Raw genomic sequence first — 108,735 nt, 5'->3', positions numbered from 1 at the left:
TGCGGCCCCGCTTGATCAGGTCGGTCCCCTCGCACGCTGGACAACGCATCCTGTCCTCGCCGTCCAAATCAAAGGAACACAGAAGAATCCAAAACGCGCCTCGTGTAAACAGTCCCCGCGGGTGCGGGGGAGACCGCAAGAAGGCCGGGCTGCCAGCCGAGATCAAGGGTCGATCCCCGCGGGTGCGGGGGGAGACGCGAGCGGATGCAGGGCGTCCACCCCGACATCGGGTCGATCCCCGCGGGTGCGGGGGAGACCGAAAGAGATTGGCAACGTCGCCACTCAGATCGAGTCGATCCCCGCGGGTGCGGGGGAGACCCGTCGAGCTTGACGTCGCGCTCGGCGACCGTGGGTCGATCCCCGCGGGTGCGGGGGAGACACCGCGTTCAGGGCCTCCGACATGGCGATAGCGGGTCGATCCCCGCGGGTGCGGGGGAGACGGAAGGGTGGTAAGCAGCCGGTAGGTGATGACGGGTCGATCCCCGCGGGTGCGGGGGAGACTACACTGCTCCCCGTTGCGTCTGTCAGGGTTGGGGTCGATCCCCGCGGGTGCGGGGGAGACTACGGCATTGAGCCTTCAAAGGTTAGGTACAGGGGTCGATCCCCGCGGGTGCGGGGGAGACTTCGTTGACGCGCCGCCCATGGCCCTGCATTGGGGTCGATCCCCGCGGGTGCGGGGGAGACTCGGCGCAATCCTGGATGAACTCATCATTGCCGGGTCGATCCCCGCGGGTGCGGGGGAGACGTCAGCGGGCCGGTAACGCCGTTGCGGACGATGGGTCGATCCCCGCGGGTGCGGGGGAGACCGCAGCTGCGCAGCATCCCAGTAATCGGACAGGGGTCGATCCCCGCGGGTGCGGGGGAGACACGATGGGCGGCCCGGGCACGTTCTGCGTACCGGGTCGATCCCCGCGGGTGCGGGGGAGACGCAGGTTCGCGCCGTGCCGCACCAGGTCCCATGGGTCGATCCCCGCGGGTGCGGGGGAGACTAACGCAGGTCGACCAGATCGGCCCCGCTGCGGGGTCGATCCCCGCGGGTGCGGGGGAGACCCTTTGCTCCATTGCGGCGCATCAGGAGCATTGGGTCGATCCCCGCGGGTGCGGGGGAGACTGGCTGATCGGCCAGTACGAAGCCAGCGCAGAGGGTCGATCCCCGCGGGTGCGGGGGAGACATGAGGTTGAACGGCCATCCCGTCATCATGCTGGGTCGATCCCCGCGGGTGCGGGGGAGACACCGGGAAGTTAGCGGGGCCAGTGATCATAGGGGGTCGATCCCCGCGGGTGCGGGGGAGACCGTGACCAGCTTCGGCCACGTCATTACCGCCAGGGTCGATCCCCGCGGGTGCGGGGGAGACGCGGGTGGCTTGGGGCGCTTGGTCACGGTGATGGGTCGATCCCCGCGGGTGCGGGGGAGACAGCATGACGACGCGCCTAAACCGCCAGACCCTGGGTCGATCCCCGCGGGTGCGGGGGAGACGCCTTTGTCGCGTGGCTCGACATAGATCGTCGGGGTCGATCCCCGCGGGTGCGGGGGAGACGACAAGGACGGCAACGAGATCGCGTCGGCCCCGGGTCGATCCCCGCGGGTGCGGGGGAGACGGCAGGCGCTGGCGTGACGTTCGGGAAGGCGAGGGTCGATCCCCGCGGGTGCGGGGGAGACTCGGTCCGGTGCCGTACAACCCGCAGGCACAGGGGTCGATCCCCGCGGGTGCGGGGGAGACATCGCGGCGTCGAGCGAGGCAGTGTAGCGATAGGGTCGATCCCCGCGGGTGCGGGGGAGACCGCCTGCCGATCGAACCGGCCGCCGCTGGCAAGGGTCGATCCCCGCGGGTGCGGGGGAGACGCAAGGCCCTTGGTGCTATCGCCAGTCGACTTGGGTCGATCCCCGCGGGTGCGGGGGAGACTCACTTCCCCCGCCTCGACGTCGCGCATGAGCGGGTCGATCCCCGCGGGTGCGGGGGAGACGTTGGTGGAACGCGCTCCGACCTATAGCATCCGGGTCGATCCCCGCGGGTGCGGGGGAGACGCCAAGGTCGGCGTGGATCGGTCCTATGTCCTGGGTCGATCCCCGCGGGTGCGGGGGAGACATCGCCCTGGAGCTGTAGGAACGCGTTCATAAAGGTCGATCCCCGCGGGTGCGGGGGAGACCGCCGGATCGGCCGCCGCATAGCCCAGGTCGAGGGTCGATCCCCGCGGGTGCGGGGGAGACGCCGATCGCGTCCTTAAAGGCCGCCTCCATGAGGGTCGATCCCCGCGGGTGCGGGGGAGACGCGCGGGCACCTGGGCGCCGTCGCCGGGGCTGGGGTCGATCCCCGCGGGTGCGGGGGAGACGTTGGCGGCCTCGATTGCATAGAGCTTTGCCATGGGTCGATCCCCGCGGGTGCGGGGGAGACCCGTCAACGCCTTCCGGCATCGCCGCTGGCGCGGGTCGATCCCCGCGGGTGCGGGGGAGACGAACGCTACTGCGCCGGGCCGCGCCTCGAACTGGGTCGATCCCCGCGGGTGCGGGGGAGACGGTTGAGGCTGGTCAGGAACGTCTTGAAGCTGGGGTCGATCCCCGCGGGTGCGGGGGAGACCTTCAGCCCGAGCTTTCCCCCAATCCAGCAGCGGGTCGATCCCCGCGGGTGCGGGGGAGACTGCGATCGTCATGCCGATCCGGTCGCCGGGTGGGGTCGATCCCCGCGGGTGCGGGGGAGACGCGGCCCTGCCGGCGCACATTACGGTCGAGAAGGGTCGATCCCCGCGGGTGCGGGGGAGACATCGATACCGCGATGTACGCGAATTACCCGCCGGGTCGATCCCCGCGGGTGCGGGGGAGACAGCAGCCAGCGGCGGGTATAGCCGGTGGTATTGGGTCGATCCCCGCGGGTGCGGGGGAGACTGGCCGAACGCCAGATTGCCGGCCATCTGCGGGGGTCGATCCCCGCGGGTGCGGGGGAGACGCCTATGCCGATGCTGGGCTGTCCGACGCCGAGGGTCGATCCCCGCGGGTGCGGGGGAGACGGTGCCATTGTTAGTGAGAACGGCGCGAGCGGGGGTCGATCCCCGCGGGTGCGGGGGAGACCCGTATGACGCCTGCGGACTTAGCTTGAGTTTGGGTCGATCCCCGCGGGTGCGGGGGAGACGTTCTGCTTCATGAAGGCGCGGATCAGGTCGAGGGTCGATCCCCGCGGGTGCGGGGGAGACGCGACGAAGAAGCGTACGGGCACATTCAAGCGGGGTCGATCCCCGCGGGTGCGGGGGAGACCTTGAAATCCAGTGCGAACAAACAAGCAAACGGGGGTCGATCCCCGCGGGTGCGGGGGAGACTCTGCCGGTCAACTGCCTCGTTTCGTTCACGATGTCAAAGATCGCCTGTCGCGCACCCTTCAAAGCCTCACCCCGGCGGTTCTGGCATCTGGCGTCCCGACAATGCGCGGCGGACGAGGAGGATGCCGTCATGCGCGACCACGTCCTTGGGCGGTTCGCCAAGGACCGACAGGCCGAGACCACCCGCCGATGCCGGTTCGGCCCAGCACATGACGATGCTGCCACGGCGCAGGCGGGTGTGCCATTCCTCGACGACGGTCCAGATGCGGCCGCGCACGCCGGCGCTCATGCGGGGCTGGGCATAGACGCCGGGGGCGAGTTCGAGCATCGCCGAGCCGAGGAAGCCGCGATAGCGATCCTCGACGTCGCGGGTGATGACGACGGTCAGCGGCACGGCGTCAGCCCGGATCGGACGGGAGCGGCGTCACGGCAGATGAACCGGGCGGTTCCGTCGCGCTGGCCGGCATCAACAATGCCTTTATCCGGTCGATCATGCCGGGGATGACACTGCGCTGGCGGAAGAGCAGGGCGGCGCGTTTGCGGACCAGCCGTTCGATCGGCGCAGCCCTCCGTGCCCGCGCTTCGCGCACCGCACCGAAGGCGATGTCGAGCAGCACGTCGTGGCGATACAGGTCGCCGATATCGAGCACGAAACTCTGCCCAGAATCTTCGTGGACGAAGCCCAGTTGCGGGATCGCGCCGGTCGCGGCGACGGCAACCGCTGCGGCAGCGGTCATCGCCGATCCGGCATGGTTGATCGCCTGGTTGGCGAGGTCACCGGCCTCCGGGTTTTCGCGGTCGTAGCGGCGACCGTTCCACACGATGCCGTGGCGTTCGGCGGCGAGGACATAAGCGCGCTTGATCCGCGCGCCCTCCTGTCCGCGCAGCACGGCGACGTCGCGGGTCCGTACGATTTCGCCGAAGCGCATCGCGTACATCGCGCGCGCGGTTTCCATGCGCAGCTTCGGATCGGCCCAGCGGCGAACCTGCGCGCGGGCCAGCGCCGAACTGTCGGGCATCAGCGGCGGCGCGGTGTAGAAACGGACCGCGCCGTCGCCGATCGCCGCCAAGGCGCAACCATGGCGGGCGAGCAGGCGCAGCGCGTCATGGGTGACGCTCGACCCCGGTCCCAGCAGCACGATCGAGATGGCGTGATACGGAATCTGGTAATCGCCCGCGCCCAGCGCCCCGCCACCCGCCGTCACGAACCGCAGACAGCCATCCTCCACCTCCAGCCGTCCGCGATCCAGCCATACCAGCCCTTGCCGATCGGCATGGGGGATACGCGCCTTTTCAAGGCCGAGGCGACCCGACAGCATCTACCCGGCCCGGTTCGGTGGCGCGAGCAGCAACATGCCATAGCCGAAGCCCGAATGCCGCCCGATCCCCTTGGCAAGCAAGTCGGCGAAGACCACCGGATCGGCGATCGTCAGCGTTCCGCCGATCAGCGCGTCTGGCCCTTCGACCCGGTGGGTGCGGCGTCCTTCGCTGCGATGGGTGTTGCGCAAGGCGCGCGTGCGACGGAACAGACGGAGGTCGGCATGGTCCAGCGTCGCGGCACCGGCGAGGCGGGTTGCGAGCCAGTCGATATAGACCGCCGCCCGGTCGACCGTGTCGGGATCGCCGCCCGCCCGTTCGATCCGTTCGCGCGCGGCGACATGGGCGTCGATCTCCCCGGCGTTGCGCTGCCATGCGTCGGAGCGACCGGCCCGTGCCGCGCGAACCGTCTTGCCGAACCGCACGACCGGGCGCACCCGCACTTCGAAGCCATAGCGCGCGCCTTCCCGCCAGGTCCCGGGCATCGGCTGTAGCTGAGGCTCGCCGTCGAACACCGCCTGCACCTCGGTATCGGTCGGGGGCAATGCTGCGGCGTCGTCGAACGCGGTACGATCCCGAACATAGCCCAGCAGATGCGGCCCCTTCCCATGGTCGGGCAGGAACCGGAACGGGTGCGGCGCGGCATCGCCGAACCGTGCGAGGAGTGCGGCATGCAGCGCATAGCCCAGATCCTCATCGCTCAGCCGCCGCGCCACCGCGAACGCCGCCAGCGCCCGGACATGGATGCCGATGCGGGCCAGATGCAGGGTCACGGCGTCACCGCCGGCCAGTCGAGCCGTCCGACCATCACCCGACGCAGCCCGGCATGGACCCCGGCGGGCCAGTGGCGTTCGTCGGTCAGTTCCTCGGTCTGCGCATCCTGTGCAACGACGCCGCCGGTCGGTTCGCCGAACGGCCATTGCGCGCGGATCGCGGCGGGGCGGCGAAGCTCGATCTTCGCGAACCCCAGCGCCAGCGCGTCGGGGATGGTGTCGGCCTCCACCTCGCCCAACAGCAGCGGGCGCGACGGTAGGAACGGCTTGCGGCCCAGAAACAGCGGACGTTCGGGGCGGCGCAGCGCCTCCGCCAACGCATCGAGATCGGGCGCGGCGTCCGCAGGCTCCAGCCGACATGCGATCAGGACGCGGGCATCGGCATCCATGTCGCGATAGCGGATATGTGGCGATTTATAGGTGTCGGCACCGCCCGCACGCCCCTCTACCCGGCCGCGCGTGGTCCAGCCGCGATCATTGGCACCGAGCTGGGCGGTTTGGAACTCGCGCTCGCGCCGACCCTCTACCACGCGCGCCGATCCGATCACCAGCCGCCCCTGCAACGCGGCATGGGCATCGACGTCGAAGCGTTCCCAGCCGAGCGCATTGGCGAACAGCCCGGCGACCATCGATTTCGATGGAAAATCGCGCACCACGCCATAGGCATCGACCAGATCGCCGCCGAAGCTCATCAACGGCGCGTCGCAATCGAGCAACAGGTGTTTCACGCAGCCGCGTCCCGCACGACCGATCCGGCCCAGGTGGCCAATTCCCGCAGCGGGCCGTTGGCGATGCCGGTCAGCGCCAGGTCGGGCATCGCGGTAAGGCGGCGGGCTTCGCCGGTTTCGTAGAGAGTATCATAATCGGCGAGGTGCTTTGCCATCGCGTGCGCCGTGCGTTGACCGAGCGAGCCTTCGGGATCGTGATCGGTCGCGATCGCATCGCGAAAGGCGTTGGCCAGCGTACGCGGCTGACGGTCGCCCGCCTCCACAAGCACCAGTTCCGCACGGCTATAGGGTGCGGTCGATCCCTTCTTGGCCCCCGGCGAGATTTCGGCGACGAGGTGAACGAGATGCTCGACCACCTGCGCCGCCAGCGCGCGGTCGTGGTCGCCGGTCCAGTTCTTGCGGTCGCAGCCGGTCAGGTTCGATACCAGCAGCGGCACGTCGACCACGACATAGCCGTAATATAATCCGGAGGTTAGTTCGGTGTCGAATACGCCCGCGGCCCCGGCATCGTCACCCTGTTCCCGGTCGCGGAGGTCGTCGACGACGGTGAAATAATCGGTCTCGGCCTGCATCGCATGGACGGTGAAGGCATGGGCGACATGGATCGCCGCGTCGCGATTGGCGCGGGTGTCGCTGGTCACCATCCGCCCGAACAATGCGGCCTCCAGCGATGCCGCCAGCAGGTTCTGATCGCGCAACTGGTTCAGATTGTTCTTCTGTTCCTTGACCCAGATATCGGCCGCCGCCTTCACGCCGGCTACGCTCGCGCTTTCGGCCAGCAGGCGTTCGGCCTCGGACGCCAGCCATGCCAGTTCGGGGCGACCGAACAGCAACGCCTGCCGCTGCTGCTTGTCCTTCGCGTTCTTGCCGTAGAATTTGGTGATGAACGCTTCCTCGACCGCGTCGACCATGTCCTTGTCGAAACGGGCGCGCAGCGGGCCGGAGACCTCGCGCTCGATCGCTTGTTTCGAGCGGACGCCCTCGACACCGTTGCGCTTCGCCAGTTCGTGCAGCGCGCGGGGATCGTCGGCCATGCGCCAGTGGCGCTTCAGGCATTGCGACGACACCCGCGTGCGGGTGGCAGTGCCGAAGGGCAGGCGCTTGGCGAGGCCGGCATCGTCGCGGTTGAGCAAGGCACCCGGCCATGCCGCGAGGAAATGGATCTGGATGAATTTCGGCACGATGCCGTCGGTTGCGGTGGTCGTCATGCGAAATCCCTTTCAGTTCGATTTGGCCTGCGCGGCGTAATAATGCCGCGCCATGCGCAGCCGGGCGCTGTCCGATTTGATCGGATCGCCGCCCAGCAAGTGATACATGTCCCACAGGTTCACCGGCTGGCGCTCCCGCGACAGGATGCGGACGGCGAGCGCCAACTGATCGACCAGCGCCTCGCCCCGGCTGGCGAGCAGGCGCAGCAGCCGCTTTTCCGAAAAGCCGGCCTCGAACAAGGCACCGCCGACTCCGCGTTTCTCGTCATGCGGATACAGCGCGGCCGTACCCGACAACAGCCCGGCGAAATGGCCGATCAGGCGCAGTCGGGTCCAGTCCTGCTCGATACGCGATTGCGGTACCTTCGCACCGAGCAACGCCTTGATCGCGACCGCATCGGCCGCCGGCGATTTCGTCAGTTCCATCCGGCGCAATGCCGCGCGGTCGCCGCTCGACATGCCGTGCAGCTGGCGTGAGATCGACCGCATCCAGTCGTCGGGCGGTGTTGCCGTTGCCGGGGCTGCGCCCGTCGCGGCGGGGTTACTCGCCATGTTCGGCCTCCTCGACCCATTTCTTCATCTCGTAATGGAGCAGCGATCCGGCGCGGGCGCGGGCCGGAACCCGGCGAACCTCGTTACCGGGCGCGGCTTCGGCGGCGATGGCGAAGGTGTCGGTCGCGACGTCGCACAGTGTCGTCCGCCAGGCCATGCGGTGATTGTCGTCGGTCGCGGTGACCTCTGCCCAGAACGGTCCGTCGAAGAAGATGCCGTCGACCGTTTCGTTGAACCGGTTCATCCAGCGTTCGATCTTCTTCTTCGCGGAATCATCGTCCAGCCGTGCCTTGTCCGGGCCACCTTATACCAGCGAGATCAACGCGCGGCTGAGACGGCGGCTGGCCTGGAATCCCTCTTCGGCGCGCTTGCCGGCAACCTCGCCGATGCGGTCGATCGGCAGGGGGCGGCCTGCTGCGTCGCGCAGTGCGCCGGGGGTGCAGACCGTGCGGCGGTGCAGTCCCTCGGTCTTGCCCTGTCCGCGCACCAGTGCGGCGGCGACGATCGCCAGCCCTTCCCGGTCGTCGGCGGGATCGGCCTTGGCCAGCCGGGGAAGGGTGATCTTCGCCTTGTCGAGCAGCGTCGCCATCTGCCGATAGCCGAAGCCCGCGCCGCTGGGGGTGTGGCTGGTCGATCCGTCCGCCTTCATCGGTGCCCATGGGTCGAGCGTCGCGCCCTTCAGGTCGGATGCCGCGACGCGGGCGCATTTCGACCCGGCGGCCAGCGCCTCGATGCCCGCAGGCGTGCGCCGCAACCGCACCCGGCGGCAGATTTCGACATAGAGTTCGTCGAGCCCGTCATAGGCCAGCGACAGGGTGCCGTCCCACGGCGCGGTCCACAGCAGCAGGGTGCCGGTCCGTCGGTCGGGTCGCGCGCGGGCGTCGGCGACCAGCCGCGCGACGTCGCGTCCGAATGCCCGTGCCGCGCCGCCAAGCGGCCGGATGCCGAGGCTCATGCGCGACGCAAAGCCGCCATTCATGCGCGAGATGCCGTAATTGCCGGCGCCCAGAAACCCTTCGGTCGTCTGCAACGTGACCAGCGCGAACAGCCAGTCCTCATCGCTGGCACCGGCCATGCGCTCCTGTTTCAGGTCGTGATTCTTCGCGGTCACCAGCATGTCGAGCGCGTCGGGCGTGGGGATGCGGTTCTTGTACGCGGCGCGGTCGGTCGGGGCGAGCGTCGGTGGCTGGAGCAATGCCGGCTTCGACCAGTCGTCGACGACCAGTTCCCATGCTTCGGGCAGGTCGGGGGTCATGCCCATCAGCAGGTCGCGCCATGCCGCCTCTCCCGTCGGCCGCGTGTCGGTATCGGCGTGGATCAGCGCCATCGCCGCCACCTGTACCGTAAACGCATGCCAAGGCTCTCGCTGGTGCGGGCGCAGTGCCGGAAAGCTCCACGCCTGCCCGTCCGCCAGCGCCGCGAAGGCCGCGAACAGCGAACCGCGATGCACCCGGCCGTCTTCGTCCTGCCAACCGATCATGCCGCCCTCCCGCCGCCGAACATGGCCGATGGAGCCGGGCAGTCAAGAGCACGCATAGGATCGCCGCCACTTCGGTTCCATCCCTGCGCGATACCGCTGCGAAAGTCGCAACGTGCGCCCCGATCTTGCCGTACCCCCGTCTGCGCGGAGGTACGAGAAAGGGACGTTCGCGGAGGAATCCGGTAGCGGCATTGGCCTGTGGGGCGGCGACATGGTCATGCGCCGAACAACGCCGCCGCATCGGTCAGCACCGTGGGTGCAGTCAGCGCGCGGTCGAGGTACAGGTTGCGCGCCTCGCAACTCGTTTCGGCAACCAGCAGGCAGCTATGGCAGGCCGCGCCGCTCAGCGCGCGTTCGTCGGCATGGGCGTCGGGATCATGTTCGGCACAGATCGGATCGCCGCTGCACAATGCCAGCCGGTCGAGCGCGCGTTCGGCGATCGCCCCCAGACGCGGCAATATCGCGACCAGTCCGCCCAGCGTCCCCTGCGTACCGGTCGAGGCGGTGTAGAGCAGCAGGCCGAAGCGTTCGCCATCTTCGTTAACGATCGCATACAGCCGTTCCTTGAGCGCGGTCGCGGGATAGCCGCAGTCGAGGGCGATCTCGGTCATCAGCGCGTGGCTGAAACCGTGCATCGCGTAATAGGCGAGGCCGGGAAAGCGCAGCTTGTCGCCATAGGCCTGACCGCTGCGCCAGCGGTCCCATCCGCTCAGCAACGCTTCCCCCCGCGCCGCCACCGCCGGGCGGGTCAGCCACGACCGGATCGCCTGTGGATCGAAGCGCAGGAAGATGCCTTCGCCCAGTTGTTCGACGGCGGGCAGCCATTCGAGATCGACGGCCAGCGCCGCGCCCTCGACCGCGATATAGAGTTCCTCCAGATCGCCGTCGATCGCGGTCGGCGCGGCTTCGAACCGGGTAAAGCCGTACAGGCAGGCGACCTCGCGCAGCCGGTGGACCGCGACCGCCGCAGCGATCGGGGACAGGCGCGGCCGATCGCCGTCCCATTCGGCGCGGGTCAGGGTGCGGGCGAACAGCCGGGCGTCGGGGGTGTCGCTGCCGATGGCGGGCAGGCCGGAGGCGAGCAGGTCGAATTCGGCGACCTTGGGGGCTTTGGCCAGGGTCTGATGGCCGGTGCTGCGCAGTTGCGCGACGCGGGCGACGATGTCGGCATCGCTCCATCCGGCCAGCGCCGCGCGCAACGCCGGGTTGGCGCGGCGGGCGATCGCCATTTCCGCTTCGGCCGTCACCCAGTCGATCGCGTCCATATGCGCCTCGACCAGTCGGGTCAGCTCGTCCTCGCCGGCGGGCAGCGAGATGACGGTCAGTACCTGCGGGAAATAGGCGTTGGTCGCGGTACGGGTCAGGAAGCGCAGATTTTCGCCGCAGTCCGCGTCGTCGGTCGGCAGCCATGGCCGACGACCCCGGCATTTGCCGAACCGGCCATCGGCCTGTGCATCGCGCAGCGACAGCGCCGCACCGCATCCGCAGACGATCCGGGTCGAGGCGGGATCGCCCGACGTCCCGCGCTCCTCCAGCCAGAGCGGTTGGACGCAGCGCCCGGGCAGGTCGACATGCACGGCATAGGCCCAGTCGATGTCCTGCAAATGCCCCTTGTGACAGCCAGCGACGAAGCGGATCGGCGTCACCGCCAGACGGCGCCCGTCATCGTCGATCAACTCGGCCCGGCCGCGCGGGTTCAGGTCGCGCCAGCGGACCAGCCGGCGGCGACGGACGTCGCCCGCGTCGTCGGCATCGCGGGCAACGAACCATGAGGGGAAAATGCGCGCCTCGATGCCCGGCGGTTCGCCGGGGCCGGTGCGATTCTCGTCATGCGCCGGCGGGGTGCGCAAGGTCAGCCGGACGCCATCGGCCAGTCGCCCGTTGCCGCGCAGCAGCGCCTCCAGCACCGCCGCCGCGCGCGGTTCGTGGATCGGACGCCAGCTGCCGCGTTCGCGCATGTGCCACAGGTCGAGGCCGCCGATGACCACCGACCGCGTCGGCAGGTCGACCATCGCGCCGGGACCGAAGCCCAGCACCAGTTGCGACTGGCGCAGCGTCACGGGTTTGCCGGTCATGCCATGTCTCCTGCGCCGCCGACCCGTTCGCCGGTCGGTCCGCGCGGCCGGACCAGCACCGCCGGTTCGACGTCGCGCATGCTCCATCCGGCCTGGAACCGCCGGTGCGCGGGCGACAGGTTGCCCAGCACGGGGTCGAGCGGAGGATGGAGCAGGCGTTGCGGGCGATCCTCGTAGCTGAACCGTCCGCCCGCGCCGGTCTGTTCGCCGGCGATCGCGATCCAGTCGTCGAGCAGCCCCTCGATCGTCGCCGCCAGCCGGTCGCGGCCGCCATCGATTCCGGCGGGCGCGCGATCCACCAGATGCGCGACCACCGCCGCACGGGTGGCGGATGCGCTCGCCAGCGCCGCGACCGCGTCGGAGGGTGTCAGCGCCGGATCGAGATGGCGGGCGATCGCCACCACCACCGCCGCCAGCGACCGGTCGAGCGCACGCGCCGACCATGGCGTGACGCTGGTCGCCTCGACCGCGCGATAGAAGGTGTCGTGGAAATGGCTGAATTGTTCGAAATGCATCCGGTCGCGCGGGCGGTGGACGTTCAACACCGCCACGACCAGTCCGGGGCGCGCCGGATTGCGGCCGACACGGCTGGTCGCCTGGATATATTCCGCCGCGGTCTTGGGCTGGCCCTGCACCAGCATCAGTCCCAGCCGATCGATGTCGAGGCCGACCGAGATCATGTTGGTCGCCAGCGCCACATCGAGCGGGTCCGGCCCGTCGAAGCCCGTCTCCAGCCGCCGTTTGGCCGCCGCGACCTGATCGGTCGACACGCGCGACGTCAGTTCGACCGGTTCGCCGAGCAGCCGGTCGCCGAACGGCCGGTCGACCGGCTCGATCCGTCGCCGCTGCGTACCATAGCCGGCAAGCCGGTTCGCGACCTCGTCCTCGACGATGCGACGCGCGCCGCCCAGTTCACGCAGCGCGTTGAAATAGCACAAAGCCGTGCGATAGGCATCGGCGTCGCCGCCGTCATCGGCCAACCCTTGCGCCGCGCCGAGCAGGGTCACCAGCGCCTGCAGGAACACCAGCTTCGGCCCGCGCCCGGCGGCGGCGATGCCGACATACCAGCGCGCCGGATCGGTCGTGCTTTCGGGACAGGTGCGCGCGAAAAAACTGTCGCGGCGGTCGATGCCGGGCGGGGGAAAGATGCGCGTTTCGCCGCGGTCGAACAGCGCGCGGATCTGGTCGCCGGCGCGGCGGACGGTGGCGGTCGACGCGACGATCTTCGGCCGGACCCGTTGTCCGTCGACGCTGCGGCTGGCGAGGCGGTCGATCGCGGCTTCGTACAGACCGGCGACGGTGCCGAGCGGGCCGGAGATCAGGTGCAGTTCGTCCTGCACGATCAGGTCGGGCGGGTCGAGCCGATGGCCGCCGTCCAGCGCGCGACCCCGGCCGGGTTCGGCCGCACCGTAAAAGCCGCTGTCGTCGGCACGGTCGACATGGCCGAAAAACGCCCCCGCCGCCCCGATCCATGGCAGCGCCGCGAATTTGTCGACGGTCGCGATCAGGAACGTGGGCAGGCGGCGATAGATCGCTTCGTCGACCGTCACCACCGGCAACGCCCGGTCGCCGGTGAAGGGGCAGGCCAAGTTGACGCAGCGCAGTTCGAGATTGGTCGGCGCATCGGCATGGGGCACGCAGCGGAAGCTCTGCGGGGTGAAGGCAGTGCCGCACCACGGACACGCCTTGATCGGGGCGGGCGCGCGGCTGTCGCGGCCGCTGGTATAGGCGCGGACGCGGCGGACGGCGGTGCCCTCGCGCTTGTCGCCCTTGCGCCCCAGCTGGTTGGGGCTGGCGTCGGAGCCGACCCACAGCCCGATCTCGATCGGCCAGTCGCCGAGCAGCGGACGACCGCCGGCGTCGCGGTACCCGGCCCCGGTGCGCAGCAATTCGAGTGCGCAGACCAGCCCCGCCGCCCGTCCCAGCTGGTCTAGCGTCAACAGCCGCAGCGTATAGCGCATGATGACCGATACGCCCGCACCGAGCAGCCCGTCCCCCGACAGGCGACGCAGGGCGATGGTGAAGGCGGCAAGGCCCAGATACGCTTCGGTCTTGCCGCCGCCGGTCGGGAAGAACAGCAGGTCGGCTATCTCGCGGTCGGCATGGCGGCGGTCGGCCATGCCGGGCAGGTTGAGCAGCAGGAAGGCGAGTTGGAACGGTCGCCATGCCGGGTGAGCGTCGCCCGGCCGTCGGGCGCGGGTCGCGTCGGCGATGGCGCGGTTGGCGATCTCGAACGCCTGTCGCACCCGCGCATCGGTCCCCAGCAGCGCGATGCCGGCGGCGATGCGGCCACGCGCTTCGTGTTGCGCGGCTATCAGCGCGGCGGCGGTGCGGGCCCGTTGCGGTGCCCCGGCGATGTCGGTGGCGGTAGCCGCGGTGTGCTGACCCTCCGTCCAGCCGGCATAGGCGGCAATCAGCGGTTGCAGCGCCGCCTGTAACGCCGCACCGTCGCCGCGTGCCAGTTCGGCGAGGCGGTCCATGCCGAACGGCACCGCATCGACCCCGGCCGCGACGGTGCGTTCCACCGAGGCCAGTGGCATATGCGTCGTGTGGACCTGGCGGACCGTGCCGTCGTCGTCCACACGATGTGCCGCCGCGCAGCCGAGCCCGGCGGCATAGGCGGCGCTGTCGCGATAATGGAGGTCGGCGAGCTGGTCGTCCCAATCGTCGCGGGCGATCCGCGACAGGTCGTGCTGCGCGACGAACCCCGCTTCGCACCGGAGCGTCAGGCGGACCTGATAGGCATAGGCAAGGTCGCGATAGCGCGACGGCGGTTCGAGCCGTTTGTTGACCAGGAACACCGTCACGACCCGGACCGCGCGCGTCGTGCCGTCGGGCAGTTTCAGCGCGAACGGCCGCGCCCGCACCGCCAGTTCCAGCGCGCCGCCGGGCCGGGCGGTGGCGGCGGTGTCGGGCAGGGGATGGTGGGCGATGCCGTGGTCGACCGGTGGTAGGGGGAGCGCGATGCCATGGCTGCGCGGCACCCGCCGCCAGCCGATCGGCTGACCATGCGGTTCGCCGCCGCTGTCGAGCATATCGGGCGGCAGCGGCGGTTCGGGAACATAATCGCCCCAGTCGACCATTACGTCGATCGTGCGAACATCGGCATCGACCATCGTCGACAGGCCGATACTGCTCGGCAGGTAGCGACGACGCGCGGGTGGCGGATCGGGTTCGTCGTGATCGCCCGCCGCTCCGCCGGCCCCGAAGCCGGCATCGTCGAACAGATAGCTGTCGATATCGTCGGGTTCGGCATCGGCGGCGATGTCCGGCACCGCGGTCAATTCGCCTGACGGCGCGATGAACCCCGCCAGATACCAGCGCGACGGGTTTTCGCCGGGCGGCAGCCGTTCGGCGGCAAGGTCGGCATCGTCGCGTTCGCACGGGCCGATCAGATTGCGCCGCAGCCGCCGGACCAGTTCGGCGCGCACGCCATCGGCATTCACAACAGTCGCTCCATCGCCGCGCGTTCCTCGTTCAGTCGCAACAGTCGCCCCAGCACCGCGTCGCGAAACGGCGCGGGCCAGAACAGGCGGTCGTGGTACCGGTGGTCGTCCTCGCGATCGGCATCGAGCGGGACGGGTGCCGCATCGGCGGCGAGATCGTCCCAGCCATAGGCGACGAGGACCGCGCGATCCAACGCGGCGTGCAGGTCGCGTAGCGTCGCGATGTCGGGCGCGCTGTCGGCGGCGCGGTGGAACCGGTTGTAGGTTGGCGTCATGCCTGCGCCACCCGCGACCATCATCGCCGCGCGGTGATCGTGACAGGCTTGCCCGACCGCTTCGAGCGCGGCGTCGGCGGCATGGTCTAGGGGCAGCGGAAAGGTGTCGAAGCAGTCGGACGGGGTGTAGCGCAGGTCGTCCTTCATCGACGATGCGAAGAACCGCACCCAGACTTCGTGAATGCGGGATTGCAGCACCGCAAAGGACGCAAACGAGGGCAGCGCGAACACGTCGACGGATTCGCCGAAAATCTGGTTCGCATCGACGCGGGCGATCGCCAGATGCGGGCTGACCCGGCACAGCGCCAACACCGTGGCCAGCCCCGATATCGCGGTATAGAGATCGGGCCGTTCGCGTTCGTACAGCCACCAATTCTCGCGGGTCGACCGAGTGCTGACATGGTCCCGCTCGCGCTTCACCGTGTCGCGACACAGCCGGTACAGGCGGGGATAGTCGTTCTCGACCTGCGCTTCGGTCAGGCCGGAAAAGTTCATGGCGTACCGGCTTGCGCGATGCAGGGGATGGTTGTTCAGGTCCTCACCGCCTAGCAGGGGCTTGATCCGGGCGGCGCTCTGTGGCTCTCGGGCCAGAATGGCGTGCATAGAGGCCAGCCGGTGTTCTTCGCTGGCGGGCCGATCGTCGCGAAACGCAAAGCCGTTGCCATAGAGTTTGGAACCTTCGAACGCCTGTTTCCGGTTGGCCCGCAACGACGCCGGCGACCCGTCCAGATCGCCCTCCATCAGATATGCCGAGATCCGCCGCACCGGTCGTCCGTCGAGCATCGGCGGCGCGTCGTCGTGCCCGCCGCGCCGGACGAAGACCTGCGCGACGACCACCGCCGCCTCACCCTCCCACACGTGGCGGCTGACCGCGCGGTAGATGACGCCGCCGTCGCGCAGGATCCGGGTCAGGCCGGTCTCGCGCGTATCGCCCTGCCGGATGGTGTTGGTCGCGATCAGCCCAAAGCTGCCGCCGGTGCGCAGCAGTCCGAATGCCCGGCGGAAGAAATGCGCCGACAGGTCGGCATTGCCATGCGCCCCGGCGTGAAGCGTCTTGAGCCAGTCGGGATAGGCGGCGGCATGGCCGGCGGCGATGGTGTTCTTGCCCGCAAAGGGCGGGTTGCCGATGATCGCGTCGAACCCCGGATCGGGGCGGGCGAACACATCCTCGAACGCCAGTTCCCAATGGAAGCTGGTGATGCCGATCGGCGGCGCGCGCAACGCCGCCTGCCATTCGACGAGTTGCGCCCAACTGGCCGCGCCGGGGGCCAGGACACATTGCTGCACCTCGGCCAGCCGCGCATCGCGGTCGCGCGCACCGGTCCCGGTGAAGAACGACCACAGGACCGCATCGGCAACCAGCTGCGCGCGTTCGAGCGCGATGGTCGCGGCGAGATGGCGGCGTTCCTGCGCAGCATAGGGCGCGATTTCCGCCTCGCTGCGCATCAGGCGGCGCAATTCGGCCGCGGCATCGATTCCGTCGCGCACGATCGCCTCGACAAAGCTGTGCTGCCCCGACACCTTGTTCCACGTCACCGCGACGATCTTGGGATTGGGCAGGCCGACCAGACTGTCGCCGGCGCGCAGCACCGCGTCGAGAAAGGTGAATTCATGCGCGCTCGCCAGCGTTTCCAGCCATAGCGAGAGCTTGGCGAGGTCGATCGCAAGCGGGTTGCGATCGACGCCGCGCAGGCAGTGCTGCGCGACCAGCCGCTTGGCGTGGAGCAGTTCGTCCTCGTCGGTCGGGATGGTCGGGCGCTGCGCCGGGCAGCGGCTCCATGCCGCGACCAGCCGTTCGCCCAGTTGCCGGCACGCCTCGACCAGGAACGCACCCGATCCGGCGGCGGGATCGCAGACCTTGAGGTCGAGGATGTCGGCCGGGCCGGCATCGGGGCCGATCCGGGCGAAGGCGGGGGCGAGCGCATGGGCGACGATCGGGCGGGTCAGCGCGGCGGGGGTGTAATGGCTGCCGGTGCGGCGGCGTTCGTCGGTGGGTTGCAGGATCGGCGTCCCCGCCACGACTGGCTGCCCGCGCGGGCAGGCACGGCGGTCGACGACGGGGGAAAGGGCGATGGCGAGGGTGTCGGCATCGGCCGCCGATCGGATCGCACGGGCGACGGGGGGCGCGAAACTCCCGCGACCGGTCAGGGTCTGCAGCCGCTTTTCGCGCTCGCTGCCGGGTACGCCCGCCAATGCATCGAGATCGACCCATACCGGCACGCGGTTGCCCTTGCCCGCGCGGATCGCCAGCGCCGTGCCGCCCGCGCGCTCGACGGTGAAGCCCATCACCGTTTCGTACACCGACCCGATCTGTTCGACGCTGAGCGAGCGATAGGCGACGCGCTCGCCGCCCAGCATCAGCAGCCCGTCGAGCACGCGCAGCACGCAGCCGTCGCCGACCGGCAGCACCGTTTCCGGATCGTCCGGCGCGGTGCGGCCGAGCAGGAAGGGAAAGGCGGCCTCGCTGAACAGCTTGCCGCCGCGCGCCTGCATGAATCCCGACGGATGGCCGCGATCGACCAGCCGGAACAGCGCGATCAGCCGCCCCCATGCACCGCGCCGGTCGTCGATCGTATCGGGATACTGGGCGGCATCCTCGCGCAGCCGCAGGTGCAACGCACCCAGTGCATAGCCCTGTTCATACAGCGCCGCCGCCGCGCCGCCGGGGGCGGACGGCATCAGCGCGCGGTCCTCGGCATAGAGGATGAAGATCAGCCGCAGCAGCACCGTCAGCAACGCTTCGTAGAGATGCTGCGGGCGCTCGCCGGCCAGCGCGCGGACCCGCTCCGGCGCGGCGGCGTCGAGACCGCGCAGCAGTTCGTGAAGGCTGGCCAGCACCTGCCCGGCGAGCCGTGCCGACACATCGGCCTGCGCGGCGCGGCTTTCGGCGAGGAGTGCGGGCAGGCGGTGCGAGGGCGGTCCGGTGAACAGCGCATGGGCGTCGAGCAACAGTTTCAGCCCGGCGAGCATCGCCCGCCCGCCGACGCTCGCCAGCGCGTCGAGCGGCCAGCTCATATGCCCCGACACCTCACCGCGCGGCGCGACCACCAGCCGCAGGACGCGTTCGGTCGGTGCATCGTGCCGCCCGGTCTCGCGCAGGCCGATCAGTACCCCGGCGAGGATACCGGTTTCGCGCAGCAGCCGTTCGAAACGTTGCTGCGCGGTGGCCTCCCATCCGTCGAGCGTGCCGCGCCGGTCGAGGATCACGTCCTCGATCCGCACCAGCAATTGCGGCGCGCCGTCGTTCGTCAGGACGACGCCATGCGGTTCGAGCAGCGTGTCCTGTTCGGGAAAGGCGATGCGCAGCGTGTCGGGGATCGCCGGTCCGCCGGGTGCGCCGGCCACCCGGTCGGCGGGCCAGCCGAGGATGTCGTGGAACAAGCGCCACGGATCGGCGTCCGCCAGCGCCGCCGCGACCGCCATGGAATCGCGGGCGTGCTGCGGTGTCGGCCACGCGCCGATCCGGGCAAGCGCGGCGGGGGCGACGACCAGCCCGACCGGCTGGAGATAGCCGATCCAGTCGTGCAGTCCGTGGGCATCGGCCCGGCTCATGCGGCGGGCCACAGATAGACGAGGCCGATCGGTTCGACGCGGGTGGCATGGATCGTCGCGGCACCGCGCAGTCGTTCGGGCTCACGCACGCGCTCCTCCGCGAGCCGGGCGGTGGCGCGTTCCCACGACCGGCGGTCGGCGGCGCGCTGTCGCGCCTCGGCCGGGTCGAGCAGCAACGTCAACTGCGCGTCGTCGCTGCCGCGTTCGCGCCCGATGCGGGCGAGCCGTGCGTCGAGCAGCGTTTCCAGCCCGCGCGCCTCCGCCGCCGCGCGCCGGGCGAGTTCGGTGGCGACCCGCGCGCGATGCGCCTCCGCCCGCGCCAGCAGTGCCGGACGCAACTCGGCGATGTCGCGGGCCGACCGGGAGGTCGCGTGGGTCGCGATGGCGGGGTCGGCGTCCTCGGCGGTCTTCAGTGCGGCGATCAGGTCGTCGAGGACCCGGCTCTCCGCCTCGCGGCCCTCGGCCAGGATCCGCAACGGGCCGTCGTCACGCCACTCGGCGGCGATGCTCAGGACTTCCTCGTGCAGTCGCGCCACCTTTTCCCCGTATAGCGCCAGACGCCCGATCAGGATCACGCGCGGCGACGATGCGGCCGGCGCGCGGATCACGCAGGCGCGCTCCAGCCCCTGCCGGAACCCCGCCGACAGGAACTGGCCGAGCAGGCGGCGGACGAGGCGGTGTTCGAGATGCAGTTGTACAACGTCGCCGGCATCGCGGCCGTCGGGCAGGATCGCCGGCGCGAAGCTCACCCGCCGGACCGCGGCATCGGCGCGCCAGTCGCCGGGGCGTTCGCCGGGCCGGAGCGGGCGAACGCGCAATTCGTCGAGCAGGGGTGCCCAGCTGGCATCCTGCACCATCCGGCCCTCGTCGAGCGCGAACACCGGCGTCGTGCCGATCGCCGCCGGCCGGTGCCAGCCGCCGCCCGACCGTGCCAGCGCCAGCCCGACCACCGACTGCAATTCGTCCGGATCGATGCCGACCCGCTCGCGCGCCTTGTCCAGAGCAGCGGCAAGGTCCGCCTGTTCGCGCCGCAGCCGCGCCAGCCGTGCATCGGCCCCGTCGTCCAGATCACGCACCGCCGCGCGCACGCGGTCGTCGGCCTCGGCATCGCGAATGCGTCCGGCCAGCGTCGCCGCCGCCGCGCGATCGATGCCGCCGCCCGCCAGCCGGTCGGCGATCCGGTCGCCCAGTACCTGTCCGGCCGATCCCAGCTGCCGCCGGATCAATTCGGTCTTGCGCACCAGTGCGTCGAGCACGACGTCCTCGGGCCGCTGTGCATAGACGAAATAGCGGCAGGTGACGGTGGCGCTTGGTTGCAGCTTGCGGTCGATCCGCCCGTTGCGCTGTTCCAGCCGCGACGGGTTCCATGGCAGGTCGACATGGATCAGGTCGTGGCACTGCGTCTGCAGGTTGATGCCCTCGCGCGCGGCGTCGGTGCAGATCAGGATGCGCAGCGGATCGTCGGGATCGTTGAAGGCGCGCTTGACCGCCTCACGCCGTTCGGTCGAGGTGAGCCCGGTAAAGCTGTCGATCCGCCGCGCCTCGTGCACGTCGCCCGGGTCGAGCAGCACCGACAATTGCCGCTGCAACCAGCGGCGCGTATCCTCATATTCGGTGAACAGGATCAGCCGCCGGTCGCGCCACCGCCCGTTATCGTCGAGCAGGTGGGACCGCGCCCAGTCGACGATCCACCGCACCCGCGCATCGGGACCGCCGCGCGCGGCGTCGGCAATGGCCAGCATCGCCAGCGCATGGTCGCGCTCGGCGGCGAGCGGACCGGCCTCCGCCGCGATCGCCGCCTCGCGCTCGGCCAGCAGGTCGAGTGCGGCGGCTTCGTCCTCGGCACGTTCGGGCGCGTCGACCGCCTCGACCATCGCCCGGTCGAGGCCGTCGAGATGCACCCGCAACGTCCGCGCAAAGGCCGGGATGGAGGACAGCAGCCGCTGCTGCAACCCGACGAAACCCAGCCGCGCCCGCGCCGCCTGTGCGCCGGGCAGCGTCGCGATCCGCGCCTCGCGCAGGGCGCGATATTCGGCCAGCATCGCCGCCAGCACCAGTTCGGGCGCATCGGCGGGCAGGTCGCGCAAGCCGACCGGTTCGACCACCCGCTGCGGAAACGCCTCCCCCAGCGCGCGCAGGTCGCTCTTCAGCCGGCGCACCATCACCGGTTCGAGATCGGCGGGCCGCACCGGCACCCCGCGCGTGAAACGCTGCGGATCGAGCAGTTCGAGCAGCGTCGCGAAACTGTTGGGATGGCCGTTATGCGGCGTCGCCGACAGGAACAGCCGGTGTTCGAACCGGTCCGACAGGTCGCGCAGCGAGCGGGTGAACTGGCTCTCGATCGCATAGCGTCCGCCGCCCGCCGGTGCCGCATGATGTGCCTCGTCGAGGATCAGCAGCGAGCGCGCGCGAAAGCCGCCGAGCAGGTCGCGCAGCCCGGCGACATAGGCTTCCTCCCCCAGCAACCGGTGCGACAGGATGAACCGCGACCCCGCCGCCCACGGGTTGGCACCATAGCCGCGACGCCGCCGCAGCGCCTCCAGATGCGCGGCATCGACGATCTCGAACGCCAGCCCGAACTTGGTCTGCAACTCGTCGCGCCATTGCAGCGTCATCGCCGCCGGGGCGAGCACGACCGTATAATCGACCCGCCGCCGCAACAGCATCTCGCGTAGTACCAGCCCGGCCTCGACCGTCTTGCCGAGGCCGACATCGTCGGCGATCAGCAGGTTCACGCGCGGCAGGCGCAGCGCCTTGCGCAACGGCAGCAACTGATAGGGATCGAGGCGGATGCCGGCGCGGAACGGGGCCTGGAACAGGTCGCGCTCGGCAGCGGTCGCGGTGCGCCAGCGAACCGTGCGAAGATAGGCGGAAAAGCTCGCCGCATCGCCGCCGCCGCGGGCCAGCGCGTCCCATGCCTCTTCGTCGTGCAGCCGTGCATCGACCTCGGCGCTCCACAGGATGCGTGCTTCCTCGCCGCTGGCATCGTCGTCGATACAGGCGAGCAGATGGCCGTCGAGCGGCCCGTCGGGTTCGGCCTCGACCATCCATAGCCGCCCGCGCAGCGACACGAACTGGCCGACCCCCGGCGGTCCGGCGCGCGCAGGGGCGCGGCCGGTGGATTGCGTGTCGGCCATGCGGAGCGCCCCCTTTCCTGCTTACGACAGTGCGGGCCGGCGGACGCGCTGCCAACGAAGGTTGCGTCCGCTTTGCTGGCGGCTTTCCTCCGTTTCGGATCATTTGGGTGCGGGCTATCGAACGGATAGGGTGCAGTATGGGCGGGGACGGGGAGCGGCGATGGTCTGGGCGAAGCTGAAAAAGAATGCCGACGGCCGGGTGGCCGCCGCGCTGCCGCTGGTCGATCATTGCCTCGACGTCGGAGCGGCGATGGCGGCGGTGTTGCCGGGCTGGACCCGGCCGCTCGAAGCGGCGGCGGGGCGGGCGCTGACGGGGCAGGACATGGCGCGGCTCATCGCGCTCGCGGCGTTGCACGATCTCGGCAAGGCCAATCGCGGGTTTCAGGCGCGGATCGACCCGAAGGCGAACCAGAAGATCGGCCATGCCGGCCCAGTTGCAGCCCTGCTGTGCCATTCGAAATTGCGGGCGGGGGAGGCGGCGCAGGCGATCGGTGCGATGCTCGACGCCTGGGGTGCCGCCGAACATTTCGCGGCGGTGATGGCGCATCATGGCAGGCCGGTCGATGCGTTCCGCTTTCCGCCCGATACCAGTGAATGGATGAAGTTCGCCGGATGCTGGATGCCGGAACATGGTCACGATCCCGCCGCCGATGTCCTGCCGGTCCTTGCTGCCGTCCGCGCGCGCTGGCCGCTGGCATGGGAGGCCGGCGAGCCGCTGCCGCAGGCACCGCGCTTCGTCGCGCTGTTCGCCGGGCTGGTGACGCTGGCCGACTGGATCGGGTCCGACAGCGACCGCTTTCCGATCGAGGAACCCTATGGCACCGATCGGGTCGCGGTGCGGGACGTGGCCGCGGCGGCAGCGGCGCAGGCGCGCGGGTTGTTGCCGTCGGCCACGCCGCCCGGTGATTTCCGGGCGGCGTTCGGCAAGGACCCTTTCGCGTTTCAGGCGCAGGCCGCCGCCGACGACCTTGGCCCCGTCGCGCTGATCGAGGCGGAGACCGGATCGGGCAAGACCGAGGCGGCGTTGTGGCGCTGGATCGAACTGCGGCGACGGGGCGAGGTCGACGGACTGTTCTTCGCACTGCCCACGCGGTCGGCGGCGGTGCAGTTGCACCGGCGCGTCGACACCATGCTGAAATCGCTATGGGGTGCCGACGCGCCGGAAGCGGTACTCGCCGTGCCGGGCTATCTGCAGTCGGGCGATGCCACCGGGCAGGCGCTGCCCGATTATGCCGTCCGCTGGGACGATGGCGAAGCGGGCGGCAAGCCCGATGCGCGCTGGGCGGCGGAGCGGGCCAACCGGTTTCTCGCCGCGCGGGTGGCGGTGGGGACGATCGATCAGGCATTGCTCGCGACGCTGCCGGTGCGCCACGCGCTGTTCCGGGCATCGGTGCTGGCGCGCAGCCTGTTGGTCGTCGATGAGGTCCATGCCTCCGACGCGTATATGGCCGGGCTGCTCGACCGGTTGCTGACCCATCATGTCGCGGTGGGCGGTCATGCGCTGCTGTTGTCGGCGACGCTCGGCGCGCGGGCGCGGGCGCAGTTGCTGCGACAGCCGATCGTGTCGCAGGATCAGGCGGTTGCGGTCCCCTATCCGGCGCTGTCGGGTCGCGATGCCGTTCGCGCCGTGGCCGGGGCGGGGCGCGAGAAGCGGGTGCGGATCGAGACGGCCGGCGAGATCGACGACCCGGTCGCCATCGCCGAACGCGCGGTGGCGGCGGCCTGCGCCGGCGCGGCGGTGCTGGTGGTGCGCAACAGTGTCGGCGGCGCGATCGCGGTGGCGCAGGCGGTGGCGGCGCGCGCGCCCGAATTGGCGTTCCGGGTCGGCGACGTCGCGACGCTGCACCATGGCCGGTTCGCGCCCGACGACCGGCGGCTGCTCGACGCGGCGGTGGAGACCGCGTTCGGCAAGGCGCGCGGTGCGGGCGGGCGGGTGCTGGTCGGCACGCAGACGCTCGAACAATCGCTCGACATCGATGCCGACCTGCTCATCACCGATCTGGCCCCGATCGACGTTTTGCTCCAGCGGATCGGGCGGCTGCATCGGCACGCGCGCGACCGCGGTGCCTTTACCGAGGCACGCGCGATCGTCCTGCGGCCGGCCGAGCGTGATCTGACGCCGTTGCTGACGCGCAAGGGCGGGTTCCATGGCCTTGGCGGGCATGTCTATCCCAACCTCGTCCAGCTCGAAGCGACGCTGCGCCGGATCGAGGCGACGCCCGACATCGTCATCCCGCGCGACAACCGCCGGCTGGTCGAGGGGGCGTTGCATCCGGGCGCACTGGCCGAGGTCATGCGCGACCAGGGTGTGGCGTGGCAGAACCATGCCGCAGAGCGATCGGGCGGGGTGTCGGCCGATGGACAGACCGCCGCGCAGGTCGCGCTCGACCTGTCGCAGCGTTTCAGCGAACTCGACTGGCGCGATGCGGAGAAGGCGGTGACCCGGCTGGGCGGGCGCGACCTGTTGATCGACCTCGACCCGCCGCTGCCGGGACCGTTCGGAAGGCCGGTGCATCGGATTGCCGTGCCGCATTGGATGGCCGAAGGGGCAGCGCCGCTCGACCGGAGCGAGGGGACGCTGCGGATCGGCAACCGTAGGCTCCGCTACGACCGATGGGGATTGCAGCGGGAGGGGTAAGGGCCGCGCTCCCCTCCCGTCACCTCGGGTCAAGCCCGGGGTGACGGGTTGGAGAAACGTCGCTCGCCGTCGACGGGTCGCCGCCATCTCCAACCCATAACTCGGGGTCATGCCCCGGTTGACCTGTTCCCCAGATCGTCGGAGGTTCGCGCTTTGTCACGACCGGAGCCGCCATGACCGCATCCGCCGCGCCTGCGGTCCCATCCCATCCGACGCTGCCGGGACGGCGGGCGATGCTGGTGTACGGGCTGCTCGGCTTTGCCGCCGGGCTGCCCTTCTACATGTTTTCGACGGTGCTGGTGCTGCGGTTGCAGGCGCATGGCGTGGCGCTGACCGTGCTGGGCTTCTTTGCATGGGTGCAGTTGCTGCCGACGCTGAAGTTCGTGTGGGCGCCGCTGCTCGACCGCTATGACGTGCCGGGGTTCGCGCGCTTCTGGGGCAAACGGCGCGGGTGGATCATGCTGGCGCAGCTGGGCATCGTCACCGCGATGGCGGCGATGGCGTGGACGTCGGACGATGCGTCGCTGCCGCTGACCGCGTTGTTCGCGGTGCTGCTCGCCTTCTGGACCACGACGCTGGAGGTGGCGGCGGATGCGTGGCGGATCGAGCTGTTCCCGACGCAGGACCAGCAGGGGCCGATCGTCGCCGCGAACCTGTGGGGATATCGCAGCGCGATGGTCGCGGCGGGCAGCGGGGCGCTGTTGCTGGCCGACCATGGCGGCTGGGCGCTGGCCTATCTGTCGATCGCGGTGGCGGCGTTTCTGCCGTTTCCGATGCTGGTGGCGATGCGGCCCGATGCGGCGCGGGGCGGCGGGCGGATGGTGGCGCTGGCGACCGGGGTGCTGGGCGGGGCGGTGATTCTGGGCGTGGTCGCGGCGGTGACGGCGACGGTCGGCTATGCCCTGTTGCAGGCGGCGGCATCGATCGGGATCGATGCCACGAGCAACGTGACGCCATGGGTGCTGGGGCTGTGCATGGTGCCGTTCCTTGCCATGGCGGCGGCGGTGCCGTGGATCCGGACGCTGCCGGCCACGCACCGGGCGCGGACCTCGACCGCGATCGGGCCGTATGTCGATTTCTTCTGGCGGTATCGGACGGCGGCGATCGTGCTGATGGCGTTCGTGTCGCTGTATCGGATGGGCGACGTGCTGGCGCTGAACCTGTCCAAACCGATGATCAAGGGGCTGGGCTATTCGCTCAGCCAGATCGGGCGGGCCGATGGCGTGGTCGCGCTGGTGGCGAGCATGGTCGGGGTCGCGCTGGGCGGATGGATGGTGACGCGGCGGGCGATGGCATGGGCGCTGGCGGTCGGGGCGGTGGTGGCGGCGATCGGCAATTTCGGCTTCGTCTGGCTGGCGCATCAGCAGGTCAGCGAGGCGATGCTGTATGTCGCGACCGGGCTGGACCAGTTCGGCAACGGGTTCGCAGGCGCGGTGTTCGTCGTCTATCTCTCGCTGCTGGTGAACCCGCGCTATCCGGGGGCGCAATATGCGTTCCTGACGGGGTTCGCGTTCCTGTTGCCGCGGATGCTGGCGGGCGCTGGCGGGTCGATGGTCGGGGTGATCGGCTATGACGGGTTCTTCCTGTTGTCGGGCGCGCTCAGTCTGGCGGCGATCCCGATCCTGCCGGCGCTGACCCGCATCCGGGCGCGGAAGGACGACGCATGATCGACCGTACCTTTGCCGACGCCGCCGCCCATGTCGCGGACGGGCGGATACCGGGCGCCACGCTCGGCATCGTCTCCGCCGACGGTACGCGGTCGGTGCGGGTCGCCGGGCTGGCGCAGCGCGTGCCGGTCGAGGAGCCGCTGACCCGCGACCACTGGTTCGACCTCGCCTCGGTCAGCAAGGTCATCGCGACCACCCGTTTCGTGCTGCAACTGGCGGAAGAAGGGCGGATCGATCTCGACCGGCCGCTGACCGATGCGATCCCCGATTTGCGGCAATATGACATGGCGGGCGCGGCCGAGCGGCGGCTGACGTTCCGCGACTGTCTGCTCCATCGTACCTTCCTGCCGGCGGTCGAGCCGATCTATACCTATGGCGACGATCCCGCCCGGCTGCGCGCGTTCGTGTTGCAGCGGGTGTGGCGGCAGGGGCCTCCGGTCTATTCGGACATCAACTTCATCCTGCTGGGCATCGCCATCGAACGGATCATCGGTGCCGGGCTGGACGCGCTGCCGCTGGGGCCGGGCCTGAGCTGGGGTCCGCCGCCGGGGCCGACGGTCGCGACCGAGCATTGCCAGTGGCGCGGACGGGTGCTGGTCGGTGAGGTGCATGACGAGAATTGCTTCGCGATGGGCGGGCGGACCGGCCATGCCGGGTTGTTCGGGACGGTCGATGGCGTGCTCGACTTCGCGCTCGGGCTGCTCGACGGGAGCGGGGCGTCGGCGGCGATGCTGGCGGCGATCCGGACGCCGGTCGAGGGGCATCGGACGCCGGTCGAGGGGCATCGGACGGCGGGCTGGGAAATCCGCTTTCCCGGCTGGTCGGGGGGGCAGGCGTGTTCGGCGGGGACGATCGGGCATACCGGCTTTACCGGGACCGGGCTGTGGATCGATTTCGAGCGCGGGGTGGCGTGGACGCTGCTGACCAACCGGGTGCATCCGACGCGGCATTTCGACAGCGGTATCTTCGAACTGCGGCCGGCGACGGGGGATGCGGTGGTGGTGGGGTTTGATGCGGAGAGTGGTCTGTAGTTTTGTGTTTGGGATCAGGTGGTTGGGTGGTTCTGCGCGTTTCAAAGGTCACAAAGGTCACACTTGCCGCGTTTTGGTGTGACGTTTCAGGTTGGGGGTGCGGAAGGGCGGGGATGGCGATGGGAAAGAGCCTCGCGACGGTAGCGGGGTGGGGTGCTGTAGGAAAGTGGATGGCCACTCCGGACTCGATCGACGACCCTGTGAAAGTCGCGCGATCAGCCCAAATCCGCCGTACCCCCGCGCAGGCGGGGGGCCAGAGCCAAGCAGAACAACGGCTTGCGCCTGTGGACGATCGACATTCAGCGATAACCACGGAATTTCGTCATTCCCGCGCAGGCGGGAATCCATAGACGCCGACGGTTTGGCTGGATCCGCGACGCTGGCGTCTATGGACTCCCGCCTGCGCGGGAGTGACGAACGGGGATCGAAAGCCATTCCTGCGCCCAGCGAACTGAACGTCGATCCCGCCTGCGACCCTGGACCCCCGCCTGCGCGGGGGTACGGCAGCTCTTCAGGACGGCGTCATAGGTTCGTGGCGGGTGGGATCACCCTCACCCCTCCGCGGCTTCGCCGCTCCCTCCCTCTCCCGTCGGAAGAGGGAAATTTACGGCCCCTCGATCACTTCCCGCAACACGCCCAGAAATTCGCTGGCCAGCGCGCTGGGCGGGCGGTCGAGCAGGTGCATGGCGTGGAGGTCGAAGGTCAGCGAGGGCTTCAACGGCCGCATCGCGAGACCGTCGGAAAGGGACGCTTCGGCAGTGAAATTGTCGACGACGCTCAACCCCACGCCGGCCCGGACCAGCGCGGCGGCGATGTAGAAGGTGCGGGCCGACGCGATGTCGTGCAGTTCCAGCCCCAGCCGGTCGAGTTCCTGCGCGAACAGCTGGCCGATCGGGCCGCTGGCGGCGAGCGTGATGAACGGCCGCCCGGCCAGTTGCGGCAGTTCGATGCGCGGCGGAGCGTCGGGCAGGTCGGCTTCGCGGTACAGCGCGACCAATTCGCCTTCGCCGAGCCATATCTTGCCCAGCGGTGCGCCGCGCGGGACCTCGGCGGCGATGGCGATATCGGTTTCGCGTTCGTAGAGTTTGCGCAGCAGGTCGTCGTGATGGACGGTTTGCAGGTCGAAGCGGACGCCGGGACGCTTCGCCATGAACCGTGCGACGGCGGTCGGCAGTGCGCCGAGGGCGAGGCTGGGCAGGGCGGAGATGCGCAGCGTCGCGCCGCCGCCGGTGCGCAGGTTGCGGCCCGCCTCGCGCAAGGCCCGCACCCGTTCCTGAATATCGGCGACGTCGCCGAACAGGGCGTGGGCGTCTTCGGTCGGGACCAGCCGGCTGTTGGTCCGCTGAAACAGTTCGAAGCCGAGCAGCGTCTCGGCATGGCGCAGCGTTTTCGACACCGAGGGTTGTGAGATATTGAGCGCGCGGGCCGCCGCGCTGACCGATCCGTTGACGTAGACGGCGTGGAAGATTTCGATGTGGCGCAGGTTCATGTGACCGCTTGGCCCCGATAGCGCGCTTCGTCCAGCCCGTCTTCGGCGCGCGCAACCAGCGTCGCGACGGTCAGGTTGGCGCTGGCCGAGGGGACCGTCCGCGTCATGTCGAGCAGCCGGTCGAACGGCAGCACCAGCCCGACGACCAATGCGGTCTGTTCCGCGCCGACCCCGACCGCGCCCAGCATCGCCGCCAGCATGAACAGCGAGGCGGAGGGCACCGGCGCGGTCCCGAACGCGGCGAGCGCGCCGGTCAGCAGCATGACGCCCAGCATCCATGCGTCGGGAACGATGCCCAGCGCCTGCAACGCGAACTGGCCGAGCAGTCCGACATACATTGCCGTCCCGTCCTTGCCGATGCTGGCCCCCAGCGGCAGGACGGTCGAGGCGATCGGGCGGGCGATGCCGAGATGGTCCTGCGCCACGCGCAGCGCGACCGGCAGCGTGGCCGACGAAGAGGCGGTCGAGAAGGCGACGACCAACGCATCGACGATTCCGCGAAAGAACCGTACCACCGGCAACCTTGCGACGAAGCGGAGCAGCGCGGCATGAACCACCAGCATTTGCGTGCATGAGGCGAGGATCACGCACAGCGCCAGCCAGCCGACATGGACGAACACCGCCATGCCGTTGGCCGCGACGGCGTTGGCGATCAGCGCGAGCACGCCGAACGGCGTCACCTCCATCACGATGCGGACGAGGTGGAGCAGGACGGCGGCCAGCCCCTGCAACAGTGCCACGACCGGCTTGCCGGCTTCGCCCGACACGATGCTGGCGATGCCGAGCAGGACCGCGACGAAGATGATAGCGAGCATGTCGCCCTTGGCCAGCGCTTCGACGATGTTGACCGGCACGATGCCGAGCAGCTGGTCGGCGGGAGTCACCGGCGGCCCCAGCACATGCGGCGCGACCCCGGCCAGCACGATGCCGTCGCCCGGTTGCAGTAACAGGCCGAAGCCCATGCCGATCGATACCGCGAGCATGGTGGTGAAGGCGAACAGCGCGACCGTCCGCCCGCCGATCCCGCCCAGCCGGCGCGGATCGCCGAGCGACGCGATGCCGGCGGCGATGGTGATGAGCACCACCGGTACGACCAGCATCTTGATGAGGCGGACGAACAGGTCGCCGATGATCTTGATCGCCGCCGCGCCCGCCGGCCACAGCAATCCGATCGCGATGCCGAGCAAGAGCGCACCGACGACGCGCTTCCACAACGGAATCGCGAACCAGCCGCGCATCAGGCGGGGTTGCCCCAGAAACCGGGGGCGGGCGGCGACAACATGCCGTTACGGTCGATGACGCCGCCGGGGCGGTCCGCGCTCAGCCACAATGGCCCGTCGAGATCGACGAACGCGGCCTGTGCCTCAAGCAGCATCGCGGGGGCGATGCCCAGCGACGAACAGACCATGCACCCGACCATCAACCCGAACCCCTTTGCGCGTGCCGCGTTCGCCAGCGCCAGTGCTTCGGTCAAGCCGCCGGTCTTGTCGAGCTTGATGTTGACCACGGCGTAGCGGCCGGCGAGTGCGTCGAGATCGGCGGCGGTGTGGAGCGCTTCGTCGGCGCAGACGGGCACCGGGCTGTCGAACCCGGCCAGCGCGGCGTCCTCGCCCGCCGGCAGCGGTTGTTCGAGCAGGTCGATGCGCCATTCGGCGAGGCGGGGACGGAGTGCCTCCAGCGTTTCGATCGTCCAGCTTTCATTGGGGTCGACGATCAGCCGGGGGGCGGGCGCGGCGGCGCGGACGGCGGCGATCTGGGCGGCGGGGTCGGTGCGGTCGACCTTGATCTTCAGGAGCGGGACATGGGCGACCTTCGCCGCCGCGCGGGCCATCGCATCGGGATGGTCGAGGCCGATGGTGATCGCGGACGGCAGGGCGACCGGCTCCGCGATTCCCGCCAGCGCGGCGACGCTGGTTTGGGCGAGGCGCGCTTCGAGGTCCCACAGCGCACAGTCGACCGCGTTGCGCGCCGCGCCGGCGGGGAGCAGCGCGGCAAGGTCGGCACGGGTCGCGCCGGCGGCGATGTGCGGTCCGATCGCGCGGATCGCGGCGAGCGTGTCGTCGATGCCCTCGCCATAGCGGGCATAGGGCACCGCCTCGCCGCGCCCGATCGCCTCGCCCTGCGCGATCGTCACCGTGACGACATCGGCCGCCGTCTTGACGCCGCGCGAGATGCGGAACGGGGTGCTCAGGCCGAAACGGTCATGGGCGACGTCGAGATGTCGAAGCATGTCTGCATCCAGTCGATGATCGGGTCCGCGCCGAAGCGATAGGGGTCGGTGCACGGCCGGCCGAGCGCCGCGCCGGTTTCGGCGCACAGCGCGCGCGCTTCGTCCTCGCCGAGCTTCGCGGTGTTGAGTGCGATGCCGACCGCCTGCACGTCGGGACTGGTCAGCCGCGCGACCGACAGGTTGGCGGCGAGGCAGGTGGCGAGGTCGGGCAGGGTGTAATGCGGCAGGCCGCGCATATGGTCGCGGGACGGATCGTGGCATAGCACCAGCGCGCGCGGCTGCGCGCCGTGGAGCAGCCCGGTCGACACCCCGGCGAAGGACGGGTGGAACAGCGATCCCTGCCCTTCGATCAGGTCCCAGCCGTCATCGTCCCGCGCCGGGGTGATCGTCTCGATCGCGCCCGAGATGAAGTCGGCGACCACCGCATCGACCGGCACGCCGGAGCCGGCGATCAGGATGCCGGTCTGCCCGGTGGCGCGGAAATCGGCCTTGATCCCGCGCGCGACCATTGCCGCGTGGAGCGCGAGCGTGGTGTACATTTTGCCGACCGAACAATCGGTGCCGACGGTCAGCAGCCGGTTGCCCGCGCGGCGTTTGCCATTGCCGATGGGCAGGTTGGCGGGCGGATCGCGCACGTCGAACAACTGCACGTTGGCGTGCCTTGCCGCCGCCACGATCTCGGCCACGTCGCGCAGTCGCTGGTGGAGGCCCGAGGCGATGTTCATGCCGACCGCGATCGCTGCCAGCGCGTCCTCGACCAGCGCGTTGCCCATCGTGCCCCCGGCATTGGCGATGCCGAGGATCAGGGTGTTGGCCCCGGCCGCGCGTCCCTCCGCCGCATCCATCCGCGGCAGGCCGAGGGTGAGCGGGCAGTCGTCGTGCCGCCATTCGCCGACGCAATCGTCCGGCCGGAATGCCGCGACCCCCCGCGACGTCTTGATACCGACCGCGTCGTCGGAATGGCCGAGATAGAGGAGAAAGGGTCCGGGGATCATCGCGCACCTGCTGCCTGGTCGGAACGATGGGATAGGGCCGGGGCGGGGGCAGCGTCATATCGTGCTGACGGGCCGACCTATAGATGGGGGTTATGTGGGGTTGCCTCTCCCCTCCCTGACAAGGGAGGGGTCGGGGGTGGGTTGGCCCGTTCAGGCCGGGACGGGTGCATCCAGCGGAACCCTACCCACCCCCAACCGCTCCCTTGTCAGGGAGGGGAGTCAGGTCGCCGGACACTGCGCCGGCGTCGGACGCAGCAACACCCGCCCCGGTGCGGCCCCGGTGGTCGCACCATCCTTCAGCGCCAGCCGACCGTTGACGAACAGCGCCTTCACCCCGACGCTCGGCACCCTCGGGTTCACGTAATCGGCGCGCGGCGCGTAGCCTGCGGGATCGAACACTACGACATCGGCATAGCGACCGGGCTTCAGATAGCCGCGCCCGTCCATCCGGTACATGTCGGCGGTGGCACCGGTCGACTGACGGATGAACTGGCCGAGCGTCAGCACCTTTCGTTCGCGGACATAGACCTGATATTTGCGGGGGAAGGTCGCGTACTGGCGGGGATGGCCGTTCGAACCGTCCGAACTGGTCACCACCCATGGCTGGCGCATGATCCGGTCGACATCGGCGTCGATCATGTTGAAGCTGGCGACCGAGACGCCGGCGGGTTCCTTGCCCGTCGCGTCGGCCACGCGCAGGATTCGGATAGCGGCGTCTACGGGATCGATGCCCCATAGCGCCGCCATCTGCCCCAGCGTCCTGCCGGTCCATGGCATGTCCGCGCTGGTCAGCAACAGCGATTCCTTGCCGCCGCGCCGGCGCAGATTTTCGGCCATTTCGGTCTTGATCTTGGCCAGCGTCGCCGGATCGTCGAATCGCGCGATCAGCTTCGGATAACCGCCGTCATTGGCCCATCGCGGGACCAGCGACGCATCGACGCTCGATCCCGATGCCAGCCACGGATATTGGTCGGCGGTGACGTTCTGCCCGGCTTTGCGTGCCGCCTCGATCACCGCGATCAGCTCGGGTGCCTTGCCCTGCACGTCGACGCCCAAGGCTTTCAGATGCGCGAAATGGACCGGCATCCCCGCCTGACGCCCGATCTCGATCGCTTCCCGGGTCGAGTTGAGCAGGCCGATCGTGTAGTTGGATTCGTCGCGCTGATGCGTGTCGTACATGCCGCCGCGGATCGCGGCTTCGCGCGCGACGGCGACCACTTCGTCGGTTTTGGCGAAGCTTTGCGGCGCGTAGAACAGTCCGGTCGACAGGCCGTACGCACCCGCGCACATCGCCTTTGCCACCAGCGCTTTTTCCTGTGCCAGTTCGGCGGGGGAGGGGGCGCGGTCGTCCTGTCCCAGCACGCGCCCACGCACCGCGCCGAAGCCGACGAACGGCGCGACGTTGGTACCGATGCCCGCCTTGGTCAGCGCCGCCGCATCTTCCGCGACGTCGGGCGTGCCATAGCCGTCGACGCCGATCACGATCGTTGAGACCCCCTGTGCGAGCCATGGCAGGTTGAGCCGCGCCGTCGCGTCAGGGGAGCGGATGTAACTGTCGGGGTGGGTATGCGCGTCGATGAAGCCCGGCGCGACGATCTGCCCCCGTGCATCGACGATTTGCGCCGCCCGTGTACCCCGCGACCGCCCGACATAGACGATGCGGTCGCCCTGAAGCTCGACATCGCCGGTGATCGGCTTGCCGCCGCTGCCGTCATGGATGGTGCCGCCCCGGATCACGATATCGGCACCCGGCGCGGCGCCGATCAGCAGCGCGCACAGTGCGATCGGCGGCAGGCGGGTCATCGGCTTTTTCCCTTCAACGTCATCCGGCGCGCGACCTGGCCATCGATCGCGGCACGACTGAACAGCAGCGGCCGCATCCGCCCTTCGATCCACGGCGCATATTGGTCGCGATAATAAGGCGAGCGCGGATCGTTCGACTGGCCGGGCAGGTTCAGGAACAGCGAATTGTCCCACGCGCCGACATCGATGACCTGCATATAGCTCGCCCCGCCGCCGACGCGCCAGCCGGGGCCGTCGCCCAGCCAGCGGGCCATGACGGTGAAGCTGTCGCCGCCCGATCCGCTGCCCTCGATCGGGGGAAAGGCGGCGGCGATGGCGGGAATGCGCGACAGCGGATGCGCGATGCGGACCTGATGCAACCGCCCCCAGCGCCATGTCGCCGGATCGGGACCGAGCAGGCCCTGCGCCGTCTCCCACGACGACGCCAGCGCATCGCGCACGATCGCCGGATGCTGCGGTAGCAGTTCCAGCAGGACCGACGGATCGATCTCGGTCACCAGCGCCTTGGCCCGGGCCGGGACGATCGTCGCCAGCATCCGCTGCGACAGGTCCCGCCACAGGATTTCGAACAATGCCGCCGGACCGCTGTCCGCCGCCAGTCGCCCGTCCCAGTGGCGCAGCATATCGCCAGCGGGGGAGGGCGTGGCCGGCAGCAACGCCACCAGCTGTCGCGCGGGGGTCGACAGCGTGTCGAATTGCAGCGCCACGCTGTCGGCGACGCTGTGTTTCGGCTGCACCGCCAGCACGTCGGCGATCCGTTCATAGCGATAGGGCGCGCGGAACGAGAAGGCGGGGATGCGGTCGCGCGGCCAGTTTGCCGGCAGGTTGTTCTGGTTGGCCGAGGCGAACCAGCCCTTGGCCGGGTTGTATTCGTTGGGCAGCGCGGTGAAATCGGTCATGCCGGTCCAGTCGAACCGTCCGTCGCCCGGCACCGGCAGCAGTCCGTCGCCCTGTTTGCGCACCGGCGCGAAGCCGATCACCTGCCATCCGGTATTGCCGTCGATATCGGCATAGTGAAAATTGGTCGGCGAGGGATGCAGGCGGAACGCCTTGCGCAGCGATGCCCAGTCGCGGGCGAGGTTGATCGCGATCATCGCGAACGATCCGCCGCCGCCCGGCAGCATCGCGATCGACGCCAGCACGCTCGCCCGCCGCTTCGCCGGATCGTGCATCACCACCGGTCCCTGCACCGAATAGCGCAGCGTCGCGACATAGGGGGCGCTACCCTTGACCGGGATCGCCACCTCGACCCGCTCGAACCGTTTCCACCCGCCGGCATGGCGATAGCGTTCGGGATCGGCGGGATCGAGGTCGAGGATGAACAGGTCCTGCTGATCGATATGGAAATTGGTCCGGCCGAACGCGAAGCGATCGGTATGGCCCTGCATGATCCCCGGCAGGCCCGGCGCACCGCCGCCGATCACGTCCAGTCCCGGTGCGCTGAGATGCACGACATGGCGCGGGCCGAACCCGCCAATGCCCAGATGCGGATCGTTGGCGAGGATCGGGCGTCCGGTCGCGGTACGGCTGCCCGCCACCGTCCACGCATTGCTGCCGGCATTGGCGCGCTCTGCCGTACCTTCGGCGGGATCGTTGACCGGGGTATCGGGACCGAAGGGCAGGCCGCCCTGTCGCAACACGCCGAGATCGGCGGGCGACACGGCGGTCACGTCCAGCCCGGCGGGGACGGTCATCCGCCACGCGGGGCGCAACGGTGCGACGATCGCGTCGAGGTCGAGCAGCCCGATCGCCGCCAGCTGTGCGCGGCGGACCTCGTCATCGGCGTTGCCGATCGCGCTGCCGCGCGCCAGCACCATATCCTCGATCGCCCATTTGATCGGGGTCACGCCGAGGATCGCATATTCCTGCGGCAGCAGCGTGCGATCGGCCAGCACCTCGTCGATGCGGGCGTTGATCCCGGCGATATAGGCGCGGGCGCAGGCCAGCACGTCGCCGGGCACGCGGCGCAGTTCGGCGGTCAGGTCGCCGCGATAGTGGAACAGCCGCGCGGTCGCGTCGTGCCTCGCGAAATCCTCGCCGAACGCCTCGGCCAGCCGGCCCAGTTCGCGGCGGTGCGCCAGGTCGATCTGGAACAGCCGGTCGCGCGCGACGACATAGCCCTGTCCGTAGAAGGCGTCGGGGATCGACGCGGCGCGGATATGCGGCACGCCATGGACGTCGTCGACGATCTCGATCGGTGCGGTGAGCGTGTCGCCGCGCGGGGCGAAGCCGCGCGCCTCCAGCGCGAACGGGGTCAGCGCCAGTGCGGCGGCCGATCCGGTCAGAAAGGCTCGGCGGTGCATCATCGGCGTCCCTTGCGTTGCATTCTCCGCTCCCCTTCCGTGTCAGGATCGTTCGGCGAACGTCCGCATGATCGTACCCCCGCGCAGGCGGGGGTCCAGGGTTACTGCCACAAGCCGCTGTTCTGCTTGGCTCTGGACCCCCGCCTGCGCGGGGGTACGGCATGGTTGCGCGTCATGACGTCCGTTTCGCGGCGGAATCCTTAATCGGGAAGAGAGCAGCTCGTCGATCCTATGCCAGCCCCCGCCGCTCCAGGTATGACAAGCACGTCCCGGCCCATAGGGCGCGTTTATGGCAGCGGCACGCCGCTCGCATACTCCCCAAGGATATCGGCAGTGGGCAAGCCAATCACCACAACGTCACCCCGGACTCGATCCGGGGTCCCGCTTCTTTTTCTCGCGAGGAAAGCGGGACCCGGGTCATTCCCAGGGTGACAAAGCGGAAGTCGGTCACCAAACCATAACACTCGTCTATGCCCTGCTGAAGCGATAGCATCACGTCTCGCTTGACGCGCATCCCTGCCGACGCGCAGCTTCGCCGCTATCCGACACGACCGGCGCGCGAACGACCGGGTCGGCGGATGCCGCAGGAAAGCGCAATGTCAATGTATCGGCCCGAACCGGGGCCATAGGGGGCCATTATGACGACTTCGATGCACTTTCGGCGGTATCTGCCTGCCCTTGCCCGCGCCTCCAGCCTGGTCGCGCTGTGCGTCGCCGCGCCGGCCTTTGCGCAAAGCGCCGATCCGGTCGCGGTCGAGCAGGCCCCTGCCGGACCGCAGGTGGAGGGCGGTCCCGACATTCTGGTCACCGGATCGCGCGTCGTCCGCGACGGGTTTCAGGCACCGACCCCGCTGACCGTGTTGACGCAGCAGGACATCCAGAACGGTTCGCCGTCGAACAACATCGCCGATTTCGTGAACCAGCTGCCGGCGCTGGCGGGCGGCTTCACGCCGGCGAACTCGCGGCTGAACCTGTCGAGCGGGCAGGCGGGCATCAACACCATGAACCTGCGCAACCTGGGGTCGGAGCGGACGCTGGTGCTGCTCGACGGACGTCGGTCGGTCGGCTCGACCGTGACCGGACTGGTCGACGTCAACACCATCCCGCAGGCGCTGGTGAAAAGCGTCGAGGTCGTCACCGGCGGCGCGTCGTCGGCCTATGGCTCCGACGCGGTCGCGGGCGTCGTCAACTATGTGCTCGACAAGGACTATACCGGCCTGAAGGTCGCGATCGACAGCGGCATCACCGACAAGGGCGATGGCGGCAATTATTCGATCAGCGTCGCGGGCGGCTGGTCGTTCGGCGAGGGGCGCGGGCATTTGTTGCTCAGCGGCGAGGTCGCGCACCGCGACGGCATCTTTCAGGTCGATCGCGACTGGAACGCGACCGGCTATGTCCGCATCCAGGACCCCGCCTGGACCACCACCAGCACGACGCCGCGTTACCTGATCCGCCGTCAGGTCGGTGCTGCCAACTCGACGCCGGGCGGCCTCATCACCGCGTCGGCGGGCACCACCGCCAACAGCCTGCGCGGCCTGTACTTCGGCGATGGCGGGCAGGTCCTGCGCTATCAATATGGCGCGCTGACCTTCCCCTCGGCGACGGGCAGTGCCCCGCCGACGTTGACGCAAGGGGGGTCGTGGCAGGTCAATGATTCGGGCCGCCGCATCGGCCTCGACCCGCGCGACGACCGCCACGGCGTGTTCGGGCGATTGAGCTACGAAGTCGCCGACGGCGTCGAGCTGTTCGCGGAAGGGGCATACAACCAGCAGAAGATCTTCTTCAACGCCGGGCCGAACCTGTCGACCGGCGTCGCCCTCAACGCCAATGGTTGCGCGGCGGCGGCGACGTCGGCCACCGCGCCGCTCACCTGCAACGCGTTCCTCTACAATGCGCTCGGGCGTGCGGCGCTGACTGGTGTCACCGGCGTCACGCTGGCGACGACCGCCGCCGACCTGCCGTTCCGCGCCGTCGACAACGAGCGGGAAGTGCAACGCTACGCGATCGGGGCGGAGGGTTCGACCGAAGTGTTCGGCAAGCGGGCGACGTGGAACCTCTATGGCCAATATGGCCGTACCGACCAGCATTCGCAGCTGCGCAACATCATGAACAATGCGGCGATGAACAACGCGACCGCCGCCGTCTTCGCGCCTGCTGGCAATGCCGCCGGCTATGCCGCTGGATCGATCCAGTGCCTCATCAACGTCGACGCCAACCCGAACAACAACGACCCGGCCTGCGTGCCGCTGAACCGGCTGGGCGTCGGCGTCGCGAACCCCGCCGCCTTCGCCTATATCCTCGGCAATCCGTTTCGCGACGAGCTGATCGAGCAATATAACGCCGCCTTCAACGTCTCGGTCACGCCGTTCGCCACCTGGGCGGGCGATGTCAGCGTCGCGCTGGGCGCGGAATATCGCAAGGAGAAGATTCGCGGTTCGGTGCCGGCCGAGTTCCAGCCGGTTTCCTCGACCGACGCCAATGGCCGCCCGATCACGTCGAACCGCTGGTCGGTCGGCAACTACCTGCCGACCAATGGCGAATATGACGTGAAGGAAGCCTATGTCGAAACGGTCGTCCCGCTCGGCATGGGGCTGGAATTCAACGGTGCCGCCCGCGCGACGCGCTATTCGACCGCGGGCTATGTCACGACGTGGAAGGCGGGCGCGACGTGGCAGCCGATCGAGGACATCCGCTTCCGCGCCACCCGCTCGCGCGACATCCGCGCACCCAACCTCAACGACCTGTTCCAGGGCGGCTCGGCCAACAGCGATGCGATCCGCAACCCGATCTATACCGCCGACGGTGCCAACGGGCCGGCGACGTTCAGCTATTCGGGCTTCGTCACCGGCAATCGCGCGCTTGGTCCCGAAAAGGCCGATTCGTGGAACGCGGGCGTCGTCGTCGCGCCGCGGTTCCTGCCGGGCTTCAACCTGTCGGTCGATTATTTCCGCATCGACGTGAAGCAGGCGATCACGACGTTCAGCGCGCAGCAGATCGCGGACCTGTGCTATCTGCAGGATCAGCAGTCGTTCTGCGACGCGATCTCGGTCGATCCGGTCCGGACGCAGAATCCGGCGCAACCCTATCTGCTGATCCGCAGCCAGCCGTTCAACGCCGCGAGCCAGCTGGTGAAGGGGGTCGATATCGATGCCTCGTATCGCCTCGCCCTCGATACGCTGTTCGCCAAGGCGGAGGGCAGTTTCAGCGTGCGCGGTATCGCCACGCGCTATATCGACAATTTGCTCAACAACGGCGTGCCGGGAACGGTGGTGCTGAATTCGGTCGGAGTGAATGGCGGCCAGTCGAGCACGCCCAAATGGATCTACCGCGTCAGTGCCGCCTATGACACGCCCGACTTCTCGATCACCGCGGTCGGTCGCGGGGTGAGCGCGGGACGTTATGCCGCGAACGGCATCGAATGTTCGACCGCCTGCCCGCCGAACGACGCGAATTTCTTCACCTATGACGATAACCGCGTCTCAGGCACCTTCTATGCCGACCTGAACCTCACCCAGAAGGTTCGCTTCGACGGGGCGGAGGCGCAGTTCTTCGTCAACGTGACCAATTTGTTCGATCGCTGGCCGCTGCTGCTGCCGGAGACCGGACTGGCGGCGAACCCGACCTATTCGGACCTGCTGGGCCGCCGTTTCCGCGTCGGTATCCGCATGCAAACGCGCTGAGGCAGCCACCCCGATCGCCGGTATGCGGCGGTCGGGGTGGCCGCGCTGCCCCGCCCGGGCAACGCGGGCGGAATGGTTTACCGTATAATTTCATCAAGTATGGACGCGTTAAGCAGGTCGCAAGCAAGCACGGATAAGAAGACGCACAGGAACCCTGATGCGGCATTTTTTCCTTCTTATTTTGCTTCTCGTGGCGTTTGGCGTGGCCCGGCCGGTATCGGCGGCCGCGCCGGCGGATGCGTGGGAGGGCTGGCGCACCGCGCGGTTCCTGACGCTCGATGCCACGTCCGGACTGCCGCACGCCACCACGACCGCGATCGTGCAGGGCAGCGACGGGCTGATGTGGATCGGTTCGCGCGGCGGGCTTGCCCGGTATGACGGGCAACGGCTGAAGGTCTTTCGACAGGTATCGCGCGATCGGACGAGCCTGCCCGACAATTATATCCGGGCACTTCTGCCGCTGTCGAATGGCGGGATGCTGGTCGGTACCAATGTCGGCGGCGCGGTCCGCTTCGATCCCGTCTCGAACGCGTTCGTCGCGTTGCAGGGGGCGGCGGGGGTCGGCATCGGCACCCGCATCCTCGCGCTGGCGTCCGATGGCCAGGACGGGGCGCTGATCGCATCGGACCATGGCGTGTTCCGCTATGACGCGCGGCATAACCGGGTCGTGTCGCTGATCGAGCCCGGCAGCGATCTGGCCGGCGGTGCCTTTGCCGTCTTCCGCGACGCCGACGGCACCATCTTTGCCGGCGGGGACAAGGGGCTGTTCGTCCGCCGGCCGCAGGACCGCGCCTTTTCCCGGGTCGCCACGCCGGAGATCGGCGATGTCTGGGCGATCCAGCGCGGGCGATTCGGCCGCCTTTGGATCGGTACCGGCGCGCACGGCATCTTCGTGCAATTGAGCGATGGCCGCTTCGTGCAGCCGCGCCTGCTGTCGGGCGACGCGCCGCTGATCGGCCACCGGACCATCCGCGCCTTTGCGACCGAGCCGGACGGGACGCTGTGGGCCGCGACCGATGGCATGGGACTGCTGCGCATTTCGACGCGCGGCCCGTTCACCGTCAGCGCGATGCGCAATATCCCCGCCAATCCCGCGTCGCTGGGCGGCGACACGGTGCGCGACGTGACGATCGACCGGACCGGCCGGTTATGGGCGGCGACCGACGTCGGCGCGTCGCATACCGACCCGACACTCGATTCGATCTTTACCGTGACCAACGCCATGCCCGATCCCCGCCGGTCGCTGGCCGATCGCAACGTGCGCGGGCTGATGGTCGACAGCCGCGACCGGATCTGGATCGGCCTCAGCAACGGGATGATCGACCGGATCGATCGTGCCGGCGGGACCGTCCGCCATCTGCGCCTGTCCGGCGAACAGTCGGGACAGGATGTGAAGGCGTTTCTCGAACTGCCCGACGGGACGGTGCTGGTCGGGGCGCGCGGCATCGTCGCCATCGATCCGGCGACGCTGACGCCCCGACCAGTCGCGGTGCCGCTGCCCGACGACCTGCCGGTGATCTCGCTGGCGCGGTCGGGCGACCTGCTGCTGATCGGCACCTATAAGGGCCTGTTCGTCTGGCAGGCGCGTACCCGGCAACTGCGCCAATATCGTCACGCCGATGGCGATCCGACCACGATCGCCAACAACGAAGTCATCAACATCGTCGATCCGGGCGACGGCCGGCCATGGATCGCGACGCCCGGCGGGCTCAGCCGCTTCGATCCGGCGACCGGGCGTTTCGTCGTCTATCGCAACGATCCGGCCGATCCGGCCAGCCTGCCGCAAAACTATACCGGGTCGATCGTGCCGTCGGGCGGCGCGCTATGGGTCGGCACCTATGGCGGGGTCGCGTGCGGCACGGCGACGCCAGGCGGGCTGCGCTTCCGGGCGATCACCGAGGCGCAGGGACTGGCCAACGACAATGTCGCGGCGGTCCTGCCCGACCGGCGCGGCCGGGTGTGGACGACGGGGGCCACCGGCATTTCGGTGCTCGATCCGCAGGGGCGACGGGTGCGCGTGGTCAGCCGGCGCGATGGTCTCCCCTCCGACGCGTATAATCAGCGCGTCGCCGCGATGACGCGCGATGGCGACCTGCTGTTCGGCGGGACCGGCGGCTTGCTGGTGCTGCGGCCCGACCGGATGCTGGCCGCACAGTCCGGCCGATCGCCGACGCTGGCCCCGACCGATATCGAACAGGACGGCCACACGCTGCCGTTCAACCCGTTTCCCGGGCAGCAGGCGATCCGCAGCGATGGCCATGCGCTGCGCGTCGCCTTTGCCCTGACCGATTATGCCGCGCCGCAGGAGGTACATTACCGGTACCGGTTGCACGGATTCGATACCGACTGGGTCGACCTGCCCGACTCGGTCCCGGCGACCGCGATCTACACCAACCTGCCCGGCGGCGAGTACGTGTTGCAGTTGCAGGCGCAGATTCCCGGCGTCCATCCGCGCACGGTCACGACGTCGGTCGACCTGATCGTCGCGCGCGCGTGGCATGAATTATGGTTCGTGCGGCTGGCGATGGCGATCGTCGGGCTGGCCGGGGTGTTCGGCATCGTCCATGTCCGCACGATGGTCCTGCGCCAGCGGACCCGCGCGCTCGAACGGATGGTCGAACAGCGTACTGGCGAACTGCGATCGGCCAACGTCACCCTGTCGCAGCTGGCCAGCACCGATCCGCTGACCGGACTTGCCAACCGCCGCACGCTGCTGGCCCGGCTGGAGGCGGCGCGCGAGACGGCGATGCGCAGCGGCGGCGGCTATGCCGTGGCGATGCTCGACATCGATCATTTCAAACGCGTCAACGACGGCTATGGCCATCATACCGGCGATATCGTGGTACAGGCGGTCGCGGCGCGGGTCGCCGGCGGTGTCCGCGCGGTCGACTGCGTTGCGCGCTATGGCGGCGAGGAACTGGCGATCCTGTTCGCCGACAGTGGTCTGGGCGATGCGGCGACGATCACCGAACGGCTGCGACAGGCGGTGGCGCGCGCGGTGATCGAGGTGGACGGCGTGGAAATCCGCGTGACGATCAGCGGCGGGGTCGCGGCGGCGACCGGCGACGAACTGCCCGCCGCCGTGCTGCACCGCGCCGACCTTGCCATGTACCGCGCGAAACGTGCGGGCCGCGACCGGATCGAGCTGGCCGACGACCGCGACGTGACCGCGCTTGAACAGGCGGCCGTTCTTTAGACGGGATCGACATTCAGTTCGCTGGGTACAGGAATGGCGTGCCTTCCCCTTTAGTCACTCCCGCGCAGGCGGGAGTCCCTATACGCCAGCGTCGCGGATCCAGCCGAACCGTCGGCGTCGATGGATTCCCGCCTGCGCAGGAGTGACGAAATTCCGTGGGTTTCGGTGAAGGTCGATCGGTCCTGAGACGCTGTTCGGAAACGCGCTTGTTCGCGGGTTTCCGGACGGATTCTACTCCGCCGCCTTCCGGTCCCGGTCGTGATTCGTCGCTTTCCGGAACTGCAACACGCCATCCTCCAGCCGTCCGAACCGGAACGCCGCGTAATCGAGGAAATAATTCTGCCGCAACCGCCACGGGCTGCGCGATCCCTGTCCCGGCAGCTGCGCCTCTGCCCGCTGGACATAGCCCGAACTGAAGTCGAGCAGCGGCCGCCGTTCGATCGCCGCGCCGGGCGCGGCGGGCACGCAATAGGCATAGCCCCGCCGCCGCATGTGGTCGAGCACCCGGCACATGCGCCGCGAGACGAGATCGATCTTCAACGTCCACGACGCGTTGGTATAGCCCATCGCGAACACCAGATTCGGCACGCCCGACACCATCATCCCGCGGTAGATTATCTGGTCCTGCGCCGCGAACGGCACGCCATCTACCGTGATGGCGACCCCGCCCATCAGGTGCAGTTTCAGCCCCGTCGCGGTGACGATCACGTCCGCCGCAACCTGCGCACCCGATTCCAGTTCCACCCCCTCGGGCGTGAAACGCCGGATGGTGTCGGTGACGATCGCTGCCGACCCGTCGTTCAGCACCCGGAACAGATCGGCATCGGGCACGAGGCACAGCCGCTGGTCCCACGGGTCGTAGCTCGGGGTGAAATGCCGGTCGACGTCCGCCATCTGCGGCAGCGCGGCGTGCGTGCCCTTCAGGATGAACGCCCGCATCCGCTTGGGCCAGGCGCGCGAAAACTGGAACGCGGCCAGCCCCATCGCGACATTCTTCCACCGTGCCAGCCGCCCCGCCGCCGCGACCGGCAGCCAACGATACAGCCGGTCGGCGAGCGCATCCTGCGACGGATGCGCGACGATATAGCTTGGCGATCGCTGGACCATCGTCACCTGTGCCCCCCGTTCGGCGAGCGCGGGCACCAGCGTCACCGCCGTGGCACCGCTGCCGATCACCGCGATCCGCTTGCCCGATACCGCCAGATCGGCGGGCCATTGCTGCGGGTGGACGATCCGCCCGGCAAAGCTTTCCTGCCCGTCGAACTGCGGGGCATGGCCGCCGGCATAGTCGTAATAGCCCGATCCCATGAACAGGAACCGGCAGCGGACGAGATGGTCGCCGCCCTCGGCCTGGCAGCGCAGCGTCCAGCGCGCATCCGCCGACGACCACTCCGCCGCGACGATGCGGTGGTCGAACCGGATATGCCGGTCGATGCCGAACAGTTTCGCCGTATCCTCGATATACTCGCGGATGTCGTTGCCGGCGGCGATCGTCTTGCGGTCGCGCCACGGCCGGAACGGAAAGCCGAGCGTGTGCATATCGGAATCCGACCGGACGCCCGGATAGCGGAACAGGTCCCATGTCCCGCCGATCGCCCCCCGCGCCTCGAAGATGGCGTAGCGCAGGTCGGGGCAGCGCGTTTGCAGGTGATAGGCGGCATCGATGCCCGACAGCCCGGCACCGACGATCACGACATCGAACTCGGTGGCGGGCGGGGCGGGGGCGGGCGCGGTCATCGCGCGCTTATCCGCCCGCCCGCGGCCCTTGCCAAGCGTCAGCGCGTGCCGAGCAGCAGCGCGGTCAGCACCGGATCGCCGGTCCGGCGCGGATCGGCACGGATCGCCGCCTCTTCGCGGCCGATCGCGCGGAAGATGGCGTTGCCGGCCTGATCGGCGGCGCTGCGCGCCAACGCGCCGTAATCGATGCCGGTCTGCGCCGCGACGATCGCCGACAGGATTTCGGCGGTATCGGAGCGAAGGCCGCGCGAAAATTCGGGGAACATCGCGTCGATCACCGCGCCCCGCGCCGATTGTGCCAGCAGGTCGGTGGCGGCGGTCGGCCCGTCACGCAGCACCGCCACCGCATCGGCCAGCGTCAGGCCGCGGATCGAATCGAGCACCACCGGCGTCGCACGATCGGCGGCATCGACCGCGATATCGTTCAGCGCCAGTGCGATCCGCGAGCGCACCGCATTGGTCCGCAGCACCGCCGCCAGCACGTTGTTCTGCCCAGCGGTTTCCGGCAGCGTCAGCCGGGTCAGCTGATCGTCGTAAAAGCCGCCGGGCCGGATCAGCCGTTCGAACGCGCGCTGGCTCGACAGCGTCAGCAACCGTCGCACGCCCTCCTCGACGCCATAGCTGCCCAACGGGGTGGCGCAGCCGCCGAGAATGGCGACCGGCAGCATCAGCGCGGTCGCGCCGAGGATGCGGCGACGGGACATCGGGACATGGATCATGGGCCGGTTCTCCAGGGGAAGATCGCGCTGCCAACGCAGCCAGGGGCTCCCGGTGCCGCCGCGTGCGTGAACCGACGTTGAACCGGGGGTCGTTTTGCTTCCGTTTCGCGGGTTTGGACCATTGCCGAGCGCCGCGTAGCGCCCTAGCTACCGGACCATGGCTGATCCCTATGCAACGCTTGGTGTAGCGCGCGACGCGACCGAGACGGATATCAAGAAAGCGTATCGCAAGCTCGCCAAGGAGCTGCACCCCGACCGGAACAAGGACAATAAGGCCGCGTCCGATCGGTTCTCGAAGGTCACGCAGGCCTATGACCTGCTGAACGACAAGGACAAGCGCGCGCGCTTCGACCGGGGGGAGATCGATGGCGACGGCAATCCGGCGTCGCCGTTCGGCCATGGGGCGGGCGGCGGCGGGGCTGGTGGCTTTCCGGGCGGTTTCCGGGCCGGGCCGGGCGGTCGCGGCGGTTTCGACATGGGCAATGATGCGCAGGGCGGCGACTTTTCGGATATTTTCGAGGGGCTGTTCGGCGGGCGCAGCAACAATGGCGGCTTTGCGAGCGGCTTCGGCCGGCGTCCCCAGCCCAAGGGCGGCAACGTCGCCTACAAGCTGAAGGTGCCGTTCGAGGATGCGGCGACGCTCAGCCCGCAGCGCATCACGCTGGCCGATGGCAAGACGATCGACCTGAAACTGCCCGCCGGTGTCGAGGGCGGCACGCAGATGCGGCTGGGCGGCAAGGGCGATCCGGGGCCGGGCGGGCCGGGCGACGCGATCGTCACGATCGAGGTCGAACCGCATCGTTTCTATACCCGCGACGGCGACGATATCCGCATCGACCTGCCGGTCAATCTGGCCGAGGCGGTGCTGGGGGCCAAGGTGCGCGTGCCGACCGTCGAGGGCGCGGTGATGCTGAGCGTGCCCAAGGGCGCGACCTCGGGCAAGACGCTGCGGCTGAAAGGGCGCGGTTTCCACCGCAAGGACGGGACGCGCGGCGATCAGCTGGTGACGCTGATGGTCGATCTGCCTGCCGACGACGCCGCGCTGACGGCGTTCGTCGAGGGGTGGGACGGGCGGACGACGGACCCGCGCGCACGCTTCGGCGTTTGATGCGGTCCTGATCCGGCCGGAGCGCATTGCATGAATCAGCCGTCCCCGGAAAGTCCCGAGGTACGCCACCACCGGGGCCGACCCGCCCTGTCGCGCCTGCGCCCCTCGGCACGGGCGATCGAGGTGGTGAAGCGTGTCGCGATCGGGACGTTCAACGACGGCTTCACCCATGCCGGCAATCTCGCCTATCTCTCGCTGCTGACGCTGTTCCCGTTCTTCATCGTCGCCGCGGCGATCGCGCGCGCGGTCGGGCGCAGCGGCGACAGCATCCATGCGGTCACCGCGTTCCTCGAAACCGTGCCACGCGACGTGGCAGTGGTGCTGGAACAGCCGATCCTCGACGTGTTGCAGGCACGGTCGGGATCGCTGCTGTGGCTGGGCGCACTGGTCGGGCTGTGGACGACGACGGGCTTCATCGAAACGGTGCGGTCGATCCTGCGGCAGGCCTATGGCATTCCGTTTTCGCGGCCCTTCTGGGAATATCGGCTGGGATCGATCGGGCTGATCGTCGGATCGGTGCTGATGCTGATGATCGCGTTCAGCCTTCAGGTCGTGCTGGTGGGCGTCGAGCAGCTGATCTACCGGGTGCTGCCGTTCCTGCAGCCCTATGCGGCCTATCTGTCGATCGCGAAGCTGTTTCCGGCACTGGCGCTGTTCGTCGCACTCTACACGCTGTTCTATTCGCTCAGCCCAAAGAAATACCGGACGTCGAATTGCCCGAAATGGCCGGGGGCGGTGGCGACGGCGACGGTTTGGATCGGCACGACGCAGCTGCTGCCGCTGGCGATCGACGCGCTGGGCGGATATGACCGCACCTATGGCAGCCTTGCCGGGGTCATGATCGCGCTGTTTTTCTTCTACATCGTCGGACTTGGCGTGGTGATCGGCGGCGAATTGAACGCGGCGCTGGCGGAAACGCCCGACCCTGCGCTAGAGGATGCGGCTACAGACGAAAAAGGGAAAGTCGCGTGAACGGTTTGATGCAGGGCAAGCGCGGGGTCATCATGGGACTCGCCAATGATCGGTCGCTGGCCTGGGGCATCGCCAAGCAGCTTGCCGCGCAGGGCGCGGAACTAGCCTTCACCTATCAGGGCGAGGCGCTGGAACGGCGCGTCCGTCCGCTGGCGGGCGAGCTGGGTTCCGACTTCCTGATCGAATGCGACGTCGCCGACATGGGCGCGCTCGACGCGGCGTTCGACACGATCGCCGCGCGCTGGCCGACGATCGACTTCGTCGTTCATGCCATCGGTTTTTCGGACAAGAACGAGCTGCGCGGTCATTACTATGACACCAGCCTCGACAATTTCCTGATGACGATGAACATCAGCGTCTATTCGTTCACCGCCGTCGCCAAGCGCGCGCGGGCGCTGATGCCGAACGGCGGGTCACTGCTGACGCTGACCTATTATGGGTCGGAAAAGGTCGTGCCGCACTACAACGTCATGGGCGTGGCCAAGGCGGCGCTCGACATGTCGGTCAAATATCTGGCGATGGACATGGGGCCGGAAAATATCCGGGTGAACGCCATTTCCGCCGGCCCGATCAAGACGCTGGCCGCGAGCGGCATCGGCGATTTCCGCTACATCCTGAAGTGGAACGAGCTGAACTCGCCGCTGCGCCGCAACGTCACGATCGACGATGTCGGCGGGGCAGGGCTGTATCTGTTGAGCGATCTGGCGAGCGGCGTCACCGGTGAGATCCATCACGTCGACGCCGGGTATAACGTCATCGGCATGAAGGCCGAGGACGCCCCCGACATCGCGCTGGCGTGAGGTAAGGTAGGTCAACGGGGGGCTGTTCGATGGTGACGACCGCATTGACGGTGTTAACGATGCTCATGGTGGCGCAGGACGACAATCCGTGGCGCAAGGTGGCGACGGCAGATACCGGCGCTATCTGGTCCGTCAGGGCCAATGATCTCGCTAACGAGGGGGAAATGAATCCCGTTTTCTGGGCGACGGCGGACTATAGCGCCGATCGAACGGTACGGGTCCGATCGTCGAAACGGCGTTTCGCCATCGACTGCGCTGCGGCCACTTATCAGGTGCTCGCGAATATCGATTACGATCCGCAAGGCAATGTCGTCGACAGCACCAACGAAGCTGCAAATCGCTACCGCCATCGGCCGATCGCGCCGGAAACGATCGGCGAGGAGCTGGCGAAGGCGGCATGTCCGACCGGAAAATACGGCGGATGAAGCATCCGGCGGTGATCCGCGCGGCGACCTGGGCCGACGCACCGGTGGTCGATGCGCTGCTGCGCACCTGTTTCCCGCGCGACGAAGAGGCGCGGCTGGTCCAGCAACTGGCGATCGACGGCGATCTGGTGCTGGTGCTGGTCGCCGAGGATGACGACGCGGTGGTCGGCATGATCGCCGCCAGCCGGATGCAGGTGGCCGCCGACACGCGCGAGGTCGCTGCGGTGGCGATCGCACCGCTGGCCGTGGTGCGTGCGGCGCGGGGGCAGGGGGTCGGCGAGGCACTGGTCGCCGCCGCCATTGCCCATCTGCGCAGCGCCGGGGTCGAGCTGGCATTCGTGCTCGGCGATCCGGATTATTATGGCCGCTTCGGGTTCGATGCGGCAACGGCGCGCGGGTTCGACAGCCCTTATGCCGGTGAGAATTTTCTGGGCATCCGCCTGAACGACGGACCGTGCGTCCACACACCCGGCGCGGCGACCCATGCCCGTGCCTTTGCGGCGTTGGGGGAAGACGCATGAGCCACAACAGCTTCGGTCATCTGTTCCGCTTCACGACATGGGGCGAAAGCCATGGCCCGGCGCTGGGTGCGGTCGTCGACGGATGTCCGCCGGGACTGCGCCTGAGCGAGGCGGATATCCAGCCGTTCCTCGACGCGCGGCGGCCGGGCACCAGCCGCTTCACCACCCAGCGGCGCGAGCCGGATGCGGTGCGAATCCTGTCGGGGGTGTTCGAGGGGCGGACGACGGGGACGCCGATCAGCCTGATGATCGAGAATGTCGACCAGCGATCGAAGGATTATTCGGACGTCGCCAAGGCGTATCGCCCCGGTCATGCCGATTATGCCTATGACGCCAAATACGGCTTTCGCGACTATCGCGGCGGCGGGCGGTCGTCGGCGCGCGAGACGGCGGCGCGGGTCGCGGCGGGTGCGGTGGCGCGGCTGGTCATCCCCGAAGTGACGATCACCGCATGGGTCGAATCGATCGGCGGCGATGCGATCGACCCGGCGGCGTTCGATGTGGCCGAGATCGGCCGCAACCCGTTTTTCTGTCCCGATGCGGCGGCGGCGTTGCGCTGGGAGGCGCTGGTCGACGGCGCGCGCAAGGCCGGGTCGTCGCTGGGTGCGGTCGTCGCCTGTCGTGCCGAGGGCGTGTCGGCAGGCTGGGGCGCGCCGCTCTATGCCAAGCTGGATGCCGAACTGGCGAGCGCGGCCATGTCGATCAATGCGGTCAAGGGCGTGGAGATTGGCGCCGGCTTCTCGGCGGCCGCGCTGTCGGGCGAGGCCAATGCCGATCCGATGCGGCCGGGCGAGGGCGGGCCGGCGTTCCTTGCCAACCATGCCGGCGGCATCGCTGGCGGCATTTCGACCGGACAGCCGGTGACGTTGCGGGTCGCGTTCAAGCCGACCAGTTCGATCCTGACGCCCGTCGAGACGATCGGCCCCGATGGGCAGGCGGCAACGATCGCGACCAAGGGACGGCATGATCCCTGTGTCGGCATTCGCGGCGTACCGGTGGTCGAGGCGATGGTCGCGCTGGTGCTGGCCGATCAGAAACTGCGGCACCGCGGGCAGGTCGGCTGATGGCCGATCGCCGCTGAGCCACGGTCCGGCGCAGGAATGACCATATTTTACGATGGGTTGAGTGAAGCGGATGGACCCTTCGGGCCGTTCGCGACTTGAGTCCCCTGCTTGATGCAAGGAGACACTCGATGCGCAAGACCATTTTCGCGAGCCTGCTGATCCTGGGCGGGGCCACCGCCGCCGTCGCGCAGGTGCCGACGACCCAGACCCAACCGACGTCGCCGAACAGCGTACCCGGCACGGTCGACCCGGCGCGCCCGACCCAGCCGATGCCGCAGACGACCGGTCCGACCAACCCGGTACCTACCGATCCGACTGGGCCGGGTGAAACGACGACCGATGGCACGACGACGGGCACCACCGCCACGACCGACGACACCATGTCGCCGAGCACGGGTGATGCAACGACGACCAAGCCGCCGGGCAAGGTACGCAAGCCGCGCTGATCGGCTGATTTGGCGAAAAGGCCCGTCCGGGGTGATCCGGGCGGGCCTTTTGCTGTCTCATGCCCCGCCAGCCTGCCCCGTTGGCTTCGAGCCGGTCGAGAACCGAAGTCGGGAAGGGGTTACGCCACACAAGGCGTTCTCGACGGACGCTTCTCGACTTCGCTCGAAGCTGCTCGAACCGAGCGGGCGTGGGTGGGTAACGGCGAAGGCGTCAGTCGGCGAACGGATCGCGCACGAGGATCGTGTCGTCGCGTTCCGGGCTGGTCGATACCAGCGTCACCGGGCACTGGATCAACTCCTCGATCCGGCGGATATATTTGATCGCCTGTGCCGGCAGTTCGGCCCAGCTGCGCGCGCCGGCGGTCGATTCCGACCAGCCGGGCATGGTTTCGTAGACCGGCTCCACCTTCGCCTGATCGGCGGCGTGCGGCGGGAAATAGTCGAGCACCTGATCGCCCAGCCGATAGCCGGTGCAGATCGCCACTTCCTCGAACCCGTCGAGCACGTCGATCTTGGTCAGGGCGATGCCGGTGATGCCGCCGACCGCCGCCGCCTGTCGTACCAGCACGCTGTCGAACCAGCCGCAGCGACGCTTGCGGCCGGTCACCGTGCCGAATTCATGGCCGCGTACGCCGAGCCGCTCGCCGGTTTCGTTCTCCAGTTCGGTCGGGAACGGGCCGGAGCCGACGCGGGTCGTATAGGCCTTGGCGATGCCCAGCACGAAGCCGACCGCGCCCGGACCCATGCCCGAACCGCCGGCGGCGGTGCCGGCGATGGTGTTGGACGAGGTGACGAAGGGATAGGTGCCGTGGTCGATATCGAGCAGCACGCCCTGCGCCCCTTCGAACAGGATGCGCTTGCCGGTCGCCTTCGCCTGCGCCAGCACGCGCCACACCGGCTGGGCATAGGGCAGGACGAAATCGGCGATCTCGCGCAGTTCGGCGATCAGCCGTGCCCGGTCGACCGGCGGTTCGCCGAAGCCGGCGCGCAACGCGTCGTGATGCGCGGTCAGGCGGTCGAGCTGCGCTTCGAGATCGTCGAGATGGGCAAGGTCGCAGACGCGGATCGCACGGCGACCGACCTTGTCCTCATAGGCCGGGCCGATGCCGCGACGGGTGGTGCCGATCTTGCCGGCCCCGCTCGCATCCTCGCGCAGGCCGTCGAGGTCGCGGTGGAAGGGCAGGATCAGGGTACACGTCTCGGCGATCATCAACGTGTCGGGGGTGACCGAGACGCCCTGTTCACGCAGCCGTTCGATTTCGGCCTTCAGCGCCCATGGATCGAGGACGACACCGTTGCCGACGATCGACGGCGTGCCGCGGACGATGCCAGAGGGGAGCAGCGACAGTTTGTAGACGGTGCCGCCGACGACCAGCGTGTGGCCGGCGTTATGGCCGCCCTGAAACCGCACGACCATGTCGGCGCGCTCCGCCAGCCAGTCGACGATCTTTCCCTTGCCCTCGTCACCCCATTGGGCGCCGATCACCGCTACGTTCGCCACGTCCTGAAACCCTCATGCCTGTCGGTATCGGCGCTGCACTAGGCCCCTCGCGCGGCCACGTCCACCTTGGCGACGGATCGCGTGTCAGGAATGTGACGATAGAGTTCGGCTTCCTCGCGCCGGATGCGTTCGCCCAGCCGGGCATACAGCATGCGGGTGTCGCGTTCGAAGCCGTCGGGGTCGCGCTGGATGCGTTCGGCGGTCCAGTCGAGCATATAGCCCTTGAACGTATCGGCCAGCCCGCCGAGTTCGGTGGCGAACCGGTCGGCCAGTTCCGCCGTTTTCCGGTCCGCGCTGCGCCGGAGCATGGGGTAGAGGACGCGGTCCTCGGTCGCGAGATGGGCGAACAGCTGCCGGCTGAGCGACCAGCGTGTCGTCGCGATCGATGCCGGATCGATCGGTCGCGCCTCGGCATGGCGGAGGAGATCGGCGGCCACCGACGCCAGTTGCAGATGTTCGCGGATCAAATCTTCGGCGCGGAGCATGACGGCGGTCCTGCGAATGGGCGACCGGCTTTTGATATGCCCAACGGGTTAAGAAACGGTGCGGCCCGGCCCTCGACATCGCTGGTGCGGGCGCGCAGAACCGGGACACAAGAACAACGATCAGGAGAGCGCATCCATGAAACTCGCCAGCCTCAAGCACGGCCGGGACGGTCGGCTGGTCGTCGTGTCGAGCGACCTTGCCTGGTATGCCGATGCGAGCGCGATCGTGCCGACGTTGCAGGCGGCACTGGACGATTGGGACCGGGTCGAGGGCGACCTGCGCAACCTTGCCACCGATCTCGACCATGACGTGATCCCCAAGGACCGGTTCCACGAACGCGAGGCCGCGTCGCCGCTGCCGCGCGCGTATCAATGGGCGGACGGATCGGCCTATGTGAACCATGTCGCGCTGGTGCGGCAGGCGCGCGGGGCGGAGATGCCCGACAGCTTCTGGCACGATCCGCTGATGTATCAGGGCGGGTCGGACGGCTTTCTCGGCCCCCGCGACCCAATCCCGGCGGGCGACGATGGCTGGGGTCTGGATTTCGAGGGCGAGGTGGTGGTGGTCACCGGCGACGTCGCCATGGGCGCTTCGCGCGAGGCGGCGCTGGCGGCGGTGCGGCTGGTCGGGCTGACCAACGACGTGTCGCTGCGCGGGCTGATCCCGGGCGAACTGGCCAAGGGGTTCGGATTCTTCCAGTCGAAGCCGGCATCGGCATTTTCGCCGGTGTTCGTCACCCCCGATGCGCTGGGCGATTGGTGGCAGGACGGCAAGCTGCACCGCAAGCTGAACGTCGACCTGAACGGGCAGCCATTCGGGCGGGCGGACGCGGGCGAGGACATGACGTTCGATTTCGGCACACTGATCGCCCATGCCGCGAAAACACGCGCGCTGGGTGCCGGCACGATCATCGGGTCGGGCACGGTGTCGAACCGCGATGCCGATGGCGGACCGGGCAAGCCGGTGGCCGGGGGCGGGGTCGGATATTCGTGTCTGGCCGAGATCCGCACGGTCGAAACGATCCATGGCGGCAAGGCGGAGACGCCGTTCCTGAAGGCCGGCGACACCGTCCGCATCTGGGCCGAGGATGATCGGCATCACCCGATCTTCGGCGTGATCGAACAGACGGTGGCGTGAGATGCGGCACCGGTATCGCCTGTTGCTGCCGTTGCTGCTGGCCGGATGCGCTGCGTCCGGTCAGGCACCGCCGGTCGCCGTCACGGCCCCGGCGGCGGGGGTGGCGACCCCGGCCGACCGGTTCGGGCCGTTGTTCGAAGCGGTGCAGATGCGGCGCATCTTTCCCGACGGCAAGACCTTCGTCGATGCGGTGCCCAAGCGCGCCGATGCCGCGATCCTTGCCGATTTCCGGCGCGGCGATTTCCGGGACGATGCGGCGCTCAAGGCGTTCGTGCTGGCCAATTTTGACGTGCCGGGGCTGCTGCCGGTGCCCGAGTCCGATCACGGCCCGCGCCTGCCGATCGAGCGGCATATCGCCGATCTGTGGCCGCATCTAACCCGCGAACCGGTGGCACCGCCGCCGGGGTCGAGCGCACTGGCGGTGTCCGACCGGTTCGTGGTGCCGGGTGGGCGGTTCCGGGAGATGTATTACTGGGACAGCTATTTCACGATGCTGGGTCTGGCTGCCGACAACCGCCAGGACCTGATCGAATCGATGGTCGCGGCGTTCACCGATCTGGTCGAGCGATACGGCCATGTGCCCAACGGCACGCGCAGCTATTATCTCAGCCGGTCGCAGCCGCCGTTCCTGTACCTGATGATGGGCCTGTCGAAGGAAACCGACCCGGCGGTGCTGGCGCGGCGGGTGGCGGCGCTGAAGCGCGAACATGCGTTCTTCACCGCGCCCGAACGGTCGGTGACGCTGCCCGACGGGGCGGTGCTGCAACATTATTGGGATGCGCGGACCACGCCACGGGACGAATCGTGGCGCGAGGATGTCGAGACGGCGAAGGCCAGCGGCCGGCCGGTCGCGGAGGTGTATCGTGAGCTGCGCGCCGGGGCGGAGAGCGGCTGGGACTTTTCGTCGCGCTGGCTGGCCGACGGTGCCACGCTGACGACGATCGACACGACCAATGTCCTGCCGGCCGATCTCAACAGCTTGCTGTGGGGCATGGAGCGCGCGATCGCCGATGGTGCGGCCAAGGCGGGCGATGCGGCAACGGCGCGGGACTTTGCCGACCGGGCGGCAAGGCGCGGCGCGGCGATCGAGCGTTGGCTGTGGAGCGAGGCCGACGGGCGCTATGGCGATTACGACGTCAAGCGTCGGCAGCTTCGTGGCGGGGTGACGGCGGCAACCGCCTATCCGCTGTTCGTCGGGCTGACGACGGGCGCGCGGGCCGACCGGGTGGCGGCGACCATCGAGCGGCAATTGCTGGCACCGGGCGGGCTGCGATCGACGCTGGTCGATACCGGACAGCAATGGGACAAGCCCAATGGCTGGGCTCCACTGCAATGGATCGCGGTCAGCGGGCTGGACCGGACCGGGCACAAGCGGTTGGCCGACACGATTTCGCAGCGGTTTCTGGCGAGCGTCGCGCGGGAATATGCGGCGTCGGGCAAGCTGGTCGAGAAGTACGATGTCGAGGAGGTTCGGCCGGGCGGTGGCGGCGAATATCCGCTGCAGGACGGGTTCGGTTGGACCAATGGGGTCACGCGGGCGCTGATGGTGCGGGCCGGGCGGTAGGTTTTCGGCCAAAGGTCACGAAAGTCACACTTGCGACGTGTTTGCAGTGGGTGTGGTTGACGATTTTTGCGAACGTCGCGTGGCTCAGCCACAGATTGACGGTACCCCCGCGCAGGCGGGGGTCCAGGGACACATGCGCAAGTCGCTGTTTTACTTGGCTCTGGACCCCCGCCTGCGCGGGGGTACGGTAGATTGGTGGCGCAGCGCACGGTGTGCGCGGAAGTCTCAACTTGCCATGGAGCGACGCTTTCCACCCGGCCGCGAAGAAGAAGCGGGACCCCGGATCAGGTCCGGGGTGACGTTGTGGGTTGGGCGTGGGGCGGACCTGTCAAAGAGCGGTTCGGGTCTGGCAGGCTGCGCCGCTGTAGGAAAGGCCTACGCCGTCCATGCGGCGGCGTCGTCCTGCTGGCCGATCAGCGCGAGGCCGTGGGCGACCGAGGTCAGTTCGTTGCCCGAGGCCAGCCGGTCCTGCCCGAACCGGTCGGCGAAGGCGCGGCGGATGGCGGGGGTGAGCGAGGTGCCGCCGGTCAGGAACACGCGGTCGATCGCGCTGGCCGCCAGCCCGGCGGCGTCGAGCGCGCGGTCGACGGTCGCCATGATGCGGGCGAGGTCGTCGGCGATCCAGTGCTCGAACTGGTCACGGGTCACCTCCGCCTCGATCGCGATGCCGCCCCCTTCGAAGCTGAAGGTGGCGGCGTTACCCTTCGACAGGGCGCGCTTCACCTGTCCGACCGCGTCGTAGAGGGGATAGCCCTGTTCGCCCTCGATCACCGCGATCATCCGTTCGATCGCGTCGGGATCGGTCGCGGCACGGCGCAGTTTGTCGAGTTCGGCCATGGTCTTGCGGTTGCGCATCAGCGCGAGGCGCGACCAGTCGGTGAAGTCGGTGAAATGGCCCGCCGGGATTTCCAGCACCTTGTCGAACGAGCGATAGGTGCCGCCCTTGCCGAGCAGCGGCAGGACCAGTTTGTCGAGGATGCGGCGGTCGAACTGGTCGCCGGCGATGCCGATCCCGGCATGGCCGAGCGGTTGGGCGCGACGGTCGGCACCGGGCGCTTCGAGGCGGACCACCGAAAAGTCGCTGGTACCGCCGCCGAAATCGGCGACGAGGATGGTGGCGGCTTCGCTGAGCGTCGCGGCATGGCTGAACGCGGCCCCGAGCGGTTCGTAGACATAGAGGATTTCGGCACCCAGCGCGGCGAACATCGCATCGTAGCGCTGACGGGCGAGTGCTTCGTCGGGGCGGTGGCCGGCATAGGTGATCGGGCGGCCGACGACGATCCGCTTCGCGTTGGTAAGGGCACCCTGCGCGCGGGCCGCCAGCCGGTCGAGAAAGGCGCGGCCGAGATCCTCGAACCGGTAGCGTTTGGTGAAGATCGGCGCGGTGTCGAAGCTGGGGCTGGCCGCGACCGATTTGAACGATTGCAGGAATCGGCAACCCTCCGGGAAATGGAGATATTCGTCGATCGCCCATGGCCCGGCTTCGACCGCGATGCCACCGGGAACGTCGTCCTGCCAGAAGCACAGCGCCGAGCGGAAGACCGGATCGGCCCCGTCGGGACCGTCGAGCGGGACCAGCTGCGCATCGTCGGCCGTCGCGCGGGCGAGGACGGAATTGGTCGTGCCGAAATCTAGGCCGAGGGACATGGGGAAGCTCCGGGCAGCGGCGGGCCGCCGTACACCGGTTGCGCGGGTTTGTCTCGGGGGTGTTGGGGTGCGGTTGCTTCCGGGGGGGTGACCCTCAACAACAGCGCGGCGGGGAGCCGGGTCCGGTGCCGTAGCGCCGCGCGATCCGGTCGCGGTGAAATTCCTTCACGGTCATGACCGGTTCGTGCGGATGGTGCGCGGCGCGGTGGGCGACGTAGCGGTCGTAATCGGGCACGCCGACCATCAGCCGCGCACCCTCCGTCAGCCTATGCAGGAAGCGCATCGCCGACCTCCAGCGCGGTGGGGGTCGCCACCGCCTTCGCCTTGCGGATCGCGCCGATGCCGTAGCCGAGGACCGACAGCACGACGACGACGAACAGTACGCACAACGCGGCGTCGATACGGTCGTTGAGGATGATCCGCTGCATCTCCGCCGCCGTCTTGGCGGGGGCGAGGATCTCGCCGCGGGCCAGCGCGTCGGAAAACACCTGCGCATGGGCAAGGAAGCCGATCTTGGGATTGGCGTCGAACAGCTTCTGCCAGCCGGCGGTGAGCGTGCAGATCAGCAGCCACGCGGTCGGGACCATCGTCACCCATGCATAGCGGTCGCGCTTCATCTTGAAGAGCAGCACGGTCGACAGGATCAGCGCGATGGCGGCGAGCATCTGGTTCGAAATGCCGAACAGCGGCCACAGCGTGTTGATGCCGCCCAGCGGATCGGTGACGCCGCTATAGAGGAAATACCCCCATGCGGCGACGGCGAGCGCGGTGCCGATCAGATTGGGGCCGAGCTGCTGCGTCTCCTTCATCGCCGGAATGAAGCTGCCCAGCAGGTCCTGGATCATGAAGCGGGCGACGCGGGTACCGGCATCGACCGTGGTCAGGATGAACAGCGCCTCGAACAGGATCGCGAAGTGATACCAGAAGGCCATCATCGCCGGTCCGCCGATCACCTGGCTGAGGATGTGCGCCATGCCGACCGCCAGCGTGGGCGCACCGCCCGCCCGCGACAGGATGCTGCTTTCGCCGACGTCGCGCGCCAGCTGGGTCAGCATGTCGGGGGTGACGACGAAGCCCCATTGGGCAATGGCCTGCGCGGCAGATTCGGCGGTGGTGCCGATCAGTGCGGGCGGGGCGTTCATCGCGAAATAGACGGCGGGGTCGAGCACGCAGGCGGCGATCAGTGCCATGATCGCGACGAAGCTTTCGGTCAGCATCGCGCCATAGCCGATGAAGCGCAGATCGGCCTCGCTCGCGATCATCTTGGGCGTGGTGCCGCTGGCGATCAGCGCGTGGAAGCCCGACACCGCGCCACAGGCGATGGTGATGAAGAGGAACGGGAACAGTTTTCCGGAGAAGGCCGGGCCGGTGCCGTCGATGAACTGAGTCACCGCCGGCATTTGCAGGTCGGGGCGGACAATCAGGATGCCGAGCGCGAGACCGGCGATCACCCCGATCTTGAGAAAGGTCGACAGGTAATCGCGCGGCGCGAGCAGCAGCCATACCGGCGCGACCGAGGCGACGAAGCCGTACGCCATCAGGATCAGCGCCAGCGCCGGCCCCGAATAGGTGAACATCGGCGCGAAGACCGGCGAATGCGCGACCGGCTCCCCACCGACGATCGCCGCCATCAGCAGCACGAAGCCGATCACCGACATTTCGGCGATCTTGCCGGGCCGCAGGAAGCGGCCGTACAGCCCCATCAGCACCGCGATCGGAATGGTCGCGAAGACGGTGAAGGTGCCCCATGGGCTGCCGGTCAGTGCCTTGACCACCACCAGCGCCAGTACCGCCAGCAGGATGATCATGATCATCAGCACGCCGACCAGCGCGATGGTGCCGGGGATCAGCCCCATTTCGCTGCGGATCATGTCGCCCAGCGAGCGCGCGTCGCGCCGCGTCGAGAAATAGAGGATCAGGAAATCCTGCACCGCCCCGGCGAACACCACGCCGGCCAGCAGCCACAGCGTGCCGGGCAGATAGCCCATCTGCGCGGCGAGGACCGGGCCGACCAGCGGGCCTGCGCCGGCGATGGCGGCGAAATGGTGACCGAACAATACGCCCTTGTGCGTCGGGACATAGTCGAGGCCGTCGTTCCGCCGCACCGCCGGGGTCGGCCGCGAGGGGTCCACGCGCAGCACGCGGGTGGCGATGAACAGGCCGTAGAAGCGATAGGCGATGGCATAGACGCACAGCGCCGCGACCACGATCCACAGCGCGTTGACCGGTTCGCCGCGCATCAGCGCGATCCAGCCCAGCGCGACCGCGCCGGTAATCGCCACCGCCGCCCAGCCGATCCATTCGCCTGGCCGTTGCGGTGCGATCGGTGTGGTTGCTGCTACGGTCGCCATGCGACTCTCTCCCCCTGTTTGGGATACTATTGGCGTAAGGCGGTGGACGATGCCAAGGCTTTCGTACTCCCTTTCCGTTTGCTTCGAGCGGAGGTTCGAGCCCGTCGAGAACCGTAGTCGAGAAGGCGGTGCCGCAAGCGAACGGGTTCTCGACCGGCGCTTCTCGACAGGCTCGAAGCTGCTCGAACCGAACGGAGGATTTGGTATGGTAAAAGCGAACGCTGTTTCATTATCGTCATACCGGGCTTGATCGGGACCTCTGCGAAACTCTTTTGATCGTACCCCGGCGACGGCCGGGGCCCAGTTGGGGGATGTTCGAAACGTACGGAAAACCTTCCCAACTGGACCCCGGCCTTCGCCGGGGTACGGCTCGGTATGGTTTAGCGGGCACGACTTTCGTAGAGGTCTCGGCTTGACCCGGGGTCCCGCTTCTTGCGCACCGTGATCGAAGAACAGCGGGATCTCGGGTCCAGCCCGCGATGACGATATCGATGGTACGAATGTCAGTTTCAGGTGCTCAAAAAATGCAAACCTCGGAAAACCGCTCGTTCCTGCTCGTGTGTCTCGGCAATATCTGCCGCTCGCCGTTAGCGGAGGCGGCGTTGCGCGACGCGGCGGCGCGGGCCGGCGTGGCGATCGACGTCGATTCCGCCGGAACCGGCGCGTGGCATGTCGGGCATCCGCCCGACCCGCGGGCGCAGGCGGTGGCGCTCGCGCATGGCATCGACATCGCGGGCTATCGCGCGCGGCAGGTCGAGGCGGCGGATTATCGGCGGTTCACTGATATCCTCGCGCTCGATCGCGACAATCTGGCGGAGGTGCAGCGGCGGGCACCGAAGGATGCGACCGCGCGGATCGGATTGCTGATGGATGCCGTGCCGGGGCGGAAGGGGCAGGCGGTCGCCGATCCCTATTATGGCGATGCGGCCGGGTTCGAGGGGACGTGGGTCGAGGTGTCGGCAGCGGCGGAGGCGATCGTGGCGGGGTTGCGGTAGGACTGTTCCCCTCCCTGGCAGGGAGGGGCCCCTCCCTGCCAGGGAGGGGCTAGACGATTACCCCCCGAACGACCGCCCGCCGCCGCCCCAGCCGCCGCTCGACCGGGCGCTGACCCGGCCGCCGAAGCCGCCGCGCGAGACGACCGAACTGCGCGTCTGGATGCGCTGCGTCGTCACCGGGGTGGTGATCGCGTCGCGGCCGACCGAGTAGCGATAGCCGTTGCCAGTGCCGAGATACGCGCCCGACCCGGTATACCAGCCGCCGTCCCGGTCGCGGCGGTCACGGTAGAGGCCGCCATAATTGTAGCGCGACGAATTGTTGTTGAGCAGCTGCCCGATCAGGAAGCCGGTCAGCAGCGGGGTGAAGAAGCTCTGTCCCCCTTCGCTGCGGCGCTGGCACTGGGCGGCGCCGAACTGTTCCTCGCACAGTTGCTGGCTGTCGAATCGGGGCGCGGCCTTCGCATCCTCGTTCACCGCCTTTTGCTGGGCGGCGGTGCAGGTGTCGCGGTCATATTGGCCGCTGTCGACGCATTGCTGGACGCTCTGGAACGCGGCGACCTCGGTCGGGGGGCCGAAGCGGGCCTGTTCGTTATTGTCGTCGCAGCCGGACAGCATCGCGACGGCGCCGACGGCAGTCAGGCCGGCAGCGACCGAGCGTTTGCGGCGGGGGGGCTGGTTGGTCATGGAAGTACCCTTCAGTACGTCATCGACGCGGCGTTGAGCAGGCCGATCCCGATTGAGGTCGCCGCATTGTAGATCGCGCTGGCGACATTGCCCTCTTCGATCCGGCGGACCATGTCGCGGACGATGAAGCGGCGCACGACCAGCGCGGCGACGATCTGGATCACGCCCGCCAGCAGCGCCCATGCGGCGAATTCGACCGGATCGGCGGTGACGCTGAGCGCGGAGGCGAGCGGCAGCGCGAAGCCGATGATCGCCCCGCCCAGCGCGATCGCCGCCGCCGGATTGCCCGATGCGATCAGCGTGCGTTCGTCATAGGGCGTCGAAATCTGGTACAGCCGCTTGAACACCGCGAGGAACAGGCAGGCCAGCCCGAACGCGATGATGAAATGGATCGCGCCGTTCAGGAAAGTGCCGAAATCGAGCGTCATCTGGTTCCCCCTTGTCGCCGGTTCAGGCGTTGAATTCGGCGGGCAGCAGCGGCAGCCCGACCATGATCTCGTGCGTCAGATCGCCGCCCTCGGGCTGCATGGCGATGGCGAGCAACAGTTCCTGCCCCTCCGGCGCGATGTCGCGCGCATAGAGCATGCAGGCCTGCTTGATCTGCCGGACCGGGCGGCCGGTGCGTTCGTAATAGACCGCCTCCCACAATTCGACCGGCGGCTGGCTGCGATCGTCCCCGGGATACCAGAATCGCTGGAAGCGGGCGAGGCCGGGTTCGTCCCAGACGGGTTGCGACAGGCGCTGACGGAACGCACCGGTATCGGCCCAGTCGGTCGGATAGGTCGACGACCATGGCCGGAACAGCGTGAAATCGTCGGCGTCGGATCCGTCCGCCGACTGGCTGACCGCCTGTAGCATCAGTTCGTCGTCGGTGTAGAAGCGGTGGACATGGCTGCCATCGTCCAGACGGATGACGCCCTGCGCAGTGATTTCCAGCGTATCGCGATCGAGGGTGAAGGCGGCACCGGTCAGCCGCCGCCAAGCGAGCGCATCGAGCCGGACCTGCCGCCCGATGGTGATGTTGCGGACCACCGCGATCGCCGCGGGTTCGTCCTTGGGAGCGCCGCCGAACAGGCTGCCGAAAATCATGCCGCGATCCTTGTCCGGGCGATGTAGAACAGCCGGTCGCCGACCGCGATCCGACCGTCGGGGTCGAATACCGGCGAATGCTGCCCGGCGCCACAGCTGGCGACCAATATTCCGCCGCGCGTGCGCAGATCGCGGGCGGCTTCGTCGAAACTGCCGCCGGTGCGCGCAGTGGTGGCGTACAGCGTGCCGCCATCGTCGGTATGGCTGGCGAGTTGCGCGATCAGGCGGCTGGAACCGGGGTCGCTCAGTGCCTTCACCACCAGTTCGACGGTCGGGGTCAGCACCACCTCGACCTGCGGGCAATGGGCGGCGAGCAGCCCGGCGGTGTCGGGGTCGCGCAGGAAGCACACGACATGACCGGCGTCGTTGAGCGCGGTGACCGCCAGCGTCGCCGCCAGCGTGTCGGGATCGGACGGGCCATAGACGATGACCCGCTCGGCGGTCGCGACGCCCGCACGCCGCAGGTCGGCCGGCGCGGTCAGCGAGGCGACGCGAACGAAGCGATGCGTCGCCGCATCACCGGTCAGTTCCTGCGTCGCGACCAGTACCAGTTCATGCCCCTGCCCGTCGGCGATGATCTCGGCGATCATGCGCGGGGTGCGATCGGGGTCGTAGCCGACGAGGACGATATGGCCGCGCATCGCGCTATAGTCCCCCAGGCCCATGCGCCGTCGTCGCCAGCGCGCCGACACCCCGGCAAAGGCGCGCGCGATCGACACGGTGAACAGCGCGATCGCACCGGGCATCACGAACAGCGCGGTGACGATCCGCCCGGCATCCGATTTCGGCGACAGGTCGCCATAGCCGACCGTCGAGGCGGTCGTCGCATACCAATAGAGATAGGCCGAGGGGCGCAGCAGGTCGCTTTCCCCGGCAAAGGCGAGCAATTCCCACGAGATGGTCATGTGCAGGACCAGCAGCGCGAGCAGCACGCCACGATGCAGCTCGCTGGCCGCGAGATAGAGCCGCCTTAGATACCTGCCGAGACCGAATGACTTCATCCCCTGCCCATGCCCCCGCACCTTGCTTTTTGGTCGCGCCTTATGCTTGGGGTGTCAAGCGCGGCCAACACACCGGGCCGGCTTTTCGGAGGGATGGATGGACGAAGCACCCCGTAGCTGGACGATCGCCGGACTGGCGCAGGCGTTGGGCGGACCCGATCATGCCGACGAACTGAGCGTCGAGCGGATCGAGCAGGCCGAACCCGTCCTGAAACTGACCATGCACCATTTCGGCGACCTTGCCATCTTCGCGTCGGTCGCGGGCGAGCAGATCGTCGTGTCGAGCCTGTTGTGGCCGGTCGACGAACAGTCGGAGCCCGACGCGTTCAACCGGTTCCTGCTGAAGACGCAGAAGCTGGTGCCGCTGTCGAATTTCGCCATCGCGGAAGTCGGCGGACGCGAATATTATGAGCTGGTGGGTGAGTTGTCGGTCGAATCGTCGCTGCATACCGTACTGATCGAACTGCGCGTGCTGGCGCAGAACGCGATCGAGGCGGCGTCGGAACTGCGCACCGAATTTGCCGCGTAACGGAAGGTAGGACGATGTCGATGTGGAAGAATCTGGTCGCGCTGGTGCGCGGCACCGCGCACGAAACCGGGCAGTCGATCGTCGATGCCAAGGCGCTGACGATCCTCGACCAGCAGATCCGCGATGCCGGATCGCTGCAGGCCAAGGCGCGCGACGACCTCGCGACGCTGACCGCCAAGCGGCGGATGATGGAAAAGGAACTGGAGGCGCTCACCTCGCAGCGCGACAAATATGAATCGTCGGCCCGCGCGGCGATGGCGCGTGGCGACATGGACCTCGCGCGCGAAGTCGCACAGCGGCTGGCGACGATCGAGCAGGAACAGTCGACCAAGACGCCGCAGATCGCCGACATGCGGTCGGCCGAGGACAAGATCCGCGGCATCATAAAGACCGGCGATGGCAAGATCGACGCGCTGCGTCGTGAGGTCGACGTGGTGCGCGCGAACGAGAGCGTGCAGAAGGCGCAGGCCTCGGTCGCCAGCAGCTATGGCGGTGCCACCGCGTCGCTGGGATCGGCGGCGGACAGCCTTGCCCGGCTGAAGGAGCGGCAGGCGGTACGTGAAGAGAAGTTCAAGGCGCAGGCCGAGCTGGAGGACATGCGCACCGGTGCCGATCTCGACGAGAAGCTGAAGGCCGCCGGGCTGCTGCCGGGCAATTCGAGCGCTGACGACATCCTCGCGCGCCTGTCGCAACCCAAGGACGCGCCGCGCCTGTCCGACGGGACGCGCGACGGCGGAACGATCGGGCGCGACTGATGGAACGCCGCTCGGTTGCCCCCCGTCCCGACTGGCGGGCGACCGCCGAGCGGATGGGATTCACCTTCCACCATCAGGACGGCGAGAAATATTGGGAGGAGGGGGCCTGGTACGCCTTCTCGCTCGATGAGGTCGAGCAGGGGATCGAGGCACCCAGCGTCGAGCTCCACGGCCTGTGCCGCGACCTGGTGGACGAGGTGGTCGGCAGCGAGGCGCTGATGCACCGGCTCGCCATTCCCGACGATATGCGCGACGTGGTGGCGGCGTCGTGGAAGGCACATGCTCCGTCGCTATACGGGCGGTTCGATTTCGCCTTCGACGGCAGCGGACCGGCGAAACTGCTGGAATATAACGCGGACACTCCGACCAGCATCTTCGAGACCGCGCTGTTCCAGTGGCAGTGGCTGGAGGATCGCATCGCCGACGGCACGCTGGCGCAAGGGGCGGACCAGTATAACCGACTGCACGATGCGCTGGTCGAACGCTTCGGTGCGCTCTTTACGAAGGGTAGCACGGTCCATTTCGCGTCGGTCGACGACCATGTCGAGGATCGCCAGACCGTCCGCTATCTCGAGGATGTCGCGCGGCACGCGGGGCTGGACCCGGCGTTCGTCGCGATCGACCGGATCGGGGTCGACGGTGACGGCGCGTTCGTCGATGGCGACGACGTGCTGATCGGCGCGCTGTTCAAGCTGTATCCGTGGGAGGATATGCTGCGCGAGCCGTACGCCAAGCAACTGGCGGCGACGAAGACGCTGTTCCTCGAACCGGCGTGGAAGGCGTTGCTGTCGAACAAGGGCATATTGCCGTTGCTGTGGCAGCGGCATCGCGGGCACCCGAATTTGCTGCCGGCGGCGTTTGCGGACGACGCAGCGGCGCTGGCGGAAATTGGCGATGCCTATGTGCGCAAGCCGATCTTTTCGCGTGAGGGCTGGGACATCGAATTGGTCGACGGCAGCGCCACTGCGCGTGGGCCGGAGGGCGGTTACGGCGAGGAAGGTCATGTCGTGCAGGCGCTGGCCCGGTTGCCGGTGTTCGACGGCAATCACGCGGTGGTCGGGTCATGGATCGTCGGCGACGACGCGGTCGCGCTGTCGGTGCGCGAGGATGACGGGCCGATCACCCGCGATCTGGCGCGGTTCGTACCGCATGCGATCGTTTGAGGTGGGGGTAGTGACACGCGTTCCGTCATTCCGGCGCAGGCCGGAATCCATGGACATGGTGATGTCGCGTTTCCTTCGATAGCGCCCGACACAATGGATCCCGGCCTTCGCCGGGATGACGGGGTGGACAGGGACGACGAGCAGGCAATTTCATCGTTCCCGCGCAGGCGGGAACCCATTGCCGCTGACAATTGCGATGGAGTCGCGACGTCGGCGTGTATGGATTCCCGCCTGCGCGGGAATGACGATTAAGGGATGAGTGTCCGCAACGCCGCTTCCAGCATCGCCGCATCCCCCGCAATCCGCAGCCTTTTCACCCGCCCCGTTTGCCCCGCGACCAGCGTCACCGCGCTACGCCCGACCCGCAGTTGCTTAGCGACGAACCGCACGACCTCGTCATTCGCCGTGCCGTCGACCGGCGGGGCGGCGACACGCAGGCCGAGTGCGGTCGCTTCGCCCTCCAGCGCCACGACGCCAGTCACCGCGGTCTTCGACGCTTTTGGCGTGGCGCGGATCGTCAGCGTCGCGCTGGTTGCGTCGAGGGTGAAGGGATCGCGCATCGCGTTCCCATCGCCGCCGCGCGGGTCCGACACAAGTCGCTTGGCACAAAGCGGCGCGCGACGCATTCATCGGCCATGGCATCCTCCCCCGTAACGACCGCGACGGCGACCCATAGCTCGCCGCTGTCGATCCCGATCTTTCGCGCCATCTGGATCGCGTCGATGGCGTCCAATTTCGGCGGGCTGATCCAGTCGGTCGGCGCGTCGTGGATGATGACGTCGCTGGCCGCGTCGCCGCAGATGATCGCGCTGGTGCAGGCGTCGACGACGCTGCCGATCATGTTGTTGTCGCTATGGGCCGGGGCGGTCGCCGACAATCTCGACCGGCGGCGGGTGATGCTGGCGGCGCAGGGGTTCATGCTGACCGTATCGGTCGCGCTGGCGGTGTGCGCGTGGATGGGGTTGCTGTCGCCATGGCTGCTGTTGTCGTTCACCTTTCTGATCGGTTGCGGGACCGCGATCAACGGGCCGGCATGGCAGGCATCGGTCGGCGACATGGTGCCGCGCAGCGTCCTGCCGAGTGCGGTCGCGCTCAATTCGATGGGCTTCAACATCGCGCGCAGCGTCGGCCCGGCGCTGGGCGGGGCGATCGTCGCGGTCGCGGGTGCGGCGGCGGCGTTCCTGACCAATGCGCTGAGCTATATCGGGCTGATCGCGGTGCTGGCGCGGTGGAATCCCGATTATGCTCCGCGCACGCTGCCGCGCGAGACGCTGGGCCTCGCGATGGCGGCGGGGGTCCGATATGTCCGCATGTCGCCCAGCTTGCGGACGGTGCTGATCCGCGCCGCGCTGTTCGGTGTCGCGGCAAGCGCGGTGCCGGCGATGATGCCGCTGGTGGCGCGCGACCTCGTCACCGGCGGGCCGCTGACCTATGGCGCGCTGCTGGGCGCATTCGGCGGGGGCGCTGTGATCGGCGCGCTGGGCAGCGTGCGGCTGCGCAAGCGCTGGGCGCCCGAGCGGCTGGTCCGCGTGGCGGCGACCGCACTGGCGAGCGGCGCGGCGATCGCGGCGGTCAGCCCGGTCTTGCCGCTGACGATGGCGGCGCTGGTGCTGGCCGGCGCGGGCTGGGTATCGGCGCTCAGCACCTTCAACGTATCGGTGCAGATGGCGGCACCGCGCTGGGTCGTGGCGCGCGCGCTGGCGCTGTACCAGATGGCGGCGTTCGGCGGCATGACGATCGGCAGCTGGCTGTTCGGGTCGGTCGCCGAAGGATCGGGGGTCCATATCGCGTTGCTGGCGGCGGCGGGGGTGCAGATGCTGAGCGTCGTTGCCGGGTTCAAACTGCCGCTGCGCGATATCGAAACCGCAAGCCTTGCGCCGCGCGGGTGGGAGACGCCCGATACCGAAGTACCGGTCGAGGCGCGATCGGGGCCGGTGGTGGTGACGATCGATTACCGGATCGCGCCGAAGGATGTCGTCGGTTTCCTGAACGTCATGAACGAACGCCGCCGCATCCGCCGCCGCGATGGCGCGCATCACTGGGCGTTGCTGCGCGACCTGAACGATCCCGAATTGTGGATCGAGCGCTATCATGTGTCGACGTGGCTGGAATATATTCGTCACAACCAGCGCCGGACCGAGGCCGATCATGCAAACAGCGTCGCGTTGCTGGCGCTGCACAGGGGCGACGGGCCGCCGCGCGTCCACCGGATGATCGAGCGTCAGACCGCCTCGCTGCCGGTCGCCCGCCTGCCGGGTCCGCGCGAACTGGCCGATCCGATGACCGACCCGACGCGGTCGAACTGATTTATTGAACACTGTTATTTTTCTGCTAGGCTGACCGCGTCGCCGTGATTCGGGGGCGGGCCGGTGCCTGTTCCCGGGTCGGGCAATCCCGATGGGGGAATGGATGTCCGCGCCCGATTTCTCGCTGCTGACCAAGCGCCGCTACGCCCCGTTGTTCGTCGTCCAGTTTCTGGGGGCGATGAACGACAATCTGTTGAAATTCGCGTTGCTGTTTCTTGCCAATTTCACGCTGTACCGGGCCGATCCGGCACAGGCGGCGACGCTGGCGACGGTGTCGACCGGGCTGTTCATCCTGCCCTATTTCCTGTTTTCCGGCCTTGCCGGGCAGATGGCGGATGCGTGGAACAAGGCGTGGCTGATCCGCGCGGTGAAGGCGGCCGAGATCGCGATCATGGCGCTGGCGGTGATCGGGTTCTGGTTCGAATCGGTGCCGGTGCTGCTGACCTGCCTGTTCCTGATGGGGGTGCATTCGACGGTCTTCGGCCCGGTCAAATATTCGATCCTGCCACAGCATCTGCGCGCCCATGAATTGATGGGCGGGACGGGACTGGTCGAGGCGGGGACGTTCGTCGCGATCCTGACCGGGCAGTTGCTGGGCGGGATCATTCCGCCATGGGAGGCCGGGCTGGTCGCGTTCGGCGTCGCGCTGCTGGGGTTTCTGGCAGCACTGGCGGTACCGTCCGCCCCGTCGGCCGCGCCCGATATGCGGATCGACCTGAACCCGTTTCGCAGCACCGCCGCGATCCTGCGCGCGGCGCATGGCGGGCGCGGCGTGTGGCTGGCGATCCTCGGGATCAGCTGGTTCTTTTCGGTCGGGGCGGTGGTGCTGTCGGAATTCGCGCCGCTGGTCGCGGGAACGCTCGACGCCGCGCCGGCGGTCGTCACGCTGTTCCTCGCGGTGTTCAGCCTGTTCGTCGCGATCGGATCGCTGCTGGTCAATCGGCTGCTGAAGGGCGAGGTGTCGGCGCGATACGTGCCGATCGCGGCGATCGGGCTGGCGGTGTTCCTGATCGATGCATGGGGAACGGCGGGCCGGTTCGTGGTCGAAACGCCGGGTGCGGATATCCCCGCGTTCGTGGCGACACCGGGCAGCTGGCATCTGCTGATCGATCTGGCGGGCATCGCGCTCAGCGGCGGGGTGTTCGTCGTGCCGCTCTACGCCATTCTGCAGACGTGGAGCCCGGCGGAAAAGCGGTCGCAGATCATCGCCGCGAACAACATCATCAACGCCATCGTCACGGTCGTGATGGTCGCGGTGGTGACGGCGATGCTGGCGGGCGGGAGCAGCGTGCCCGGCATTTTCGGCGCGCTGGGGTTCGCGACGCTGTCGATCGCGCTGATCTCGTGCTGGCTGCTGCCCGAAACGGTGTTCAAGTACGTGGTGCGCGGCGCGCTGCGGCTGGCATACCGGGTGAAGGTGCACGGCGCGGAGAACATGCCGCTGCCCGGCGAACGCGCGGTGGTCGTGGTCAACCATTTGTCGTTCCTCGACGGGTTGCTGCTGGCCGCGTTCCTGCCGGGCAAGCCGACCTTTGCGATCCACAGCCGCTTTGCGCGGGCATGGTGGATGCAGCCGCTGCTGAAACTGTTCGATGCCTTTCCGGTCGATCCCACGAACCCGATGTCGGCCAAGGCGATGGTGAAGGCGGTGCGCGAGGGGCGGACGCTGGTGATCTTTCCCGAAGGCCGGATCACCGTGACCGGCGCGCTGATGAAGGTGTTCGACGGCCCCGGCATGGTCGCCGACCGCGCCGATGCGCCGATCGTGCCGGTGCGGATCGACGGGGCGCAATATACCCGCTTCAGCCGGTTGAAGGGCAAGGCGCGGCTGCACTGGTTCCCGAGGATCGAGCTGACCGTGCTGCCACCGCGCCGCTTCGACCTGCCGCAGGGATTGAGCGCGCGCGAGCGGCGGGCGATCGCCGGGCGGCAGCTGTACGACGTGATGAGCGAGATGATCTTCGCCACGTCCGACACCGACCGGACGCTGTATGACGCGTTGATCGATGCGCGGCACCTGCATGGTGCGGGGATGGCCGTGGTCGAGGACGTGCAGCGCGTTCCGCTGACCTACGACCGCCTCGTCACCGGAACGCAGGCGCTGGCGCGGCCGCTGGCGGCGGGTACGGCGCAGGGCGAGGCGGTCGGCGTGCTGCTGCCCAACGTCAATGGCGTGGTCGCGACCTTCTTCGCGTTGCAGGCGACGGGGCGGGTGCCGGCGATGCTGAACTATACCGCCGGTCTCGCCAATCTGCGGGTGGCCTGTACGGCGGCGCAGGTGCGGACGATCGTGACCGCGCGGGCGTTCGTCGAGCAGGCGAAGCTGGACGAGGTCGTCGCGGGGCTGGCGGGCGACGGGATCGCCATCCGCTATCTGGAGGAACTTCGCGAGGGGATCGGCGCGGGGGCGAAATTCGTCGCGCTGGTGCGGTCGCGGATGGCGGGGCGGCTGCACCGGCGGTTGCGGGTGTCGGCGGATGCGCCGGCGGTGATCCTGTTCACCAGCGGATCGGAGGGCGTGCCGAAGGGGGTGGTGCTGACCCACCGCAACCTGTTGAGCAACTGTCTGCAACTCTCCTCGCGGATCGATTTCAACCGGGCGGATACGGTGCTGAACGCGCTGCCGGTGTTCCACAGCTTCGGGCTGACCGGCGGTACGCTGTTGCCGATCCTGTCGGGGGTGAAGACGGTGCTGTATCCCAGCCCGCTGCATTACCGGATCGTACCGGCGCTGGCGTACGACGCCAATGCGACGATCCTGTTCGGGACCGATACCTTCCTGTCGGGCTATGCGCGGATGGCGCATGGCTATGATTTCTATGCGCTGCGCTACATTTTTGCCGGAGCCGAGCGGGTGCGGCCGGAGACGCGGGCGACCTATGCCGAGAAGTTCGGGCTGCGCATCATGGAAGGCTATGGCGCGACCGAGGCGGCACCAGTGATCGCGGTCAACACGCCGATGCACTTTCGCGCCGGCAGCGTCGGGCTGCTGCTGCCGGGGATCGAGGCGCGGCTGGAACCGGTGCCGGGGATCGAGGAGGGCGCAAGGCTGGCGATCCGGGGGCCGAACGTCATGGCCGGATATCTGAAGGTCGAGGCGCCCGGCGTGGTGCAGCCGCCCGAGGATGGCTGGCACGATACCGGCGACATCGTCACCATCGACGATGCCGGGTTCGTGACGATCCGGGGACGGGCGAAACGCTTTGCCAAGATCGGCGGCGAAATGGTCTCGCTGCCGGCGGTCGAGGGCTATGCTGCCAAGGTCTGGCCACAGGGCGACCATGCGGTGGTGACGCGCCCCGATGCCCGGAAGGGCGAGCAGCTGGTGCTGTTCACGACACAGGCGGGCGCGACGGCGGGCGCATTGTCAGCATGGGGGCGGGCGAACGGCGTCGCCGAACTGGCGCTGCCGCGCGATGTGCGGGTGGTGGCGGCGCTGCCGGTGCTGGGGACCGGCAAGCTCGATTATGTGACGATGGCGGCGATGGCGGGAAGTTGACGAAGGTTACACGATTTGTGGGTGTGGCGGCAGGTCGGGGGTTTGTTTTAAATGGGTTGATGGTGCGGGTGTTCCGGAAGTTGCCTTCGCGTTTTTCGACGTCTCTGCGGAGGCCAGCGTGTGATTTACCTCGCACCCGCGCAGGCGGGGGGCCAGAGCCAAGCAGAATTACCGCTCGCGTTCTGGGCCCTGGACCCCCGCCTGCGCGGGGGTACGGTAGATGATCGGCCATCGACACGTTCGCAGGCGTCTCGCCTGCAAGGGAGTGCGGCAGCGTGCCGGACGATATGGACGATGATCGCGTGGACGATGTGAAAGAGCGGACGCACCCTGTCCGACCGGGCGGCTGTAGGAAAGCGGTTCAGAAGCGGTAGTCGAGCGTTGCCGTTGCGCCGGGGGGCAGCGTCGTGCGCCACGTCGGGATGCCGTCGATCGTCGTCAGGCCATCGCCCCGGGCACCGGAGTTCGGCCAGCCGAGCGGCAGTTCGACATCGACCGCGACGTTGCGCGCGTTGGTCACGCTCAGCCGCGCGGAACGATCGTCGAGGCGGGTCTGGCTCACCAGCACCTGTCGGCTGCGGCCGGCGGCGATCAGCAGCGTCTCCCCCTCCGCACGGTCGGTCATCGTGCCGGTACCGACCAGCAGCGCGGTTTCGCCGCGCGGCGCGTAGAGCGCGGTGGTGCCGGCGGGAAGCGCGATGCCGAGCCCGTCCGCCTTCTCGTTCTTCACCCGCAGGACGATGTCGACCGCCGCCGCGTCGAGCGGCTGGCCGACGGGAATGCGGCGGCGATAGAGGCGGGCATAGCGAACGCTGTCCTGCCGCAGCAGCGCGACCTGTTTCTGGCCCTGCGCGGCGACGGTGGTGCGGCCGGGCAGGCGATAGAGTTTCAAGTCGCCGAGATTTTCGGGTGCCGGCGGGGCGGGCGGTGCGGGTGGGGCCGGCATCGGTGCCGGTGCCTGCAGGCGCATTCCGGTGACGACGATATCCTCGCCGGATGCCTCGATCGTTGCGAACGGCGCTGCCGGTTTGAACCGCCGCTCGCGCAGGTCCGACGTCGTCGTACCCAGCGGATAGCAGCGCAGTTGCAGCCGGGTCGCCGCCGCCTCGATCGGGGCGATCCGTTCGCGGTTCAGCCGTCCGGCGACGACCTGTACCTCGGCATCGGCGAACCCCTCGGCATTGCTGTTGGCAAGCGTGGTCCATGCGAACAGGTTCAGCCGGTCGCCCGCCAGCGTGCCGACATAGCTGGCCGACCAGTCGAAACCGCTGGCGAGGTAGGAGAGGCGGACGGTGACGGTCCTGCTCGACGGGCTGTCGGTGGTGACGCTCAGCACCGGTTTGGCGGCAAGGCCGGCGGGCACGCGGGCGTAGCGCAGTGATTCGGGCAGGCCGCTGCACCCCAGCGCCTCGACGCCGTTCGCGGTGCGCAGCACGACGCCGCCGACGGGGCCGGAGACGATGGTCGCCGGTTCCTCGCGCGATGTACCGGTCGCGCGGTCGGTACGGCGCAGCGTCACCCGGTTGCCGAGCGTGCCGTCGACCAGCGCGGCGGGCGAGAGCAGCCGCGCGTCGCGGTTTTTCTCGACCGTGCCGCCGGGCAGGCCGTCGATCACCGCGCTGACCGGGATGATGCCGCCCGCCACCCCTTCGAACCGGAGCACCGCGCGGCCCTTTGGCAGTTTGACGCGGCGGGTCTCGGTCACCAGCGCATAGCCGTCGAGGTTGCGCAGGTTCATCGCGCCCCGCGCCGGGCGATACGGCGCGCGATAGATGGTGACCGCGACCGTCGTCGGGGCGGGGGAGGTCGTGGTGGGTAGCTGCTGCGCGAGGGCGGGGGTGGCGAGGAGCAGTGGGAGGGTGGCGGTTGCGATCGGGAGTCGACGCCATGTGGTGGTGTGTGGCCGGCGGGGATTTTCGCGGTCGTTCCCTTGGACGGGTTCGGGACCGTTTTGGGCGGCCCGTTCCTGCGGAGCGTTGTCGGCGTCCCTCCGCACAGGGGTGCTCATGGCGAAAGCCCGTAGTTCGTACCCTGGCGAAGGCGAAACATCCGTGAACGTCGCAAGTCTCGCCATAAACGCGCCGTACGCCCGCTCAGGCGGGGGTCCAGAGCCAGGCAGAACAACGGCTTGCGTTTGGAACCCTGGACCCCCGCCTGCGCGGGGGTACGGTAGGGGGCAGGAACCGGTACTTTCGCAAAGGTCTCGTCTTCGCCGGGGTACGGTTAGGAATTGGCTGCGTTCGTGGCTTTCGCAGGGGTCTCGAGCAGGCGCGGGGCAGGACCAAGGCAATATAATCGCTGGCATCCGGGGCTCCGGGCTGCCGCCCGTATAACGGAAAGCTGGCGAGCACGGTTGCACCGCGCTCGGGCCGGTCCGGGTTGCCGACAACGCGACCGTGACCGGCGCGTCGGATGCGGCGCGCGCAGGTCGCTCGCCCGGAGCAACCTCCCCGCTGCGTCGACGGCCACCGAACGCCGGCATCAGTAGCGCGTGTCGAACGTCGCGGTGACGACCGCCGATCCGTTGGCGGGGACCGGCATCTGCCATATCGTCTGTCCGGCATCGATCCTTTCGCCGGGGCGGCTCTGTTCGACGATGCGGGTGTCGCTCCAGTCGAGGCCGGCCTGTACCAGCTCGACCGTCACCGGTGCGGCGGTGGCGTTGGTCAGCGTGTAGCGCATCTTCGTCTGCCAGCGGCTGCTGCCGATCCGGGTGCGGCTTTCGACGACCGGGCGGACCTTCACGTCGAAGGCGTCGCCGGTGGCGAGCGCGATCTTCGATCCCTGCGGCGTGTGGTCGATCGCCGCCTCGCCGGTGAATTGCGGCTGGCCACGCGCGTCGCGCAGATAGACGCGGATGGTGCCGGCGGGCAGCGCGTCGCCAAGACCCCCCTGCGCGGCGTTGCTGAACCGGACGATGGTCTGCGCGCTCTGCGGATTTGCGGCGGTGTTCAGCCAGCCATTGACGAAGCGATAGCCGCTGGTCGCGGGCGTGCCCTTCACGTCGAGAAAGCTGACCTGCTTGGTCTGTTTGTCGGCGATGGTGGTGCGTTCGGGCAGCGGATAGAGATAGAAGTCGCCGAGCTGTTCGCGGTTCGCGCTTTCGGTCCCGGCCTGCATCCGCGCGCGCGGGCGTTGCGACCGGTACATGCCGTCGTCGTCGTTCGACCCGACCTCTCCCGCAACCAGCAGCGTGCGGGCGTTGGCGAAGGTCGTGCCGGTGGTATTGGTGAGCGTGACCCAGCCCTGTACGTCGATCGTGCCGCGCTTGCGGTCGAGCAGCGCGACATAATCGGCTTTCCAGCCTAATCCCCGGCTGAGATAGGACAGGGTCGCCGGACGCGTGCCGGCACGGCTGCTGTCGAGCGTTACCGACAGGGTCGGGCGCGCGCGCAGCGACGGCGGCACCTTGTCGAAGATCGCGCGCACCGGCAGGCCGTCGTCGCGCAGCACCTCGATCCGGTCGCCGATCTGGAGCACGACCCCGCCATTGACCGCCAGCACCCTGGCCCGCTCGCGCGTTTCGGCGCCGGTGGCGGGATTGGTACGCAAGAGGGTGATCGTCTCGCCCTCCGCCTTTTCCATCAGGCTGGAGGGGGAGAGCAGGTCGAAGTCGAAATTCTGTTCGACGATGCGGGTGTCGGGAACGGCCAGCGAGACGGTTTCGGGGCGGATCTGTGCGCTGACGTCGGGGAAATCCTGTCGCACCGTGCCGCGGTTCAGATCGAGTTGCCGGACGTCCTGCACCAGCGCGACGTCGCCGTTGTAGATGGTGACCGACACATCGCCCTGCGCGGTGCCGACAATAGCGGGGGGCAGATTGGCGGGCGTTTCCTGCGCGGCGACGGGGACGGGGGCGAGAAGCGCGGCGAGGATGATCCAGTTCGGCTGCATATCGGGTCCCCGCTGATGGTTCGCGCGAGTTTGGCGGGGGGTGAGCGGGTTGGCAAGGGTTCGGGACCGGTGGGGGTGCCGGCGGGTTGGGGAATTGGCGTTGCTGGGTTGGAGTTCGATGGGTTCGTTGATGGCGTAGCTGCGACCGGATGTCGCGTCGGAAGTCGATCGGCCCTAGGCGGGATCGACATTCAGTTCGCTGGGCGCAGGAATAGCGTTCGATCCCCTTTCGTCACTCCCGCGCAGGCGGGAGTCCATATGCGCCAGCGTCGCGGATCGAGCCAAACCGTCGGCGTTTATGGATTCCCACCTGCGCGGGAATGACGAAATTCCGTGGGTATCGCTGAATGTCGATCGGCCCTTATCCGTGGTTTGCCGACGTCCCCAGTTGGGCCCTGGCCTTCGCCGGGGTACGGACGAAGGGTTTTCGCAACTGTCTCGACAAGGTCCGGGGGGATCGACCGTGCAGGTGTCGATGTCGAAAACGACGATCGGCCAAGCGCAACATCGAAAATTCGATCCGCCGGGCAAGGACCTGTCGATCAAACGTACCGGCGCTGGGTGAAACCGCGTCTGGCGCGGGGCCGTCGCTTCGACGGTTTCGCTGCGACTTCCATTTGCTGGAAATCGCTGGAGCGGGCGAAGGGATTCGAACCCTCGACCCCAACCTTGGCAAGGTTGTGCTCTACCCCTGAGCTACGCCCGCTCTGGCGTTCCGAACCGGGTAACCGGCTGGGGTGAGGCGGGCTATTAGATGGGGGTTTCAGATCGCGCAACCCCTAAATCGCTCTTTTCTGAATCATCGGGCATGCCCACATAGGGCGCACGCTTTCAGGATAAGGAATCGCCGCTTGGCCACGCTAGGATTGACCGCGCCGGAAAAGGAAGCCGTGGAGGCGTTCCGTCGCGATGTCGTCGAACCGTCGATGACCAGCCTCGTCGTCATCGATTTCTGGGCGGAATGGTGCGGGCCGTGCAAGGCGCTGACCCCGATCCTTGAAAAGGTGACCGCCGCCTATGCCGACAAGGGCGTGGTGCTGGCCAAGATCGATACCGACAAGAACCAGTTCATCGCGTCGCAATTCCAGATCCGGTCGATCCCGACCGTCTATGCGATGTTTCAGGGGCAGCTGGTCGCCGACCTGACCTCGGCGCGGACCGAGAGCCAGTTGAAGCAGATGCTCGACCAGTTGCTGCGCCAGTTGCCGATCGAGGCGGGCGGGCCGGGCGGTCCCGATATCGAGCCGTTGATCGCGATGGGCGAGGACGCACTGGCCGAGGGCGATGCGGCGCGCGCGCTGTCGATCTTCGACCAGATCGCCGATATCGCCCCCGATCACGCGGTGGTCGCCGCCGGCCGCGTCCGCGCGCTGATGGCGCTTGGCGATGACGAGGCCGCACAGGCCGCGCTCGACATGCTGCCCGAGGACGCGGCGAAGCTGCCCGCGATCGAACAGGTCCGCGCCGCGCTGGCGCTGGCCCGCGATGCGCAGCCGGTCGACGATCTGGCGGGGCTGAAGGCCGAGGTCGAGGCGAACCCCGAAGATCACGACGCGCGCTTCCGGCTGGCCGGCGGACAGATGGCGGCGGGCGACCGCGACGGGGCCGCCGAATCGCTGCTGAAGATCGTCGCCGCCGACCGCGCGTGGAACGACGATGCGGCGCGGCAGCAACTGCTGAAGATTTTCGATGCGGTCGGTCTCGAAGACCCATGGGTGTCGCAACAGCGTCGCAAGCTGTCGGCGATTCTGTTCGGATGAGCGCGCGCGTCTCCGTCTTCCCGCTGGCGGGGGCGCTGCTGTTTCCGAACATGCACCTGCCGCTGCATATCTTCGAGCCGCGCTATCGCTCGATGGTGTCCGACGCGCTGGCGCGGGACCGCCGCATCGGCATGATCCAGCCGCGCCCGGTCGGCAGCGATACCGACAAGCCGCCGCTGTTCGATATCGGCTGTGTCGGGCAGATCGTCGATGTCGAGGCGCAGGCCGATGGCCGCTACGACATCGTGCTGCGCGGGGTGTCGCGGTTCCGCGTGCTGCGCGAGCTCGACGTGACCACCCCGTTCCGGCAGGTCGAGGCGGAACTCCTGCCCGTCGTCGGCGATACCACGCTGGCGCTGGCCGAGCGTGCGTCGCTGGAGATCGAGGCGCGGCGGTTCGCCGACCAGCTGGGCTATGCGGTCGATTGGGAATCGGTCGGGCGGCTGGACGACGAAAGCCTCGTCAACGGCATCGCGCAGATCGCGCCGTTCGACGTCGCCGCCAAACAGGCATTGCTCGAAGTCGCCGCCCTGTCCGATCGGGCGGAACTGATCGTACAGCTCATGCAATTCTTCGGCAGGCATGGCGATGACGAAGAGGCGACGCTGCAATGACCGCACGAACCGCGACCGCAGGAACCGCACACGACGCGGCGACGATCGACCCCTGGCTGTTGTCGATCCTCGTCTGTCCGGTCACCCGGACCCCGCTCGACCATGATGCGGCGGCGCAGGAACTGATCTCGACCGCCGCCGGCCTCGCCTATCCGATCCGCGGCGGGGTGCCGGTCCTGCTGGTCGAAGCGGCGCGGACGTTGTGAGCCGCGATCTTACGGGCAAGTGGAGCGGGATCTTCAACTATCCGCACACCAACCCGCCGACCGCGTTCGAAGCCGACATCGCCGATCTGGGCGGATCGATCGTCGGCACGATCCACGAACCCGATCTGTATTCGCAGCCGCCCGGCGCGCTGATCGCCGCCGCGATCGACGGGCATGTCGAAGGCGCGCGGATCACCTTCAGCAAATTCTATGACGACAGCGCCGGCTATGCCGACATGGTCGTCTATTCGGGGGTGCTGAGCGAGGATGGCTGCGAGATCAGCGGACGCTGGGACATTCCCGGCGTCTGGTCGGGCAGTTTCCTGATGATCCGCCCGGCGAGCGAACCGGCCGTCGCCGATGCCGAGGCGGTGGCCGAGCTGGACGGGCCGATCCGGGGATAGCATGGCGCTGTACCATCGATTGCTGGGACGGGCGGCGCGGCTGGTCTGGCGCGTCACCCGGCCGCGTACGATCGGGGTGCGGGCGGTGCTGCTCGATACGGGCGGGCGGATCGCGCTGGTGCGGCACACCTATATCGATGGCTGGTATCTGCCCGGTGGCGGGGTGAAGAAGGGCGAGGGCGTGGGCGACGCACTCCACCGCGAACTGGCCGAGGAAGTCGCGATCGACGGTGCGACGGTCGAACGGGTGCTCGGCGTCTATCACAGCCGGCGCGAGGGCAAGGACGATCATGTCATCGTCTATGTCGTGCGCGACGGGGCGGACACGTTGCGCCGTGCGGATGCGCTGGAGGTGGCGGAGGCGGGTTGGTTCGATCCCGACGCGCTGCCGGCGGGGACGACGCCGGCGACGCTCAGACGGATCGCGGAGTGGCGGGCAGGGGTGACCGGCGGCGGGCGTTGGTAGCGTTCCTTGTCGTTCGTCACTGACGGCTGGATCGAGACCTGCGCGAAAGGCCCACGCCAATCCCGCCTGGCCGTGCCCCCGCGCAGGCGGGGGCCCAGGGTCTCAAGCGCAGACCGGTGTTCTGCTTGGCTCTGGACCCCCGCCTGCGCGGGGGTACGGCGGGTTTTGGCTTAGCTTGCGACTTTCGCAGCGGTCGCGATCAAGTCTAGGGTGACGTGCGGCTTCGGGAACAGCGCTCCCCTTACGCCGTAACCCCCTGCAACAATTTCGGCAGCTTGCCCGTCTCGCCGCGGGCCTCGGCCATGAACGCGGCTTTCAGCGGCGGGATCGAATCGACCGCCGACAGGCCGAAGCGCCGCACCGCGCTCGCCGTCTTGCCGGGAATGCCGAACAGCCGGGTCAGGCCGTCGGTCGCCAGCGCCACCGCGAAGGTGTCGAGCCCGCGCCACCGCTGATAGCGTTCGAGCAGATAGGGATCGCCGAGATCGAGGCCGGTCCGCTTGCCATCGACCAGCACCTCGGTCAGCGCCGCGACGTCGCGCAGGCCGAGGTTCAGCCCCTGTCCGGCGATCGGGTGGATGCCGTGCGCGGCATCGCCGACCAGCACCAGCCGTTCGGCGGTGATCCGCGCCGCATGGTGAAAGCCGAGCGGATAGCTCGACCGCGCCGACAGGTTCGACAACTCCCCAAGGAAACCGCCCATCTTCTTCGATGCTTCGGCAAGGAAGGCACGGTCGGACAGCTTCAGCATCGCCGGACGGTCCTTCGCATCGACCGTCCATACGATCGCCGAGCGATGGCCGTGCGCGTCGTCCTTCAATGGCAGGATCGCGAACGGACCCGCCGGGTAGAAGATTTCATAGGCGATGTTTTCGTGGCTCTCCGCATGGCCCAGCGTAGTGATGATCGCGGCATGGTCGTAGCTCCAGCGCGCGACGCGGATGCCCGACGCCTCGCGCGTCGGTGAATTGCGGCCCTCGGCGGCGATCAGCAGCGGCGCGGTCAGCGTGTCGCCGTTCGCGGTCGTCACCGTCACGCCGTGCGCCTCGCGCCGGATGTCGATCGCACGATCCTTGTACCGCAGATCGACCAGCGGCGATGCGACCGCCGCGTCGTAGATCGCCTGCCGCAGCCGCTTGTTTTCGTACATCACGCCGACCGGATCGTCGGCGGCGTCGGGGATGAAATCGAGCTTGCCCGGCGCCAGCCCGTCGGTCGCGCGGATCGCCGCGATCGGGCAGCCTTCGTCGCCCAGCCCGTCGGCGATGCCGATCGCTTCGAACATGCGGTGCGTGGCGCTGGCGATCGCCGAGGCGCGCCCGTCGAACCCGGGGGCCAGCGTCACCGCCGGGTCGGCGGGATCGAGAATGATCGAGCTAAGGCCATGGACGCCCAGCGACACGCCCAGCGTGCTGCCGACCAGCCCGCCGCCAAGGATGATGACGTCCGCCTGTGCCATGAAACCCGTCCCATCCGTAACCTGTGTTGCCAGCGATTTAAGGTGTGGCGCGGTTCACCGCAACGCCGCCTTGACGACGGAGCTAGGTGCAGCGCACATCAAGATATTCTTGAATGTAAGGTGAAACGAATGGCGACGAACGCGCAGCCGATGTTGTGGCGCGACGCGATGAAGGCGGGCGTGAGGCGCAGCGGCGCGATGATCGGAGCGACGTTGCTGTTCGCGGCGATGTTGCTGATCGCGGTCGCGCTGGCCAGCTATTCGTCGGCCGATCCGTCGGTCAGCACCGCGGCGGGCGGTCCGATCGCCAACAAGCTGGGATCGCCCGGCGCGCATCTGGCCGACCTGTTGCTGACGCTGTTCGGGGTGCCGGTGGCGATGCTGTTGCCGCTGGGGCTGATCGTCAGTGTCCGGCTGTGGCGTGACGTGGCCGTCGGGCCGTGGCCGCACATGGTGCGTGACTGCCTGATCGGGGTGCTGGCGATGGGCGCGACGCTGGCATTCGTGTCGGGCGAGGCGATATTGTCGCTGCCCGCCGGCTATGGCGGGGTGATCGGCTGGAGCGTCGCGGCGGCGGTGCAGGGGCTGATCCACCTGATCGGGCAGCCGGAGATCGAAATCTGGATCATCCGTGTCGTGGCGCTGGCGACCGGGCTGTTCGGCATCTGGCGCTGGGCCAAGGGGCTGACGATCGAGATCCCCGACGGCACGTTCCGCATGCCGAAGTTCGAACGCCGTGCACGGAGCGTCGATGCCGACACGGGCGAGGTCGCCTATGATGACGACGCGCCGTTCGACGTCGCACCCAGCGCGTACGTCGCCGATGCCGACCGGGACGAGGACGAAGCACCCGCCCGCCCGCAGCCGCGCCGCATCGCCGAACCCGACACTCGCGCGCCACCGGTCATCGCCGAGCGCACCGCCTCGCCCGCACTCGCCAGCGCCCCGCGCCCGGCGAGCAGCGAGGGTCGCGACAATTTCGCGCTGCCATCGATCGACCTGCTCAGCCCCCCGCCCGAATCGAGCGGCCCGTCGATCGACAAGGCGGCGCTGGAGCGCAATTCGCGCCTGCTCGAAAGCGTGCTCGACGACTTCAACGTGAAGGGGCAGGTGGTGAAGGTCGCGCCCGGCCCGGTCGTCACCATGTACGAACTGGAACCCGAACCCGGCATCCGCGCCAGCCGCGTGATCCAGCTGGCCGACGATATCGCCCGCAACATGTCGGCGATCTCCGCCCGCGTCGCGACGATTCCGGGCCGGACCGTGATCGGCATCGAACTGCCCAACCAGCGGCGCGAGACGGTGTCGTTGCGCGAACTGATCGCCAGTCAGGCGTTCGCCGACCAGAATGCGCAGCTGCCGATCGTGCTCGGCAAGAATATCGCCGGCGATCCGGTCGTCGCCGACCTCGCCCCCATGCCGCATCTGCTCGTCGCGGGGACGACCGGATCGGGCAAGTCGGTGGGCCTGAACTGCATGATCCTGTCGCTGCTCTACCGGCTGACCCCGGACCAGTGCCGCATGATCATGATCGACCCGAAGATGCTCGAACTCAGCATGTATCGCGGCATCCCGCACCTGCTGGCCGATGTCGTCACCGACCCGCCCAAGGCGGTGCGCGCGCTGAAATGGGCGGTCGAGCAGATGGAGGACCGCTATCGCATGATGGCGTCGATCAACGTCCGCTCCCTTGCCAGCTTCAACGAAAAGGTTCGCGCGGCGATCGCCAAGGGGCAGAAGCTCGGCCGCAAGGTGCAGACCGGATACGACGCCGAAAACGGCACGCCGATCTATGAGGAGGAGACGCTCGACCTGTCGCCGCTGCCGCAGATCGTGGTGATCGTCGACGAGCTCGCCGACCTGATGATGACGGCAGGCAAGGAAGTCGAATTCCTGATCCAGCGCCTCGCGCAAAAGGCGCGTGCGGCGGGCATCCACCTCATCATGGCGACGCAGCGCCCCTCGGTCGACGTCATCACCGGCGTCATCAAGGCGAATTTGCCGACCCGGATCAGCTTCCACGTTACGTCGAAGATCGATTCGCGCACCATTCTGGGTGAACAGGGGGCCGAACAGCTGCTGGGACGCGGCGACATGCTCTACATGCCCGGCGGCAAGGCGCTGGCGCGGGTCCACGGGCCGTTCGTCAGCGACGACGAGGTGCAGGCGGTGTCCGATTTCTGGCGTTCGCAGGGGGCACCCGACTATATCGACGCGGTGGTCAACGAGCCGGAGGGCGATGCCGGCTTCAGCCTCGACGGTGCGCCCACCGGCGATGATTCGCCGGAGGAACAGACCTTCCGGCAGGCGTGTCAGCTTGTGGCGGAGAGCCAGAAGGCATCGACCAGCTGGCTCCAGCGCCAGTTGCGCGTCGGGTACAACTCGGCGGCGCGGCTGATCGAACGCATGGAGAAGGAAGGGCTGGTATCGCGGCCCGACCATGTCGGGCGGCGCGAGGTGTTGATGGATTCGGACGGGCGGCCGACGGGGTAAGGGGCCTTTCCGATCCCCCCTCCTTTTCTTCCCCCCGTTTACTTCGAGCGCAGGTTCTAGCCTGTCGAGAACCGTAGTCGAGAAGGGGGTGCCCCAAACGCCCCGTTCTCGACAGACGCTTCTCGACAAGCTCGAAGCTGCTCGAACCGAACGGGGAGGGGCGCTACGTTGGTCAAAAGCAAACTCAACTTCAGCCCGTTCGTGCTGCGTAGGGGCTGAGTTTGTCGAACACCCGTATCGAAGCACCTGCGGAACAGGTCCTTCGATACGGGCTTTCGACTTCGCTCAATGGCTACTCATCACAAACGGAAAGCTCGGCAGAACGGGAACACCTCCACGACCTCATCGCTTGATCTCCTGCTCCCCAACCGCACGGACCCCACCATGACCGACCTCCCACTGAACGACGGCCGCAGCATCCCCGCGATCGGTTTCGGCACCTACAAGGTCCCGGCCGAAGACTCCGCCCGCCTGTCGCGCGAGGCGATCGACGCGGGCTACCGCCTGATCGACACCGCCGCCTTCTACGCCAACGAAGCCGGCGTCGGCGAAGCCACCGCCGACCGCGACATCTTCGTCACCACCAAATTGTGGCGCGACGCGATGGGCTATGACGGTGCGCTGCGGGCGTTCGATGCCAGCGCCGCGAAGCTGCCGCGGATCGACCTGTTCCTGATCCACTGGCCGATGCCGTCCGAGGATCGCTATGTCGACACGTGGAAGGCGCTGGTGCGGTTGCGCGAGGAGGGGCGAGTGGCGTCGATCGGCGTGTCGAACTTCTCGCCCGACCATCTCGACCGGATCGTCGAGGCGACCGGGGTGGTGCCGGCGCTCAACCAGATCGAATTGCACCCGCATTTTCAGCAGCGTGCGGCGCGGGCGGCGCATGACCGGCTTGGCATCGTCACGCAGAGCTGGTCGCCGCTGGGGCAGGGATCGCTGCTGTCCGATCCGACGATCGGGGCGATCGCGCAGGAGGTCGGCGCGACCCCGGCGCAGGTCATCCTCGCGTGGCATTTGCAGGCCGGGCTGGGCGTGATCCCCAAGGCGTCGTCGCGCACGCGGATCGAGGAGAATCTGGCGGCGCAGTCGGTGACGCTGACCGCGGACCAGATTGCGAAGATCGACGCGATGGACCGCGCGGACGGGCGATTGGGGCCCGACCCCGATACCCTCTGAAATCCTCCCCACTCGTGGGGAGGGGGACCGCCGCGAAGCGGTGGTGGAGGGGGGTGTCCGCATACGGAACGGTGGTGCTTGCGGCTATCCCCCTCCACCATGCTGCGCATGGTCCCCCTCCCCGCAGGCGGGGAGGATTGCTACAGCACGCCCATGCTCCCGATCCACGCCGTACTGCCCCACCTCCTTCAGACACTGCGCGACCGCACCTCCGCCGTCCTCGTCGCGCCGCCGGGCGCGGGCAAGACCACCGCCGTCGCCCCCGCGCTGCTGGGCGAACCATGGGTCACCGGCGAGATCCTGCTGCTGTCCCCCCGCCGCATCGCCGCGCGCGCCGCGGCCGAGCGCATGGCCGCCACCGCGAACGAACCCGTCGGCCAGACGTTCGGCTATGCCACCCGCATGGACAGCAAGCGATCGGCGGCGACCCGCGTGACGGTGATGACCGAGGGCATCTTCGTCGCGCGTATTCAGGCTGATCCTGAACTGGCGGGCGTGTCGGCGGTGCTGTTCGACGAAGTGCACGAACGCAGCCTCGACAGCGATTTCGGCCTCGCGCTCGCGCTCGATGCACAGGCCGCACTTCGTCCCGACCTGCGCATTCTCGCCATGTCGGCGACGCTCGACGGCGAACGCTTCGCCGCGCTGATGGACGATGCGCCGGTGATCGAGAGCGAGGGGCGATCCTACCCGCTCGACCTGCGCCATATCGGCCGCAATGCCGAGGCCCGGATCGAGGATTCGGTCGCGGCCGCGATCCGGCGCGCGCTGGTGGAGGCGGAGGGCGGTGTCCTCGCCTTCCTGCCCGGTGTCGCCGAGATCGAGCGGACCGCCGAACGCATCGTCGTGTCCGACGGTGCGGTGCTGCACCGGCTGCACGGCACGTTGCTCCCCGCCGAACAGCGCGCCGCCATCGCCCCCGACCCGCAAGGCCGTCGCAAGATCGTGTTGGCGACCAGCATCGCCGAAACCTCGCTGACCTTGGACGGCATCCGCATCGTCGTCGATTCCGGCCTCGCGCGGCGTCCGCGGTACGATCGGGCGGCGGGGATGACGCGGCTGACGGCCGAACGCGCCAGCCAGGCCGCCGTGACCCAGCGTGCCGGCCGTGCCGCGCGGCAGGGGCCGGGGGTCGCCTATCGCCTGTGGGAAGCCGCCGCCACCGCCGGGCTGCCGCGCTTCGACCCCGCCGAGATCCTCGAAGCCGATCTGTCGGCGCTGGTCCTCGAATGCGGCAAATGGGGGGTGGGTGACCCGACGACGCTCCGCTGGCTCGACCCGCCGCCCGCCGCCGCGGTAGACGAAGCGCGCGCCCGGCTTGCGACGCTCGGCGCGATCGATGCGGACGGCCGGCCGACGCCGCACGGCCTCGCCATCGCCGCCCTGCCGCTGTCGCCGCGTCTGGCGCATATGCTGATCCGCGCGGGCGAACAGGGCTTTGCCGGCGCGGCGGCGGAGGTCGCGGTGTTGCTGGGCGAACGGGGGCTGGGCGGTAACGACACCGATCTCGACCAGCGCCGCCGCCGCTGGCGCAGCGAGCGCGGGCAGCGCGCCGATGCCGGACGGCGCCTCGCCGATCGCTGGCGGGGGCTGGTGAAGGGCCGCGATGATCCCCCCGCCGACGCGCTCGCCCGCAGCGTCGCGCTGGCCTTTCCCGACCGCATCGCCAAACGCCGCGATGCGTCGGGCGAACGCTGGGCCTCGGTCGGCGGACGCGGGTTCAGGCTGGAGGCGGCGGCGCTCGGATCGGCCGAATGGCTGGCGGTGGCCGAGACGCAGGGACAGGCGGCGGGCGCGCGCATCCTGTCGGCGGTGGCGATCGATCAGGCGACCGTCGAGCAATTGTTCGGCGACCGGATCGAAACGCGGCGCAGCGTCACCTTCGATCCCGCGACGCGCGGGGTGATCGCGCTGCGCGAGCGGCGGCTGGGCGCGATCCGCCTGTCGTCCGGCCCCGATGCGGCGGCGTCGGCGGACGAGATCGTCGCCGCACTGGTGCAGGCGGTGCGCCGCGACCTGTCGCTGCTGCCATGGGACGGGGCGGAGACGCTGCGTCGCCGGTCGGCCTATGTCGCGGCGATGCTGGGGCAGCACGATCCGCTGGGCGATGCCGCGCTGACCACGACGATCGACGACTGGTTGCCGCCGCTGCTGGCCGGCAAGCGGCGGCTGGAGGCGGTGACCGGGCTGCACGACGCGCTGGAACAGGTGGCGGGCTGGGACTGGATGCAGCAGATCCGCCGCCTTGCCCCGGCGCGGTTCGAAAGCCCGGCGGGGTCGAGCCATGCGATCGATTATGCCGCCGAAGGGGGACCGCGCGTCGAACTGCGGGTGCAGGCGCTGTTCGGGCTTGCCAGCCATCCGATGGTGGCGGGCCAGCCGCTGACGCTCAGCCTGACCTCCCCCGCCGGCCGCCCGATCCAGACGACGCGCGACCTGCCGGGGTTCTGGGCCGGGTCGTGGCGCGACGTGTCGAAGGAGATGCGCGGCCGCTATCCGCGCCATCCATGGCCGGACGATCCGACCGCGGCGTCGGCGACGCTCAGGACGAAGAAGGCGGATGTGCGGCGGGGGTAATCTGCTTCGCCCCAACCGTTCGGTTCGAGCAGCTTCGAGCGTAGTCGAGAAGCGTCCGTCGAGAACGGGTCGCTTGGGTCAACCCCTTCTCAACTTCGGTTCTCGATAGGCTCGAACCTGCGCTCGAAGCAAACGGGACTGTTGCAATGGGGAGTGAGGGATGGAGGACGGCAGGCGCTACCCCTCGCCATGGCCCTTGGCGAGATATTCCTCCGACCGCATTTCCTCCAGCCGGCTGATCGTGCGGTCGAATTCGAACCGGCCGTCGCCACGGGGATACAGGTCGCCCGGCTGCGCGTCGGCCGCCGCCAGCAGCTTGACGCGATATTCGTACAGCGCGTCGATCAGCGTCACGAACCGTGCCGCTTCGTTGCGGTTGTCGGGGCCGAGTACCGGGATACCGACCAGAATGACGGTGTGGAACGTCCGCGCGATTTCCAGATAATCGGGTGCGCCGCGCGCTTCGCGGCACAGGCGCGAGAAGCTGAACACCGCAACGCCCTTCAGCGCCTTGGGCACGTGCAGCGTCCGCCCGCCGATATCGAGGTCGCACGACGGCACGTTCGCCGCGTCCTCGACCGGATAATCGGTCAGGCGAAAGAACGCCGCCGACAGCGCGGCGGTCGCGGCCGGGCCGTTGGGCACCAGCCACGTATCGACCGCGCCCAGCCGGTCGCGGCGATAATCGGTCGGACCGTTCAGCGGCAGCACGTCGAGGTTCGATTCGAGCAGCGCGATGAACGGCAGGAAGCTGTCGCGCTGCAATCCGTCCTTGTAGAGATCGACCGGCGGGCGGTTCGACGTGGCGACGATCGTCACGCCATGCGTCATCATCTCGGTGAACAGTCGTGACAGCACCATCGCATCGGCGGTGTTGTTGATGACCATTTCGTCGAAGGCGAGCAGTTTCAGGTCCTTCGCCAGCGCCTCGGCGACCGGCGGCACCGGGTTGCCCGCTTCCTTGGCGCGTTCGGTCGCGAGGCGGGCATGAACCTCGATCATGAAGGCGTGGAAATGGACGCGGCGCTTGGCCGGATCGTTCACGCAGTCGTAGAACAGGTCCATCAGCATCGACTTGCCGCGCCCGACGCCGCCCCACAGGTACACGCCACGCGGGGCAGGGGCGTCGCGGCCGGTCAGACGGGCGAACAGCCCGCGCTTCGGTGGGGAGTCGAGTTCGTCGGCGAGGCGCGACAGGCGCTCGGCCGCGGCGCGCTGTTCGGGGTCGGGGCGGAGTTCGCCGGCGGTGACGAGGCCGTCGTAGCGGGTGAGGACGGTCATCCGCGTCCGACCCTTACCAACTCCACCCCGTTTGCCCATCCCACCCCGTTTGCTTCGAGCGCAGCTTCGAACCGAACGGGGTGGAAATAATGGGGCACGAAGCGATCAGATGATCCGTTCGACTTCCATCTTCTTGATCTCGGCGATCGCCTTGGCGGGGTTCAGCCCTTTCGGGCACACGTTCGCGCAGTTCATGATCGTGTGGCAACGATACAGGCGGAACGGATCTTCCAGCTCGTCGAGACGCTCGCCGGTCATCTCGTCGCGGCTGTCGGCCAGCCAGCGATAGGCCTGCAACAGGATCGCGGGGCCGAGAAACTTGTCGCTGTTCCACCAATAGCTGGGGCACGAGGTCGAGCAGCAGGCGCACAGGATACACTCGTACAGCCCGTCGAGCTTGTTGCGGTCCTCGGGCGACTGGAGCCGTTCCTTGCCGGCGGGTTCCGGGGTCACGGTCTGCAGCCACGGTTTGATCGAGGCATATTGCGCGTAGAAATGCGTGAAGTCCGGCACCAGATCCTTGATGACGTCCATATGCGGCAGCGGCGTAATGCGGATATCGCCCTTGATATCCTCGATCGCGGTGGTGCAGGCGAGGCCGTTGCGGCCGTCGATGTTCATCGAACACGATCCGCAAATGCCTTCGCGGCACGACCGGCGGAAAGTCAGCGAGGGGTCCTGTTCCGACTTCATCTTGATGAGCGCGTCGAGCACCATCGGCCCGCATTCGTCGAGATCGATCTCGAAATCGTCGTAGCGCGGATTCTGGCCCGAATCGGGGTCGTAGCGATAGACCTTGAATTTCTTGATCCGGCCCGACGTCGACGACTTGTGGGTCGTGCCCTTCTGGATGCGACTGTTTTTGGGCAAACGGAATTCGGCCATGGTGCTCGCTCGGTTCGGCTTGGGACGGCAAACCCGCCCGGTCTGCGCGTCAGATACATGACAGGTAGGATTGCCGCAAACGCGAACAAGGCTCTACCGCCCCTAAATCCTCCCCGGTACGGGGAGGGGGACCACCGCGCAGCGGTCGTGGAGGGGGGCGGGCCGCATGCGTTAACGTTGCGTTGCGAGGCCAACCCCCTCCACCAGCTTCGCTGGTCCCCCTCCCCGCGGCGCGGGGAGGATTTACAGCGCCGGCAATCCTTCGAGCAGCTTGTCCAGCGTGGCCGGATAGTCGCGCACCCGCACGCCGGTCGCGTTATAGATCGCGTTGGTCACCGCCGCGCCGGCACCACCGATGCCCAGTTCGCCGATCCCCTTCGCATGCAGCGGGTTGGCGTGGTGGTCGCGGTCGTCGAGGAAGGCGATGTCCATGTGCGGAATGTCGGCATGGACCGGCACATGATATTCGGCGAGGTCGTGGTTGACGATGCGCCCGTCGCGATCGTCATGGACCAGTTCCTCGGTCAACGCCGTGCCGATGCCGAACACGATGCCGCCAATGCACTGCGACCGCGCAGTCTGCGCATTGAGGATGCGTCCCGCCTCGAACGTCGAATGCCAGCGCGTCACCCGCACCTCGCCGGTGACGGCATGCACCTTCACTTCGCAGAAATGCGCGCCATAGCCCGCCTGCGTCGTTTCCTTTTCCTGTTTGCCCGGCTCGATCGACCCCTTGGCCGTGATTCCGTCGCCGACCAGTTCGCCGATCGCGACCCGGCGGTTGCCGGCAATGGCATGGCCGTCCTTCAGCGTCATGTTGTCGGGTTCGACGCCCATCGCCTTGGCCAGCTTCTCGCGCAGCGCCTGTGCCGCCAGATAGACCGACGACCCGCTGCTGCCGGCACCCCATGAACCGCCCGATCCCGCACCCGGCGGCGAATTGGTGTCGCCCAGATGCACCGCCACCCGCTCGACCGGCAGGCCGAGGATCTCGCCCGCGATCTGGGCGAGGATGGTGTAGGTTCCGGTGCCGATATCGGTCATGTCGGTTTCGACCATGGCCCGTCCGTCGGGACCGATCGACACCTGCGCCTCACTTGGTTGCAGCATGTTCGTGCGCGTCGTCGCCGCCATGCCGTGCCCGATCAGCCAGTCGCCCTCGCGCTTGGCCGCAGGCGTCTTGTTGCGCTGATCCCAGCCGAACGCCTTCGCGCCCGCATCGAGGCAACGGGTCAGCGTCCGCGTCGAAAAGGGCACGTCCTTCTGCGGGTCCTTGGCCGGATCGTTGCGGCGGCGCAGCTCGACCGGATCGATGCCGATCTGTTCGGCCAGTTCGTCCATCGCATTTTCCTGCGCCAGCAGCCCGACCGCCTCGCCCGGCGCGCGCATCGATCCCGACAGGGTCCGGTTCAGTTCGACCACATCATGTTTGATGATCCGGTTCGCACCGCCGTACAGGAATTGCGTCGCCTGTCCGGCCGGTTCGAAATAGCCTTCGCCCGGCAGGTTCGAACACAGCGTTTCGTGCCCGATCCCGGTCAGCTTGCCATCGGCATCGGCGGCAAGGCGGAAGCGTTGCTGCGTGTTCGACCGCCGCACGGTCGCGTCGAACACCTGCTGGCGGGTCATCACCGTCTTGACCGGCCGCCCGACCGCCTTCGCCGCCAGCGCGGTCGCGACGGTGTCCGGCGAAATCCCGAGCTTCGACCCGAAACCGCCACCGATATAGCGCGCGACGATCCGCACCTTCGACTGGCGTTCGCCCAGCGACTTGGCGAGTTGCTGCTTGTCCGACGACGGCATCTGCAACGATCCGTAGAGCGTCAGCCCGTCATCGTCCCATACCGCGATCGAGGCATGCGGCTCCATCGCCGCCGAATTCTGCGACGGGGTTCGCCACACATCGTCGACCGTGAAGGCGGCGTCGGCCATCGCCCGATCCAGATCGCCCTGGCTGTGATAGGGCGGCATCGATCCGGGCGGCGGCTTGATCGCATCATCGACATGATCGTCGAAGGTGAAAACGCCCTCGGCCGGGTCATGGCGGATCGTGACCAGTTGCGCGGCGTCGCGCGCGACCTCATAGCTTTCGGCGACGACGATCGCGACCGGCTCGCCGAAATAGGCCACGTCCTTGACCCCCTGCGTCGGGGCTCCGGTCTCGCCGCCCTGCTGGGCGTTGCGGATGAAGGTCTTCAGGTCGACGACGACGTCGATCACGCCGGGCAGCGCCTTCGCTCCCTCGGCATCGACCGACGTGATCTTGCCCGCCGGGAAGGTTGCACGGACGAGGAAGCCGTAGGCGAGGTTCGGAAAATCATATTCGGCCGAATAGGTGGCCTGTCCGGCGACCTTCAGCGGACCGTCGATTCGTTCGATCCCCTTGCCGATGATGCCTTGGACACTGGTGTCGAGCAGGCTGTTCTCGACCGCCTTGTCCATGCGGAGTGCGTTGGTGGTCATGCGGTCAACTCCCGCAGCGTCGCGATCAGCGTGCGCCGGGTCAGAGGAATCTTGAAGTCGTTGCTGCCGAAGCCCTTGGCGTCTTGCAGCAATAGATCGGCGGCCTGCCCGAACAGCGCATCGGACGGGGCCTGCCCGACCAGTGCGTTCTCGACGGCTTCGTTGCGCCACGGCATCGGGCCGAGTCCTCCGAACGCAAGGCGCGCCGAGGTGATCTTGCCGTTCTCTTGCCCGACGATCCCGGCGATCGACACCAGCGCGAACGCATAGGAGGCGCGGTCGCGGACCTTGCGATAGGTCTGCTTGCCCGCCGGTGCCGGCGGCAATTCGACATGGGTGATGAGTTCACCGGCACGCAGCACATTCTCGATATCGGGCGTGTCGCCGGGCAGGCGATAGAAGTCGCCGATCGGAATGCGTCGCCGCTCGCCATCGCTGCCCAGCGTCACGATCGTCGCGTCGAGCGCGCGCATCGCCACCGCCATGTCGCTCGGATGGGTCGCGATGCACTTGTCACTGGTGCCAAGCACGGCGAGGATGCGGTTGGAGCCTTCCTGAGCGTCGCAGCCCGACCCCGGCACCCGCTTGTTACAGCGCGCCGCCGTTTCGTAGAAATAATAGCAGCGCGTCCGTTGCAGCAGGTTGCCGCCGGTCGACGCCTTGTTGCGCAACTGCCCCGACGCCCCGGCCAGCAGCGCGCGGCTCAGCACCTCGTACCGCTCGCGGATGATCGGGTCGGCCGCGAGGTCGGAATTGGGGACGAGCGCCCCGATCCGTATCCCGCCGCCGTCGATCTCCTCGATATCGTTCAGCGGCAGGCGGCTGATATCGACCAGCCGCGCGGGCGTTTCGACCTGCAATTTCATCAGGTCGAGCAGGTTGGTGCCGCCCGCGATAAACTTGGTATCGGCCACCGCGCCTTCGCGGGTCGCGGCTTCGGCGCTGTCGGCCTTGGCATAGTCGAACAGTTTCATTCCGCTGCCTCCGCCCGAACCGGTTGTTTGGCGTCGGCGACTTCGCGGATCGCGTCGACGATATTGGGATAGGCCGAACAGCGGCACAGATTGCCGCTCATCCGCTCGCGAATCTCGTCGTCGGTGAAATCGGGATCGTCGAGGTCGGCGCTGACATGGCTGGGCCAGCCCTTCTCGACCTCGTCGAGCATGCCGACCGCCGAACAAATCTGTCCGGGCGTGCAGTATCCGCACTGGAATCCGTCATGCTTGACGAACGCGGCTTGGAGCGGGTGCAGTTTTTCGGGTGTGCCCAGCCCCTCGATCGTCACGATCTCGTCATCCTGATGCATCACGGCGAGCGTGAGGCAGGAATTGATGCGGCGGCCGTTCACCAGCACGGTGCACGCCCCGCATTGGCCATGGTCGCAGCCCTTCTTGCTGCCGGTGAGCGAAAGATGTTCGCGCAGCAGGTCGAGCAGGGTGGTGCGGATGTCCACCTCCGCCTGATGCGGCTGGCCGTTGATGGTGAAATGCATGGGTCGGCGCTCCGTTGGTCACATCGGCTAACGTTCCCGATCGAAACGGTTTCCTGTTGCGAAGGGATCGCAGATGTTAGGTACGGTTTTGCTGGCGATGCTGGGGATGGGCACGATGACCGAGGAACGACCGATCGACGCGACGCCGATCGTGATCGCGCATCGCGGGGCAAGCGGGTCGCGCCCCGAACATACCCTCGCCGCGTATGAACTCGCGATCGAACAGGGCGCGGACTTCATCGAACCCGATCTCGTGCTGACGAAGGATAATGTGTTCGTCGCCCGGCACGAAAACGAGATTTCGGGCACCACCGATGTCGCCGCCCACCCCGAATTCGCCGCCCGCCGCGCGACGAAGACGATCGACGGGCAGCAGGTCACCGGCTGGTTCACCGAGGATTTCACGCTCGCCGAACTGCGCACGTTGCGGGCGAAGGAGCGCCTGCCGCAACTGCGCTCCGGCAATACCCGCTATGACGGGCAGCAACCGATCCCGACGCTGGCCGAGGTGATCGCGCTGGCCAAGCGCGCCACCGCGGCGACCGGACGGACGATCGGCATCTATCCCGAGACCAAGCACCCGACCTATTTCGCGTCGATCGGCCATCCGATGGAGGCGCATCTCGTCCGCGACCTGCGCGCCGCCGGCTGGGACAGTGCGAAGGCACCGGTGTTCATCCAGTCGTTCGAGGTGAACAATCTCAAGGCGTTGAAGAAACTGACCGCCATCCGCCTGATCCAGTTGATGGATGCGACCGGCGGCCCGGCCGATCATGCCGTCGATAGCTATCAAACGATGGCGACCCCGGCCGGATTGAAGGCGGTCGCGACCTATGCCTTCGGGATCGGACCGAACAAGTCGATGGTCGGCGCGGACAAGCCGCTGGTCCATGACGCGCACGTCGTGGGCTTGCGCGTCCATCCATGGACCTATCGTGCCGAGAATGTCTTCCTGCCCGAATTCTATCGCGTGGCCGGCGGACCCGAGGTGCATGGCCGGGTGGGGCAGGAGATCGCCGATGCGGTCGCCGCCGGCGTCGATGGTTTCTTCACCGATTTCCCGCTAATCGGGGCGCAGGTACGCGACAAACCATATTGAGGGGCGGTGGATGCGATTGGGGTGGGTGATGCTGGCGCTGGTGCCGCTGACCGGGGGCTGTGTCAGCACGGTGTGGAACGTCGCGACCGCGCCGGTCCGCGCCGGTGCGCAGGTGATCGACTGGACGACGACCAGCCAGTCTGAGGCCGACCGCAATTACGGCCGCAAGATGCGCAAGAAGGAAGCTCGTGAGGGCCGCGAGATGCGCAAGGAAGACGCGCGGCGTCGGCGCGAGCGGGACGACGATTGAGTCGTGTCAACTCCCCTCCCTGACAAGGGAGGGGTCGGGGGTGGGTAGGCCCGTTGTGGCGCGCTATCGTTCCCTCACGGGCCAACCCACCCCCGGCCCCTCCCTTCCAGGGAGGGGAAAAATTCTCACCGGTTCCCCGCCAGCGCCTCCGCTACCGCGCGCAGCACCACCAGCCGGGTCTGCACGCCATAATGGCTGCTCACCACCTCGACCGCGCGGCAGCCGGGTTCGCCGGGCACATGGCAGCCCATGCCGTTGACCAGCCCGTCGCTGGCGCTCCAGATCGCGGTGGCGGGAACGGGCAGGGGGCGGCGGACCTCTTCGGCCAGCGCCAGCACGGCGGGATCGTCGACCGACTCGCCGCTGATCCATTCGTACAGCCGCCAGACATGGGTCGAGCGCGCCGGCCCGGCATAGGGGCTGGCGACGGTCACCACCTGTTCGACCAGATCGGGCCGGCGATGCGCCGCCAGCCGCGCCATGATCCCGCCGAGACTGACCCCGACCAGCGCCACCGGCCGTCCGCTCGCCTGCGCGACGGCATCGATGCGCGCGAACAGGTCGCCCGCGTCCGGCCCGATGCTGCGCTGTCCGAAATTGCGCCCCAGTTCCCAGCCATGCGCGTCGTGGCCGAGCGCGCGCAGATAGCGGCGCAGGATCGTGTTCGACCGGTCGCTGTTGAACAATCCGGGCAGCAGCATCACCGGTTCGCCGCTCGCCCGTGGTGCGCCGGCCAGCGCCCGCCGCCATCCGAACGGCACCCCTGCCAGCGCGAAGGCGGCGCGCGGCGTCTCAATCACGAAACGGCCGATCGGGGGCGGGGCGAGCATGGTCACAGCCACGACGTAACCGTCACCGGAAACGGCGTCCACGCCCCCATCGGCACCCCCGCCGCCCGCAGCACCGCACCGGTCCACGCATTGCAGGTCTGCACCGCGCTGTACCGCCCGCGCGCCGGGTAAAAGGCATCGGACGGGCCATAGCCGTGGACCGTGGGCCCTTGCACGAAACTGGCGCGGATCGCCAAAACCAGCCGCCGATACTGGTCGGGCGACAGCGTGACCGGATAGACGCCCGGCTCGCCCTTCGGTTCGGGCAGATGCCCGACATGCAGTACCACCGCATCGCTGCCGGTCGCGGCGGCAAGGATGGTGGTCGGGCTGACATCGGCCCAGGTCGGCGTGCCGAGGTAGAAGGCGCGCTCGCCCCAGCCGATCGACAGCCAGCCATGGCCGGCATAGCGCGGGTCGGCCAGATCGCCGGCGCGTACCAGATCGTCGAACGACTGGCCGGCGGCGTGTTTGGGCAGGACGATGCCGGTATGGATGCCGTTATCCTCGACATAGATGCGGATGCCCTGTTGCGGCGCACGCCCGCCCGATCCGCCCGGGATCGCGCCGCCGATTAGCCCGGCGATGCAGTACCCCAGCACGATCAGCAGCATGCCGCCCAGCAAACCCGATAGTCGAAGGGACCATTTCCGTAGCATCGTTTCCCATGCTACCCTGTGCGGATGGCCAGCGATACCCATGTGCTCGACCGCCCGCCCGAGGGTGCCAATGCCGACTGGACGATCCCGCAGGGCTGGGACGACTATAGTGCTGAGGACCATGCCACCTGGGACACGCTGTACGCGCGGCAGATGCAGTTGCTGCCCGGTCGCGCGTCGGACGCGTTCCTGCGCGGGCTGGACGCGCTGAAACTGTCCGAATCCGGGATTCCAGATTTCGAGGAGCTGTCGGACCGGCTGGAGGCGCTGACCGGGTGGCGGGTGGTCGCGGTGCCGGGGCTGGTGCCCGACGACGTGTTCTTCACCCACATGGCCAATCGCCGCTTCGTCGCCGGCAACTTCATCCGCCGGCCCGACCAGCTCGACTATCTTCAGGAACCCGACGTCTTTCACGACGTGTTCGGCCATGTGCCGATGCTCGCCGACCCGGTGTTCGCCGATTATCTGGCGGCCTATGGTCGCGGCGGCCTGCGCGCGCTCGAACTCGGGTCGCTGAAGCAACTCGCGCGGCTCTATTGGTACACCGTCGAATTCGGGCTGGTGCGGGAAGCGGGGGCCTTGCGTATTTATGGCGCGGGCATCGTGTCGAGCGCATCGGAAACCCGCTTCTCGCTCGACGATCCAAGCCCCAACCGGATCATGCTCGATCTGGCGCGGGTCATGCGCACCGATTACCGGATCGACGATTTCCAGCAGACCTATTTCGTCATCCCCAGCTTCGACGAACTGCTGCGCCTGACCGTCGAGACCGACTTCGCGCCGGTGTACGAAGCGATCCGCGAAGAGCGCGAGATCGCGGTGGATGAAGTGCTGCCCGAGGATATGGTGCTGACCCGCGGCACGCAGCACTATGCGAGGTCGAAGACATAAAATCCTCCCCGGCACGGGGAGGGGGACCAGCGAAGCTGGTGGAGGGGGGCGTCCGCATACGGAACGGTTGCGTTGCGCCGCCACCCCCCTCCACCCCCGCTTCGCGGCGGTCCCCCTCCCCGCGAGCGGGGAGGAGTTTAGAGATCCAGCGCCCAGCCGTCGCGACCCTTCGGATCGATCGGCTCGGTCGGCACGAACCGCTCCGCCCCCGCCGTCAGCCGCAGCACGCTCCAGTCGCCGCGCCGGTCGACCTCGGTCAGCGTGACGCCGCACGCCGCATAGGCCGCGACCACGTCCGCCCGCTGCGTCTCCAGCAACCCGGCCAGAACGATCGTCGCTCCCGGTGCCGCGATCGCCGCCACCTCCGGCGCCATCGACATCAGCGGTCCGGCGAGGATGTTCGCGATCAGCAGGTCATAGGGTGCCGCCGCCGTGACCGCATCCGACAGCGCGCCGTCGGCGACCACCAGCTCGACCCGATCGACATCATTCAGCCGCGCATTCTCCGCCGTGACGTCGATCGCCACCGGATCGATATCGGTCGCGATCACCCGCGCCGCCGGCCACAATTCGCGCGCGGCGAACGCCAGCAGCCCGGTACCGGTCCCCAGATCGATCGCGTTCGCGAACGTCTTGCCCGCCAACCGGTCGAGCATCGCCAGACAGCCGCTGGTCGTCTCGTGATGCCCGGTGCCGAAGGCGCGTCCCGCATCGATCAGGAACGCGCGCTTGCCCGGCGGCACGTCGCCGGCCTGCGCGGCAGTGTGGACATAGAAGCGCCCGACCGACAGCGGGTCCAGCCCCGCCTGGCTCATCGTCACCCAATCCTCGTCGCCCAGCGCCTCGATCCGCGGTACCTGTCCGGCGGCACTCGGGGCCAGCGCGGCGATTACGGCGATGGCGGCGGCATCGGGCTCCACCTCGAAATAGGCGTCGAGCCGCCACGTCTCGGTATCGTCCTCGACCGTCTCGGTCGTCATCAGCACCGGGGCGGGGTCGATCCCGAAATCATGCGCCGCGTCGATCGCCTCGGCTTCGGCGCGGGTGCACGGCAGGGTCAGTTTCCAGCTCATCGCACATAGCTCGCGCCGTTGACGTCCAGCACCGCGCCGGTCATCGATTCGGGGGCCTCGGTCGCGCAGAACGCCGCCATCACCGCGACCTCGTCGGGCATCGCCACCCGGCCGAGCGGAATATCGGCCAGCAGCCTGTCGCCACCACGGCTCGCCACATAATCCTCGGCCATGCCGGTCATGGTGAAGCCGGGACAGATGGCGAAGGCGAGGATGCGGTCGCGGGCATAGGCGCGGGCGATCGTCTTGGTCATCGCCACCATGCCGGCCTTGGCCGCGGCATAATGCCAGTGCGCGGGCGAATCGCCCCGGTGTGCGGCGCGGCTGGCGATGTTGACGATCCGGCCGGAGATGCCGCGATCCTGCCAGTGGCGCACCGCCAGCCGGCTGAGTTCGGCGGCGGCGGTCAGGTTGATGCGCAGCGTCCGTTCCCAGCCCGCGACCCAGTCGTCGTCGGACCGGTCGATCGGGTTCGGTTCGAACACGCCGGCATTGTTGATGAGGATGTCGACCCGCCCGTCCAGCCGGTCGAGCGCGCGCCGCCACAGGTCGCCCGGCGCGGCGGGATCGGCGAAGTCGGCGGCAAGGTCGCCGGCGGTCGACTGGACGGCAAGGGTGTGGGCGTCGCGCAGGCGGTCGGCGATCGCCGCACCGATCCCGCGCGATCCGCCGGTCAGGAGAATATGGGCCATGTCCCGCCGTGTAGGCGGGGGCGGGGCAGGGGGCAACGGGCGGTCGTCCGCGCCGTTGCGGTCGTCGGCGTTACGCCGCGACCTTGGCGATGAAATCGACCGCGCTGGCTTTCAGCGATCCCAGTTCGCCGTCGAGCGAGTTGAACCCTTCGCCGACCCGGTCGATTTCCGATGCGACGGTTTCGGTGTCCTCACGGATCGTGGCGATCGTCGACGACATTGAATCGGCGGCCAGCGCGGTTTCGTCGACGGCGGCGGTGATCGCGGTCACCGTCTGCGCCTGCACCTCCATCGCGCTGCGGATGCGGTTGGCGCTTTCCTGCACCTCGCTCACCGTGGCGCGGATCGACGCATTGGTTTCGACGGTCGACCGGGTCGCCGCCTGGATCGCCGCGATCTTGGCGGCGATGTCGTCCGTGGCGCGTGCGGTCTGGCTGGCGAGGCTCTTGACCTCCTGTGCGACCACCGCGAACCCGCGGCCGGCGTCGCCCGCGCGCGCCGCTTCGATCGTGGCGTTCAGCGCCAGCAAATTGGTCTGACCGGCGATGTCGCGGATCAGGCCGAGGATCGATTCGATCGATTTGGCATGGTCCGACAGCGTTTCCGACATGCCGACGGCGGTGCCCGCCTGTCCGGAGGCGCGCGTCGCGATCTCGGCGGCAGCCTCGACCTCGGTCCGCGCATCCTCGATCGCGCGGATCAGACCGGCGGCGGTGGCGGCCGCCTCGCGCATCGCGACCGCCGATTGTTCGGCGGCGGCGGCGACTTCGGACGCCTTGCCCAGCATCCCGCGGGCGCTGGCGGAGGTGCGGACGGCGTGACCGCGCAGCGCATCGCTCTCGCGGCTGGCGCGTTCGACGGTCGATCCGATATTGTCGCGGAATTCATGTGCCAGCCGGTCGCGCGATTCCTGAAGGTCGTGATGCGCATAGGCATTGTAGAGCGACACGAACATCTCGCATTCGACCGAGCGTAGCCGGAACAGCAGTTCGGCGGCATCGCGGAACGCCGTTTCGTCGGCGATGCCGCGGCGCAGCACGTCGAGCAGCGCCCGCGCACCCGCATCGCCCATCGACAGGATCGCGGTCAGCTGCACGCCGTTCGAAAAGGCGCGGGCGACGGTGCGCTCGCACGATTCGACCCATGCGCTGCCGGTCAGGTTGGTGAAGCGGTTGCGCAGATAGGCGACGCCCAGTTCGATCATCCGCTCGTAATCGTTCGTCATGCTGTCGCGACCGCCGACCTTCTGCGACTGGTCGAAATGCGCGGCGGCGACGAGTCGCGCCTCGGGCTCGATCACGTTCCACAGGGCGCGCGCGGCGTCGACATCGGCCGACGAGATGTTGAACAGGCGAAGGCGTTCCCGCAAATCGATCGTACGGCTGACGCTCTCTGCTGCCGGAAGTGTCTTCGTCGCCACGTTGCGAATCCCCTGTTCCCCTGCACAGCCCGACCTGTCGGAACCGATGCGCAGACCCATGAGTAGCCCGACAGGCGTTAACAGTCCGTTGACCAAGCCCGTCGCGCAAAGTCTCTTTCGCGGATGCACACTTGCATCGGCGGGACGGGTGCGTAGATAGACCACAATCGCTGGAAGACCGCATCTGCCACGCGGTCGCACTGCCTGAGGAATGCCCGACTTGGCCATGGTCCGCCCGAAAGCCCGCCCGACATCGCCGCATCTACAGATCTGGCGCTGGGGTCCCAACATGCTGGTGTCGATCCTGCACCGCGCCACCGGCGTCGCCATGGGCACGGTCGGACTGGCGCTGTTCGTGTGGTGGCTGGCGGCGCTGGCCGGTGGCGAGGACAGCTATGCGCGGTTCCTGTCGTGGTTCACCGGACCGTTCGCCATGGTCGGCTATGTCGTCGGCATCGGCCTCAGCTTCGCGCTGTTCCAGCATATCGCCAACGGCGTGCGCCATTTCTTCATGGATATCGGTGCCAATTTCGAACTGAAGGGCAACCGCCAGAGCGCGGTCATGACGATCGTCTTCGCCGCCTGCGCCACCGCGGCGCTGTGGGGCTGGCTGCTGGTGGGGAAGCACTGATGGGCAACGGAACGAGCATCGGTCGCGTCCGCGGCCTCGGGTCGGCAAAGGCCGGTGCGCATCATTTCTGGCACCAGCGGCTGACCGCGGTCGCCAACCTCGTGCTGATGGTCTGGCTGGTCCTGTCGATCGCATTGCTGCCGGCCTATGACTATGAAACGGCGTTCGCCTGGGTGTCGTCGGCATGGGGTGCGGTGCCGCTGCTGCTGCTTGCCACCTCGGTCTTCTATCATGCCAAGATGGGCCTGCAGACCGTGATCGAGGATTACCAGCATGACGAGACGCGCGTCGTCGCGCTGGTCGTGCTGAACCTCGTCTACGGCGCGGGCTGGCTTCTCGCCGCCTTCTCGATCCTTCGCATCGCTTTCACCGGGACGCCCGAATAATGGCCACCGACGCTTACAAGATCATCGACCACACCTATGACGCGATCGTCGTGGGTGCGGGTGGCTCGGGCCTGCGCGCCACCATGGGCATCGCCGAAGCGGGGCTGAAGACCGCCTGCATCACCAAGGTGTTCCCGACCCGGTCGCACACCGTGGCGGCACAGGGCGGCATCGCCGCATCGCTCGGCAACAACTCGCCCGACCATTGGTCGTGGCACATGTACGACACCGTCAAGGGCTCCGACTGGCTCGGCGACCAGGACGCGATCGAATATATGGTCCGCGAAGCGCCTGCGGCGGTGATCGAGCTGGAACATGCCGGCGTGCCGTTCAGCCGGAACGAGGACGGGACGATCTACCAGCGTCCGTTCGGCGGTCACATGCAGAATATGGGCGAAGGCCCCCCGGTGCAGCGCACCTGCGCCGCCGCCGACCGGACCGGTCACGCCATGCTCCACGCGCTGTACCAGCAGTCGCTGAAGTATGACGCCGACTTCTTCATCGAATATTTCGCGCTCGACCTCATCATGGAGGACACGCCCGAGGGCAAGGTCTGCCGTGGCGTCATCGCTTTGTGCATGGAAGACGGGTCGATCCACCGGTTCCGCGCGCATTCGGTGGTGCTGGCGACCGGCGGCTATGGCCGCTGCTATTTCTCCGCCACCTCGGCGCATAGCTGTACCGGCGACGGCGGCGGCATGGTGCTGCGCGCCGGCCTGCCGCTTCAGGACATGGAATTCGTGCAGTTCCACCCGACCGGCATCTACGGCGCGGGCGTGCTCATCACCGAAGGTGCGCGCGGCGAGGGCGGCTATCTGACCAACAAGGACGGCGAGCGGTTCATGGAACGCTACGCCCCCTCGGCCAAGGACCTCGCGTCGCGCGACGTCGTCAGCCGGTCGATGGCGATGGAAATGCGCGAAGGGCGCGGCGTCGGCAAGGACGGCGACCATATCTTCCTGCACCTTGACCATATCGATCCCAAGGTGCTGGCCGAACGCCTGCCGGGCATCACCGAAACCGGCAAGATTTTCGCCGGCGTCGACCTGACGCGCCAGCCGCTGCCGGTGACGCCGACGGTCCACTACAATATGGGCGGCATCCCCTGTAATTATCACGGCGAAGTCGTCACCAACCGCGACGGCAACCCGGACTCGGTCGTACCCGGCCTGTTCGCGGTCGGCGAAGCGGCCTGCGTGTCGGTGCACGGTGCCAACCGCCTCGGCTCCAACTCGCTGATCGATCTGGTCGTGTTCGGCCGCGCGACGGGCCTGCGCCTCAAGGAAACGCTGAAGCCGGGCACCCCGCACAAGCCGCTGCCGGAGGGGTCGGCCGACCTCGCGCTCGCCCGTCTCGACAGGTTCCGCAACGCCAGCGGCAGCAAGCCGACCGCGCAGATCCGCCTCGACATGCAGAAGACGATGCAGAAGCACTGCGCCGTGTTCCGCGACGACGCGCTTTTGAACGAAGGCGTCACGATGATGGAAAATATCTACCGGTCGTTCGCTGATGTGAGCGTCACCGATCGGTCGCTGATCTGGAACACCGATCTGGTCGAGACGCTCGAACTCGACAACCTGCTGGCGCAGGCGATGGTCACCATGCGGTCGGCGCAGAACCGCAAGGAAAGCCGTGGCGCGCACGTGAACGAGGATTTCCCCGATCGCGACGACGCCAACTGGATGAAGCACACCATCGCGTCGTTCGACGGCTGGGGCGGCAATGGCGGCATGACTGCGATCGATTATCGCCCGGTCCACGACTATACGCTGACCGACGAGATCGAATACATCAAGCCGAAGAAGCGGGTGTACTGAGTCTTTTCTCTCCGGTCCGGGAAGGGCGATCGGCTTCGCGGCCGGTCGCCTTTTTTGATTCACGCGAAGGTGCCAGGGACGCGAAGAAGAAAGCGGTTCGCGCGGAGACGCGGAGACGCGAAGGATTCCGCGAGCGGAAGCCTCATGACTCGACCTCAACCGCGGCACGAACGTCGCCCCGGACTTGATCCGGGGCCCCGCTTCTACTTCTGCGGCGGCAAGAAAGCGGGACCCGGGTCAAGTCCGGGGTCACGGCGTGGGAAGGGCGCTCATCTCGCGACAGCGAGCTCTGCTGAACCATCCGCCGCGAGTCCGAACCTTTCGGTGAAGCGAGCCGTCAGCCAGGACCGCCCCCCTCCGCGCCTCCGCGCAAACCCCCATCTTCTCCTCGCCCCGAACGCCGCCGCGTGAACCAAATCACCCGCCCCCCGGAACCAACCCCCATCGCCCCCGGTTTCGCCGCCGACCAACCCAGGGGGAACTGCCATATGTCCGACACCACCATCAACGATTACCCGCTGCTCGCCCGCCCGCACGTCCATCTCGCCGGTCCCGTCGACCATGCGATGTACGAAAGCTTCCGCAACCAGGTCGTCAACGCCCCGGCCGATGGCCCGCTGGTCGTGTCGATCTCGACGCTCGGCGGCGACCCAGAAGTCGCGCGGGCGATGGGCGATGATATCCGCCTGCTGCGTGACTATACCGGCCGCGAGGCGCTGTTCCTCGGCAAGGTCGCGGTCTATTCCGCCGGCTCGACCTTCATGTCCGCCTTTCCGGTCGACAAGCGGTTCCTGACGCGGGGCACCCGCCTGATGCTGCACGAGCGGCAGATGACCAGCACCATCGAACTGTCCGGCCCGCTCAAAATGCTAGTCGCGACGCTGAAGGCGAAGCTGCACGAGATCGAAACGTCGGTAGAGATCGAGGAAGAAGGTTTCCGCGACATCGTCGCCGGATCGCAGGTGCCGTTCGACGAACTGGTCCAGAAGGCCCCGGCCAACTGGTATATCTGCGCTGAGGAAGCGAAAGCACGCGGACTGGTGCTCGACGTGATCTGATCCGGCGTTTCCCCTCCCTGAAAGGGAGGGGCAGGGGTGGGTTGGCCTGCGAGGGAACGCGAGCGCTCCACAACCAGCCGACCCACCCCCAACCCCTCCCTTTCAGGAAGGGGCGCCAGAACCTATCTTGCTGGTACTCGCCGGCAAAAACCCCCAACATCGGAACGACATGGCCGACAACGACTCCGTCCTTACCGCCGCCCGCGACTGGGCCGGAGCGCCATTGGCACTGGCCACCGTCACCTCGACCTGGGGGTCCGCGCCCCGCCCGCGCGGCAGCCACATGCTGGTGCATGAGGACGGCCGGTTCGAAGGATCGGTGTCGGGCGGCTGCGTCGAAAGCGATATCCTCGCCACCGCCGCCGAGGTGGTCGCCGGCGCGCCCTTCGCGGTCAAACGCTATGGCGTGGCCGACGCCGCCGCGTGGGAAGTCGGCCTGCCGTGCGGCGGTGAGATCGAGGTGATGGTCCAGCGCGTCGACGCGGACAACTTCGACCCCGCCCTGTTCGACGCGATCGTATCGGCCAATGCCGCGGGACAGGCGATCGCCCTGACCACTGACCTGACCAGCGGCCGGACGCAGGTCGGGAAGGGCGAGGGCTTCGTCAACCGCTACGACCCGCCGCGCCGGTTGCTGATCGTCGGCGCGGTGCAGATCGCGCAGGGGCTGGCCGGGATGGCGCGCGAACTCGGCATCGCCACCACCGTCATCGACCCGCGCGCGCGGTTCCTGACCGATGAACGCTTTCCCGGCGTCACGCTCGACGATCGCTGGCCCGACGAGGCATTGGCCGCGCTCAAGCCCGACGCCGCCACCGCCGTCGTGACGCTCAGCCACGACATCAAGATCGACGACCCGGCGCTGATCGAGGCGCTGCGGTCGCCCGCCGCCTATGTCGGTGCGCTGGGGTCGCGGCGCAGCCATGCCGCCCGGCTCGAACGCCTTGCCGCCGTCGGCTTCGCGCCGGCCGACCTCGACCGGATCGACGGTCCGGTCGGACTGGATATCGGCGCGATCGGCCCGTCCGAAATCGCGCTGTCGATCGCCGCGGCGATGGTCAGGAGTTTCCATGCACGCTGAAGATACCGCGCTGATCCTGCTCGCTGCCGGTCGCTCGCGCCGCTTCGGCGACGCCGACAAGCTGGCGCAACCGTTCCTGCACAAGCCGGTCGCCTTCCACGTCGTGACGGCGCTGGAGGCGATTCCGTTCCTTGCGCGCATCGCGGTGATCGACGGGACGAAACTCGATTTCGCGTCGCGCGGGTTCGACGTCATCGTCAACGACGATCCCGGTGCCGGCATGTCGCGTTCGGTGCAACTCGGCCTGCGCGCCGCACGGACGGCGGGGGCGAAGGGCGTCGTGATCGCGCTGGCCGACATGCCGCGCATCACCGCCGCCCATGTCTATCGCCTGCTCGACACTGCACAGGGCGACGATGCGGTCGTCGCATCCAGCGACGGCACCAAACCCTGCCCGCCGGCCGTGTTCGGACAGGCTCGCTTCGATTTCCTCGAATCGCTGGAGGGCGATGCCGGTGCCCGCGATCTGGTCCGCGCCGGCCGCCACGTCATCACCACCCCCGCCGAACTGATCGATATCGACACCCCCGAAGACCTCGACCGCCTGCGCGCCATCGCCGAGGCCCCCGAACAACATGACGCGATCACCTTGCCGCAGCCCCAGCCATGGCATCGACCGCGGATGGAATGATTTTCCTACACGGTCGTGCTGCAATAGGCCGGGTCGGATCGGGTTCACGCGAAGGCGCGGAGACGCGAAGAGAAGAAGGTTAGTATTCGCGCAGAGGCGCGGAGACGCAGAGAGGTCGAGCATGCCGCGACAGCGGCTCTCTCTTCCTATCAGGCAGGTACAAGGCTTCGCCGGGAACACCGCAAGCGCCTGCTCCGATACCCTCTCTGCGCCTCTGCGCCTCTGCGCCAAAACCAATCTTCTTCGTGCCTTCGGGCCTTCGCGTGAACCAAAACCCCGCGACGCCCAAGATGCAGCAAGTGTGACCTTTGTGACCTTTGGCGTCACGCCATTGCCGCCGCCGCGCCCTTGAGGTCCTCGACGAACCGCGCAAACTCTTCTTCCGCCTGCACTTTATCCGGCAACCGCAGCAGATAGCTCGGATGCACCGTGATCCACGCCGCCCCGCCATCGGCCAGCCTCAGCACCCGCCCGCGCTCGCGTGATATCGTCACCGTCTTGCCGGTCAGCGACCGTGCTGCCGTCGCACCCATCGCCACCGTCATCCGCGGGCGCAGGATGCCGCGTTCCTGCTCGATCCACCAGCGACAGGCATCGATCTCGCCCACGCCCGGCTTGGCATGGATGCGCCGTTTGCCACGCGGTTCGAACTTGAAATGCTTGACGGCGTTGGTGACATAGACCCGCGACCGGTCGATCCCCGCCTCGGCCATCGCCCGGTCGAATACCTGCCCCGCCGGTCCGACGAACGGTCGCCCGGCCAGATCCTCCTGATCGCCCGGCTGTTCGCCGACCACCATCATGTCGGCATCGACCGGCCCTTCGCCGAACACCGTCTGTGTCGCCGGCTGCCATAGCGGGCAGCGTTGGCACCCCGTCGCCTCGTCGCGCAGCGCCGCCCATGCCACCATGCTGTTGCCGCCGGGGGCTGCCCGTGCCGTCTCGATCATCGCTGCCTCGCGTGCCTGTGCCCCCGCGATCAACGCCGGGACCAGCGCGGTTTCGGGCATGTTCTTCCAATATTTGCGCGGCATCTCCTTCATCATCGCGCCTTTTTTCAGCCGGGCGGGATTGAAGATCGATGCGTAATAGGTCTTCCAGACTTCCTCGACCGGATCGCCGGTCGGTGCATCCGCCTTGGTCGCGCCCGGCCCCTGCGTCAGCGTCTCACCGTCCCAATGCACCGAAATCTCCGGCGTCAGGATCGACCAGCGCATCGCCGCGAAGCGGTCGACGAAGAAGCGCGCATTATGGCGGACGATATGATGTTCCGGCTCGAACCAAGCGACGAAGCGGGTGTCGTCGGCGTCCGCCATCTCGCGAAACCGCAGGAACGCGCGCATCTTGTGGATGTCGCGCCGGACCGCCTTCGCCATTTCCTCCAGCCGCCGCATCGCCGGATCGGCCTTGTCGTCAATCAGCCGCGGTTCGGCGATCAGGCGGGTGAGCATCGCATAGAGCAGCGCGAACCGCGCCGGGTCGGCATGCATCGCCACCGTCCGCGCCAGATCGATGAACGCGCGCGGGACACGGGGGGCGGGGGCGCTGCCGTCGACGATCGCCTCGTCGCCGAACAGGTCGGTGGGCAGGTCGCCGACCTGCCACACCACCTCCGACGGTGCGACACGCTGGGCGGCGAGCGACCGGGCGGCGTCGCGCCACCCGTCGAAATCATCCGCCGCCGCCAGCGCCGCAACGCGCATCAGTCGCGATCGTCGCCCGCTTCCGACGACTCGGCTATCTCGAGTTCCCTGGGCTTGCGCTCCTCGAACACGGTCGCGATCCGCGCTTCCTCGTCGTCGCTCAATTCCTTTGCGGCGGCGGGAAACATCTCTTCCTCTTCCTCGTCGATATGATGTTCGTAGCGGTGCCGCATTTCGGCGAAACGCTGGTTCCATTCGTTGCCGGCCGGATCGAGCTTGGAAATCTCGCCGAGATAATCGTCGATTTCCTTATGCTCCGACACCGAATGCCGCGCCTCGTCGCGCAGGTCGGGATTGGCGAGCATCGTCGCGTACAGCGCCTCCTCTTCGGCCGCGGCATGGGCCGATACCTCGACGCGGAACTCCTCGAACAAGGCGGCGCGTTCGTCACCGCTCGCGGCGTCGATCCGCTGGAGCAGGTCGCGGTGCCGGTCGTGATCGGCCTTCAGATCGGCATAGATGCGGGCGTCGGCCATGGGGATTTCCTTCGGATGGTTCGACCAGACCAACGGCGACCATCGGCGGAGGTTTCTCTTGCGAGCGGTTTTCACTGCCTGCACCGGGAGGACGAAGACTATGCGAACAATTCCAGCTGATCGGTCTTCTTCGGGGCCACCACCGGCCGCAATTCGGCGCGGTCGGCCAGCACCACCGGCCGCCAGTCATCGGCGATGATGAACGGGCGGAGCTTGGCAACCGACACCGTCAGCCGCGCGATATCGGCCAGCGACAGCCGCCGCCACCGTCGCGCGGTCAGGATCGCGCCTACCGCCTTCACCCCCAGCCCCGGCACGCGCAGCAGCATTTCGCGCGGTGCCCGGTTCACATCGACCGGAAAGCGGTCGCGGAACTTCAACGCCCATGCCAGCTTGGGATCGATGTCGAGCGGCAGCATCCCCGTCGCATCGTCGGCGGCGGCACGCACCTCGTCGGGGCGATAGTCGTAGAAGCGCATCAGCCAGTCCGACTGGTACAGCCGATGTTCGCGCATCAATGGAGGACGTTGCAGCGGCAGGACGGCCGATGCCTCCGGGATCGGGCTGAACGCCGAATAATAGACGCGGCGCAGCGAAAACCGGTCGTACAGCGTCGCCGCCTTGCCGACGATATCGCGGTCGGTCGCGGCATCCGCCCCGACGATCATCTGCGTCGATTGTCCGGCCGGCGCGAATTTCGGCGCGGACTTGTATCGTTTGCGCGCGTCGCGACCGTCGGCGATCGCATGGGCGACGTCCTTCATCGCCCCCTCGATCTGCGGCGCGGATTTTTCGGGGGCCAGCCGCTTCAAGCCGCCGACCGTCGGCAGCTCGACGTTGATCGACACCCGGTCGGCATGGACCCCGGCCAGACGGACCAGCTCGGGATCGGCATCGGGAATGGTCTTCAGGTGGATATAGCCGCGAAAGTCGTGATCCTCGCGCAGCGACCGTGCGACTTCGACGATCTGCTCCATCGTATAGTTGGACGATCCAATGATCCCCGACGACAGGAACAGCCCCTCGATATAATTGCGCCGGTAGAAGCTGAGCGTCAGCGCGACGACTTCCTGTGCGGTGAAGCGCGCGCGGCGGACGTTCGACGACTTGCGGTTGATGCAATAATGACAGTCGAAGATACAGCTGTTGGTCAGCAGGATCTTCAGCAGCGAGATACAGCGACCATCGGGCGCATAGGCGTGACAGATGCCCATGCCCTCGGTCGACCCGATGCCCTTGCCGTCGCGCGAATTGCGCTTGGCGGTGCCCGACGATGCGCACGACGCATCATATTTGGCGGCGTCGGCCAGGATCGCCAGTTTCTGCCGGGTATCGAGTTGCGCCATTCGTTCAATATATGTTCTGAAGCGTCCCCGACCAAGGGGTAATCCGCCGCGTGCCGACCCGAACAGCCGCGAAGATCGGACTGGACGGACCGATCCTGCGGGCTGGCAAGGTCGGTCGCACTGCCCTAGGTTCGTT

General features: G+C 68.2%; 83 protein-coding genes, 1 tRNA gene and 1 CRISPR repeat array. Of the genes, 37 read left to right on the top strand and 47 right to left on the bottom strand.

Annotation, left to right across the window (positions count from 1 at the left end; translation table 11 throughout):
- Positions 1–166 precede the first annotated feature (166 nt).
- Positions 167–3,309: a CRISPR direct-repeat array (repeat unit 29 nt; unit sequence GGGTCGATCCCCGCGGGTGCGGGGGAGAC).
- Between the two features lie 67 nt (positions 3,310–3,376).
- The 12 genes from cas2e to drmD form a co-directional block, all read right to left on the bottom strand.
- Positions 3,377–3,703, bottom strand: a complete 327-nt coding sequence (gene cas2e / locus ASE70_RS17375) for a type I-E CRISPR-associated endoribonuclease Cas2e (RefSeq protein WP_056402906.1) — start codon at positions 3,701–3,703, stop codon at positions 3,377–3,379.
- Positions 3,704–3,707: 4 nt separating this feature from the next.
- On the bottom strand, positions 3,708–4,628 hold the full coding sequence (cas1e, locus tag ASE70_RS17370; RefSeq protein ID WP_056507548.1) for a type I-E CRISPR-associated endonuclease Cas1e: 921 nt from the start codon (positions 4,626–4,628) through the stop codon (positions 3,708–3,710).
- On the bottom strand, positions 4,629–5,399 hold the full coding sequence (locus ASE70_RS17365) for a type I-E CRISPR-associated protein Cas6/Cse3/CasE (protein ID WP_056507546.1): 771 nt from the start codon (positions 5,397–5,399) through the stop codon (positions 4,629–4,631).
- Positions 5,396–6,127, bottom strand: coding sequence for a type I-E CRISPR-associated protein Cas5/CasD (cas5e, locus tag ASE70_RS17360; RefSeq protein ID WP_200909567.1), 732 nt, complete (start codon positions 6,125–6,127; stop codon positions 5,396–5,398). The genes ASE70_RS17365 and cas5e overlap by 4 nt, the downstream gene beginning before the upstream one ends.
- Entirely contained in the window at positions 6,124–7,335 is a 1,212-nt protein-coding gene (gene cas7e / locus ASE70_RS17355; protein WP_056507544.1) for a type I-E CRISPR-associated protein Cas7/Cse4/CasC, read from the bottom strand. The genes cas5e and cas7e overlap by 4 nt, the downstream gene beginning before the upstream one ends.
- Before the next feature lie 12 nt (positions 7,336–7,347).
- The gene (locus tag ASE70_RS17350; RefSeq protein WP_082451102.1) at positions 7,348–7,887 is read right to left on the bottom strand and encodes a type I-E CRISPR-associated protein Cse2/CasB; all 540 of its coding nucleotides are present in this window, start codon (positions 7,885–7,887) and stop codon (positions 7,348–7,350) included.
- Positions 7,877–8,131 carry a hypothetical protein gene (locus tag ASE70_RS17345; protein WP_056507539.1) on the bottom strand — a complete coding sequence of 85 codons (255 nt, stop codon included), beginning with the start codon at positions 8,129–8,131 and terminating at the stop codon, positions 7,877–7,879. Before ASE70_RS17345 ends, ASE70_RS17350 begins: the two co-directional genes overlap by 11 nt.
- A 60-nt stretch (positions 8,132–8,191) precedes the next feature.
- A complete protein-coding gene (locus tag ASE70_RS17340; protein WP_056507536.1) occupies positions 8,192–9,367 on the bottom strand; it encodes a hypothetical protein in 1,176 nt (391 codons plus the stop codon).
- Positions 9,368–9,582: 215 nt separating this feature from the next.
- Positions 9,583–11,442 (bottom strand): DUF1998 domain-containing protein, encoded by a 1,860-nt coding sequence (gene drmB, locus ASE70_RS17335; RefSeq protein ID WP_056507534.1) that lies wholly within the window; start codon positions 11,440–11,442, stop codon positions 9,583–9,585.
- Positions 11,439–14,888, bottom strand: a complete 3,450-nt coding sequence (gene drmA, locus ASE70_RS17330; protein ID WP_056507532.1) for a DISARM system helicase DrmA — start codon at positions 14,886–14,888, stop codon at positions 11,439–11,441. Before drmA ends, drmB begins: the two co-directional genes overlap by 4 nt.
- Positions 14,885–18,715, bottom strand: coding sequence for an Eco57I restriction-modification methylase domain-containing protein (locus ASE70_RS17325; RefSeq protein ID WP_082451101.1), 3,831 nt, complete (start codon positions 18,713–18,715; stop codon positions 14,885–14,887). Before ASE70_RS17325 ends, drmA begins: the two co-directional genes overlap by 4 nt.
- Positions 18,712–21,852, bottom strand: coding sequence for a DISARM system SNF2-like helicase DrmD (gene drmD, locus ASE70_RS17320; protein ID WP_056507530.1), 3,141 nt, complete (start codon positions 21,850–21,852; stop codon positions 18,712–18,714). The genes ASE70_RS17325 and drmD overlap by 4 nt, the downstream gene beginning before the upstream one ends.
- 160 nt (positions 21,853–22,012) lie before the next feature.
- Here drmD and ASE70_RS17315 point away from each other — a divergent pair, with 160 nt between their 5' ends.
- From ASE70_RS17315 to ASE70_RS17305, 3 genes are all read left to right on the top strand, one after another.
- Entirely contained in the window at positions 22,013–24,490 is a 2,478-nt protein-coding gene (locus ASE70_RS17315) for a CRISPR-associated helicase/endonuclease Cas3 (protein ID WP_056507528.1), read from the top strand.
- Between the two features lie 173 nt (positions 24,491–24,663).
- Positions 24,664–26,157, top strand: a complete 1,494-nt coding sequence (locus ASE70_RS17310; RefSeq protein WP_056507526.1) for a hypothetical protein — start codon at positions 24,664–24,666, stop codon at positions 26,155–26,157.
- A complete protein-coding gene (locus ASE70_RS17305; protein ID WP_056507523.1) occupies positions 26,154–27,188 on the top strand; it encodes a serine hydrolase domain-containing protein in 1,035 nt (344 codons plus the stop codon). The genes ASE70_RS17310 and ASE70_RS17305 overlap by 4 nt, the downstream gene beginning before the upstream one ends.
- Before the next feature lie 604 nt (positions 27,189–27,792).
- On the opposite strand, the gene ASE70_RS17300 is transcribed toward ASE70_RS17305, so the two are convergent.
- The 6 genes from ASE70_RS17300 to ASE70_RS17275 all read right to left on the bottom strand — a co-directional run bounded on the left by ASE70_RS17300 (position 27,793) and on the right by ASE70_RS17275 (position 36,011).
- A complete protein-coding gene (locus tag ASE70_RS17300; RefSeq protein WP_056507521.1) occupies positions 27,793–28,677 on the bottom strand; it encodes a LysR family transcriptional regulator in 885 nt (294 codons plus the stop codon).
- The gene (locus tag ASE70_RS17295) at positions 28,674–29,915 is read right to left on the bottom strand and encodes a dicarboxylate/amino acid:cation symporter (protein ID WP_056507518.1); all 1,242 of its coding nucleotides are present in this window, start codon (positions 29,913–29,915) and stop codon (positions 28,674–28,676) included. Before ASE70_RS17295 ends, ASE70_RS17300 begins: the two co-directional genes overlap by 4 nt.
- Positions 29,915–30,907, bottom strand: coding sequence for an N-acetyl-D-Glu racemase DgcA (dgcA, locus tag ASE70_RS17290; RefSeq protein ID WP_056507514.1), 993 nt, complete (start codon positions 30,905–30,907; stop codon positions 29,915–29,917). Before dgcA ends, ASE70_RS17295 begins: the two co-directional genes overlap by 1 nt.
- Positions 30,865–31,902 (bottom strand): N-acetyltransferase DgcN, encoded by a 1,038-nt coding sequence (dgcN, locus tag ASE70_RS17285; RefSeq protein WP_056507512.1) that lies wholly within the window; start codon positions 31,900–31,902, stop codon positions 30,865–30,867. The genes dgcA and dgcN overlap by 43 nt, the downstream gene beginning before the upstream one ends.
- Before the next feature lie 219 nt (positions 31,903–32,121).
- Positions 32,122–33,705 (bottom strand): N-acyl-D-amino-acid deacylase family protein, encoded by a 1,584-nt coding sequence (locus ASE70_RS17280; protein WP_056507510.1) that lies wholly within the window; start codon positions 33,703–33,705, stop codon positions 32,122–32,124.
- Positions 33,702–36,011 (bottom strand): penicillin acylase family protein, encoded by a 2,310-nt coding sequence (locus ASE70_RS17275; protein ID WP_056507508.1) that lies wholly within the window; start codon positions 36,009–36,011, stop codon positions 33,702–33,704. The genes ASE70_RS17280 and ASE70_RS17275 overlap by 4 nt, the downstream gene beginning before the upstream one ends.
- 635 nt (positions 36,012–36,646) lie before the next feature.
- Between ASE70_RS17275 and ASE70_RS17270 the strand changes: the two genes are divergently transcribed.
- Both ASE70_RS17270 and ASE70_RS17265 read left to right on the top strand, forming a co-directional pair.
- Positions 36,647–39,688 carry a TonB-dependent receptor plug domain-containing protein gene (locus ASE70_RS17270; RefSeq protein WP_056507505.1) on the top strand — a complete coding sequence of 1,014 codons (3,042 nt, stop codon included), beginning with the start codon at positions 36,647–36,649 and terminating at the stop codon, positions 39,686–39,688.
- Positions 39,689–39,878: 190 nt separating this feature from the next.
- Positions 39,879–42,884, top strand: coding sequence for a ligand-binding sensor domain-containing diguanylate cyclase (locus ASE70_RS17265; protein ID WP_235520028.1), 3,006 nt, complete (start codon positions 39,879–39,881; stop codon positions 42,882–42,884).
- Between the two features lie 231 nt (positions 42,885–43,115).
- Here the strand turns inward: ASE70_RS17265 and ASE70_RS17260 are convergent, their stop codons facing one another.
- On the bottom strand, positions 43,116–44,621 hold the full coding sequence (locus ASE70_RS17260; RefSeq protein WP_056507501.1) for a flavin-containing monooxygenase: 1,506 nt from the start codon (positions 44,619–44,621) through the stop codon (positions 43,116–43,118).
- A 38-nt stretch (positions 44,622–44,659) separates the two neighbouring features.
- A complete protein-coding gene (locus ASE70_RS17255) occupies positions 44,660–45,325 on the bottom strand; it encodes a DUF4197 domain-containing protein (protein WP_162236003.1) in 666 nt (221 codons plus the stop codon).
- A 172-nt stretch (positions 45,326–45,497) separates the two neighbouring features.
- Here ASE70_RS17255 and ASE70_RS17250 point away from each other — a divergent pair, with 172 nt between their 5' ends.
- The 7 genes from ASE70_RS17250 (at position 45,498) to ASE70_RS17220 (ending at position 50,676) form a co-directional block, all read left to right on the top strand.
- Positions 45,498–46,448, top strand: coding sequence for a DnaJ C-terminal domain-containing protein (locus ASE70_RS17250; RefSeq protein ID WP_056507498.1), 951 nt, complete (start codon positions 45,498–45,500; stop codon positions 46,446–46,448).
- Between the two features lie 30 nt (positions 46,449–46,478).
- The gene (locus ASE70_RS17245) at positions 46,479–47,420 is read left to right on the top strand and encodes a YihY/virulence factor BrkB family protein (protein ID WP_056507495.1); all 942 of its coding nucleotides are present in this window, start codon (positions 46,479–46,481) and stop codon (positions 47,418–47,420) included.
- Complete coding sequence (fabI, locus tag ASE70_RS17240; RefSeq protein WP_056402821.1) at positions 47,417–48,220, top strand: enoyl-ACP reductase FabI; 804 nt, start codon at positions 47,417–47,419, stop codon at positions 48,218–48,220. The genes ASE70_RS17245 and fabI overlap by 4 nt, the downstream gene beginning before the upstream one ends.
- Positions 48,221–48,249: 29 nt before the next feature.
- The gene (locus tag ASE70_RS17235; protein ID WP_056402818.1) at positions 48,250–48,645 is read left to right on the top strand and encodes a surface-adhesin E family protein; all 396 of its coding nucleotides are present in this window, start codon (positions 48,250–48,252) and stop codon (positions 48,643–48,645) included.
- A complete protein-coding gene (locus ASE70_RS17230; RefSeq protein ID WP_082451098.1) occupies positions 48,618–49,166 on the top strand; it encodes a GNAT family N-acetyltransferase in 549 nt (182 codons plus the stop codon). Before ASE70_RS17235 ends, ASE70_RS17230 begins: the two co-directional genes overlap by 28 nt.
- A complete protein-coding gene (gene aroC / locus ASE70_RS17225) occupies positions 49,163–50,230 on the top strand; it encodes a chorismate synthase (protein ID WP_056507486.1) in 1,068 nt (355 codons plus the stop codon). The genes ASE70_RS17230 and aroC overlap by 4 nt, the downstream gene beginning before the upstream one ends.
- Positions 50,231–50,358: 128 nt before the next feature.
- Positions 50,359–50,676, top strand: coding sequence for a hypothetical protein (locus ASE70_RS17220; protein ID WP_056402810.1), 318 nt, complete (start codon positions 50,359–50,361; stop codon positions 50,674–50,676).
- 211 nt (positions 50,677–50,887) lie between these two features.
- On the opposite strand, the gene ASE70_RS17215 is transcribed toward ASE70_RS17220, so the two are convergent.
- Positions 50,888–52,177: an adenylosuccinate synthase gene (locus ASE70_RS17215; RefSeq protein WP_056402807.1), complete on the bottom strand. Its 1,290-nt coding sequence runs from the start codon at positions 52,175–52,177 to the stop codon at positions 50,888–50,890.
- Between the two features lie 38 nt (positions 52,178–52,215).
- Positions 52,216–52,662 (bottom strand): hemerythrin domain-containing protein, encoded by a 447-nt coding sequence (locus tag ASE70_RS17210; protein WP_056507482.1) that lies wholly within the window; start codon positions 52,660–52,662, stop codon positions 52,216–52,218.
- A gap of 136 nt (positions 52,663–52,798) precedes the next feature.
- Here ASE70_RS17210 and ASE70_RS17205 point away from each other — a divergent pair, with 136 nt between their 5' ends.
- The gene (locus tag ASE70_RS17205) at positions 52,799–53,800 is read left to right on the top strand and encodes a fumarylacetoacetate hydrolase family protein (RefSeq protein ID WP_056402801.1); all 1,002 of its coding nucleotides are present in this window, start codon (positions 52,799–52,801) and stop codon (positions 53,798–53,800) included.
- 1 nt (position 53,801) lies between these two features.
- Positions 53,802–55,364 carry an alpha,alpha-trehalase TreF gene (treF, locus tag ASE70_RS17200; RefSeq protein WP_056507479.1) on the top strand — a complete coding sequence of 521 codons (1,563 nt, stop codon included), beginning with the start codon at positions 53,802–53,804 and terminating at the stop codon, positions 55,362–55,364.
- A gap of 375 nt (positions 55,365–55,739) precedes the next feature.
- Here treF and ASE70_RS17195 read toward each other — a convergent pair whose 3' ends face one another.
- The 3 genes from ASE70_RS17195 to ASE70_RS17185 form a co-directional block, all read right to left on the bottom strand.
- Positions 55,740–57,011 carry an Hsp70 family protein gene (locus tag ASE70_RS17195; protein WP_056402790.1) on the bottom strand — a complete coding sequence of 424 codons (1,272 nt, stop codon included), beginning with the start codon at positions 57,009–57,011 and terminating at the stop codon, positions 55,740–55,742.
- Between the two features lie 94 nt (positions 57,012–57,105).
- The gene (locus ASE70_RS17190; protein ID WP_056402783.1) at positions 57,106–57,294 is read right to left on the bottom strand and encodes a YbdD/YjiX family protein; all 189 of its coding nucleotides are present in this window, start codon (positions 57,292–57,294) and stop codon (positions 57,106–57,108) included.
- Positions 57,278–59,362 carry a carbon starvation CstA family protein gene (locus tag ASE70_RS17185; RefSeq protein WP_056507476.1) on the bottom strand — a complete coding sequence of 695 codons (2,085 nt, stop codon included), beginning with the start codon at positions 59,360–59,362 and terminating at the stop codon, positions 57,278–57,280. The genes ASE70_RS17190 and ASE70_RS17185 overlap by 17 nt, the downstream gene beginning before the upstream one ends.
- Before the next feature lie 524 nt (positions 59,363–59,886).
- On the opposite strand from ASE70_RS17185, the gene ASE70_RS17180 reads away from it, so the two are divergent.
- Positions 59,887–60,357: a low molecular weight protein-tyrosine-phosphatase gene (locus ASE70_RS17180; RefSeq protein WP_056507473.1), complete on the top strand. Its 471-nt coding sequence runs from the start codon at positions 59,887–59,889 to the stop codon at positions 60,355–60,357.
- A gap of 57 nt (positions 60,358–60,414) precedes the next feature.
- Here the strand turns inward: ASE70_RS17180 and ASE70_RS17175 are convergent, their stop codons facing one another.
- The 4 genes from ASE70_RS17175 to ASE70_RS17160 are packed head-to-tail and all read right to left on the bottom strand — an operon-like array spanning position 60,415 to position 63,131.
- Positions 60,415–61,041, bottom strand: coding sequence for a DUF1190 domain-containing protein (locus ASE70_RS17175; RefSeq protein WP_056507467.1), 627 nt, complete (start codon positions 61,039–61,041; stop codon positions 60,415–60,417).
- Between the two features lie 11 nt (positions 61,042–61,052).
- Entirely contained in the window at positions 61,053–61,469 is a 417-nt protein-coding gene (locus tag ASE70_RS17170) for a DUF350 domain-containing protein (RefSeq protein WP_056507464.1), read from the bottom strand.
- 22 nt (positions 61,470–61,491) lie between these two features.
- On the bottom strand, positions 61,492–62,130 hold the full coding sequence (locus ASE70_RS17165; protein WP_200925673.1) for a DUF2491 family protein: 639 nt from the start codon (positions 62,128–62,130) through the stop codon (positions 61,492–61,494).
- Entirely contained in the window at positions 62,127–63,131 is a 1,005-nt protein-coding gene (locus tag ASE70_RS17160; RefSeq protein WP_056507460.1) for a potassium channel family protein, read from the bottom strand. The genes ASE70_RS17165 and ASE70_RS17160 overlap by 4 nt, the downstream gene beginning before the upstream one ends.
- 97 nt (positions 63,132–63,228) lie before the next feature.
- On the opposite strand from ASE70_RS17160, the gene ASE70_RS17155 reads away from it, so the two are divergent.
- From ASE70_RS17155 to ASE70_RS17145, 3 genes are read left to right on the top strand one after another with little or no spacing between them, the layout of a single operon-like run.
- Positions 63,229–63,660 (top strand): YjfI family protein, encoded by a 432-nt coding sequence (locus ASE70_RS17155; RefSeq protein WP_056507455.1) that lies wholly within the window; start codon positions 63,229–63,231, stop codon positions 63,658–63,660.
- Between the two features lie 14 nt (positions 63,661–63,674).
- Complete coding sequence (locus ASE70_RS17150) at positions 63,675–64,415, top strand: PspA/IM30 family protein (protein ID WP_056402764.1); 741 nt, start codon at positions 63,675–63,677, stop codon at positions 64,413–64,415.
- Positions 64,415–65,578: a glutathionylspermidine synthase family protein gene (locus ASE70_RS17145; protein WP_056402761.1), complete on the top strand. Its 1,164-nt coding sequence runs from the start codon at positions 64,415–64,417 to the stop codon at positions 65,576–65,578. Before ASE70_RS17150 ends, ASE70_RS17145 begins: the two co-directional genes overlap by 1 nt.
- A gap of 248 nt (positions 65,579–65,826) precedes the next feature.
- Here ASE70_RS17145 and ASE70_RS17140 read toward each other — a convergent pair whose 3' ends face one another.
- Positions 65,827–66,138, bottom strand: coding sequence for a DUF167 domain-containing protein (locus ASE70_RS17140; protein ID WP_056402968.1), 312 nt, complete (start codon positions 66,136–66,138; stop codon positions 65,827–65,829).
- Between the two features lie 75 nt (positions 66,139–66,213).
- Here ASE70_RS17140 and ASE70_RS17135 point away from each other — a divergent pair, with 75 nt between their 5' ends.
- Positions 66,214–67,884 (top strand): MFS transporter, encoded by a 1,671-nt coding sequence (locus ASE70_RS17135; RefSeq protein ID WP_056402758.1) that lies wholly within the window; start codon positions 66,214–66,216, stop codon positions 67,882–67,884.
- Between the two features lie 103 nt (positions 67,885–67,987).
- Positions 67,988–71,383 carry an acyl-[ACP]--phospholipid O-acyltransferase gene (locus ASE70_RS17130; RefSeq protein ID WP_235520025.1) on the top strand — a complete coding sequence of 1,132 codons (3,396 nt, stop codon included), beginning with the start codon at positions 67,988–67,990 and terminating at the stop codon, positions 71,381–71,383.
- Between the two features lie 361 nt (positions 71,384–71,744).
- Here the strand turns inward: ASE70_RS17130 and ASE70_RS17125 are convergent, their stop codons facing one another.
- The 3 genes from ASE70_RS17125 to ASE70_RS17115 form a co-directional block, all read right to left on the bottom strand.
- Positions 71,745–73,121 (bottom strand): DUF4139 domain-containing protein, encoded by a 1,377-nt coding sequence (locus tag ASE70_RS17125; RefSeq protein WP_235520024.1) that lies wholly within the window; start codon positions 73,119–73,121, stop codon positions 71,745–71,747.
- A gap of 743 nt (positions 73,122–73,864) precedes the next feature.
- Positions 73,865–75,277 carry a DUF4139 domain-containing protein gene (locus ASE70_RS17120; RefSeq protein ID WP_056507452.1) on the bottom strand — a complete coding sequence of 471 codons (1,413 nt, stop codon included), beginning with the start codon at positions 75,275–75,277 and terminating at the stop codon, positions 73,865–73,867.
- Between the two features lie 631 nt (positions 75,278–75,908).
- Positions 75,909–75,983: transfer RNA gene (locus ASE70_RS17115), tRNA-Gly, on the bottom strand.
- Positions 75,984–76,128: 145 nt separating this feature from the next.
- On the opposite strand from ASE70_RS17115, the gene ASE70_RS17110 reads away from it, so the two are divergent.
- From ASE70_RS17110 to ASE70_RS17090, 5 genes are read left to right on the top strand one after another with little or no spacing between them, the layout of a single operon-like run.
- Entirely contained in the window at positions 76,129–77,037 is a 909-nt protein-coding gene (locus tag ASE70_RS17110) for a tetratricopeptide repeat protein (protein ID WP_443024908.1), read from the top strand.
- Positions 77,034–77,651 (top strand): LON peptidase substrate-binding domain-containing protein, encoded by a 618-nt coding sequence (locus ASE70_RS17105; protein WP_056402745.1) that lies wholly within the window; start codon positions 77,034–77,036, stop codon positions 77,649–77,651. Before ASE70_RS17110 ends, ASE70_RS17105 begins: the two co-directional genes overlap by 4 nt.
- Positions 77,648–77,857: a Trm112 family protein gene (locus tag ASE70_RS17100; protein ID WP_056402742.1), complete on the top strand. Its 210-nt coding sequence runs from the start codon at positions 77,648–77,650 to the stop codon at positions 77,855–77,857. The genes ASE70_RS17105 and ASE70_RS17100 overlap by 4 nt, the downstream gene beginning before the upstream one ends.
- Entirely contained in the window at positions 77,854–78,261 is a 408-nt protein-coding gene (locus ASE70_RS17095; protein WP_056507448.1) for a hypothetical protein, read from the top strand. Before ASE70_RS17100 ends, ASE70_RS17095 begins: the two co-directional genes overlap by 4 nt.
- Position 78,262: 1 nt before the next feature.
- Positions 78,263–78,727 carry an NUDIX domain-containing protein gene (locus tag ASE70_RS17090; RefSeq protein ID WP_056402733.1) on the top strand — a complete coding sequence of 155 codons (465 nt, stop codon included), beginning with the start codon at positions 78,263–78,265 and terminating at the stop codon, positions 78,725–78,727.
- A gap of 241 nt (positions 78,728–78,968) precedes the next feature.
- Here the strand turns inward: ASE70_RS17090 and ASE70_RS17085 are convergent, their stop codons facing one another.
- The gene (locus ASE70_RS17085; protein ID WP_056507445.1) at positions 78,969–80,186 is read right to left on the bottom strand and encodes a UbiH/UbiF/VisC/COQ6 family ubiquinone biosynthesis hydroxylase; all 1,218 of its coding nucleotides are present in this window, start codon (positions 80,184–80,186) and stop codon (positions 78,969–78,971) included.
- A gap of 129 nt (positions 80,187–80,315) precedes the next feature.
- Here ASE70_RS17085 and ASE70_RS17080 point away from each other — a divergent pair, with 129 nt between their 5' ends.
- The 3 genes from ASE70_RS17080 (at position 80,316) to hrpB (ending at position 86,435) form a co-directional block, all read left to right on the top strand.
- Positions 80,316–82,679: an FtsK/SpoIIIE family DNA translocase gene (locus ASE70_RS17080; protein ID WP_056507441.1), complete on the top strand. Its 2,364-nt coding sequence runs from the start codon at positions 80,316–80,318 to the stop codon at positions 82,677–82,679.
- A gap of 384 nt (positions 82,680–83,063) precedes the next feature.
- On the top strand, positions 83,064–83,858 hold the full coding sequence (locus ASE70_RS17075) for an aldo/keto reductase (protein WP_056507439.1): 795 nt from the start codon (positions 83,064–83,066) through the stop codon (positions 83,856–83,858).
- Positions 83,859–84,011: 153 nt separating this feature from the next.
- Positions 84,012–86,435 (top strand): ATP-dependent helicase HrpB, encoded by a 2,424-nt coding sequence (gene hrpB, locus ASE70_RS17070; protein ID WP_056507435.1) that lies wholly within the window; start codon positions 84,012–84,014, stop codon positions 86,433–86,435.
- Between the two features lie 177 nt (positions 86,436–86,612).
- Here hrpB and zapE read toward each other — a convergent pair whose 3' ends face one another.
- The 5 genes from zapE to ASE70_RS17045 all read right to left on the bottom strand — a co-directional run bounded on the left by zapE (position 86,613) and on the right by ASE70_RS17045 (position 92,556).
- Positions 86,613–87,716, bottom strand: a complete 1,104-nt coding sequence (gene zapE / locus ASE70_RS17065; RefSeq protein WP_056507432.1) for a cell division protein ZapE — start codon at positions 87,714–87,716, stop codon at positions 86,613–86,615.
- Between the two features lie 105 nt (positions 87,717–87,821).
- On the bottom strand, positions 87,822–88,601 hold the full coding sequence (locus ASE70_RS17060; RefSeq protein WP_056402712.1) for a succinate dehydrogenase iron-sulfur subunit: 780 nt from the start codon (positions 88,599–88,601) through the stop codon (positions 87,822–87,824).
- A 243-nt stretch (positions 88,602–88,844) separates the two neighbouring features.
- On the bottom strand, positions 88,845–91,064 hold the full coding sequence (locus tag ASE70_RS17055; RefSeq protein ID WP_056507429.1) for a xanthine dehydrogenase family protein molybdopterin-binding subunit: 2,220 nt from the start codon (positions 91,062–91,064) through the stop codon (positions 88,845–88,847).
- Positions 91,061–92,038: an FAD binding domain-containing protein gene (locus ASE70_RS17050; protein ID WP_056507426.1), complete on the bottom strand. Its 978-nt coding sequence runs from the start codon at positions 92,036–92,038 to the stop codon at positions 91,061–91,063. Before ASE70_RS17050 ends, ASE70_RS17055 begins: the two co-directional genes overlap by 4 nt.
- Positions 92,035–92,556: a 2Fe-2S iron-sulfur cluster-binding protein gene (locus ASE70_RS17045; RefSeq protein ID WP_056507423.1), complete on the bottom strand. Its 522-nt coding sequence runs from the start codon at positions 92,554–92,556 to the stop codon at positions 92,035–92,037. Before ASE70_RS17045 ends, ASE70_RS17050 begins: the two co-directional genes overlap by 4 nt.
- Before the next feature lie 97 nt (positions 92,557–92,653).
- On the opposite strand from ASE70_RS17045, the gene ASE70_RS17040 reads away from it, so the two are divergent.
- Both ASE70_RS17040 and ASE70_RS17035 read left to right on the top strand, forming a co-directional pair.
- A complete protein-coding gene (locus tag ASE70_RS17040; RefSeq protein ID WP_443024911.1) occupies positions 92,654–93,655 on the top strand; it encodes a glycerophosphodiester phosphodiesterase in 1,002 nt (333 codons plus the stop codon).
- Positions 93,656–93,683: 28 nt separating this feature from the next.
- The gene (locus ASE70_RS17035) at positions 93,684–93,905 is read left to right on the top strand and encodes a hypothetical protein (RefSeq protein ID WP_414882350.1); all 222 of its coding nucleotides are present in this window, start codon (positions 93,684–93,686) and stop codon (positions 93,903–93,905) included.
- A 125-nt stretch (positions 93,906–94,030) separates the two neighbouring features.
- Here ASE70_RS17035 and ASE70_RS17030 read toward each other — a convergent pair whose 3' ends face one another.
- The gene (locus tag ASE70_RS17030) at positions 94,031–94,747 is read right to left on the bottom strand and encodes a GPI inositol-deacylase (RefSeq protein WP_235520023.1); all 717 of its coding nucleotides are present in this window, start codon (positions 94,745–94,747) and stop codon (positions 94,031–94,033) included.
- Positions 94,738–95,349 (bottom strand): TIGR02117 family protein, encoded by a 612-nt coding sequence (locus ASE70_RS17025; protein ID WP_056402958.1) that lies wholly within the window; start codon positions 95,347–95,349, stop codon positions 94,738–94,740. Before ASE70_RS17025 ends, ASE70_RS17030 begins: the two co-directional genes overlap by 10 nt.
- Before the next feature lie 69 nt (positions 95,350–95,418).
- Here ASE70_RS17025 and phhA point away from each other — a divergent pair, with 69 nt between their 5' ends.
- Positions 95,419–96,285, top strand: a complete 867-nt coding sequence (gene phhA, locus ASE70_RS17020) for a phenylalanine 4-monooxygenase (RefSeq protein ID WP_056507416.1) — start codon at positions 95,419–95,421, stop codon at positions 96,283–96,285.
- Between the two features lie 137 nt (positions 96,286–96,422).
- Here phhA and ASE70_RS17015 read toward each other — a convergent pair whose 3' ends face one another.
- From ASE70_RS17015 to ASE70_RS17005, 3 genes are all read right to left on the bottom strand, one after another.
- Positions 96,423–97,358 carry a 50S ribosomal protein L11 methyltransferase gene (locus ASE70_RS17015; protein WP_056507413.1) on the bottom strand — a complete coding sequence of 312 codons (936 nt, stop codon included), beginning with the start codon at positions 97,356–97,358 and terminating at the stop codon, positions 96,423–96,425.
- Positions 97,355–98,050 (bottom strand): SDR family NAD(P)-dependent oxidoreductase, encoded by a 696-nt coding sequence (locus ASE70_RS17010; protein ID WP_056402694.1) that lies wholly within the window; start codon positions 98,048–98,050, stop codon positions 97,355–97,357. Before ASE70_RS17010 ends, ASE70_RS17015 begins: the two co-directional genes overlap by 4 nt.
- A gap of 70 nt (positions 98,051–98,120) precedes the next feature.
- Positions 98,121–99,470, bottom strand: coding sequence for a methyl-accepting chemotaxis protein (locus ASE70_RS17005; protein ID WP_056402955.1), 1,350 nt, complete (start codon positions 99,468–99,470; stop codon positions 98,121–98,123).
- A gap of 211 nt (positions 99,471–99,681) precedes the next feature.
- On the opposite strand from ASE70_RS17005, the gene sdhC reads away from it, so the two are divergent.
- The 6 genes from sdhC to ASE70_RS16975 all read left to right on the top strand — a co-directional run bounded on the left by sdhC (position 99,682) and on the right by ASE70_RS16975 (position 105,074).
- On the top strand, positions 99,682–100,101 hold the full coding sequence (gene sdhC / locus ASE70_RS17000) for a succinate dehydrogenase, cytochrome b556 subunit (protein WP_056507410.1): 420 nt from the start codon (positions 99,682–99,684) through the stop codon (positions 100,099–100,101).
- Positions 100,101–100,487, top strand: a complete 387-nt coding sequence (sdhD, locus tag ASE70_RS16995; RefSeq protein ID WP_056402689.1) for a succinate dehydrogenase, hydrophobic membrane anchor protein — start codon at positions 100,101–100,103, stop codon at positions 100,485–100,487. The genes sdhC and sdhD overlap by 1 nt, the downstream gene beginning before the upstream one ends.
- Complete coding sequence (gene sdhA / locus ASE70_RS16990; protein ID WP_056402686.1) at positions 100,487–102,304, top strand: succinate dehydrogenase flavoprotein subunit; 1,818 nt, start codon at positions 100,487–100,489, stop codon at positions 102,302–102,304. The genes sdhD and sdhA overlap by 1 nt, the downstream gene beginning before the upstream one ends.
- Positions 102,305–102,792: 488 nt before the next feature.
- Complete coding sequence (locus ASE70_RS16985; protein ID WP_056402683.1) at positions 102,793–103,362, top strand: ATP-dependent Clp protease proteolytic subunit; 570 nt, start codon at positions 102,793–102,795, stop codon at positions 103,360–103,362.
- Between the two features lie 169 nt (positions 103,363–103,531).
- Positions 103,532–104,443, top strand: a complete 912-nt coding sequence (locus tag ASE70_RS16980; protein WP_056507406.1) for an XdhC family protein — start codon at positions 103,532–103,534, stop codon at positions 104,441–104,443.
- Positions 104,433–105,074 (top strand): nucleotidyltransferase family protein, encoded by a 642-nt coding sequence (locus tag ASE70_RS16975; protein WP_056507403.1) that lies wholly within the window; start codon positions 104,433–104,435, stop codon positions 105,072–105,074. Before ASE70_RS16980 ends, ASE70_RS16975 begins: the two co-directional genes overlap by 11 nt.
- A gap of 323 nt (positions 105,075–105,397) precedes the next feature.
- Here the strand turns inward: ASE70_RS16975 and ASE70_RS16970 are convergent, their stop codons facing one another.
- The 3 genes from ASE70_RS16970 to ASE70_RS16960 form a co-directional block, all read right to left on the bottom strand.
- A complete protein-coding gene (locus tag ASE70_RS16970; RefSeq protein WP_056507400.1) occupies positions 105,398–106,777 on the bottom strand; it encodes a UdgX family uracil-DNA binding protein in 1,380 nt (459 codons plus the stop codon).
- Positions 106,777–107,253, bottom strand: coding sequence for a hemerythrin domain-containing protein (locus tag ASE70_RS16965; RefSeq protein WP_056402953.1), 477 nt, complete (start codon positions 107,251–107,253; stop codon positions 106,777–106,779). The genes ASE70_RS16970 and ASE70_RS16965 overlap by 1 nt, the downstream gene beginning before the upstream one ends.
- Before the next feature lie 98 nt (positions 107,254–107,351).
- Complete coding sequence (locus ASE70_RS16960) at positions 107,352–108,599, bottom strand: putative DNA modification/repair radical SAM protein (RefSeq protein ID WP_056507397.1); 1,248 nt, start codon at positions 108,597–108,599, stop codon at positions 107,352–107,354.
- Between the last annotated feature and the right edge of the window lie 136 nt (positions 108,600–108,735).

Source organism: Sphingomonas sp. Leaf22, from assembly GCF_001421715.1.
GTDB lineage: Bacteria > Pseudomonadota > Alphaproteobacteria > Sphingomonadales > Sphingomonadaceae > Sphingomonas.
Note: the sequence above shows the minus strand (reverse complement) of the source record. Positions and strands in the feature narration are given on the sequence as shown.

Bases quoted from the DNA above. Each gene is read 5' to 3' on its own strand.
- ASE70_RS17080 (WP_056507441.1), top strand. From the start codon at position 80,316: ATGGCGACGAACGCGCAGCCGATGTTGTGGCGCGACGCGATGAAGGCG.
- ASE70_RS17280 (WP_056507510.1), bottom strand. From the start codon at position 33,705: ATGACCCGCCTGCCGCCGATCGCACTGTGCGCGCTGCTGATCGGCGCC.
- ASE70_RS17090 (WP_056402733.1), top strand. From the start codon at position 78,263: ATGGCGCTGTACCATCGATTGCTGGGACGGGCGGCGCGGCTGGTCTGG.
- ASE70_RS17035 (WP_414882350.1), top strand. From the start codon at position 93,684: ATGCTGGCGCTGGTGCCGCTGACCGGGGGCTGTGTCAGCACGGTGTGG.
- drmD (WP_056507530.1), bottom strand. From the start codon at position 21,852: ATGGCCGACACGCAATCCACCGGCCGCGCCCCTGCGCGCGCCGGACCG.
- ASE70_RS17175 (WP_056507467.1), bottom strand. From the start codon at position 61,041: ATGACCAACCAGCCCCCCCGCCGCAAACGCTCGGTCGCTGCCGGCCTG.
- ASE70_RS17250 (WP_056507498.1), top strand. From the start codon at position 45,498: ATGGCTGATCCCTATGCAACGCTTGGTGTAGCGCGCGACGCGACCGAG.
- ASE70_RS17145 (WP_056402761.1), top strand. From the start codon at position 64,415: ATGGAACGCCGCTCGGTTGCCCCCCGTCCCGACTGGCGGGCGACCGCC.
- ASE70_RS17295 (WP_056507518.1), bottom strand. From the start codon at position 29,915: ATGCGCGGCTGGTTCGCGATTCCGTTGTGGAAGCGCGTCGTCGGTGCG.
- ASE70_RS17300 (WP_056507521.1), bottom strand. From the start codon at position 28,677: ATGAACCTGCGCCACATCGAAATCTTCCACGCCGTCTACGTCAACGGA.
- ASE70_RS17015 (WP_056507413.1), bottom strand. From the start codon at position 97,358: ATGAGCTGGAAACTGACCCTGCCGTGCACCCGCGCCGAAGCCGAGGCG.
- ASE70_RS17140 (WP_056402968.1), bottom strand. From the start codon at position 66,138: ATGCGCGATCCCTTCACCCTCGACGCAACCAGCGCGACGCTGACGATC.
- ASE70_RS16980 (WP_056507406.1), top strand. From the start codon at position 103,532: ATGGCCGACAACGACTCCGTCCTTACCGCCGCCCGCGACTGGGCCGGA.
- ASE70_RS17275 (WP_056507508.1), bottom strand. From the start codon at position 36,011: ATGATGCACCGCCGAGCCTTTCTGACCGGATCGGCCGCCGCACTGGCG.
- ASE70_RS17155 (WP_056507455.1), top strand. From the start codon at position 63,229: ATGGACGAAGCACCCCGTAGCTGGACGATCGCCGGACTGGCGCAGGCG.
- ASE70_RS17180 (WP_056507473.1), top strand. From the start codon at position 59,887: ATGCAAACCTCGGAAAACCGCTCGTTCCTGCTCGTGTGTCTCGGCAAT.
- ASE70_RS17255 (WP_162236003.1), bottom strand. From the start codon at position 45,325: ATGTCCCGTCGCCGCATCCTCGGCGCGACCGCGCTGATGCTGCCGGTC.
- ASE70_RS17260 (WP_056507501.1), bottom strand. From the start codon at position 44,621: ATGACCGCGCCCGCCCCCGCCCCGCCCGCCACCGAGTTCGATGTCGTG.
- drmB (WP_056507534.1), bottom strand. From the start codon at position 11,442: ATGACCGGCAAACCCGTGACGCTGCGCCAGTCGCAACTGGTGCTGGGC.
- ASE70_RS17325 (WP_082451101.1), bottom strand. From the start codon at position 18,715: ATGAGCCGGGCCGATGCCCACGGACTGCACGACTGGATCGGCTATCTC.
- ASE70_RS17190 (WP_056402783.1), bottom strand. From the start codon at position 57,294: ATGCGCTTCCTGCATAGGCTGACGGAGGGTGCGCGGCTGATGGTCGGC.
- ASE70_RS17055 (WP_056507429.1), bottom strand. From the start codon at position 91,064: ATGACCACCAACGCACTCCGCATGGACAAGGCGGTCGAGAACAGCCTG.
- ASE70_RS17010 (WP_056402694.1), bottom strand. From the start codon at position 98,050: ATGGCCCATATTCTCCTGACCGGCGGATCGCGCGGGATCGGTGCGGCG.
- dgcA (WP_056507514.1), bottom strand. From the start codon at position 30,907: ATGCTTCGACATCTCGACGTCGCCCATGACCGTTTCGGCCTGAGCACC.
- ASE70_RS17050 (WP_056507426.1), bottom strand. From the start codon at position 92,038: ATGAAACTGTTCGACTATGCCAAGGCCGACAGCGCCGAAGCCGCGACC.
- phhA (WP_056507416.1), top strand. From the start codon at position 95,419: ATGGCCAGCGATACCCATGTGCTCGACCGCCCGCCCGAGGGTGCCAAT.
- ASE70_RS17340 (WP_056507536.1), bottom strand. From the start codon at position 9,367: ATGATCGGTTGGCAGGACGAAGACGGCCGGGTGCATCGCGGTTCGCTG.
- sdhD (WP_056402689.1), top strand. From the start codon at position 100,101: ATGGGCAACGGAACGAGCATCGGTCGCGTCCGCGGCCTCGGGTCGGCA.
- treF (WP_056507479.1), top strand. From the start codon at position 53,802: ATGCGGCACCGGTATCGCCTGTTGCTGCCGTTGCTGCTGGCCGGATGC.
- ASE70_RS17075 (WP_056507439.1), top strand. From the start codon at position 83,064: ATGACCGACCTCCCACTGAACGACGGCCGCAGCATCCCCGCGATCGGT.
- ASE70_RS16975 (WP_056507403.1), top strand. From the start codon at position 104,433: ATGCACGCTGAAGATACCGCGCTGATCCTGCTCGCTGCCGGTCGCTCG.
- ASE70_RS17185 (WP_056507476.1), bottom strand. From the start codon at position 59,362: ATGGCGACCGTAGCAGCAACCACACCGATCGCACCGCAACGGCCAGGC.
- ASE70_RS17130 (WP_235520025.1), top strand. From the start codon at position 67,988: ATGTCCGCGCCCGATTTCTCGCTGCTGACCAAGCGCCGCTACGCCCCG.
- sdhA (WP_056402686.1), top strand. From the start codon at position 100,487: ATGGCCACCGACGCTTACAAGATCATCGACCACACCTATGACGCGATC.
- ASE70_RS17025 (WP_056402958.1), bottom strand. From the start codon at position 95,349: ATGCTGCTGATCGTGCTGGGGTACTGCATCGCCGGGCTAATCGGCGGC.
- ASE70_RS17100 (WP_056402742.1), top strand. From the start codon at position 77,648: ATGACCGCACGAACCGCGACCGCAGGAACCGCACACGACGCGGCGACG.
- ASE70_RS17345 (WP_056507539.1), bottom strand. From the start codon at position 8,131: ATGAACCGGTTCAACGAAACGGTCGACGGCATCTTCTTCGACGGACCG.
- cas1e (WP_056507548.1), bottom strand. From the start codon at position 4,628: ATGCTGTCGGGTCGCCTCGGCCTTGAAAAGGCGCGTATCCCCCATGCC.
- ASE70_RS17310 (WP_056507526.1), top strand. From the start codon at position 24,664: ATGACCGCATCCGCCGCGCCTGCGGTCCCATCCCATCCGACGCTGCCG.
- ASE70_RS17165 (WP_200925673.1), bottom strand. From the start codon at position 62,130: ATGATTTTCGGCAGCCTGTTCGGCGGCGCTCCCAAGGACGAACCCGCG.
- ASE70_RS16965 (WP_056402953.1), bottom strand. From the start codon at position 107,253: ATGGCCGACGCCCGCATCTATGCCGATCTGAAGGCCGATCACGACCGG.
- zapE (WP_056507432.1), bottom strand. From the start codon at position 87,716: ATGACCGTCCTCACCCGCTACGACGGCCTCGTCACCGCCGGCGAACTC.
- ASE70_RS16985 (WP_056402683.1), top strand. From the start codon at position 102,793: ATGTCCGACACCACCATCAACGATTACCCGCTGCTCGCCCGCCCGCAC.
- ASE70_RS17235 (WP_056402818.1), top strand. From the start codon at position 48,250: ATGGTGACGACCGCATTGACGGTGTTAACGATGCTCATGGTGGCGCAG.
- aroC (WP_056507486.1), top strand. From the start codon at position 49,163: ATGAGCCACAACAGCTTCGGTCATCTGTTCCGCTTCACGACATGGGGC.
- hrpB (WP_056507435.1), top strand. From the start codon at position 84,012: ATGCTCCCGATCCACGCCGTACTGCCCCACCTCCTTCAGACACTGCGC.
- ASE70_RS17195 (WP_056402790.1), bottom strand. From the start codon at position 57,011: ATGTCCCTCGGCCTAGATTTCGGCACGACCAATTCCGTCCTCGCCCGC.
- ASE70_RS16970 (WP_056507400.1), bottom strand. From the start codon at position 106,777: ATGCGCGTTGCGGCGCTGGCGGCGGCGGATGATTTCGACGGGTGGCGC.
- ASE70_RS17160 (WP_056507460.1), bottom strand. From the start codon at position 63,131: ATGAAGTCATTCGGTCTCGGCAGGTATCTAAGGCGGCTCTATCTCGCG.
- dgcN (WP_056507512.1), bottom strand. From the start codon at position 31,902: ATGATCCCCGGACCCTTTCTCCTCTATCTCGGCCATTCCGACGACGCG.
- cas7e (WP_056507544.1), bottom strand. From the start codon at position 7,335: ATGACGACCACCGCAACCGACGGCATCGTGCCGAAATTCATCCAGATC.
- ASE70_RS17125 (WP_235520024.1), bottom strand. From the start codon at position 73,121: ATGAACCTGCGCAACCTCGACGGCTATGCGCTGGTGACCGAGACCCGC.
- ASE70_RS17245 (WP_056507495.1), top strand. From the start codon at position 46,479: ATGAATCAGCCGTCCCCGGAAAGTCCCGAGGTACGCCACCACCGGGGC.
- ASE70_RS17170 (WP_056507464.1), bottom strand. From the start codon at position 61,469: ATGACGCTCGATTTCGGCACTTTCCTGAACGGCGCGATCCATTTCATC.
- ASE70_RS17120 (WP_056507452.1), bottom strand. From the start codon at position 75,277: ATGCAGCCGAACTGGATCATCCTCGCCGCGCTTCTCGCCCCCGTCCCC.
- ASE70_RS17150 (WP_056402764.1), top strand. From the start codon at position 63,675: ATGTCGATGTGGAAGAATCTGGTCGCGCTGGTGCGCGGCACCGCGCAC.
- ASE70_RS17305 (WP_056507523.1), top strand. From the start codon at position 26,154: ATGATCGACCGTACCTTTGCCGACGCCGCCGCCCATGTCGCGGACGGG.
- ASE70_RS17315 (WP_056507528.1), top strand. From the start codon at position 22,013: ATGGTCTGGGCGAAGCTGAAAAAGAATGCCGACGGCCGGGTGGCCGCC.
- ASE70_RS17045 (WP_056507423.1), bottom strand. From the start codon at position 92,556: ATGCATTTCACCATCAACGGCCAGCCGCATCAGGCGGAGGTGGACATC.
- ASE70_RS17135 (WP_056402758.1), top strand. From the start codon at position 66,214: ATGGCATCCTCCCCCGTAACGACCGCGACGGCGACCCATAGCTCGCCG.
- ASE70_RS17040 (WP_443024911.1), top strand. From the start codon at position 92,654: ATGCTGGGGATGGGCACGATGACCGAGGAACGACCGATCGACGCGACG.
- ASE70_RS17220 (WP_056402810.1), top strand. From the start codon at position 50,359: ATGCGCAAGACCATTTTCGCGAGCCTGCTGATCCTGGGCGGGGCCACC.
- ASE70_RS16960 (WP_056507397.1), bottom strand. From the start codon at position 108,599: ATGGCGCAACTCGATACCCGGCAGAAACTGGCGATCCTGGCCGACGCC.
- ASE70_RS17350 (WP_082451102.1), bottom strand. From the start codon at position 7,887: ATGGCGAGTAACCCCGCCGCGACGGGCGCAGCCCCGGCAACGGCAACA.
- sdhC (WP_056507410.1), top strand. From the start codon at position 99,682: ATGCCCGACTTGGCCATGGTCCGCCCGAAAGCCCGCCCGACATCGCCG.
- ASE70_RS17230 (WP_082451098.1), top strand. From the start codon at position 48,618: ATGTCCGACCGGAAAATACGGCGGATGAAGCATCCGGCGGTGATCCGC.
- ASE70_RS17060 (WP_056402712.1), bottom strand. From the start codon at position 88,601: ATGGCCGAATTCCGTTTGCCCAAAAACAGTCGCATCCAGAAGGGCACG.
- ASE70_RS17210 (WP_056507482.1), bottom strand. From the start codon at position 52,662: ATGCTCCGCGCCGAAGATTTGATCCGCGAACATCTGCAACTGGCGTCG.
- ASE70_RS17205 (WP_056402801.1), top strand. From the start codon at position 52,799: ATGAAACTCGCCAGCCTCAAGCACGGCCGGGACGGTCGGCTGGTCGTC.
- ASE70_RS17105 (WP_056402745.1), top strand. From the start codon at position 77,034: ATGAGCGCGCGCGTCTCCGTCTTCCCGCTGGCGGGGGCGCTGCTGTTT.
- ASE70_RS17270 (WP_056507505.1), top strand. From the start codon at position 36,647: ATGACGACTTCGATGCACTTTCGGCGGTATCTGCCTGCCCTTGCCCGC.
- ASE70_RS17085 (WP_056507445.1), bottom strand. From the start codon at position 80,186: ATGGCACAGGCGGACGTCATCATCCTTGGCGGCGGGCTGGTCGGCAGC.